Annotated in this window: 103 protein-coding genes and 1 pseudogene (2 of these 104 cut by a window edge); 37 read left to right on the top strand and 67 right to left on the bottom strand. The window is 73.1% G+C overall.

The features are described from left to right. Positions 1-456, top strand: partial view of an RNA polymerase sigma factor gene (locus ACWGH1_RS08375; protein ID WP_453408536.1) — the end only. The gene continues 1,131 nt to the left of window position 1, outside the view; only the last 456 of its 1,587 coding nucleotides appear in the window; the start codon falls outside the window, past its left edge; it ends in the stop codon at positions 454-456. A 64-nt stretch (positions 457-520) separates the two neighbouring features. Here ACWGH1_RS08375 and ACWGH1_RS08370 read toward each other — a convergent pair whose 3' ends face one another. The 3 genes from ACWGH1_RS08370 to ACWGH1_RS08360 all read right to left on the bottom strand — a co-directional run bounded on the left by ACWGH1_RS08370 (position 521) and on the right by ACWGH1_RS08360 (position 4,605). Next, positions 521-1,915 (bottom strand): amino acid permease, encoded by a 1,395-nt coding sequence (locus ACWGH1_RS08370; protein WP_453357016.1) that lies wholly within the window; start codon positions 1,913-1,915, stop codon positions 521-523. 74 nt (positions 1,916-1,989) lie between these two features. Continuing rightward, positions 1,990-4,113 carry a phage holin family protein gene (locus tag ACWGH1_RS08365; protein ID WP_453408535.1) on the bottom strand — a complete coding sequence of 708 codons (2,124 nt, stop codon included), beginning with the start codon at positions 4,111-4,113 and terminating at the stop codon, positions 1,990-1,992. Positions 4,114-4,200: 87 nt separating this feature from the next. Continuing rightward, a complete protein-coding gene (locus ACWGH1_RS08360; protein ID WP_453352090.1) occupies positions 4,201-4,605 on the bottom strand; it encodes a hypothetical protein in 405 nt (134 codons plus the stop codon). Between the two features lie 103 nt (positions 4,606-4,708). Between ACWGH1_RS08360 and ACWGH1_RS08355 the strand changes: the two genes are divergently transcribed. Together ACWGH1_RS08355 and ACWGH1_RS08350 are read left to right on the top strand one after the other, a co-directional pair. After that, positions 4,709-5,485: an MBL fold metallo-hydrolase gene (locus ACWGH1_RS08355; RefSeq protein WP_453352089.1), complete on the top strand. Its 777-nt coding sequence runs from the start codon at positions 4,709-4,711 to the stop codon at positions 5,483-5,485. After that, complete coding sequence (locus ACWGH1_RS08350) at positions 5,482-6,090, top strand: DedA family protein (protein ID WP_453352088.1); 609 nt, start codon at positions 5,482-5,484, stop codon at positions 6,088-6,090. Before ACWGH1_RS08355 ends, ACWGH1_RS08350 begins: the two co-directional genes overlap by 4 nt. 26 nt (positions 6,091-6,116) lie before the next feature. Here the strand turns inward: ACWGH1_RS08350 and ACWGH1_RS08345 are convergent, their stop codons facing one another. The 3 genes from ACWGH1_RS08345 to ACWGH1_RS08335 form a co-directional block, all read right to left on the bottom strand. Beyond that, positions 6,117-7,133 carry an MBL fold metallo-hydrolase gene (locus ACWGH1_RS08345; protein WP_453352093.1) on the bottom strand — a complete coding sequence of 339 codons (1,017 nt, stop codon included), beginning with the start codon at positions 7,131-7,133 and terminating at the stop codon, positions 6,117-6,119. 190 nt (positions 7,134-7,323) lie between these two features. Then, on the bottom strand, positions 7,324-8,562 hold the full coding sequence (locus ACWGH1_RS08340) for an aminotransferase class I/II-fold pyridoxal phosphate-dependent enzyme (RefSeq protein WP_453408534.1): 1,239 nt from the start codon (positions 8,560-8,562) through the stop codon (positions 7,324-7,326). 97 nt (positions 8,563-8,659) lie between these two features. Continuing rightward, positions 8,660-9,232 carry a TIGR03086 family metal-binding protein gene (locus ACWGH1_RS08335; protein ID WP_453352086.1) on the bottom strand — a complete coding sequence of 191 codons (573 nt, stop codon included), beginning with the start codon at positions 9,230-9,232 and terminating at the stop codon, positions 8,660-8,662. Between the two features lie 191 nt (positions 9,233-9,423). Here ACWGH1_RS08335 and ACWGH1_RS08330 point away from each other — a divergent pair, with 191 nt between their 5' ends. Then, positions 9,424-10,233, top strand: coding sequence for a methyltransferase domain-containing protein (locus tag ACWGH1_RS08330; protein WP_453352085.1), 810 nt, complete (start codon positions 9,424-9,426; stop codon positions 10,231-10,233). Between the two features lie 4 nt (positions 10,234-10,237). On the opposite strand, the gene ACWGH1_RS08325 is transcribed toward ACWGH1_RS08330, so the two are convergent. The 6 genes from ACWGH1_RS08325 to ACWGH1_RS08300 form a co-directional block, all read right to left on the bottom strand. Beyond that, the gene (locus tag ACWGH1_RS08325; RefSeq protein WP_453352084.1) at positions 10,238-12,208 is read right to left on the bottom strand and encodes a DUF5107 domain-containing protein; all 1,971 of its coding nucleotides are present in this window, start codon (positions 12,206-12,208) and stop codon (positions 10,238-10,240) included. Positions 12,209-12,289: 81 nt separating this feature from the next. Beyond that, complete coding sequence (locus ACWGH1_RS08320) at positions 12,290-12,832, bottom strand: GNAT family N-acetyltransferase (RefSeq protein ID WP_453352083.1); 543 nt, start codon at positions 12,830-12,832, stop codon at positions 12,290-12,292. 48 nt (positions 12,833-12,880) lie between these two features. Further along, positions 12,881-14,875: a dipeptidyl-peptidase 5 gene (locus tag ACWGH1_RS08315; protein ID WP_453352082.1), complete on the bottom strand. Its 1,995-nt coding sequence runs from the start codon at positions 14,873-14,875 to the stop codon at positions 12,881-12,883. Between the two features lie 13 nt (positions 14,876-14,888). Next, positions 14,889-16,235 carry a M20/M25/M40 family metallo-hydrolase gene (locus ACWGH1_RS08310; protein ID WP_453352092.1) on the bottom strand — a complete coding sequence of 449 codons (1,347 nt, stop codon included), beginning with the start codon at positions 16,233-16,235 and terminating at the stop codon, positions 14,889-14,891. 10 nt (positions 16,236-16,245) lie between these two features. Continuing rightward, positions 16,246-17,079 carry a M55 family metallopeptidase gene (locus ACWGH1_RS08305; RefSeq protein WP_453352081.1) on the bottom strand — a complete coding sequence of 278 codons (834 nt, stop codon included), beginning with the start codon at positions 17,077-17,079 and terminating at the stop codon, positions 16,246-16,248. 157 nt (positions 17,080-17,236) lie between these two features. Continuing rightward, entirely contained in the window at positions 17,237-17,680 is a 444-nt protein-coding gene (locus ACWGH1_RS08300; protein WP_453352080.1) for an SRPBCC family protein, read from the bottom strand. A gap of 203 nt (positions 17,681-17,883) precedes the next feature. Here ACWGH1_RS08300 and ACWGH1_RS08295 point away from each other — a divergent pair, with 203 nt between their 5' ends. After that, positions 17,884-19,542, top strand: a complete 1,659-nt coding sequence (locus ACWGH1_RS08295) for an alpha/beta hydrolase (RefSeq protein WP_453352079.1) — start codon at positions 17,884-17,886, stop codon at positions 19,540-19,542. A gap of 19 nt (positions 19,543-19,561) precedes the next feature. Here ACWGH1_RS08295 and ACWGH1_RS08290 read toward each other — a convergent pair whose 3' ends face one another. Further along, on the bottom strand, positions 19,562-20,134 hold the full coding sequence (locus ACWGH1_RS08290; RefSeq protein WP_453352078.1) for a HEAT repeat domain-containing protein: 573 nt from the start codon (positions 20,132-20,134) through the stop codon (positions 19,562-19,564). Between the two features lie 336 nt (positions 20,135-20,470). Between ACWGH1_RS08290 and ACWGH1_RS08285 the strand changes: the two genes are divergently transcribed. From ACWGH1_RS08285 to ACWGH1_RS08235, 11 genes are all read left to right on the top strand, one after another. After that, positions 20,471-22,273 carry a 3-hydroxyacyl-CoA dehydrogenase family protein gene (locus tag ACWGH1_RS08285; protein ID WP_453352077.1) on the top strand — a complete coding sequence of 601 codons (1,803 nt, stop codon included), beginning with the start codon at positions 20,471-20,473 and terminating at the stop codon, positions 22,271-22,273. A gap of 196 nt (positions 22,274-22,469) precedes the next feature. After that, a complete protein-coding gene (locus tag ACWGH1_RS08280; protein WP_329199655.1) occupies positions 22,470-23,282 on the top strand; it encodes a TetR family transcriptional regulator in 813 nt (270 codons plus the stop codon). Between the two features lie 388 nt (positions 23,283-23,670). Beyond that, positions 23,671-25,008: a crotonyl-CoA carboxylase/reductase gene (ccrA, locus tag ACWGH1_RS08275; RefSeq protein ID WP_453408533.1), complete on the top strand. Its 1,338-nt coding sequence runs from the start codon at positions 23,671-23,673 to the stop codon at positions 25,006-25,008. A gap of 31 nt (positions 25,009-25,039) precedes the next feature. After that, positions 25,040-27,091, top strand: a complete 2,052-nt coding sequence (locus ACWGH1_RS08270) for a protein meaA (RefSeq protein ID WP_453354985.1) — start codon at positions 25,040-25,042, stop codon at positions 27,089-27,091. Next, complete coding sequence (locus ACWGH1_RS08265; protein WP_361307977.1) at positions 27,088-28,062, top strand: HpcH/HpaI aldolase/citrate lyase family protein; 975 nt, start codon at positions 27,088-27,090, stop codon at positions 28,060-28,062. Before ACWGH1_RS08270 ends, ACWGH1_RS08265 begins: the two co-directional genes overlap by 4 nt. 5 nt (positions 28,063-28,067) lie before the next feature. Continuing rightward, the gene (locus ACWGH1_RS08260) at positions 28,068-28,580 is read left to right on the top strand and encodes a MaoC family dehydratase (RefSeq protein WP_362299656.1); all 513 of its coding nucleotides are present in this window, start codon (positions 28,068-28,070) and stop codon (positions 28,578-28,580) included. A 5-nt stretch (positions 28,581-28,585) separates the two neighbouring features. Next, the gene (locus ACWGH1_RS08255) at positions 28,586-29,791 is read left to right on the top strand and encodes an acyl-CoA dehydrogenase family protein (protein WP_453354984.1); all 1,206 of its coding nucleotides are present in this window, start codon (positions 28,586-28,588) and stop codon (positions 29,789-29,791) included. 185 nt (positions 29,792-29,976) lie between these two features. Then, positions 29,977-30,633 carry a phosphatidylserine decarboxylase gene (locus ACWGH1_RS08250; RefSeq protein WP_136212902.1) on the top strand — a complete coding sequence of 219 codons (657 nt, stop codon included), beginning with the start codon at positions 29,977-29,979 and terminating at the stop codon, positions 30,631-30,633. Positions 30,634-30,697: 64 nt separating this feature from the next. After that, positions 30,698-31,477, top strand: a complete 780-nt coding sequence (gene pssA, locus ACWGH1_RS08245) for a CDP-diacylglycerol--serine O-phosphatidyltransferase (RefSeq protein ID WP_361308707.1) — start codon at positions 30,698-30,700, stop codon at positions 31,475-31,477. A 578-nt stretch (positions 31,478-32,055) separates the two neighbouring features. After that, positions 32,056-33,537, top strand: a complete 1,482-nt coding sequence (locus tag ACWGH1_RS08240; protein WP_453408532.1) for an AlkA N-terminal domain-containing protein — start codon at positions 32,056-32,058, stop codon at positions 33,535-33,537. 15 nt (positions 33,538-33,552) lie between these two features. Further along, positions 33,553-34,062: a methylated-DNA--[protein]-cysteine S-methyltransferase gene (locus ACWGH1_RS08235; RefSeq protein WP_453356496.1), complete on the top strand. Its 510-nt coding sequence runs from the start codon at positions 33,553-33,555 to the stop codon at positions 34,060-34,062. Between the two features lie 24 nt (positions 34,063-34,086). On the opposite strand, the gene ACWGH1_RS08230 is transcribed toward ACWGH1_RS08235, so the two are convergent. The 3 genes and pseudogenes from ACWGH1_RS08230 to ACWGH1_RS08220 all read right to left on the bottom strand — a co-directional run. Beyond that, positions 34,087-34,515 (bottom strand): hypothetical protein, encoded by a 429-nt coding sequence (locus ACWGH1_RS08230; protein ID WP_453356497.1) that lies wholly within the window; start codon positions 34,513-34,515, stop codon positions 34,087-34,089. Positions 34,516-34,560: 45 nt separating this feature from the next. Next, entirely contained in the window at positions 34,561-35,061 is a 501-nt protein-coding gene (locus ACWGH1_RS08225) for an NUDIX domain-containing protein (protein WP_453356498.1), read from the bottom strand. Then, positions 35,058-35,417: pseudogene (locus ACWGH1_RS08220) on the bottom strand (BCCT family transporter); the annotation flags it as partial. The gene ACWGH1_RS08225 and the pseudogene ACWGH1_RS08220, both read right to left, overlap by 4 nt. A 231-nt stretch (positions 35,418-35,648) precedes the next feature. Between ACWGH1_RS08220 and ACWGH1_RS08215 the strand changes: the two are divergent. After that, positions 35,649-36,797, top strand: coding sequence for a glycerate kinase (locus ACWGH1_RS08215; protein ID WP_453408531.1), 1,149 nt, complete (start codon positions 35,649-35,651; stop codon positions 36,795-36,797). A 148-nt stretch (positions 36,798-36,945) separates the two neighbouring features. After that, a complete protein-coding gene (locus ACWGH1_RS08210; protein WP_453408530.1) occupies positions 36,946-37,470 on the top strand; it encodes a GNAT family N-acetyltransferase in 525 nt (174 codons plus the stop codon). On the opposite strand, the gene ACWGH1_RS08205 is transcribed toward ACWGH1_RS08210, so the two are convergent. Next, positions 37,431-38,033 (bottom strand): cysteine hydrolase family protein, encoded by a 603-nt coding sequence (locus tag ACWGH1_RS08205; protein ID WP_453355146.1) that lies wholly within the window; start codon positions 38,031-38,033, stop codon positions 37,431-37,433. The two genes, ACWGH1_RS08210 and ACWGH1_RS08205, sit on opposite strands and share 40 nt — an antisense overlap. A gap of 108 nt (positions 38,034-38,141) precedes the next feature. Here ACWGH1_RS08205 and ACWGH1_RS08200 point away from each other — a divergent pair, with 108 nt between their 5' ends. Then, positions 38,142-39,128 carry a GlxA family transcriptional regulator gene (locus ACWGH1_RS08200; RefSeq protein ID WP_453355145.1) on the top strand — a complete coding sequence of 329 codons (987 nt, stop codon included), beginning with the start codon at positions 38,142-38,144 and terminating at the stop codon, positions 39,126-39,128. After that, on the top strand, positions 39,125-41,911 hold the full coding sequence (locus ACWGH1_RS08195) for a SpoIIE family protein phosphatase (RefSeq protein WP_453355144.1): 2,787 nt from the start codon (positions 39,125-39,127) through the stop codon (positions 41,909-41,911). The genes ACWGH1_RS08200 and ACWGH1_RS08195 overlap by 4 nt, the downstream gene beginning before the upstream one ends. A 42-nt stretch (positions 41,912-41,953) precedes the next feature. Here the strand turns inward: ACWGH1_RS08195 and ACWGH1_RS08190 are convergent, their stop codons facing one another. From ACWGH1_RS08190 to ACWGH1_RS08140, 11 genes are all read right to left on the bottom strand, one after another. After that, positions 41,954-43,996, bottom strand: coding sequence for a SpoIIE family protein phosphatase (locus ACWGH1_RS08190; RefSeq protein ID WP_453355143.1), 2,043 nt, complete (start codon positions 43,994-43,996; stop codon positions 41,954-41,956). A 138-nt stretch (positions 43,997-44,134) separates the two neighbouring features. Beyond that, positions 44,135-44,617 carry a DUF3574 domain-containing protein gene (locus tag ACWGH1_RS08185; protein ID WP_453353012.1) on the bottom strand — a complete coding sequence of 161 codons (483 nt, stop codon included), beginning with the start codon at positions 44,615-44,617 and terminating at the stop codon, positions 44,135-44,137. A 7-nt stretch (positions 44,618-44,624) separates the two neighbouring features. After that, positions 44,625-45,554, bottom strand: coding sequence for a DNA-binding protein (locus ACWGH1_RS08180; RefSeq protein ID WP_453353011.1), 930 nt, complete (start codon positions 45,552-45,554; stop codon positions 44,625-44,627). Next, positions 45,551-46,765: an MAB_1171c family putative transporter gene (locus tag ACWGH1_RS08175; RefSeq protein WP_453353010.1), complete on the bottom strand. Its 1,215-nt coding sequence runs from the start codon at positions 46,763-46,765 to the stop codon at positions 45,551-45,553. Before ACWGH1_RS08175 ends, ACWGH1_RS08180 begins: the two co-directional genes overlap by 4 nt. After that, positions 46,762-47,250 carry a toxin gene (locus tag ACWGH1_RS08170; RefSeq protein ID WP_453353009.1) on the bottom strand — a complete coding sequence of 163 codons (489 nt, stop codon included), beginning with the start codon at positions 47,248-47,250 and terminating at the stop codon, positions 46,762-46,764. Before ACWGH1_RS08170 ends, ACWGH1_RS08175 begins: the two co-directional genes overlap by 4 nt. 285 nt (positions 47,251-47,535) lie before the next feature. Beyond that, complete coding sequence (locus tag ACWGH1_RS08165) at positions 47,536-48,114, bottom strand: MepB family protein (RefSeq protein WP_453353008.1); 579 nt, start codon at positions 48,112-48,114, stop codon at positions 47,536-47,538. A 49-nt stretch (positions 48,115-48,163) separates the two neighbouring features. Beyond that, positions 48,164-48,676 carry an O-acetyl-ADP-ribose deacetylase gene (locus tag ACWGH1_RS08160; RefSeq protein ID WP_453353007.1) on the bottom strand — a complete coding sequence of 171 codons (513 nt, stop codon included), beginning with the start codon at positions 48,674-48,676 and terminating at the stop codon, positions 48,164-48,166. Then, positions 48,676-50,094 carry a phytoene desaturase family protein gene (locus ACWGH1_RS08155; RefSeq protein WP_453353006.1) on the bottom strand — a complete coding sequence of 473 codons (1,419 nt, stop codon included), beginning with the start codon at positions 50,092-50,094 and terminating at the stop codon, positions 48,676-48,678. The genes ACWGH1_RS08160 and ACWGH1_RS08155 overlap by 1 nt, the downstream gene beginning before the upstream one ends. Positions 50,095-50,184: 90 nt before the next feature. Next, positions 50,185-51,009, bottom strand: coding sequence for an inositol monophosphatase family protein (locus tag ACWGH1_RS08150; protein ID WP_453353005.1), 825 nt, complete (start codon positions 51,007-51,009; stop codon positions 50,185-50,187). Positions 51,010-51,105: 96 nt separating this feature from the next. Further along, a complete protein-coding gene (locus ACWGH1_RS08145) occupies positions 51,106-53,112 on the bottom strand; it encodes a prolyl oligopeptidase family serine peptidase (protein WP_453353004.1) in 2,007 nt (668 codons plus the stop codon). A 30-nt stretch (positions 53,113-53,142) separates the two neighbouring features. Further along, a complete protein-coding gene (locus ACWGH1_RS08140) occupies positions 53,143-54,075 on the bottom strand; it encodes a LysR family transcriptional regulator (protein WP_453353003.1) in 933 nt (310 codons plus the stop codon). Positions 54,076-54,170: 95 nt separating this feature from the next. Here ACWGH1_RS08140 and ACWGH1_RS08135 point away from each other — a divergent pair, with 95 nt between their 5' ends. Next, on the top strand, positions 54,171-54,902 hold the full coding sequence (locus ACWGH1_RS08135) for an SDR family oxidoreductase (RefSeq protein WP_453353002.1): 732 nt from the start codon (positions 54,171-54,173) through the stop codon (positions 54,900-54,902). A 2-nt stretch (positions 54,903-54,904) separates the two neighbouring features. Here the strand turns inward: ACWGH1_RS08135 and ACWGH1_RS08130 are convergent, their stop codons facing one another. The 6 genes from ACWGH1_RS08130 to ACWGH1_RS08105 form a co-directional block, all read right to left on the bottom strand. After that, the gene (locus ACWGH1_RS08130; protein WP_453353001.1) at positions 54,905-55,906 is read right to left on the bottom strand and encodes a TIGR03842 family LLM class F420-dependent oxidoreductase; all 1,002 of its coding nucleotides are present in this window, start codon (positions 55,904-55,906) and stop codon (positions 54,905-54,907) included. Between the two features lie 9 nt (positions 55,907-55,915). After that, positions 55,916-57,316, bottom strand: coding sequence for a dihydropyrimidinase (gene hydA / locus ACWGH1_RS08125; protein ID WP_453353000.1), 1,401 nt, complete (start codon positions 57,314-57,316; stop codon positions 55,916-55,918). 14 nt (positions 57,317-57,330) lie between these two features. Further along, on the bottom strand, positions 57,331-58,629 hold the full coding sequence (locus tag ACWGH1_RS08120) for an aspartate aminotransferase family protein (RefSeq protein WP_453408529.1): 1,299 nt from the start codon (positions 58,627-58,629) through the stop codon (positions 57,331-57,333). Next, positions 58,626-59,468 (bottom strand): nitrilase-related carbon-nitrogen hydrolase, encoded by an 843-nt coding sequence (locus ACWGH1_RS08115; protein ID WP_453357374.1) that lies wholly within the window; start codon positions 59,466-59,468, stop codon positions 58,626-58,628. Before ACWGH1_RS08115 ends, ACWGH1_RS08120 begins: the two co-directional genes overlap by 4 nt. A gap of 167 nt (positions 59,469-59,635) precedes the next feature. Further along, positions 59,636-61,795: a hypothetical protein gene (locus tag ACWGH1_RS08110; protein WP_453408528.1), complete on the bottom strand. Its 2,160-nt coding sequence runs from the start codon at positions 61,793-61,795 to the stop codon at positions 59,636-59,638. 45 nt (positions 61,796-61,840) lie between these two features. Further along, positions 61,841-62,221, bottom strand: coding sequence for a PPOX class F420-dependent oxidoreductase (locus ACWGH1_RS08105; RefSeq protein WP_453357492.1), 381 nt, complete (start codon positions 62,219-62,221; stop codon positions 61,841-61,843). Positions 62,222-62,537: 316 nt separating this feature from the next. Here ACWGH1_RS08105 and ACWGH1_RS08100 point away from each other — a divergent pair, with 316 nt between their 5' ends. Beyond that, positions 62,538-63,119: a hypothetical protein gene (locus ACWGH1_RS08100; RefSeq protein ID WP_453357490.1), complete on the top strand. Its 582-nt coding sequence runs from the start codon at positions 62,538-62,540 to the stop codon at positions 63,117-63,119. A 167-nt stretch (positions 63,120-63,286) separates the two neighbouring features. Here the strand turns inward: ACWGH1_RS08100 and ggt are convergent, their stop codons facing one another. Continuing rightward, the gene (gene ggt, locus ACWGH1_RS08095) at positions 63,287-65,089 is read right to left on the bottom strand and encodes a gamma-glutamyltransferase (RefSeq protein ID WP_453408527.1); all 1,803 of its coding nucleotides are present in this window, start codon (positions 65,087-65,089) and stop codon (positions 63,287-63,289) included. 112 nt (positions 65,090-65,201) lie between these two features. On the opposite strand from ggt, the gene ACWGH1_RS08090 reads away from it, so the two are divergent. Further along, the gene (locus ACWGH1_RS08090; protein ID WP_453352977.1) at positions 65,202-65,927 is read left to right on the top strand and encodes a hypothetical protein; all 726 of its coding nucleotides are present in this window, start codon (positions 65,202-65,204) and stop codon (positions 65,925-65,927) included. Here the strand turns inward: ACWGH1_RS08090 and ACWGH1_RS08085 are convergent. Together ACWGH1_RS08085 and murJ are read right to left on the bottom strand one after the other, a co-directional pair. Continuing rightward, positions 65,887-67,194, bottom strand: a complete 1,308-nt coding sequence (locus ACWGH1_RS08085; protein WP_453352978.1) for a cytochrome P450 — start codon at positions 67,192-67,194, stop codon at positions 65,887-65,889. The two genes, ACWGH1_RS08090 and ACWGH1_RS08085, sit on opposite strands and share 41 nt — an antisense overlap. Before the next feature lie 236 nt (positions 67,195-67,430). Then, positions 67,431-69,134, bottom strand: coding sequence for a murein biosynthesis integral membrane protein MurJ (gene murJ / locus ACWGH1_RS08080; protein ID WP_453352979.1), 1,704 nt, complete (start codon positions 69,132-69,134; stop codon positions 67,431-67,433). Positions 69,135-69,326: 192 nt separating this feature from the next. Here murJ and ACWGH1_RS08075 point away from each other — a divergent pair, with 192 nt between their 5' ends. Beyond that, entirely contained in the window at positions 69,327-70,931 is a 1,605-nt protein-coding gene (locus tag ACWGH1_RS08075; protein WP_453352980.1) for a CocE/NonD family hydrolase, read from the top strand. A 35-nt stretch (positions 70,932-70,966) separates the two neighbouring features. Here the strand turns inward: ACWGH1_RS08075 and ACWGH1_RS08070 are convergent, their stop codons facing one another. The 12 genes from ACWGH1_RS08070 to ACWGH1_RS08015 form a co-directional block, all read right to left on the bottom strand. Further along, positions 70,967-71,854: an amino acid ABC transporter permease gene (locus tag ACWGH1_RS08070; protein WP_453352981.1), complete on the bottom strand. Its 888-nt coding sequence runs from the start codon at positions 71,852-71,854 to the stop codon at positions 70,967-70,969. Further along, positions 71,851-72,495: an amino acid ABC transporter permease gene (locus ACWGH1_RS08065; protein WP_453352982.1), complete on the bottom strand. Its 645-nt coding sequence runs from the start codon at positions 72,493-72,495 to the stop codon at positions 71,851-71,853. Before ACWGH1_RS08065 ends, ACWGH1_RS08070 begins: the two co-directional genes overlap by 4 nt. Positions 72,496-72,512: 17 nt before the next feature. After that, entirely contained in the window at positions 72,513-73,433 is a 921-nt protein-coding gene (locus ACWGH1_RS08060; protein ID WP_453352983.1) for a glutamate ABC transporter substrate-binding protein, read from the bottom strand. A gap of 11 nt (positions 73,434-73,444) precedes the next feature. Then, on the bottom strand, positions 73,445-74,188 hold the full coding sequence (locus ACWGH1_RS08055; RefSeq protein ID WP_453352984.1) for an amino acid ABC transporter ATP-binding protein: 744 nt from the start codon (positions 74,186-74,188) through the stop codon (positions 73,445-73,447). 105 nt (positions 74,189-74,293) lie between these two features. Beyond that, positions 74,294-74,734 (bottom strand): DUF6278 family protein, encoded by a 441-nt coding sequence (locus tag ACWGH1_RS08050; protein ID WP_453352985.1) that lies wholly within the window; start codon positions 74,732-74,734, stop codon positions 74,294-74,296. A gap of 71 nt (positions 74,735-74,805) precedes the next feature. Continuing rightward, positions 74,806-75,585 (bottom strand): exodeoxyribonuclease III, encoded by a 780-nt coding sequence (locus ACWGH1_RS08045; protein ID WP_453352986.1) that lies wholly within the window; start codon positions 75,583-75,585, stop codon positions 74,806-74,808. 30 nt (positions 75,586-75,615) lie between these two features. Continuing rightward, positions 75,616-76,248: an MBL fold metallo-hydrolase gene (locus tag ACWGH1_RS08040; protein ID WP_453352987.1), complete on the bottom strand. Its 633-nt coding sequence runs from the start codon at positions 76,246-76,248 to the stop codon at positions 75,616-75,618. A 49-nt stretch (positions 76,249-76,297) separates the two neighbouring features. Continuing rightward, the gene (locus ACWGH1_RS08035; protein WP_453408526.1) at positions 76,298-76,891 is read right to left on the bottom strand and encodes a hypothetical protein; all 594 of its coding nucleotides are present in this window, start codon (positions 76,889-76,891) and stop codon (positions 76,298-76,300) included. After that, positions 76,888-78,060, bottom strand: coding sequence for an ROK family glucokinase (locus tag ACWGH1_RS08030; protein WP_453408525.1), 1,173 nt, complete (start codon positions 78,058-78,060; stop codon positions 76,888-76,890). Before ACWGH1_RS08030 ends, ACWGH1_RS08035 begins: the two co-directional genes overlap by 4 nt. Then, positions 78,057-78,956: an ATP-binding cassette domain-containing protein gene (locus ACWGH1_RS08025; RefSeq protein WP_453354416.1), complete on the bottom strand. Its 900-nt coding sequence runs from the start codon at positions 78,954-78,956 to the stop codon at positions 78,057-78,059. The genes ACWGH1_RS08030 and ACWGH1_RS08025 overlap by 4 nt, the downstream gene beginning before the upstream one ends. Continuing rightward, entirely contained in the window at positions 78,926-79,957 is a 1,032-nt protein-coding gene (locus tag ACWGH1_RS08020; RefSeq protein ID WP_453354415.1) for an ABC transporter permease, read from the bottom strand. The genes ACWGH1_RS08025 and ACWGH1_RS08020 overlap by 31 nt, the downstream gene beginning before the upstream one ends. Continuing rightward, complete coding sequence (locus ACWGH1_RS08015) at positions 79,954-80,973, bottom strand: sugar ABC transporter substrate-binding protein (RefSeq protein WP_453408524.1); 1,020 nt, start codon at positions 80,971-80,973, stop codon at positions 79,954-79,956. Before ACWGH1_RS08015 ends, ACWGH1_RS08020 begins: the two co-directional genes overlap by 4 nt. 195 nt (positions 80,974-81,168) lie before the next feature. Between ACWGH1_RS08015 and ACWGH1_RS08010 the strand changes: the two genes are divergently transcribed. Beyond that, on the top strand, positions 81,169-82,173 hold the full coding sequence (locus tag ACWGH1_RS08010) for a Gfo/Idh/MocA family protein (protein WP_453354413.1): 1,005 nt from the start codon (positions 81,169-81,171) through the stop codon (positions 82,171-82,173). 67 nt (positions 82,174-82,240) lie between these two features. Here the strand turns inward: ACWGH1_RS08010 and ACWGH1_RS08005 are convergent, their stop codons facing one another. The 4 genes from ACWGH1_RS08005 to ACWGH1_RS07990 form a co-directional block, all read right to left on the bottom strand. Then, a complete protein-coding gene (locus ACWGH1_RS08005; RefSeq protein WP_453354412.1) occupies positions 82,241-83,431 on the bottom strand; it encodes a cytochrome P450 family protein in 1,191 nt (396 codons plus the stop codon). A gap of 55 nt (positions 83,432-83,486) precedes the next feature. Next, positions 83,487-84,401, bottom strand: a complete 915-nt coding sequence (locus ACWGH1_RS08000; protein ID WP_453408523.1) for a DMT family transporter — start codon at positions 84,399-84,401, stop codon at positions 83,487-83,489. A 121-nt stretch (positions 84,402-84,522) separates the two neighbouring features. Further along, positions 84,523-85,140: a dihydrofolate reductase family protein gene (locus ACWGH1_RS07995; RefSeq protein ID WP_453354410.1), complete on the bottom strand. Its 618-nt coding sequence runs from the start codon at positions 85,138-85,140 to the stop codon at positions 84,523-84,525. Between the two features lie 64 nt (positions 85,141-85,204). Beyond that, the gene (locus tag ACWGH1_RS07990; RefSeq protein ID WP_453354409.1) at positions 85,205-85,345 is read right to left on the bottom strand and encodes a hypothetical protein; all 141 of its coding nucleotides are present in this window, start codon (positions 85,343-85,345) and stop codon (positions 85,205-85,207) included. A 32-nt stretch (positions 85,346-85,377) separates the two neighbouring features. Here ACWGH1_RS07990 and ACWGH1_RS07985 point away from each other — a divergent pair, with 32 nt between their 5' ends. Next, a complete protein-coding gene (locus tag ACWGH1_RS07985; RefSeq protein ID WP_453354408.1) occupies positions 85,378-85,809 on the top strand; it encodes a hypothetical protein in 432 nt (143 codons plus the stop codon). Between the two features lie 99 nt (positions 85,810-85,908). On the opposite strand, the gene alc is transcribed toward ACWGH1_RS07985, so the two are convergent. Further along, positions 85,909-87,024, bottom strand: a complete 1,116-nt coding sequence (gene alc, locus ACWGH1_RS07980; protein ID WP_453354932.1) for an allantoicase — start codon at positions 87,022-87,024, stop codon at positions 85,909-85,911. A 2-nt stretch (positions 87,025-87,026) separates the two neighbouring features. After that, complete coding sequence (allB, locus tag ACWGH1_RS07975) at positions 87,027-88,367, bottom strand: allantoinase AllB (protein ID WP_453354931.1); 1,341 nt, start codon at positions 88,365-88,367, stop codon at positions 87,027-87,029. 329 nt (positions 88,368-88,696) lie between these two features. Here allB and ACWGH1_RS07970 point away from each other — a divergent pair, with 329 nt between their 5' ends. After that, positions 88,697-89,500, top strand: coding sequence for an IclR family transcriptional regulator (locus ACWGH1_RS07970; RefSeq protein WP_453354930.1), 804 nt, complete (start codon positions 88,697-88,699; stop codon positions 89,498-89,500). Positions 89,501-89,560: 60 nt separating this feature from the next. Here ACWGH1_RS07970 and ACWGH1_RS07965 read toward each other — a convergent pair whose 3' ends face one another. Continuing rightward, entirely contained in the window at positions 89,561-90,244 is a 684-nt protein-coding gene (locus tag ACWGH1_RS07965; protein ID WP_453354929.1) for an ABC transporter ATP-binding protein, read from the bottom strand. Then, the gene (locus ACWGH1_RS07960; RefSeq protein WP_453354928.1) at positions 90,241-91,323 is read right to left on the bottom strand and encodes an ABC transporter permease; all 1,083 of its coding nucleotides are present in this window, start codon (positions 91,321-91,323) and stop codon (positions 90,241-90,243) included. Before ACWGH1_RS07960 ends, ACWGH1_RS07965 begins: the two co-directional genes overlap by 4 nt. Before the next feature lie 134 nt (positions 91,324-91,457). Here ACWGH1_RS07960 and ACWGH1_RS07955 point away from each other — a divergent pair, with 134 nt between their 5' ends. Continuing rightward, positions 91,458-92,666: a sensor histidine kinase gene (locus ACWGH1_RS07955; protein WP_453354927.1), complete on the top strand. Its 1,209-nt coding sequence runs from the start codon at positions 91,458-91,460 to the stop codon at positions 92,664-92,666. Then, positions 92,666-93,295, top strand: coding sequence for a response regulator (locus ACWGH1_RS07950; protein WP_453408522.1), 630 nt, complete (start codon positions 92,666-92,668; stop codon positions 93,293-93,295). Before ACWGH1_RS07955 ends, ACWGH1_RS07950 begins: the two co-directional genes overlap by 1 nt. Before the next feature lie 6 nt (positions 93,296-93,301). Here ACWGH1_RS07950 and yczR read toward each other — a convergent pair whose 3' ends face one another. Continuing rightward, positions 93,302-94,792 carry a MocR-like transcription factor YczR gene (gene yczR, locus ACWGH1_RS07945; RefSeq protein WP_453356340.1) on the bottom strand — a complete coding sequence of 497 codons (1,491 nt, stop codon included), beginning with the start codon at positions 94,790-94,792 and terminating at the stop codon, positions 93,302-93,304. Between the two features lie 86 nt (positions 94,793-94,878). Between yczR and ACWGH1_RS07940 the strand changes: the two genes are divergently transcribed. The 5 genes from ACWGH1_RS07940 (at position 94,879) to ACWGH1_RS07920 (ending at position 99,782) form a co-directional block, all read left to right on the top strand. Next, entirely contained in the window at positions 94,879-95,130 is a 252-nt protein-coding gene (locus ACWGH1_RS07940) for a hypothetical protein (protein ID WP_453356339.1), read from the top strand. Then, a complete protein-coding gene (locus tag ACWGH1_RS07935; RefSeq protein ID WP_453356338.1) occupies positions 95,079-95,708 on the top strand; it encodes a nucleotidyltransferase family protein in 630 nt (209 codons plus the stop codon). Before ACWGH1_RS07940 ends, ACWGH1_RS07935 begins: the two co-directional genes overlap by 52 nt. 263 nt (positions 95,709-95,971) lie before the next feature. Beyond that, a complete protein-coding gene (gene aceB, locus ACWGH1_RS07930) occupies positions 95,972-97,600 on the top strand; it encodes a malate synthase A (RefSeq protein ID WP_453356337.1) in 1,629 nt (542 codons plus the stop codon). Positions 97,601-97,880: 280 nt separating this feature from the next. Further along, on the top strand, positions 97,881-99,071 hold the full coding sequence (locus tag ACWGH1_RS07925; protein ID WP_453355317.1) for a GDSL-type esterase/lipase family protein: 1,191 nt from the start codon (positions 97,881-97,883) through the stop codon (positions 99,069-99,071). Positions 99,072-99,149: 78 nt separating this feature from the next. Beyond that, positions 99,150-99,782 carry an ATP-binding protein gene (locus ACWGH1_RS07920; protein ID WP_453355318.1) on the top strand — a complete coding sequence of 211 codons (633 nt, stop codon included), beginning with the start codon at positions 99,150-99,152 and terminating at the stop codon, positions 99,780-99,782. Here the strand turns inward: ACWGH1_RS07920 and ACWGH1_RS07915 are convergent. Continuing rightward, positions 99,730-100,842, bottom strand: a complete 1,113-nt coding sequence (locus ACWGH1_RS07915) for a saccharopine dehydrogenase (RefSeq protein WP_453355319.1) — start codon at positions 100,840-100,842, stop codon at positions 99,730-99,732. The genes ACWGH1_RS07920 and ACWGH1_RS07915 overlap by 53 nt on opposite strands. A 121-nt stretch (positions 100,843-100,963) precedes the next feature. Continuing rightward, positions 100,964-102,934 (bottom strand): ATP-binding protein, encoded by a 1,971-nt coding sequence (locus ACWGH1_RS07910; protein ID WP_453355320.1) that lies wholly within the window; start codon positions 102,932-102,934, stop codon positions 100,964-100,966. 127 nt (positions 102,935-103,061) lie between these two features. Between ACWGH1_RS07910 and ACWGH1_RS07905 the strand changes: the two genes are divergently transcribed. Further along, complete coding sequence (locus tag ACWGH1_RS07905; protein ID WP_453355321.1) at positions 103,062-104,144, top strand: Lrp/AsnC family transcriptional regulator; 1,083 nt, start codon at positions 103,062-103,064, stop codon at positions 104,142-104,144. Between the two features lie 94 nt (positions 104,145-104,238). On the opposite strand, the gene ACWGH1_RS07900 is transcribed toward ACWGH1_RS07905, so the two are convergent. The 7 genes from ACWGH1_RS07900 to ACWGH1_RS07870 form a co-directional block, all read right to left on the bottom strand. After that, positions 104,239-105,630, bottom strand: coding sequence for a nucleobase:cation symporter-2 family protein (locus tag ACWGH1_RS07900; RefSeq protein WP_453357649.1), 1,392 nt, complete (start codon positions 105,628-105,630; stop codon positions 104,239-104,241). 421 nt (positions 105,631-106,051) lie between these two features. After that, on the bottom strand, positions 106,052-107,455 hold the full coding sequence (locus ACWGH1_RS07895; RefSeq protein ID WP_453354638.1) for an 8-oxoguanine deaminase: 1,404 nt from the start codon (positions 107,453-107,455) through the stop codon (positions 106,052-106,054). 190 nt (positions 107,456-107,645) lie between these two features. After that, complete coding sequence (gene pucL, locus ACWGH1_RS07890) at positions 107,646-108,569, bottom strand: factor-independent urate hydroxylase (protein ID WP_453354639.1); 924 nt, start codon at positions 108,567-108,569, stop codon at positions 107,646-107,648. Between the two features lie 5 nt (positions 108,570-108,574). Next, a complete protein-coding gene (gene uraH / locus ACWGH1_RS07885; protein WP_453354640.1) occupies positions 108,575-108,994 on the bottom strand; it encodes a hydroxyisourate hydrolase in 420 nt (139 codons plus the stop codon). Further along, a complete protein-coding gene (gene uraD, locus ACWGH1_RS07880; protein WP_453354641.1) occupies positions 108,991-109,503 on the bottom strand; it encodes a 2-oxo-4-hydroxy-4-carboxy-5-ureidoimidazoline decarboxylase in 513 nt (170 codons plus the stop codon). The genes uraH and uraD overlap by 4 nt, the downstream gene beginning before the upstream one ends. 155 nt (positions 109,504-109,658) lie before the next feature. After that, positions 109,659-110,057 carry a helix-turn-helix domain-containing protein gene (locus ACWGH1_RS07875; RefSeq protein WP_453354642.1) on the bottom strand — a complete coding sequence of 133 codons (399 nt, stop codon included), beginning with the start codon at positions 110,055-110,057 and terminating at the stop codon, positions 109,659-109,661. Continuing rightward, entirely contained in the window at positions 110,054-110,308 is a 255-nt protein-coding gene (locus tag ACWGH1_RS07870; RefSeq protein WP_453354643.1) for a hypothetical protein, read from the bottom strand. The genes ACWGH1_RS07875 and ACWGH1_RS07870 overlap by 4 nt, the downstream gene beginning before the upstream one ends. A 126-nt stretch (positions 110,309-110,434) precedes the next feature. Between ACWGH1_RS07870 and ACWGH1_RS07865 the strand changes: the two genes are divergently transcribed. Both ACWGH1_RS07865 and ACWGH1_RS07860 read left to right on the top strand, forming a co-directional pair. Beyond that, the gene (locus ACWGH1_RS07865) at positions 110,435-111,268 is read left to right on the top strand and encodes a TIM barrel protein (RefSeq protein WP_453354644.1); all 834 of its coding nucleotides are present in this window, start codon (positions 110,435-110,437) and stop codon (positions 111,266-111,268) included. Positions 111,269-111,343: 75 nt separating this feature from the next. Then, positions 111,344-111,811 carry the 5' portion of a 2-hydroxy-3-oxopropionate reductase gene (locus ACWGH1_RS07860; protein ID WP_453354645.1) on the top strand. Its footprint extends 432 nt past the window's final position, so 468 of the gene's 900 nt are visible here — the first part of the coding sequence; it begins with the start codon at positions 111,344-111,346; the stop codon falls past the right edge of the window.

The following is a 111,811-nucleotide window of genomic DNA, read 5'->3' as shown; positions in this document are numbered from 1 at the left end:
AAGCTGGCCCGCGTCCAGCGCCAGATGCTCCAGGACCTCGGCCGGGAGCCCACTCCGGAGGAGCTGGGCAAGGAGCTCGACATGACCCCGGAGAAGGTCATCGAGGTCCAGAAGTACGGCCGCGAGCCGATCTCCCTGCACACCCCGCTGGGTGAGGAGGGCGACAGCGAGTTCGGTGACCTCATCGAGGACTCCGAGGCCGTGGTCCCGGCCGACGCGGTGTCGTTCACCTTCCTCCAGGAGCAGCTCCAGTCGATCCTGGGCACGCTCTCCGAGCGTGAGGCGGGTGTCGTCTCCATGCGTTACGGTCTCAACGACGGCCAGCCGAAGACGCTGGACGAGATCGGCCGCGTGTACGGGGTCACCCGTGAGCGCATCCGCCAGATCGAGTCCAAGACCATGTCGAAGCTGCGCCACCCGTCGCGTTCCCAGGTGCTGCGCGACTACCTGGACTGACCGGACCGGACACGAACCGGCCCGGGCCCCCGTGAGTGCGGGGGCCCGGGCCGGTTTCCGTGGCTCACGCGTCCGGCCGCCCGGCCCGTCGCGCGGCCATCACGGCGTAGCAGAAGACGCCCGCGAAGAGGAACAGGACGCCCTGGTAGACGGCGGCGTACCCGGAGCCGGCGACCAGCCACATGGAGAAGGCGAAGGCCAGGCAGGCCAGGGCGGCGTCGCGGACCAGCCGGCCGCGCCGGACCCGGGAGCGCTGTCCGGAGGCGAGGAAGTAGACCTGCGCGGCCGTGGACAGCAGGTAGGGGACGGTCGCCGTGAAGGTGGTGACCAGCACCAGGACCTCGAAGACGCCGTCGCCGCCGGCGGTGTAGTTGTAGACGGTCAGCGCGGAGGCCAGGGCGGCGGTCACCAGGACGCCGGCCACCGGGACCCCGCGCCGCTTCGTCTCGAAGACCTTGGGGAAGAGCCCGTCGCGGGCGGCGGCGTACGGGGTCTGCGCGCTGAGCAGGGTCCAGCCGTTGAGGGCGCCGACCATCGAGATCACCGCGGCGCAGGCGACCAGCGTGCCGCCCCAGGTGCCGCCGAACATCGCGTCGACGGCGTCGGAGAAGGGCGCCTGGGAGGTGACGAGCTTCTCGTGTGCGACCAGCCCGAAGACGGCCAGGGTGCCCAGCAGGTAGACGGCGGCCGCGCCCGTGGTGCCGAGGACGGTGGCCCGGCCGACGTTGCGGGCCGGGTCGCGGACCTCACCGGCGCTGACGGCGGCGGACTCTACGCCGAGGTAGCTGAACAGCAGGATCGCGGCGGCGGCGGAGACCGCTCCGACGGGGCTCTGGCCGGTCGCCTGGAAGGGGCCCAGGTTCGCCGGGTCGAAGGAGAACAGGCCGCCGACGGCCACCAGCAGGAGCGGGGCGAACTTGAGCACGGTCGAGACGAGTTGCACGGCGCCCACGTACCGGGTGCCGGCCAGGTTGGCGAGCGCCGGCAGCCACTGCACGGCGAGGGCGCCCAGGCACATGGACCACGTGTGCTCCCCGAGCGCCGGGAAGAGCACGCGGAGGTAGCCGACGGCGGCCACGGCGAGGGCCGCGTTCGATACCCAGGTGGTGATCCAGTAGCTCCAGGCGGCGAGGAACCCGGCGAAGTCGCCGAAGGCCGCGCGGGCGTAGACGTACGGGCCGCCGGTCTGCGGCAGCCGCTCCGCGAGGCGGCCGAAGACGAGGGCGAGGGCGATCGCACCGACGGTGAGCACGCCGAAGGCGACGAGGCTGATCGTGCCGAAGGGGGCCACCGAGGCGGGCAGGAGGAAGATGCCGCCGCCGATGATGTTGCCCATGACCAGGCAGGTGGCGACCGGCAGACCGAAGCGGCGGGCGTGCGGGCCGGCCGCGCCGTCGGCGGGAGTGGCGGCCGGGGCGGTTTCCGGTGCGGTTTCCGGGGCGTGCAGAGTGGTGCTCACGGGTGGTGCGCCTCAGGTGTTTCATATGCTGGACGGGTCGGCATATCGTCGTGCACACCAAAAGCCGCACCAAATCAGCGGTTTTCGTCCCGTACGGGCACCCCTGCGGACGGAAAGATTCCGCTCGGGGCGGCCTCCGGCCGGGAATCCTCCGCCGACGCCTCCGCCGACGCTTCCACCGGCACCTGGGGCCCGTCCGCCTCGCGCAGCCAGCGCCGCATGACTCGGTGCACGGCTTCCGCACCCACCAGCACGGGTCCCGGATCCGACAGCTCCGGCGGCCACATCAGGAACGCGTGGCCCTGCTCGCCGCCGAGCCCGCCGTGCGAGCCGATCTGCTCCTCGAAGGCGTGCACCACCCCGGTCCGCGGGTCGCAGGCCGAGTTGACCATGATGTCGGCAACGTGCGGGAAGGAGTCCGTGCGGCGGACGGCCTCGGCCGCGCCCGGGCCGAAGCCCGCGAGCAGCGCCTCCGCCCCGCCGGGGCGGTCCAGCCGGGCCGCCGCGCCGTCCGGGCCCAGGACCTCCCCGTCCACCAGGAGGAAACCGATCCCCGGGTGGTTGGCGAGGGTGGGCAGCAGGGCGGGGTGGGCGCGCTCGATCCACGCCCGGCCCGCCCGCCCCGGTACGTCCGGGAAGGAGATCAGCCCGAGGTTGCCCGACGCCAGGACCACCGGGTCGGAACCCGTCGCCGGGTGCGCCTCCTCCCCCTCCTCCACCGGCCGGTGCAGGGCGGCGAGCACCGCCGCCCGGGCCTCGGCGCCGCTGCGGGTCCGCCCCGCCCGGCGGGAGACCGGCAGCCCGCAGCCGGCCCGGACCAGGTCCTTCAAGGTGAGCCCGTACCGGCCGAGGAAGGTCTCCCCCGGGCTCTGGCCGTGGTCCGAGAGCAGCACGATCCGGTAGGCGCGGGGCGTGTGCTCGGCGACCCGGGTGATCAGCGCGAGGCTGCGGTCGAGTCGGGCCAGCACCCGGTCGGTGTCCGGACCGTGCGGTCCCGAGTGGTGCGCGACCTCGTCGTAGGCGACCAGGTCGGCGTAGACGGCGGCGCGGCCGGCGAGCATGTCCCCGACCACCGCCGCCACCACCACGTCCCGTTCCACGACGGTCGCGAAGGCCCGGATCAGCGGGTACAGGCCGCCGCGGCCGACGCGCGGGCTCTGGCGGCGGACCCGGGACCGTAGCGACTGGCCGATCTCCCGGCCCACCTCGGCGACGAAGGAGACGGCGGTGCGGACGGCGTTGGCCGGGTCCGAGAAGTACGCGAAGTAGCCCGCGCGGGAGCGGTTGGCCCGGCCGCGCCGGGCGGAGAGGGAGAGCACCAGCGCGAGCTGGTCGGCGCCCCCGCTGAACAGGTTGCCGCGGCTGGCCCCGTCGAGGGTGAGCAGCCCCCCGTCGCCGGTGCGGGCGATGGCGCGCCGCTGGAGTTCGGCGGCGCTGGCCGGGCGGTTGCAGACCATCACCTCGCCGGTGTCCTTCTCGTACCAGCGGAAGGCCGGCACGTCGAAGGTGGAGCCGTGCAGGATGCCGAGCTGGCTGGCGCCGGTCTGGCTGGACCAGTCCGTGCGCCACGGCATGAGGCGGTGGCCGCGCTCCAGCAGGCCGGCCGCCGTCGGCATCAGGCCGCGGTCCAGCGCCCGGCGCAGTTCCTCGTGTCCGACGCCGTCCAGCTGGAGGAAGACCAGGCCGGGCGCCGCCCGGCCGGCGCGGCGAGCCGCGGCCCCGGGCCCGCGGCGGCGGCGCCGGTCGGCGAGCCGGTAGAGCCTGCGGCGGTAGGCGTCGTCGTCCCGTACGGCGAGCGCGGTGGAGGTCGCCGACGCCACCGCGGACATCGCCGCGGCGACGAGGACCGCCGTCTCGGGGGCCACCTCGCCGTGGCCGTCGGGGACCAGGCCGATCGCGATCAGCAGCAGCGACCCGTTGAGGAAGAACACGAGCAGTCCGAGCACCAGCGCGGGCACCAGCAGCAGGGCCCGCACGAGCAGCGGCCACACCAGCGCGCTCAGCAGGCCGAAGGCCCCCGCGCCCCAGGCGGCCGTCAGCCCGATCCGGGTGAGGCTGTCGCCGCCGGGGCCGGCCGCCTGGAGGCGGAAGTCCGGCAGCACGCCCGCGAGCACGAGCATGGTGAGCGTCGACACCGCCCACACGAGGACCACCCGCACCAGCGCACTGCCCGCGCTCCGCCACCGCCGTCGCCCCACGCCGCACCCCCGTTCCCGGTTCCACTGCCAGCGTCGCACGGGTCGGGTCGTCCGGGAGGGTGACGCGGAAGGCCCGCGCGGGGGTCGTCAGGTGCCGTCGTAGCCGGCGGTCGGCATGGAGAGCCTGCGGTGCACCTCGGCCTTCATGGCGGAGGTGTAGGTGGGTTCGTCCTGCCCCGCCGTCTCCAGCCGTACGCCGCGCCGCTCGCACTCGGCGGTGAACTCCTCGACGGAGCGCAGTGCGCGGGCCAGGACCCGGCGGTTGGCGGTGACGAACAGGTCGACCTGTCCGGCGTCGATGTCGCGCCAGAGCCCGCAGTGGTCGGCCCGCAGGCCGTAGACCAGCAGGTGCCGGGTCACGACGTACCCGTGGTCGGCGGCCCAGCGCGCGCACATGGCGTGCTGGCCACGGGTGTCCACGGCGAAGGGGTCGGCATCGAGTTCCTCGAGCGGGGCCAGGCTGGCGATCGCGGCCACGCGCAGCGCATCCATGGCGGGAGACCCTACTCCGATCCCCGGCCCGGGAGGAGGGGGCGACCGGTCACGGTTGCGCGCGCTTCGGCCTACTCTCGGGGGGACGAGGAGGGAGATCCGCGTGGCGGTGGAGATCACCTGGTGGGGGCATGCCACCTGCACGGTGGAGGACTCCGGCGTACGGGTGCTGACGGACCCGCTGTTCGCCCGGCGGCTCGCGCACCTGAGGCGGCGGTGCGGGGCGCTGCCGCCGCCCCGGGCGGCCGACGCCGACGTGGTGCTGGTCTCGCACCTGCACGCCGACCACCTGCACCTGCCCTCGCTGGCCCGGCTCGCCCCCGGAACGGGGCTGCTGGTGCCGCGGGGGGCGCTGGGCGCCGTACCGGCACTGGCCCGCGTCGCTGCCGCGGGCGGGCTGGCGTTGACGGAAGTGGCGCCGGGCGAGGAGGTCACCGTACGCGGGGGGCTGCGCGTACGGGCGGTCAGCGCGCGGCACGACGGGCGGCGGCTGCCCTTCGGCCCGCACCGGGCCCCGGCGCTCGGGTTCGTGGTGCGGGGCTCGGCGCGGACGTACTTCGCCGGGGACACCGGGCTGTTCGACACGATGGCCGAGGAGGTCGGGCCGGTGGACGTGGCACTGCTCCCGGTGGGCGGCTGGGGGCCGTACCTGGGCCCGGGTCACCTCGACGCGGGCCGCGCGGCGCGGGCGCTGGCGCAGCTGGCTCCGGCGGCGGCGGTTCCGGTGCACTACGGGACGTACTGGCCGATCGGGATGGACGCCGTCCGGCCGCACGAGTTCCACTCCCCCGGCGAGGAGTTCGTCCGCCTCGCGGCCCGGCTGGCCCCGAAGGTGACGGTACGTGCCCTCGCGCACGGCGATCGGGTGCGGCTGCCGTGACGCTGTGGCAGGAGGCGGCGGAGAGCAGCCGGCAGGCCGTGGGCTACCCGGCGTTGTTCGTGCTGGTGGCGCTGGGTGCGCTGGTGCCGGTGATCCCGACGGGGGCGCTGGTGAGTTCGGCCGCGGTGGTGGCGTTCCATCAGCCGACGCTCCCCTTCGGGCTGTTGCTGGTGTTCGGGGTGTCCGCGCTCGCCGCGTTCGTCGGAGACCTCGCGCTGTACTGGCTCGGGCGCAGCGGAGTGCGCTCGCGGGGCGGCTCGCGGTGGCTGGAGCGGCTGCGGGGCCGGGCCACGCCGGAGCGGCTGGCACGGGCGCAGCGCAGGCTCGACGAGAACGGGGTGACGGTCCTGGTGGTCTCGCGGCTGGTTCCGGCGGGGCGGATCCCGGTGATGCTGGCGTGCCTGCTGGCGGGGCTGCCGCTGCGGCGGTTCGCGCGGGGCGACGGGCCGGCGTGCCTGGTGTGGGCGGCCACGTACGGGCTGATCGGGATCCTGGGCGGGGCACTGTTCGCACAGCCGTGGCAGGGGGTGGCCGTGGCGGTGGGTGTGACCCTGCTGATCAGCGCGGCCCCGGCGCTGTGGCACCGGCTGCGGCCGCCGCCCTGAGCGGGGCCGGTCTCCGGGGCCGGGGCTCAGAAGGCGCGGGAGGCCCCGATGGGCAGGTCCCACAGGCGCTCGCGCGGCAGCCCCGCCCGGGACCAGGCGGCGCGCACCCGGTGCAGGGGTTCGATCACGGGCTCCGCCGAGAGGACGAACGTGGCCCAGTGCATGGGCGCCATCCGGCGGGCCCCGACGTCCAGGCAGGCCCGGACCGCCTCCTCGGGGTCGGTGTGCACGTCGCGCAGCCACCAGCGCGGGGCATAGGCGCCGATGGGCAGGAGGGCGAGATCGATGCCGGGGTGCCGTCGGCCGATCTCGCCGAACCAGTGGCCGTAGCCGGTGTCCCCCGCGAAGTAGACCTTCTTGCCCGTGGCCGTGTCCGTCAGCACCCAGCCGCCCCACAGGGTCCGGCAGCCGTCCAGCAGGGACCGCTTCGACCAGTGGTGGGCGGGCACGAAGTCGAAGCGCACGCCGTCCAGTTCGGCCGCCTCCCACCAGTCGAGCTCGGTGACACGGGTGAACCCGCGGCGGCGGAACCAGCGGGCCAGGCCGGCCGGGACGAAGAGGGCGGTGTGCCGGGGCAGCCGCTTGAGGGTGGGGGCGTCGAGGTGGTCGAAGTGGTTGTGGCTGATCACCACCGCGTCCACGGGAGGCAGTTGCGCCCAGGGCACGCCCACGGGCGTCATCCGGGCCGGGGTCCCGAGGATCCGCCGGGACCACACGGGGTCGGTCAGTACCGTGAACCCGCCGGCCCGCAGCACCCAGCTGGCGTGCCCCGCCCACGTGGCGCACACCGTCCCGGGAGCCGACGGGGGCAGCGGCGCCGGCCGGTACGGCAGGTCGGGGATCCCGGTGAGCCCTTCGGCGCCCGGCCGGAAGGCGCCCTCACGGGCCAGCCGGGCGAGGGCCCGTACGCCGGGCAGCGGGGTGGTCAGCCGGTCGGCGAACGAGCGCGGCCAGGAGCGGAGTTCCCCGAGCGGCCGGGGCGCGGGCAGGGCGGGTACGGGCGGCGCGGCAGGGCCCGCGGACACGGCGGATACGGGGGGCACGACGGGGCCCGCCGGTGGAGCGGCCGCGGCCGGGTCGGCGGGCGGAGCCGTGGCCGGCTCGGGGCGGACCGGCTCGGGGCGCGCCGCTCCCGCGCGTACGGCCCGGGCCGCCCTCTCGGGCCCGACGGCGTCCCTCTGGTCCCTCACGAGAAGTCTCCGTTCGCCTGCTCGGTCGCCTTGGTCGTCGGTTTCAGTCCGCCAGGGCCGCCAGCACCGACCGGAGCCGGTCCAGGCAGGCCCGTACGTGCGGCAGCTCCAGGGGCTCCCGGGCGGTGAGGGAGGCCAGCCCCTGCTGGGGGCCGGCCCCCAGCAGCGGTCCCGTCGACAGGCGCACCCGCAGGGCGTCGGGAGCGTCCGCGAACCGCTGGCCGCCGGGGGCCGGCGCGCCCAGCCGGGCGCCGAGCCAGTCCTCCAGTTCCATCGCGTCACCCACCCCGTGCCGGGCCAGCCCGGTGCGGAGCGGGGAGAGGTCCGCGTACAGGTGGCGGCCGGCCTGCGGGGGCCGGGCGAACGCCCCGACGGCGAGCAGTTCGCGGTGCGCCGCGGCGGCCACCGCGCCGTGCAGGGCTGCGGCCGCGTACGCCCGTTCGGAGACGGCGTCGGGTTCGTGGAGCGCGTGCGCGGCGGCCCCGGCGACCGGGCCGGCGACGAATGCGCCGGTGGCGGTGAGGACGTCGAGCGTGCGCGCCCGCAGCCCGCTTCCGCGCGCGGTGCCGGGAAAGCGGACCACTGCCGCGGGCCAGCCGGAGGGCAGCAGCGACCCGGACAGGTCGACCAGTACGGCGGCCCGGTCGGGCAGCATCTCGGCGGGACTCAGCACCAGCGTCTCGTGCGGCCGGTGCACGGTGTCGCGCCAGCTCTCGTCGCTCACCACGAACAGCCCGGCGGACTCGGCTGCCTCGCAGGCCTCGCGCACCATCTCGGGCGGCGGCACGGTGGCGGTCGGGTCGTCGGCGACGGACAGCAGCAGGACGCGCGGGTCACCGCCCTCGGCTCGCACCCGCCGGACGGTTTCCAGCAGGGCGTACGGGTCGGGTACGCCCCCGCACTCGGCGGGCGTCGGCACGTGGTAGGCCCGCCGTCCCAGGAGCCGTACCTGCGGCGTCCACCAGGCGGGACAGGGCCGGGGCAGCAGCACGTCGCCGCCGTACGCACCGAGCAGCGCGAGCAGCAGCGCGGGCGCGCCGGGGCCCGCGGCGACGTCCTCGGGCCGGCTGGGCAGCCCGCGCCGGGTCCAGAAGCCGCAGGCGGCCTCGCGGACCGCCTCCCCGCCGCCCGGGGGCTCGGGGGCGGCCCGTCCGGCGGCCCGGGCGAGGACAGCGGTGAGTTCGGGCAGGACGGGCAGGCCGGGCTGCGGGGCGGGCGGTCCGTAGCGGACGTTGCCGCGCTCCTGCTCCGTGGTCCGCCCCGGCCCCGCCGTCCCCGACATCGCGCCGCCGCCTTCCCTCGTTCCGTCCCCGGGTCGCCTCTCCGCCGAATCATGCCCTTTATACGGTTATTTACCCGCTATCGCCCGCCCGTGCGGGTCACGCCCGTCTCCCCAGCAGCCCGAGCAGCCGGGTCTGCGCGTCCGCACCCGGCGGCACCTCCAGCGGCTCGGCGTACATCCCGGACGGGGCGAGCGCGTCGGCGTACGGCAGGACCTCCTTGAGGGAGAACTCGACGAGGCCTTCGGGCATCCGCTCGTCGGCGCCGATGGCCCGCGAGAGGTCCCACGCGTGGACGACGCAGTCGGCGGTCACTTCCGAGCAGTACGCCGACCCGAGCACGGCTCCGTACGAGAGCTTCACCGTCCTGCCGAGGGCGCCGGGCGCGGCGAACGCCGAGTGCGCGGCGACGGCCGCCCGCTCCCAGGCGACCACCGGGTGCTCGCCGAGCAGGTCGCCGGAGAGTTCGTCGCCGACCTCCCCGACCGTACGGCCCTCGGTGAGCAGCGGCGGCACCCAGAGCTGCTCGCCGGTGACGTGGTTGACCAGGTCCCGCACGGTCCACTCGGCGCAGGGGGTCGGGGCGCCCCACTGCTCGGCCGTGATGGCGCGCACCCGCGCACCGAACAGCCGCAGCGCCTGCGCGTGCTGTCGGAGCAGCGTTTCAGGCATGGGTCCCACCGCCCTCGGACGTGGCCGCTCCCCCATGGGGCCCACTGTCCTCGTACCCGGGTTGACCTGCCACCGACCAGCGCGGCATCCTTGCCAGGCAGCACGTGTGTCCACATGTCAAAACGCATATCTCAGATTCCGAGCGGATCCTCTACGGTGATCACACGCTTCGACGAGGAGGAGTCACCGCCATGAAGGAGACCGTCTACACGCACGGCCACCACGAGTCGGTGCTGCGTTCGCACCGCTGGCGCACCGCCCGGAACTCGGCCGCGTACCTGATCGGCGAACTGCGGCCGGGCATGTCGGTCCTGGACGTGGGCTGCGGCCCCGGCACCATCACAGCGGACCTTGCGGAGCTGGTCTCCCCGGGCGGCCGGGTCACGGCGGTCGACGCGGCGGCGGAGGTCCTGGAACAGGCCCGGGCGTACGTGGCGGAGCGCGCGCCGGGCGTGCCCGTCGAGTTCGCCACGGCGGACGTGCACGCGCTGGACTTCCCGGACGGGTCCTTCGACGTGGTCCATGCCCACCAGGTGCTCCAGCACGTCGCGGATCCGGTACGAGCGCTGCGCGAGATGCGGCGGGTGTGCCGGCCGGGCGGGATCGTGGCCGCGCGGGACGCGGACTACGCGGCGATGACCTGGTTCCCGCAGACGCCGGGCCTGGAGGAGTGGCAGGGGCTGTACCGCCGGGTGGCGCGGGCCAACGGCGGCGAACCGGACGCGGGACGACGGCTGCTGTCGTGGGCGCGGGCGGCCGGGTTCACCGAGGTGGCGTCCTCGGCGACGGCCTGGTGCTACGCCACGGCGGACGAGGTCGCCTGGTGGTCCTCCCTTTGGGCGGACCGCACGACGGCTTCGGCGTACGCGTCGCTGGCGACCTCGGGCGGCCACGCCGCACCGGCCGAACTGACCGCGATCGCCGCGGCGTGGCACAACTGGGGCGCGGCCCCGGACGCCTGGTTCTCGGTCCTGAACGGGGAGGTCCTGGCCCGCGCTTGAGGGGTCAGGGCGTCTTGGGGCGCATGCGGAAGTCGTAGGCCGGGGGCAGGGGGCGGTCCGTGAGCGCGGACCAGACGTGCTCCAGGGTTTCCTCCCCCTCGCGCAGATCGGGCACCTCGAAGCCGTCCTCGAAGACCCGCCGGGCCGCGCCGAGATGGCCCTCCGCCGCCAGCAGCCGCGCCGCGAGGAGCCGGAACCGGCCGTGTTCCCGCAGGGCGGGCCGCAGCCGGTCCCAGACCGAGCGCGCCGCCCCGAGGCGGCCGGCCGCCAGGAGGGCCGTCAGTGCCTCCCGGCCCAGCGCCGATTCCGCCGCGCGCCACGGTTCGCCGCCCCGGCTCTCCTGCACCAGGTCCTCGAAGGCCTCCGTGTAGCGGTCCGCCGCCCGCTCGGCGTCACCGGCCAGCGCGTCGGCCACGGCCAGGCACCTCAGCAGCGGCCACCTGGAGGGCGCGAGCGCCAGGCCGCGCTCCCAGCTGCGTACGGCCTGGGCCACGTCCCCGGCGTGCCACTGGGCGACGCCCAGGTGGTACTCGGTCAGCGGGTCGGCGGGGGCGGTCTCCAGCATGTCCCGCCAGTGCGGGGCCACCAGGGTGTCCCCCGGCGGAGCCACCCGGCGCGGTGCCGGGAAGACGCCGGTCCGCCACAGTTCCAGCCAGGGCGCCTGCGCCTCCCCCAGCGTGGCCTCCGGGAACGGGGTGCCGGGCAGCTTGAAGCCCCCGCAGAGCACCTCCAGCGCACCCCACCCGGAGCCGGCCGCCAGCCGCTCCCCCGGCTCGGCGTCGGCCGATGCGCGCCACGCCGCGTACGCCGCCTCCACCCGCTCGGCGGGCAGCGCGGCCTCCAGGGCCGCCGAGGCCGCGCCGCGCGCCGCCGCCCAGTCGGGGCCGTGCACGGCGGCGGGGTCCGCGCCGAGCGGCCCGTACGCCTCGAGCCAGCTGAACTCCGCCCCGGCTTCGAGGCGTACGTGCTCCAGCTGGGTGCGGGCGAGCCCGGCCTGGATCTCGGCGTAGCCGCCCGTACCGGGTTCGGTGAGCCACTCCTGCCAGCGCCGGCCGCCGTCGCCCGCGCCCCAGGTGAACAGCTTGCGCCCGCGCAGCAGCGCGGTGGAGGTCTGCACGAGGCCGCGGCCCTCGGCGTCGAGGGAGGCGATCCACGGCCGGGCGCCTTCCGGGAGCTCGTAGAAGTAGTCGGCGGGGTGCGCGCCGCGCGGCGGGTAGGTGCGGTCCGCGCCTTCCCAGTCCGGGACCGGGATCCGCCGCAGCGAGCGCTCGTAGCCGAAATGCCAGGCCTCGTCCGCCGGCGCCAGCACACGGCTGCCGGGGTCGTCGGGGACGGCGGTGTTGGACCACCAGTAGACGGGGGCGGTCCGCTCGTGCGGGTTGCGCACGCGGACGCCCACGTACAGGAACTCCGACTCCTGCGGCAGCCACAGGTCCACTTGGAACGGCAGGTCGCGCAGCCGCTCCCACTCCCACAGCCGGACCATCACGCCGCCGTCCGGGGCCGGGACGAGCGCGGCGTGCAGCGGGGCGCAGGACAGGGTGGTGTGCCCGGTGGCGCCGATGTTCCACTCCACGCCGCCCGAGAACCAGGCGCCGTTGAGGGCGAAGTTGGCGGGCTGGAACACCGGGTTGCGGTACAGGAGTTCCCGGCCGGTCGGGAGGTGGAGGAGCGAGTGGATCCGGCCGCCGAGCCCGGGCAGGACCGTGACGCGCAGGTGGGCGTTCTCGATGACGACGGCTTCGAAGTCGCTCCTGCGCCGGGCGCGTCCGTACCCGTCGCGGATCCGTACGGGCAGCAGGGAGCGCAGTGGTTCGTAGCCGATCTGCCGGGCCATGTCGCGCGGCAGCCCCTGCCGCGCCCGCTCGTCCAGTACGTGTACCTCGGCGGGCGCGCGCAGGGCGGGCAGTGGGTTCTCGGGGCCGAGCGGGGCGGCGGGCAGGGTCAGCTGGGCACGTCGGACGGTGGTGGCCATGAAGGAATGGAACACGCCGCACCGGCCGGTGCACAGGGGTTCCGCGGATCACCACCGGTCAGGATTACGCAAAGCGGTGGCCTACGGTGCGGTCAGCGCCCAGCGCTCGTGGTCCCGCCAGGCGCCGTCGACGTGGAGGAAGGCGGGGGAGAAGCCCTCCAGCCGGAAGCCGTGCCGGCCTACGAGCGCGATCGAGGCGGTGTTGCCGGGCTGGATGTTGGCTTCGAGCCGGTGCAGGCCGAGGCCGTTCTCCCCGGCCGGGGTGAAGGCGTGGGCGAGGACGAGGCCGAGCGCCTCGCCGAGCAGCCCGCGGCCCGCCGCGTGGGCGAAGGCCCCGTAGCCGAGGGCGCCGCACTGGAAGGCGCCGCGGACGATGTTGTTGATGTTGACGAAGCCGGCCAGCGCGCCGGTGGCGCGTTCGCAGACGAGGAATCCGGCGCCCCCGTCACCGGCGAGGCGGGCCGCGTAGTGCTCGTAGGCCTCTACGGTGTCGGGCGGGGACAGCCAGGGCCGGTGCAGTTCCCGGCTCTCCCGCACCCGGGCGGTGAACTCGGGCCCGTCGGCGGCGCGGTAGCCGCGGATCCCGACGCGGGGCCCCTCGCGGAGGTAGTGAAGATCGGCCATCGGCCCACCCTACGCCCGCGGGTGGGGCCGCGGGCCGGCCGGTCGGCCTCAGGGTTCCAGGGCCAGTCTCGGCACGTCCGCCCGCTCGATCCCGAACACCTGAACGTAGAGCGCGAGTTCGGCCTCCAGGGCGCGGACCATGGTGTCCGCGCGCCGGAAGCCGTGGCCCTCGCCCTCGAAGGTGACGTACGCGTGCGGCACCGAGCGGCCCCGCAGGGCGGCGAGGAAGCGCTCCGCCTGGGCGGGCGGACAGACCGGGTCGTCGAGGCCCTGGAGCAGCACGAAGGGGGCGGTGATCCGGTCGGCGCGGGCCACCGGGGAGCGTTCGCGGCAGCGCACGCCCAGGGTCTGCGGCGGCCCGGCCAGGCCGTCGACGTAGTGGGACTCCAGGTCGTGCGTCTCCTGCGCGAAGCCCCTCAGGTCCAGCACGGGGTAGCTGATCGCCGCGCAGGCGTACAGGTCGTTCGCGGCCAGCGAGGCCGCCGCGGTCCAGCCGCCCGCGCTGGCGCCGCGGATCGCGAGCCGGTCCGGGTCGGCGGTGCCCTCGGCGGCCAGCGCCCGGGCCACGGCCGCGCAGTCCTCCACGTCGACCACGCCCCACTGCTCGCGCAGCCGCTCGCGGTAGGCGCGCCCGTAGCCGGAGGAGCCGCCGTAGTTCACCTCGACCACGCCGATGCCCCGCGAGGTGAAGTAGGCGATGTGCAGGTCCAGTACCGGCGGCACGTGGTCGGTCGGGCCGCCGTGCGCCCACACCACGTACGGGGGCAGCTCGTCGGCGGGCGCCGGCCGGTCGGGGTGGTGCGGCGGGTAGACGTGGGCGTGGATCTCCCGGCCGCCCGGGCCGGGGAACGTCCGGCTCTGCGGTTCCGGGTAGTACGCCGGGTCCACGGGATCGGCGGCCCGGGCGCCGATGACCCGGGCGTGGCCGGAGGCGGTGTCCAGCTCGACCACCTCGTACCCGCTGCGCGGGCTGGCGGCGACCCCGTACACCCGCGTGCCGTGGACCGCCAGGGTGGGCTGCCAGTGCGTCCACGGCCCCGCCGCGTCGACCAGGTCCGCGGTGTCGGGGTCGAGCACGCCGAGCACCGAGGAGCCCTGGCCGTGCAGGACGGCGATCAACCGGTCCGGGAGCGGGGCGAGCCAGGCCAGGCCGGGCTTCCAGAGCGGGCCGCCGAACTCCTCCTCGCGGGGGCACAGGTTGACGGCCTCGCCGGTGTCCGGGTCAACGCGGTACGGGTTCCACCAGCCGCCGCGGTCGCTCACCGCGAGGAGGGTGCCGTCGGCGGCCCACTCCACCTGGGCGACGGCCTCGTCGGGTCCGCCGAGCACGGTGCGGGGCCGCCCGAGACCGCCGGCCGTGATGTCGGCCAGCACCAGTTCGGTGCCGTCCCAGGGCATCCGCGGGTGGTCCCACACCAGCCGGGCCGCGAGCCGCCCGTCCGGGGAGATCCGCGGTCCGGTGGTGAACCGGTGCCGGTCGTCGGTCAGTTCCCGCACCAGGGACCGGTCGGCGGCGGCCGACCCGTCCAGCGGTACGGCGGCCACCACGCGGCGCACGTCGGTGGGGCCCGGACCGGTGAACTCCTCCAGCACGCACCAGACTTCGCCGTCCCGCAGCACCGGATCGGCCCAGCGCAGCCCGCCGCGGCCGGTCGGCGGCGGGGCGGCCGGGGTGAGCGGCCGGGGCGCGGGGCCGCCGGGCGCGTCGGGCTCGTACGCGTACAGCCGCTGGTCGGCGTGGTGGACGAACACCACCAGCGGGCCGCCGGTGGCGCGTCCGGTACCGGCCCAGGGGCGGCCCCCGTACTCGGTGAGCCGACTGCGGACGTTCCAGGGCGCGTCCAGCACCGACCGCTCGGGGCCTCCGTCGGCGGGCCTGCGGACCAGGGTGCGGCGGCCGCCCTCGGCGGGCCGGGGTTCGGTCCACCACACCTCGGGGCCGACGGTGCCCACGTACTCGGGCCGCCCGTCGAGCGAGGCGGCCAGCGCGGCGTCGATGGGCGAGGGCCAGCTCCCGTAGGGCCCGGCCGGGGGTGCCGTCATCGCCCGGCCCCCGTCACAGGGTGCGCAGCGCGCGGTCGAGCACCCGGACCCCGAAGTGCAGGGCGTCCACCGGGACCCGCTCGTCCACGCCGTGGAAGAGGGACCAGTAGTCGTAGCCCGGCGGCAGCTTGAGCGGGGAGAAGCCGTAGCCGGTGATGCCGAGCCGGGAGAACTGCTTGGCGTCGGTACCGCCCGCCATGCAGAACGGCACCACGTGCCCTTCGGGGTCGAAGTGCTCGACGCTCTCGCGCAGGATCCCGTACGTCCGGCCGGAGACGGGCGCTTCGAGAGCCACTTCCCGGTGGTGGAACTCCCAGCGCACGTCGGGGCCGGTGAGTTCGTCGAGGGTGGCGATGAACTCCTCCTCGCCGCCGGGCAGCGTCCGTCCGTCGACGTAGGCGGTGGCGTGCTCCGGGATGACGTTCAGCTTGTAACCGGCGCTGAACATGGTCGGGTTGGCGCTGTTGCGCAGCGTGGCCTCGGCCAGCGCGGCGGCCGGGCCGAGCTTGCCGAGGAGCGAGTCGAGGTCGAAGTCGCGGGCGCGCGGGTTCACCGACAGGCCCTGGTGGGCGGCGAGTTCGGTGAGGCAGGCGGCGACCGTGCCGGTGAGCCGGACGGGCCACTCGTGGGCGCCGATCCGCGCGACGGCCGCGGCGAGACGGGTGACGGCGTTGGCGCGGTTGGGCTTGGACCCGTGGCCGGCGGTGCCGTGCGCCGTCAGCTTCAGCCAGGCGGTGCCGCGCTCACCGGCGGCGATCGGGTAGAGGGGGCGGCCCGGGCCGGCGTGCAGGGTGAAGGCGCCGGATTCGCTGATGCCCTCCGTACAGCCCTCGAACAGGTGCGGGTGGTGGTCGGCGAGGAAACCCGAGCCGTCGACGGCGCTGTCCTCCTCGTCGGCGGTGAAGGCGATCACGATGTCCCGCCGGGGCCTGGCGCCGGTCCGGGCCCAGGCCCGTACGACGGCCAGCACCATCGCGTCCATGTTCTTCATGTCGACGGCCCCGCGGCCCCAGACCACACCGTCGCGGATCTCCCCGGAGAAGGGGTCCACGCTCCAGTCCGCGGCCTCGGCCGGGACCACGTCGAGGTGGCCGTGGACGAGTAGGGCCTCGGCGGACGGGTCGCTGCCCTCGATCCGGGTGACCACGTTGGTGCGCCCCGGCGTGCGCTCCAGCAGGACCGGCTCCAGCCCCGTGGCGGCGAGCCGCTCGGCGACGTACTCGGCGGCGGGCCGTTCCCGGCAGTCGCCGCCGCCGCGGTTCGTGGTGTCGATGCGGATGAGGCCGGAGGTGAACTCGACCGCTTCGTCGAGCGCCGCCCGGTCCACGCTGCCGTCCGTGGGGCCGTCGGTCGATCGCATGGGCTGCATGTCAGCCATACTGCTCCTCCACGGCCGCGGAGACGACGGTCGTGACCGCCTTGAAGGTGCGGATTCCCTCGTACATGGTCTCGCTGGTGTACGCGACCCGGCGCTCGCCGGAACGCGCGATGCCGGGGATCACCGTGGCGGCCGCCGGCAGGTGCTCGGCGTCGAACTCCACCTCGACGGTGTAGGGACCGTGCGCGTGGGGTTCGTGGCGGACGGCCAGCCGGGTCGCCCGCTTGGCGGCGGTACGGATGTCGGCGGCGGTACGGGCGGGGGTGCGGCACACCGCCGCGTAGCGCGAGACGTGGTCCTTGACCGCGACGCGCTCCGCGCCGGGCGCGTAACCGGCGGCGTCGGCGCAGGTCAGGTCGTCGCCGGTGACCAGGACCACGGGGACGCCGTACTCGGCGACCACATGGGCGTTCAGCCGGCCCTCGCTCGCGGGGACGCCGTTGAGCCAGACGCCGGTGATGGTGTTGGCGAGATAGGTGTGGGCGAGTACGCCCTCGGCGCCGGCTCCGGTGTGGTAGCCGACGAAGGCGATGCCGTCGACGTCGCCGTGCTGGACGCCCTCGACCATGGACAGGGACTTGTGCCGGCCCGTGAGCATCTCGGCGCGTTCGTCGAGCCGCTCCAGCAGCAGGTTGCGCATGGTCCAGTGGGCCTCGTTGACCAGCACCGCGTCGGCCCCGCCGTCGAAGAAGCCGAGGACGGCCGCGTTGACGTCGGAGGTGAACAGGGAGCGGCAGCGTTCCCACTGCGGGGTCCCGGGCAGTACGTCGGCGGGCCAGGTGACGCCGGTGGCGCCTTCCATGTCGGCGGAGATGAGGATCTTCATCGGTCCCCCGGTCGGTCGGGTCGCGGACGCTCCACCCTAGGGGGTCTACCCGCCGAAAGCCCGGGGCCACGCCCGGCGCCCGGGCGGACTCACCGGGGCCGGGAATTCCACCCGAACCGGTGAGCCGCCCGGTGGCCCTTGCGGGCAACGGCCTTGTTCAGTGCTCGACTTCGGCCGCGAGGTTGGTGAGCACCGTGTCGTAGATGCGGCCCAGGCCCTTGGGGGCGAAGGTGCGCTCGAAGAAGCCGCCGATGCCCCCGGCGCCGTTCCACACGGTGGAGACGACGGCCCTGGACCTGCCTTCGCCGGCCGGCGTCACGGTCCAGGTGGTGACCATGGAGGAGTTGCGGTCCTTCTCCACGAGCTGCCCGTCGGTGGGCTCGCTGACCTCCAGCAGGCAGTCCCGTACGCGCTTGCTGGTGGCCTGGAGCTTCCAGTGGACCAGGGTGCCCTCGCCGTCGCCGCCCTCGCGCACCTCGTACTCGCTGAAGTGCTCGGGCAGCAGCTTGCCCCGGGTCCCGGTGTAGTCCGCAAGCGCGTCGAACACGGTCTCCGCGTCGGCCGCGATGATCCGCTCCGTGGTGGCCTCGACCTGCGCCATGGCTGTTCCTCCAGCAGTTGGGTCCGCTCGTCGCGGCAAGCCAACCACCTCGGGGGCGGGCGCCCAAATCGGCCCCGACCGGCTCCGGGCGCCCCGTACGGCCGCTGAACGCTCATCAGATCGGGCCAATGGGGGGAGCAATCCGGGCTTCGGGGCGTGGTTTCCGGGACGATTCCGCCCAGAACCCTCGGCTGGGAGGCCCCATGCTCGACCCCCTGAACACGCGCGGCTCCATGAAGGAGAGCGGACCGACGAACAGCGGCCCGACGGACATCGGCCCGGCGACCGGTGGGCCGGGGCGGCGCGGCGCGCTCAAGAACCGCGCCGCCGTCCTGCTCTCGGTCGCGACCGTCGCCGCCGCCCTGGCCACGCCGGTCACGGCCGCCCCGGTGGCCCCGGCCGGATCGGCGGCGGCGCCGCGCTGGACCGGCTGTGCGACCACCCGCTACCCCTCGCTGCAGTGCGCCTCCCTCAAGGTCCCGCTCGACCACGACGACCCCGGCGGCCGGCAGATCACCCTGGCCCTGACCCGCGTCCCGCACACCGCGGCGAAGTCGCAGGGCCCGCTGCTGGTCAACCCGGGCGGGCCGGGCGGCAGCGGCCGGGCGCTGGCCGGTTTCGTCGCCGCCGCCCTGCCCAAGGACGTGGCGGCCGCGTACGACGTGATCGGGTTCGACCCGCGGGGCGTGGGCAGGAGCGAGCCGGCCCTGGACTGCGCCGACGGGTACTTCGCCCCGGTGCGGCCGGACTCCGTCCCCACCGACGGACGCGCCGAACGGGCCAACCTGGACCGGGTCAAGTCCTTCGCCGAGTCCTGCCAGGCCAAGCACGCGGACGTGCTCCCGTACATCGACACCGTCTCCGCCGCCCGCGACCTGGAGGTGCTGCGCACCGCCCTGGGCGCGGCGAAGCTCAGCTACTTCGGCTATTCGTACGGGACCTACCTGGGCGCGGTGTACGCCAAGCTCCACCCCGACCGGGTGCACCGCCTCGTCCTGGACTCCGTCGTCGACCCGGGCGGGGTCTGGTACGAGGACAACCTCGCCCAGGACCGGGCCTTCGACGCCCGCCACAAGGCGTTCACCGCGTGGGTGGCCCAGTACGACGAGAAGTACCGGCTCGGCGGCGACCCGGCCGAGGTCGAGCGGCGCTGGTACGAGATGCGCGAGGCGCTGCGGGAATCGCCGGCGGGCGGGAAGGTCGGCGCGTCCGAGCTGGAGGACACCTTCATGCCGGGCGGCTACTACAACGGCTACTGGCCCAACCTGGCCGAGGCGTTCTCCGCGTACTCCGTGGCCAAGGACGAGAAGCCGCTGGTCGCCGCGTACGAGCGGTTCGGCGCCGTGGAACCCGCGGCGGGCAACGGCTACAGCGTGTACACGGCCGTGCAGTGCCGGGACTCGGCGTGGCCGAAGGACTGGGACACCTGGCGGGCCGACATGTGGCGCACGCACGCCGAGGCGCCCTTCATGACCTGGAACAACGCCTGGTACAACGCCCCGTGCGCGTTCTGGAAGACCGACCCGCTGGCCGCCCCGGACGTGACCACCAGCGGGCTCTCGTCGGCGCTGCTGTTCCAGGCGACGGAGGACGCGGCGACGCCGTTCGGCGGCGCGCTTAGCATGCGGGAGAAGCTCAAGGGCGCGGCCCTGGTGGTCGAGGAGGGCGGCGGCAACCACGGGATCGCGCTGAGCGGCAACAAGTGCCTGGACGACAAGCTGGCGGCCTACCTGCGGACGGGCAGGGCGGCGGACGCCACCTGCCCGGCCCTGCCGGCCCCGAAGCCGACCGCGGCCACCCGCGCGCTCCCGCACTCGGCGGGCGGCGCGGCGCTGCACGGGCTGCTGGGCTTCCGGGGCTGACGCCCGCGGGGCCGGCCGGTCAGCTGCCCGCCCCGTCGGGGGCGGCCAGCGCGCGCAGGGACGCGGTGGCCGCCACCGCGAGGCGGGGGTGGGACTGGGCGCGGGTCAGCACGGCGCGGGCCCGGGGGTCGGCCAGGGCGCCGAGGCCCTCCACACAGGCCAGGGCCACGCGCCAGTACGGGTCGTGCGGCGCGAGGAGCCGGGAGAGGGTGCGGATCAGCGCGGGGGCCGATTCGGGTGCCCGCAGGGCGGTGAGCAGCCGCACCGGGTGCAGGGCGTAGGCGGTGCGGAGTTCGTTCGTCGCCAGGGCCGCCGCCGCGCGGGCGGTGCGCGGGTCGCCGAGGACGGCCAGCGCCTGCGCGGCGGCCTCGCAGCGGGGCGGGTCGCGGTGGTTGAGCAGCAGCACCAGCGCCTCGAAGGCCCGCCGGTCCCCGGCCATCCCCAGCCGGTACGCGGCCAGTTCGCGGGCCCATAGCGGCCGGCCGGGCGCAGTCAGCGCGGCCGCGAGCCCGTCGGGGCCGGCCGCCAGCAGCGCCTCGTACTCCGCCGGCCTTCCCGCTTCGCCGCGCAGGCGCTCCAGTACGTCGTTCACGCTGCCACATTAGGCCCGCAGCGGTGTACGTCACATCCGTTCCCCGTTCCCGTGCTCTGGCCAACGGGTTACCGACGAGTTACGCTCCCCTCAACACGTACGGGACCGGCCTGGTGACGCAGCCGCCCCGTACCAGTCGGTCCGGTACCCCAGGTACCGCGAGTTCCGTACCGCAGGTCCGGGTACGGCGTTTCAGGTACGGCTCGGCCCCGGGACAGGGCCGGCCGTTCTCAGCCCTTCGGGCTTCTCCGTGCTTCTCCGTGCGCACCCCGGCCGCGTGCTGTGCGCCGCGCGCCGCGCCCTCAAGTCGTCACCCTCTCCCACTGGAGTCCCGCGATGGACCGTCCGTCCACGTCCAGTCAACCCACCCTCCAGACCATCGCCGTCATCGGTCTCGGCACGATGGGCACCGGCATCGCCGAGGTCCTCGCCCGGGCCGGCCGCGAGGTCATCGGCATCGACGTCAGCGAAGCCGCCGCCCGCCGGGCCGGCGCCGCGCTCGCCGCCGCGACCGCCCGCTCCGTCGCCCGGCAGCGGCTCACCGAGCCCGAGCGCGACACCGTGCTCGCCCGGTTCCGCACGTTCACCGAGCTGAGCGCCGCAGCCGACGCCGACCTCGTCATCGAGGTGATCCCCGAGGACTACGCGCTCAAGCAGCGGCTCTTCCGCGAACTCGACGCGATCGTCCGCCCGGACACCATCTTGGCCACCGGCACCAACGCCCTGTCGGTGACCCGGATGGCCGCCGAGTCCCAGCGCCCCGAGCGGGTCCTGGGCCTGCACTTCTTCAACCCGGCGCCGGCCATGAAGCTGGTCGAGGTCGTCTCGTGCGTGCTGACGGCCCCGCCCGCCGTCCAGGCGGTCACCGAACTGGCCCGCGAACTAGGCAAGGAACCCGTCGCGGTCGGCGACCGTCCCGGTTTCGTCGCGGACGGCCTGCTCTTCGGCTACCTGAACCAGGCCGCCGCCATGTACGAGTCGAAGTACGCCTCCCGGGAGGACATCGACGCGGCGATGCGGCTCGGCTGCGGCCTGCCGATGGGCCCGCTGGCGCTGCTGGACCTGATCGGCGTGGACACCGCCCGTACCGTCCTGGAGGCCATGTACGCCTCCTCCGGCGACCGGCTGCACGCCCCGGCCCCCGTCCTCGGGCACCTCGCCGAGGCGGGCCTGACGGGGCAGAAGGCCGGGCGCGGTTTCTACACGTACGAGACCCCGGGCAGCCCGGTGATCGTGCGGGATCTGCAGACCCCGCCGGACGGGTCGCTGCTGGGCGCGGGCCGGGCCGTCGCCTCGGTCGGCGTGGCCGGCTCCGGCACCATGGCGAGCGGCATCGCGCAGGTCTTCGCGCAGGCCGGCTACCCGGTGGTGCTGGCGGCCCGCAGCCAGGAGAAGGCGGAGGCCGCGAAGGCCGCGGTCGGCAAGTCCTTGGGCCGTGCGGTGTCCAAGGGCCGGCTGACCGAGGACGGCGCGGCCGAGACCCTGGCGCTGATCACCCCGGCGGGCTCGCTGGACGCCTTCGCCGAGGTGGACCTGGCCGTGGAGGCCGTCGCCGAGGACCTGGCGGTCAAGCAGGAGCTGTTCGCGGGACTGGACAAGGTCTGCAAGCCGGGCGCGGTGCTGGCCACCACCACCTCCTCGCTGCCGGTGATCGCCGTGGCGCGCGCGACCTCGCGTCCGCAGGACGTGATCGGCATGCACTTCTTCAACCCGGCGCCGGCCATGAAGCTGGTCGAGGTGGTCCGTACCGTCCTGACCTCCGACGACGTGCACGCCACGGTCCGCGAGGTCTGCGGGAAGGTCCGCAAGCACGCGGTCGACTGCGGGGACCGGGCCGGTTTCATCGTCAACGCGCTGCTGTTCCCGTACCTGAACAACGCGATCAAGATGGTCGAGCAGCACTACGCGGGCATCGACGACATCGACGCCGCGATGAAGCTGGGCGGCGGTTACCCGATGGGGCCCTTCGAGCTCCTCGACGTGGTCGGCCTGGACGTGTCCCTGGCCATCGAGAAGGTCCTCCACCAGGAGTTCCGCGACCCGGGCCTGGCGCCATCGCCGCTGCTGGAGCACTTGGTCGCGGCGGGCTGCCTGGGCCGGAAGACCGGCCGCGGATTCCGTGAGTACGCCCGCCGGTGATCCGCCGCCCGGGCGTCGCGACGCCCGGGCCCGCGAGCCGGATGCGTGGGGAGGGCTCCTCGGGTCCGCCGGACCCTCACGGCGGACGAACCCTCCCGACGAGCACTGTGTGCCCAGTGCCGGCCCTCCCCCGCATCCACCCCTGTCCCACCCCCCTCAGGCGCGCTCTCCTGCGCGAATGAAGTACTTTCGGTCTATGTCCCAGCCCGCCAAGACCTCGCCCCGCGCCGCCACGGCCTCCGACGCCCCGGAGAGCGCGGCCGGCACCAAGGCGGCCGCTCAGCGGCTCAAGATGCGCCGCGAGCTCGCGGCTGCCGCCATGGAGCTGTTCGCGACGAAGGGGTACGAGGCCACGACGGTCGACGAGATCGCCGCGACCGCCGGGGTGGCCCGCCGGACCTTCTTCCGGCACTTCCGGTCCAAGGAAGAGGCGATCTTCCCGGACCACGACGACACCCTGACCCGCGCCGAGGCCGTCCTCGACGTGGCCCCGGCGCACGAGCACCCGCTCGACACGGTGTGCCGGGGGATCAAGGAAGTCATGAAGATGTACGCCGCCTCGCCCGCGGTGTCGGTGGAGCGCTACCGGCTCACCCGTGAGGTGCCGGCGCTGCGGGAGCGGGAGATCGCCTCGGTGGCCCGGTACGAGCGGCTGTTCACGCGCTACCTGCTGGCCCACTTCGACGAGCAGGACCACAACGACGGCAACGACGACCCGCTGCTGGCGGAAGTCGCCGCCTCGGCCGTGGTCACGGCCCACAACCACGTGCTGCGGCGCTGGCTGCGCGCGGGCGGCCAGGGGGACGTGGAGGCTCAGCTGGACCACGCCTTCTCGATCGTGCGCAAGACCTTCGGTTCGGGGATCGGCGCGGGCCGCACCCTCACGGGACCGCCGGCCGCCCCGGCGGCGGTGCGTACGGAGGGCGAGGTGCTGGTGGCGGTGGCCCGCACGGACGCGCCCCTCGACGAGGTCATGCGGACCATCGAAGAGGCACTCAAGAACAAGTAGCGACTCTGGTCACACGGGGCCGCCTCCCTATCCGGGGGGCGGCCCTTCCGTTTGTCCGGGTTGCCCCTACTCGCCGGTAACTCTGATCGATCATCGCTCATCTGCGCAGGTCAATAGGCAAATGAGAGAAAGTTTTGGCACGCGGTGCCTTGCTGAGTGACACGGGGTGCCATACGTTGAAGTGGTCCGGATGTCCCCGCGATCCACGTCCACCCGGCACGGACCGCGCCCCGGATGCCTGCGTCACCAGGCCACGTACGCCTCACCACGGGCGTCGCCGCACCACTGCTTTCGCCGGACCGACGGCACCACACCACACCACACCCGCACCACGCAGCCGCGTATCCCCTCAGCGCACCCTCATCAGCGCTTAGCCGGAGGCAACACCGTGAAGGACATCCTGGACGCGATCCAGTCGCAGGCCGCAACGGCCGCCGACTTCGCGGCCCTGCCGCTCCCCGACTCGTACCGCGCGATCACCGTGCACAAGGACGAGGCGGAGATGTTCGCCGGGCTCACCACGCGCGAGAAGGACCCGCGCAAGTCCCTGCACCTCGACCACGTCCCGGTCCCCGAACTCGGTCCGGGCGAGGCCCTGGTGGCCGTCATGGCCTCCTCGGTCAACTACAACTCCGTGTGGACCTCGATCTTCGAGCCGGTGTCCACCTTCAGCTTCCTGGAGCGCTACGGGCGCCTGTCGGAGCTCACCAAGCGCCACGACCTCCCGTACCACGTCATCGGCTCCGACCTCGCGGGCGTCGTGCTGCGCACCGGCCCCGGCGTCAACGCCTGGCAGCCCGGCGACGAGGTCGTCGCGCACTGCCTGTCGGTCGAGCTGGAGTCCTCCGACGGCCACAACGACACGATGCTCGACCCCGAGCAGCGCATCTGGGGCTTCGAGACCAACTTCGGCGGCCTGGCGGAGATCGCCCTGGTCAAGTCCAACCAGCTGATGCCCAAGCCGGACCACCTCAGCTGGGAGGAGGCCGCCTCGCCGGGCCTGGTGAACTCCACCGCCTACCGCCAGCTGGTCTCCCGCAACGGCGCCGGCATGAAGCAGGGCGACAACGTCCTGATCTGGGGCGCGAGCGGCGGCCTCGGCTCGTACGCCACCCAGTTCGCGCTGGCCGGCGGCGCCAACCCGATCTGTGTCGTCTCCAGCCCGGAGAAGGCGGACATCTGCCGCGCGATGGGCGCCGAGTCGGTCATCGACCGCAACGCCGAGGGCTACAAGTTCTGGAAGGACGAGCACACCCAGGACCCCAAGGAGTGGAAGCGCTTCGGAAAGCGCATCCGCGAGCTGACCGGCGGCGAGGACATCGACATCGTCTTCGAGCACCCCGGCCGCGAGACCTTCGGCGCGAGCGTCTACGTCACCCGCAAGGGCGGCACCATCACCACCTGCGCCTCCACCTCGGGCTACATGCACGAGTACGACAACCGCTACCTGTGGATGTCCCTCAAGCGCATCATCGGCTCCCACTTCGCCAACTACCGCGAAGCCTGGGAGGCCAACCGCCTGATCTCCAAGGGCAAGATCCACCCCACCCTGTCGAAGGTGTACTCCCTGGAGGACACCGGCCAGGCCGCCTACGACGTCCACCGCAACCTCCACCAGGGCAAGGTCGGCGTCCTCGCGCTGGCCCCCGAGGAGGGCCTGGGCGTGCGCGACCAGGAGATGCGCGCCAAGCACCTGGACGCCATCAACCGCTTCCGGAACATCTGAGACCGTTCGAGGGCCAAAGGGACAGCCTGAGATGACAGAGCGCCAGAAAGACCGTCCGTGGCTCATGCGGACGTACGCCGGCCACTCCACGGCCGAGGCGTCCAACGAGCTGTACCGCCGCAACCTCGCCAAGGGCCAGACCGGCCTGTCGGTCGCGTTCGACCTCCCGACGCAGACCGGCTACGACCCCGACCACGTCCTCGCCCGCGGCGAGGTCGGCCGGGTCGGGGTCCCGGTCTCCCACCTCGGCGACATGCGGCGACTGTTCCAGGACATCCCCCTGGAGCAGATGAACACCTCGATGACGATCAACGCCACGGCCATGTGGCTGCTGGCGCTCTATCAGGTGTCCGCCGAGGAGCAGGGCGCGGACATCTCCAAGCTCCAGGGCACCACGCAGAACGACATCGTCAAGGAGTACCTCTCGCGCGGGACGCACGTCTTCCCGCCCGGGCCCTCGCTCCGCCTGACGACGGACATGATCGCGTACACGGTCAACCACATCCCGAAGTGGAACCCGATCAACATCTGCTCGTACCACCTCCAGGAGGCGGGGGCGACCCCGGTCCAGGAGATCTCGTACGCGATGTCCACCGCGATCGCCGTCCTGGACTCGGTGCGCGACTCCGGGCAGGTCCCGGAGGAACGTTTCGGTGAGGTCGTCGCCCGTATCTCCTTCTTCGTGAACGCGGGCGTCCGCTTCATCGAGGAGATGTGCAAGATGCGCGCCTTCGGCCGGATCTGGGACAAGGTCACCCACGAGCGCTACGGCATCGAGGACGCCAAGCAGCGGCGGTTCCGGTACGGCGTCCAGGTCAACTCCCTCGGCCTGACCGAGGCGCAGCCGGAGAACAACGTCCAGCGCATCGTGCTGGAGATGCTCGCGGTCACGCTCTCCAAGGACGCCCGCGCCCGCGCGGTGCAGCTGCCCGCCTGGAACGAGGCGCTGGGCCTGCCCCGGCCCTGGGACCAGCAGTGGTCGCTGCGCATCCAGCAGGTCCTCGCGCACGAGAGCGACCTGCTGGAGTACGAGGACATCTTCGCCGGCTCGCACGTCGTCGAGGCCAAGGTCGAGTCCCTGGTGGCCGAGTGCCTGGAGGAGATCGACCGGATCCAGGAGATGGGCGGCGCGATGGCCGCCGTCGAGTCCGGCTACCTCAAGTCCCGGCTCGTCTCCTCGCACGCCGAGCGGCGGGCCCGGATCGAGGCCGGCGAGGACAAGATCGTCGGCGTCAACTGCTTCCAGCAGACGGAGGAGAACCCGCTCACCGCCGACCTGGACGGCGCCATCATGACGGTGGACGGGGCGGTGGAGGCGCAGATCGTCGAGCGCATCGGCCGCTGGCGCACCGAGCGGGAGGAGTCCTCGGACCGCCAGGGCAACGGCGACCCGTTCGTCTTCCCCACCACCCGGCAGGCCCTGGACCGGCTCAAGGAGGCCGCCGCCGGGACCGAGAACCTGATGGAGGCCACCTTGGAGTGCGCCCGCGCCGGTGTCACCACCGGGGAGTGGGCGAGCGCGCTGCGCGAGGTGTTCGGCGAGTTCCGCGCCCCGACCGGGGTCTCCTCGGCCCCGGTGGCCGTCACCGCCGAGGAGGGCACCCCGATGGCCCTCGTCCGTGCGAAGGTCGCCCGGACGGCCGAGGAGCTCGGCTCCGGCCGGCTGCGGCTGCTGGTCGGCAAGCCCGGCCTGGACGGGCACTCCAACGGCGCCGAGCAGATCGCGGTGCGCGCCCGCGACGCGGGCTTCGAGGTGGTCTACCAGGGCATCCGGCTGACGCCGGAGGAGATCTCCACCGCCGCGCTGGCCGAGGACGTGCACTGCGTGGGACTGTCCATCCTGTCCGGCTCGCACTGCGCGCTCGTCCCGGACGTGCTGGAACGCCTGCGCCTCGCGGGGGCGGGCGACATACCCGTCATCGTGGGCGGCATCATCCCGAACGCCGACGCGGTGACACTGAAGGCGGCCGGAGTCGCCGCCGTGTTCACACCCAAGGACTTCGGCATCACGGAGATCATCGGCCGTATCGTCGACGAGATCCGCAAAGCGAACAAGCTCGACCCCATGGAGGTTCCCGCATGACCACGCCCGCTTCCCCGGTGAACCGGCTGCGGCCGCGCCGCTCCTGCCTCGCGGTGCCGGGTTCGAACCCGCGTTTCCTGGAGAAGGCCCAGGGCCTGCCGGCCGACCAGGTCTTCCTCGATCTGGAGGACGCCTGCGCCCCCCTCGCCAAGGAGGGCGCGCGCCACACGATCGTGGACGCGCTGAACAATGGCGACTGGACCGGCAAGACCCGTGTGGTGCGCGTCAACGACTGGACTACGCACTGGACCTACCGCGACGTCATCACGGTCGTCGAGGGCGCCGGCCAGAACCTCGACTGCATCATGCTGCCGAAGGTGCAGGACGCCCAGCAGGTCGTGGCGCTCGACCTGCTGCTGACGCAGATCGAGAAGACCATGGGCTTCGAGGTCGGCAAGATCGGCATCGAGGCGCAGATCGAGAACGCCAAGGGCCTGGTGAACGTCGACGCGATCGCCGCCGCCTCGCCCCGGCTGGAGACCATCATCTTCGGCCCGGCCGACTTCATGGCTTCCATCAACATGAAGTCCCTGGTCGTGGGCATGCAGCCGCCCGGCTACCCGGCGGACGCCTACCACTACATCCTGATGCGGATCCTGATGGCGGCCCGCACGCACGACCTCCAGGCGATCGACGGCCCCTTCCTCCAGATCCGCGACGTGGACGCGTACCGCGAGGTCGCCGGGCGGGCCGCGGCCCTCGGCTTCGACGGCAAGTGGGTGCTGCACCCCGGTCAGGTCGACGCGGCGAACGAGGTGTTCTCCCCGTCCCAGGAGGACTACGACCACGCCGAGCTGATCCTCGACGCGTACGACTGGTGCACGTCCGAGGCCGGCGGCAAGAAGGGCTCGGCGATGCTCGGCGACGAGATGATCGACGAGGCCAGCCGCAAGATGGCCCTGGTCATCGCGGGCAAGGGCCGCGCGGCGGGCATGCAGCGGACCACCAAGTTCGAGATCCCGGAAGGCTGATCCCCATGCAGTTCGGACGCACGTACGAGGAGTTCGAGGTCGGCGCGGTCTACAAGCACTGGCCCGGGAAGACGGTCACGGAGTACGACGACCACCTCTTCTGTCTGCTGACCATGAACCACCACCCGCTCCACATGGACAGCAATTACGCCGAGAACACCACCGACTTCGGGAAGAACGTGGTCGTCGGCAACTACATCTACTCGCTGCTGCTCGGCATGTCGGTCCCCGACGTCTCCGGGAAGGCCATCGCCAACCTGGAGATCGAGTCCCTGCGGCACGTGGCGCCGACCTTCCACGGCGACACCGTCTACGGCGAGACCACGGTCCTCGACAAGACCCCGTCGAAGTCGAAGAACGACCGCGGGATCGTCTACGTGGAGACCAAGGGCTACAAGCAGGACGGCACCCTGGTCTGCGTCTTCCGGCGCAAGGTGATGGTCCCGACCGAGACGTACATCAAGGAGCGCGGCGGCGAGCAGCCCGGGCGCCCGCAGCTCAAGGAACAGGGGAAGTAAGAGCCATGACCCGACTTGCCCAGACCGCCGGCCTGAACGAGGTCCAGCGCGAGATCCTCAAGACGGTCCGCGAGTTCGTCGACAAGGAGATCATCCCGGTCGCGACCGAGCTGGAGCACCGCGACGAGTACCCGCAGCAGATCGTCGACGGTCTCAAGGAACTCGGCCTGTTCGGCCTGATGATCCCCGAGGAGTACGGCGGTCTGGGTGAGTCGCTGCTCACCTACGCGCTGTGCGTCGAGGAGATAGCGCGCGGCTGGATGTCCGTCTCGGGCATCATCAACACCCACTTCATCGTGGCGTACATGCTCAAGCAGCACGGTACGCAGGAGCAGAAGGACCACTTCCTCCCGCGCATGGCGCTGGGTGAGGTCCGCGGCGCGTTCTCGATGTCCGAGCCGGGCCTGGGCTCGGACGTGTCGGCCATCACGTCCAAGGCGGTGAAGGACGGCGACGAGTACGTCCTGAACGGCCAGAAGATGTGGCTCACGAACGGCGGCACGTCCACGCTGGTGGCCGTGCTCGTCCGGAGTGACGAAGGACACCCGGAGGGCACCGCCCCGCACAAGTCGATGACGACCTTCCTGGTCGAGAAGGAGCCCGGCTTCGGCGAGGTCCGGCCGGGCCTGACGATCCCGGGCAAGATCGACAAGATGGGCTACAAGGGCGTCGACACGACCGAGCTCATCATGGACGGACTGCGCATTCCGGCCAATCGCGTCCTGGGCGGACAGACGGGCCGAGGGTTTTACCAAATGATGGACGGGGTCGAGGTCGGCCGCGTCAACGTGGCGGCGCGTGGCTGCGGCGTCGCTCAGCGTGCGTTCGAGCTGGGTGTCTCCTATGCCCAGCAACGTCACACTTTCGGCAAGCCGATCGCCGAGCACCAGGCCATCCAGTTCAAGCTGGCCGAGATGGCTACCAAGGTCGAAGCCGCCCATGCGATGATGGTGAACGCGGCACGCAAAAAGGACTCCGGGGAACGAAACGACCTCGAAGCGGGTATGGCGAAGTACCTCGCCTCCGAGTACTGCAAGGAGGTGGTGGAGGACGCCTTCCGTATCCACGGCGGATACGGGTTCTCGAAGGAGTACGAGATCGAGCGCCTCTACCGGGAAGCCCCGATGCTGCTGATCGGTGAAGGTACCGCCGAGATCCAGAAAATGATCATCGGGCGGCGCCTGCTCGAGGAGTACCGGCTCCAGGGCTGAAAGTCCCTTTTGCGGTGAATCGCAGGAAGATTTTCCGCAGCAGGGTCACTAGCAGTCACTGGCCGACGGTCATCGACTCGGCTTCTGGCTTGCCCAGTTGTTGCGTGCAACCGATAGCATTCCAGTAAAGCCGCCGTCCCGTCCCCCCGTTTACGGCGCGGCATCACCCGCTACGAAGGTCATCCATGCCCCACAGCCAAACCTCTGCACCTCGCGTCGGCCTCCTCGGTGGACGCCTCGCGCGCGGAGCATCGCCGTGGCTCCTGCCGACCGTCGCCACCGCGGCGCTCAGCCTCACCCGGGCCCGCAAGTCCGGACGCTGGGCCGCGGCGGCCGTGCCCGCCACCGCTCTCGCGGCGGGCATGCTGTGGTTCTTCCGCGACCCGGAGCGCGAAATCGCCCAGGGCCGCGTCATCTCGCCCGCCGACGGTGTGGTGCAGAGCATCATGCCGTGGAAGGACGGGCGCACTCGCGTCGCGATCTTCATGAGCCCCCTGAACGTCCACGTCAACCGTGCGCCCCTGGCCGGCACGGTGACGTCCGTGGAGCACATCCCCGGCGGGTTCGTCCCGGCGTTCAACAAGGAGAGCGAGAACAACGAGCGCGTCGTCTGGCACTTCGACACCGAGCTCGGTGACATCGAGATGGTGCAGATCGCCGGAGCCGTCGCGCGTCGCATCGTCCCCTACCTGCCGGCCGGCACCAAGGTGGAGCAGGGCGAACGCATCGGTCTGATCCGCTTCGGCTCGCGCGTCGACATCTACCTCCCCGAGGGCGTCGAGGTCGCGGTCGAGGTCGGTCAGGCCACCACCGCGGGGGTGACCCGAATTGACCGTGACTGACCCTGAGACCCCTGCCACAGGCTGGGTTCCGGAGGCCAAGGAGGAGGACGCGGACGCGGAAGACATGCCGCTCTCCCTGCGGCTGTCGATAGCGGACACCCTCACCCTCGGCAACGCGACCTGCGGATTCATGGCGGTGTACTTCACCACCACCGGGATCCTCATCCCGCACCTCACCGGCAGCGGCGAGTCGGGCATGGCCCGGCACAGCGCGGCGACCGCGGTGATACTGATGCTGCTCGCGGCGGTCTTCGACCTCTTCGACGGCATCGTGGCCCGCAAGCTGCGCAGCTCGCCGATGGGCGCGGAGCTGGACAACCTGTCGGACCTGATCAGCTTCGGCCTGGCGCCGGCGTACTTCGTGCTGGTGTACGGCATGGTCGCGGACGACGCGCACCAGAAGATGTCGGCACTGGCGGCGATCGTGGTCCTCCTCGCCGTCGTCCTGCGGCTGGCGAGATTCAGCTGCGTGACGATGAAGGACGGCATGTTCCAGGGCATGCCGAGCCCCTTCGGAGCCCTGACGGTCGTGTCCGTCGTGCTGCTGGGGCTTCCCTTCATCCCGACGCTGCTGGCGATCATCGGGGTGGCCTGGCTGATGGTGAGCCGGGTCGAGTACCCCAAGCCGCGGGGCGTCCTCGCGGTGGCGATGCTCAGCTGGATCGTCGGGGCGATGGGGCTGCTGGCGGCCTGGGCGTTCGACGCCCCGGGCGGTCAGCTGCTGCTCCAGACGGGGTGCGCGCTGCAGATCGCTCTGGCGGCGACGATCCCGCTGTTCGCGACGACCCGCCGCGCGAACACGTTCCGCCACAACCGCCGCGAGGCGCGGGCGGCCCAGCCGTAGCGCTGGCCGCTGTTCGTACAGTGGAGGGCCCCCGGCCGCCTCGGCGCCCGGGGGCCCTCCCACGTCCGGCTCTCCCCCGCGCCCAGCCTGACCGACGCCCCACCCCAACCCGCCAGCCCGCGCACGAGCCCAGCCTCGCCGACGGACCACCCAGCCCGACCGGCCGCCGGTCCAGTCCCGCCGGCGTTCAGGCGCAGGGGTGCCCGGCGGAGCCCCGCAGGCCCGGGGGACGACGGCCCGACGCCCGGGGGCACGGGCCCGCCCGCGTTGGCACCCCGCCCGGGGCGCAGCCCCCGGCCAGCCCGACCGGCCGCCCGTCCAGCCCCGCGCGAGCCCAGCCTCGCCGACGGACCACCCAGCCCGACCGGCCGCCCGTCCAGCCGCGCCGGCGATTGAGGCGCGGGGCGGAGCCCCGCAGGGCTCGGGGGCACGGGGCCGCTCCTTCGGCGAGCGGCCCGTTCGGGGCCGGGGCGGCGCCCCCACTCCAGGCGGAACGGCATGCGGGCAACCCTCGGCGGGCTACGCTTGATGTCGGAAAACCGCCAGCCCCGCACGGGCCCGGCCGGGATGCTGGAGCCATGTACACCGACACCGACCGCTGCGTCAGGGCCGTGCAGTCGAAGGACGCCCGCTTCGACGGCTGGTTCTTCACCGCCGTCCTGACCACCCGGATCTACTGCCGGCCCAGCTGCCCCGCCGTGCCGCCCAAGGTCGCGAACATGACCTTCCTGCCCAGCGCCGCCGCCTGCCAGCAGGCCGGGTTCCGGGCCTGCAAGCGGTGCCGGCCCGACACCAGCCCCGGCTCCCCCGAGTGGAACGCCCGCGCCGACGCCGTCGCCCGGGCCGTGCGGCTCATCCAGGACGGCGTGGTCGACCGCGAGGGCGTACCGGGGCTGGCCGCCCGGCTCGGGTACTCCACCCGCCAGGTCGAACGGCAGCTCAACGCCGAGCTCGGCGCCGGCCCCCTCGCCCTCGCCCGGGCGCAGCGCGCGCAGACCGCCCGGCTGCTCATCGAGACCTCCGCCCTTCCCATGGGCGACGTCGCCTTCGCCGCCGGGTTCTCCTCCATCCGCGCCTTCAACGACACCGTCCGCGAGGTCTTCGCGCTCTCCCCGAGCGAGCTGCGCACCCGCTCCGCCGGCGCCCACCGCGACCTGCCCCGGATCCCCGGCACGATCAGCCTGCGCCTCCCCTTCCGGGCGCCCCTCAACCCCGACAACCTCTTCGGCCACCTCGCCGCGACTGCCGTGCCCGGCGTCGAGGAGTGGCGCGGCGGCGCGTACCGCCGCACGCTGCGGCTCCCGTACGGCACCGGAGTGGTCGCGCTCGCCCCGCGCCCCGGCCACATCGCCTGTCAGCTCGCCCTGACCGACCTGCGCGACCTCACCATCGCGATCAGCCGCTGCCGCTGGATGCTCGACCTCGACGCCGATCCCGAGGCCGTCGACGAGCAGCTGCGCTCGGACCCGCTGCTGGCCCCGCTCGTGGACAAGGCCCCGGGGCGCCGGGTTCCCCGTACGGTCGACGCGGCCGAGTTCGCCGTACGGGCCGTGCTCGGCCAGCAGGTGTCCACCGCGGCGGCCCGTACGCACGCGGCCCGGCTGGTCACCGCGCACGGCGAGCCGGTCGCCGATCCCGACCCCGAGGGCGGGCTCACGCACCTGTTCCCGTCCCCGCACGGCCTGGCCGCCCTGGATCCGGAGGCGCTCGCCCTGCCGCGCAGCCGCCGCGCGACCCTCACCACCCTGGTCTCGGCGCTCGCGGACGGCTCGCTCACCCTGGGCGTGGACAGCGACTGGGAGGCGGCCCGCGCGCAGCTGGCCGCGCTGCCCGGCTTCGGCCCGTGGACCACCGAGGTCATCGCGATGCGGGCCCTCGGCGACCCGGACGCCTTCCTCCCCACCGACCTCGGAGTCCGCCGCGCCGCCGCCGGGCTGGGGCTGCCGTCGACCCCCGCCGCGCTCACGGCGCGGGCGGCCGGCTGGCGGCCCTGGCGCGCGTACGCCGTGCAGTACTTGTGGGCCACCGACGGCCACCCCATCAACCACCTGCCCGTCTGAGGAGTACGACCTGTCATGAACAGCAGCAGCAAGCAGCACACCGTCGTCGACAGCCCCTACGGCCCGCTGACCCTCGTGGCCACGGACGGCGTCCTCAGCGGCCTCTACATGGCCGGCCAGCGCCACCGCCCGCAGGAGGAGTCCTTCGGCGAGCGGGTCGCGCCGGCCGAGGAGCCGTTCCCGGAGGTCGTACGGCAGCTGACCGCGTACTTCGACGGGGAGCTCACCGACTTCACCGTCCCGGTCCGGCTGGAGGGCACGGCGTTCCAGCGCAGCGTGTGGGAGCAGCTCGTGCGCATCCCCTACGGGCAGACGTGGTCCTACGGTGAACTCGCCGCGAAGCTCGGCAAGCCGGGCGCGTCCCGGGCCGTGGGCCTGGCCAACGGCAAGAACCCGGTCGGCATCATCGTCCCGTGCCACCGGGTGATCGGCGCCTCGGGTTCCATGACCGGCTACGGCGGCGGCGTCGAGCGCAAGGTCCGACTGCTGGCCTTCGAGGCCGGCGAGCGGTCCCTCCCGGTCTGAGCGCCGCTGCCCCGGCCGTCCCTCCTAGATGACCGCGAGCGGGACCAGCAGGGCGAAGCCGGCGCCCGCCTCGACCGCGTAGGCGTACAGGGAGGGGTGCTGGACGGGCGCGGCGAGCAGCACCACGCTCCCCTGCCCGGCCGCCGCCGCCACCCATTCCTCGTCGGCCCCGAGCTTGCCCTGGTACCAGCCCTCGCAGCTGCCGGGTCCGGTGACGGCGAGGAGGTCGTCCTCGCGGCGGTAGAAGGCCTGCCAGTCGGCGGCCGGGACCGACCACGCCTCGAAGTCGGCGAACTCGGCCCAGCCGCCGTCGCGGATCGCGCCGTCGAACATCCAGACCGGCGTCCCCTCGGGGGTGACCTCGCCGCTGGCCTGCTCGTCGGTGGTGAAGTGGACCATGGGGAGGGCGTCCGGTCCGTCGGCCGTACTCGGCCAGGCGTACATCGTGATCATGTGCTGCATTCTGTCCTGAACGAAGTAGGCCTCGGATAACGGGTGTTACGCGTCCAGTGGGCGCCGGCCGTTCTCCAGCTCGGCGGTGCTCCCGCCCGACTCCAGCACCTGGTAGGCCTCTTGGACGCGGCGGGCGAGCGATCCGAGGAGGTACGCGGGCAGTTCGGCCGGCGCGACCAGCTTCCAGGAGAGCAGTTCCTCTTCCTGGAGCCTGATCGAGGCGAGCTGCGCGGCGTCGAGCACACCGCCGTCGTAGAGGTACGCGACCAGCGGGGGACGGCCCACCCCCACGCTCCAGTCGACGGCGAGCAGCCGGCCGAGCGGCTGGTCGATGCCGATCTCCTCGGCGCTCTCGCGCCGGGCGGCGGTCCGCGGCGACTCGTTCCGGTCGGACTCGATGGTGCCGCCCGGCAGGGCCCACCCCTCGCGGTAGTTGGGTTCGACGAGCAGCACCCGGCCCTCGGCGTCCCGGAAGAGGGCGGCCGCGCCGGCCAGCACCCGGGGCAGGCTCGCGATGTACGTGGCGTAGTCATCCGTCGTGGTCACGCCGCCACCCTAACCGGACGCCCCGGGGGCGCGGCTCGTGCCTGCGGCACCCCGGGGCCGCCGTCCCCGCGGCCTCGGCCCTTGGACGGCGCGAGGCGCCGCAGCCGCACGTGGCGGCCTCGGCCATGCCCGCTTACGGCGTCCCCGACCATCGCGTTGACGGCGTCGCGCACGCCGTGCAGCGGGTGGGCGCGCGCCGGGCCGGCGCCCGGGTCCTCCCGCAACTCCTTCACCAGGGCGCAGCACAGCAGCATCATGACGAGCACGAACGGCAGGGCGACGAGGACGGTGGCGGTCTGGAGGGATTCCAGGCCGCCCGCGACCAGGAGTACGGCGGCCACCGCGGTGGTGACCACGGTGCGGTCGGGAGCGCCGGCCGCCGGCTCGTCGGGGACTCCGCCCGGAGTGTCCGGACGTGCCTCTTTGGGGAATCCGCGCCCATTGCGGCCACACAATGCAGGTGTATGTCCCCATTTGGGGGCATGGCGCGCCGGGTGTGGCCCAGGCCACCCATGGGCATAGGAGGATCCTCCGGATAGGCTCTTGGCGGCGCGACTGCACTGTTCGATAGCAAGGGATCAGCAAAGGTGACGGACGGAGCAGTAACTGAGGCCGCGCGCGTACTCATCGCCGCGGACAAATTCAAGGGCTCGCTCACGGCCGTAGAGGTCGCGGAGCGGGTGACGGCCGGCCTTCGCAAGGCCGTACCGGGCGTGGAGATCGAGACCCTCCCCGTCGCGGACGGCGGCGACGGTACGGTCGCGGCCGCCGTGGCGGCCGGTTTCGAACGCCGCGAGGTACGGGTCACCGGGCCCCTCGGCGACCAGGTCACGGCCGCTTTCGCACTCCGCGACGGAACCGCTGTGGTCGAGATGGCGGAGGCCTCCGGCCTCCAGCTGCTCCCCCAGGGCGTCTTCGCCCCGCTGACGGCGACCACGTACGGCTCGGGCGAGCTGCTCAAGGCCGCCCTCGACGCGGGCGCGCGCTCCATCGTCTTCGGCGTGGGCGGCAGCGCGACCACCGACGGGGGTGCGGGCATGCTCGCCGCACTCGGCGCGGTGTTCCTGGACGCGAACGGCGAACCGGTCGGCCCGGGCGGCGGCGCGCTGGCCTCCCTGGCCTCGGCCGACCTGTCCGGCATCGACCCGCGCTTCGCGGACGTGGACTTCGTACTGGCCAGCGACGTGGACAACCCGCTGACGGGTCCGAAGGGCGCGCCGGCGGTGTACGGCCCGCAGAAGGGCGCCTCCCCCGCGGACGTGGCGGCGCTGGACGCGGCGCTGGCGCACTTCGCGGTGGTACTGGAGAAGGCGATCGGGGCGAAGGCCGCCGAGTGCGCGCTGCTGCCGGGCGCCGGCGGCGCGGGCGGCATCGGCTACGGTGCGCTGCTGCTCGGGGCGACGTTCCGGCCCGGCATCGAGCTCATGCTGGAGGTGCTGGGCTTCGCCCCGGCGCTGGAGCGGGCGACCCTGGTCATCACCGGCGAGGGTTCGCTGGACGAGCAGACCCTGCACGGCAAGGCCCCGGCCGGGGTCGCGGCGGCGGCCCGGGCGGCGGGCAAGGAGGTCGTGGCGGTGTGCGGCCGGCTGCTGCTGGAGCCGGAGGCGCTGCGCGCCGCCGGGATCCGGCGCGCGTACCCGCTGACGGAGATCGAGCCGGACCCGGCGAAGAGCATCGCGAACGCCGGCCCCCTGCTGGAGCAGGTTGCGGCCACCATCGCGGCCGACATGCTCTGACGCGTTCGGCTCCGTCGCAACGGCCGGGAACCGACGCGACCGTGCGCACAGGACGAAGGGCCGGCCCCGAGCGGGGCCGGCCCTTTTCCGGGCCCGGGTGGCAAAAAACCGGCCGCGCCCGGGCGGCCCGCCCTGGTAGGCAGGGGGCATGGAGGAACCGAGCACCGACCCGATCCCGACCCCCCGCCTGCTGCTGCGCCCGCTCGACGCCGCCGGGGCCCGGCGGATCATCACCGGCAGGCCCGGCCCGGCGGCCCGCTGGGGACCCGGCTATCCGCAACCGGGTGACCGGGCCGGGGCCGAGAGGTTCCTGCGGGTGCTGGCGCACCACGGCGGTCCGGGGCCGTTCGGCGCCTATGAGATCGAGCTCCGCGCCGACGGGACGACCATCGGCGGGGCCGGTTTCCACGGCCCCGCCGACGCCCGCGGCCGGGTCACCGTCGGCTACGGGCTGACGCCCGCCGCACGGGGCCTGGGATACGCCGCCGAAGCCCTGCGCGGGCTGCTGGAGCACGCCCGGCGGCACGGCGCCCGTGGCGTGGACGGTGACACGGACCGGGCGAACACCGCCTCGCAGCGGGTCATGGCCGCCGCCGGGATGCGGTGCGTACGCCAAGAGGGCCGGCTGTGGTACTACGCGGTCAGCTGGGCCCGGGACGCGGCGAGCAGCTGAGCGGTGGCGACGACGCGGGCGAAGCGGCCGCCGTGCAGGTTGACGGCGGTGGCGGCGGCCAGCTCGTCGGCGCTCAGCCGGGCGCCGTCGGGGCCCGTGAGGTCGAAGGTGTGCGTGGCGTCGAGGGGTACGAGGACGTCGTAGCCCAGGTTCCCCGCCATCCGGGCGGTGGTCTCGACGCACATGTTGGTCTGGATCCCGGCGACGACCAGCTGGCCGATGCCCTGGGCGGTGAGCCACTCGGCGAGGTCCGGGGTGCCGTAGAAGGAGGAGTTCACCGTCTTGGTGATGTGCAGCGCGGCTGCCGCGCGGCGCTCCTCGACGAAGGCCTTGAAGGCGTGACCGGGCTGGTCGGCGGCGAGGACGGAACCGGTCCGCGAGGCGTGCTGGACGAGCACCACCGGGCGTCCGGACTCCTGCCAGGCGTCCATCAGGGCGGCGATGTTGGCCTCGGCGGCCGGGTTGTTGCGCGGGCCCCAGAAGGACGCGTCGTCGAAGCCCTGCTGTACGTCGATGACCAGCAGGGCGCTGTTCGGGGCGATCTCGATCTCGTTCGTCGTCATGGCCCCATGCTGTCGGCGCCCGCCCGGACCCGACAGGGCCGTCGGCGCCCGGGACCGATGGGATCCTGCCGGGTTGGCAGCTCCGGGCGGCCCTGGAAGGATCACGGCATGCACCGCGTCGCGATCGTCATCCAGCCCGGGATCAGGGCATTCGACCTCGCCGTCATCACCGAGGTGTGGGGCCCCGACCGCAGCCGCTCCGGCGTCCCGCCCTTCGAGCTGCGGCGCTGTGCGCTCACGCCCGATCCGGTGCCTCTGCCCGGCGGGCTCACCCTCACGCCCGACCGGGGCCTCGACTGGCTCCCCGAGGCCGATCTGGTCGTCGTACCGGCGCTGGCGGAGCCCGACGACCCGAGCCCCGGGCCCGTGCTGGCCGCCCTGCGGGAGGCGCACGCCCGGGGCGTGCCGGTGGCCGCGCTGTGCGCCGGCGCGTTCGTCCTGGCGGAGGCGGGGCTGCTGGCCGGCCGCCGGGCGGTGACGCACTGGTGGCTGGCCCCGCGGCTGGCCGCCCGCTATCCCGCGATCCTGGTCGAGGAGGCCCCGCTGTACGTGGAGGACGGGGGGATCTGGACCTCCGCGGGGGTGGCGTCCGGCATCGACCTGTGCCTCCACCTCGTGCGCGAGGCCCACGGCGCGGAGGCCGCCGCGGCGGTCGCCCGCTCCATGGTGACGGGCCCGTTCCGCACCGGGGACCACGCCCAGTACCTCGACCGGCCCACCCCGGCCGCGGACCGGACGGCCGAGGCGCTGGCCGCCGTACGCGAGCGGGCGCTGCGGAGGCTGCACGAGCCGCTGGACGTGGCCACCTTGGCCGGCTGGGCCGGGATGTCACCGCGCTCCTTCGCCCGGCACTTCGCCGCCGCGACCGGGACCACCCCGCACAAGTGGCTGCTCGGCCACCGTCTCGACGCCGCCCGCAGGCTCCTGGAGCGCACCGACCATCCGGTCCCGGAAGTGGCCCGCCGGGCCGGGTTCGGCAGCGAGGTCACCTTCCGCCAGCACTTCAGCGCGTACGTCGGCCAGAGCCCGCGCGCCTACCGAGCGGCGGCGGCCGCCATCCCAAATCACCGCGACAGTGTTAGAAATGGCTCATGACCGGACGTTCGGGTCGACCCAGAGGATCGCCGCCGGCGGGCTCGGGCCTGCTCGCGCGCTTCGGGCACGTCCCCGGGAGCGTCGCGGGCCAGGTGTTCCTGCTCCAGGCCGTGATCGTGCTGGTGCTGATCACCGCCGCCACCCTGGCCCTGGTGTTCCAGGCCCGGTACGACAGCGCCCGCGACGCCCGCAACCGTTCCCTCGCGGCCGCCGAAGCCTTCGCCCACGCCCCCGGGCTGCCCGAAGCGCTGCGCTCGCCGAACCCGACGGCCGCACTCCAGCCCCTGGCCGACGCCGCCCGTCGGGCCTCCGGCGTCGACTTCATCGCCGTGCTGAGCACCGCCGGGATCCGCTACACCGACGCCCGGCCCGATCTCATCGGCAAGCGCGCCACCGGCGACCTCTCGCGCGCGGTCCACGGGCAGCCCTTCACCGAGACGTTCAAGGGCGCCCCCAGCGACGCGGTGCGGGCGGTGGTTCCCGTACGGGACGCCTCGGGCACCGTCGTCGGCCTCGTCTCCACCGGCATCGAGGTCGCCAACGTCGGCGAGGCGGTGGGCAAACAGCTGCCGCTGCTGCTCGGCTCGGCGGCCGGCGTGCTGCTGCTGGGCACCGGCGGCGCGGCCCTGGTCTCCCGTCGGCTGCGGCGCCAGACCCGGGGGCTCGGCGAAGCCGAGATGACCCGGATGAACGAGCACCACGAGGCGGTCCTGCACGCCGTGCGCGAGGGCGTGCTCATCATCGGCGCCGACCACCGGCTGGTGCTGGCCAACGACGAGGCGCGGCGGCTGCTGGACCTGCCGCCGGACGCCGAGCAGCGGCACGTCACCGATCTCGGCCTGGATCCCCGTACGGCGGACCTCCTCGTGTCGGGGCGCACCGTGACGGACGAGGTCCACCTGTCGGGGGACCGCCTCCTCGCCGTCAACGTCCGGCCCACCAAGCCGTACCGGGGCCTGCCCCAGGGCTTCGTCATGACGCTGCGCGACTCCACCGAGCTCGCCGCCCTCTCCGGCCGCGCCGAGGTGGCCCGCGGGCGGCTCCAGCTGCTGTACGACGCGGGGGTGCGGATCGGTACCACCCTGGACGTGGTGCGCACCGCCGAGGAGCTGTCGGAGGTGGCCGTTCCGCGCTTCGCTGACTTCGTCACCGTCGAGCTGCTGGAGCCGGTGCTGCACGGGGAGGAGCCCTCGGCGGTGTCGGGGGTGTACAGCGAGATGCGGCGGGCGGCGATGACCGGGGTGCGCTCCGACCAGCCGTTGCAGTCGGTCGGCGAGATCATCCGGTTCGTGGTGCCGACGGCGCCGATGGCGGCGGCGCTGGCCGCCGGGCGGGCGGTGCTGGCGGCGGACCTGAACACCGCCTTCGGCTGGCGGGCCCAGGACGCCGAGGGCACCCGGCTGGCGCTGGAGTACGGGTTCCACTCGCTGATCTCGGTGCCGCTCCAGGCCCGCGGGGTGGTGCTGGGCATGGCGAACTTCTGGCGGGCCGACACCCCGGACGCCTTCGACGAGGAGGACCTGTCCTTCGCCGAGGAGCTGGGGGCGCGCGCCGCCGTCTCGATCGACAACGCCCGGCGCTTCACCCGCGAGCACGCCACCGCGGTGACGCTCCAGCGCAGTCTGCTGCCCCGGGTGCTGCCGGAGCTGAGCGCGGTGGAGGTCGCGTTCCGGTACCTGCCCGCGCAGGCGGGGGTGGGCGGCGACTGGTTCGACGTGATCCCGCTGCCGGGCGCCCGGGTGGCGCTGGTGGTCGGTGACGTGGTCGGGCACGGGGTGCACGCCGCGGCGACGATGGGCCGGCTGCGCACCGCCGTGCACAACTTCTCGACGCTGGACCTGCCGCCGGACGAGCTGCTGGGGCACCTGGACGAGCTGATCGACCGGATCGACCGGGACGAGACCGGCGCGTCGGAAGAGGCCGCCGACATCGGCGAGGATCCGGCCGGTGTCACCGGTGCGACGTGCCTGTACGCCGTCTACGACCCGGTGTCCGGCCGGTGCTCGATGGCGAGCGCGGGCCATCCGGGCCCCGCGCTGGTCCACCCCGACGGCCGGGTGGAGTTCCCCGAGCTGCCGACGGGGCTGCCGCTGGGCGTGGGCGGGATGCCCTTCGAGACGGCCGAGCTGCGGCTGCCGGAGGGCAGTCGGCTCGCCCTCTTCACCGACGGGCTGCTGGAGGACCGCGACCGCGACTTCGACGCCGGACTGGCGCTGCTGCGCGAGGCCCTGTCGGCGACCGGGCGCAGTCCCGAGCAGGCCTGCGCGGACGTACTGGCGGCGCTGCTGTTCCCCTCGCCCAGCGATGACATCGCCCTGCTGGTCGCCGACACCCGGATCCTGGACGCGGACCGGATCGCGGAGTGGGAGGTGCCGGACGACCCGGCCGCCGTCTCGCGGGTGCGCAACGCCGGTGCGGCGCAGCTCCAGGCCTGGGGTCTGGAGGACATCGCGTTCACCGCGGAACTGATCCTCAGCGAGCTGGTCACCAACGCCATCCGGTACGGGTCCGAGCCCATCCGGGTCCGGCTGCTGCGCGACCGCACCCTGATCTGCGAGGTGTCCGACGGCAGCAGCACCGCCCCGCACCTGCGGTACGCGGCTTCCACCGACGAGGGTGGTCGCGGCCTGTTCCTCGTCGCGCAGTACGCCGAACGGTGGGGCACCCGGTACACCGAACGGGGGAAGGTGATCTGGGCGGAGCTGCCCCTGACCGGCGGCAGCGCGGAGCCGCTCGCGGCGCTCACCCTGGACCTGGACGAACTGGAGGGACTGGCCTGGTGAGCGGGCCCGGGCACCGGGCGGCACGGGCCGGGCGACAGGGCGCTACGGGGCCGTCGTGCGGGCCAGGAGCACCGCCACGTCGTCCTGCGGCGCGGCCGGCAGGAGCCGCGCCAGGACCTCGTCGCACAGCTGCTCCAGCGGCCGGCCCGGCTGTCCGAGGGCCCGCGCCAGCTGGTCGAGTCCCTGGTCGAGGTCGCGGTCGCGGGCTTCGATCAGCCCGTCCGTGTAGAGCGCCAGGAGGCTGCCGGGCGGCAGCGGCACCATCTCGGTACGGAAGTCCGTGCCGCCGGACCCGAGCGGGGTCCCGGGCGGGCCGTCCAGGAAGGACACCGTCCCCGTGGCGCTGACCACCGCGGGCGGCGGGTGCCCGGCCCGGGCGATCACGCAGCCGCCCGCCACCGGGTCGTGGACGGCGTAGACGCAGGTCGCCATCTCGTCCTCGCCCAGGTCGGTCACCGCCGCGTCCAGCGAGCGCAGCATCCGCTCGGGTGGCACGTCGTGCCGCGCGAGGGTCCGTACCGCCGTGCGGAGCTGGCCCATGACGGCCGCCGCGTGGATGCCGTGCCCCATCACGTCGCCGATGACCAGTCCGGTCCGGCCCCGGGGCAGCTGGATGACGTCGAACCAGTCACCGCCGACGTCGTGCGCGCTGGCGGGCTGGTAACGGCCGGTCAGCTCCAGGCCGGTGACCCGGGGCAGGGCGCTGTTGGTGAGGCTGCGCTGGAGGGTGAGGGCCGCCCGTCGCTGCGCGGTGTACATGCGCGCGTTGTCGATGTTGAGCGCCGCACGGGCCACCAGCTCGTCGATCAGGACGCAGTCCTGCTCGACGAAGGGCTCGCGCTCGCGCAGCCGGGTCACCGTGACCGCACCGAGCACCGTGCCGCGGGCGACCAGCGGGACCAGCCGAGCCGACCCGAGGCCGGCCAGGTACCTGCGCAGGGGTTCGGCGCGCGGGTCGGTGATCAGCGCCGGGACGTCGGTGGCGTACAGGTTCATGGGCCGGCCTTCGGCGATGACCCGTTCGTAGACGGTCCCGGTGGGGATCCGGAAGGTCTGGCCGGGGGCGAGGACGGCCGTCGGCGCGGCCGGGTCGGGGAAGGTGACGGCGATCCTGCGCAGGACCCCGCGGTTGGAGAAGGCGGCGTCGTCGGGGCCGAGGACCGCTTCGAGGAGCTGTACGTCCGCGGAGTCGGCGAGCTGCGGCACCAGCAGGTCCGCGGTTTCCCGGGCGGTCTGGCCGAGGTCGAGCGTCGTCCCGATGCGGGTGCCGGCCTCGGCGAGCAGCGCGAACCGCCTGCGGGCCCGCTCGGCCTCCAGCTGCGCCCGCTGGCCTTCGGTGATGTCGATGAGGGAGGCGATCACCCCGAGGGGGCGGCCGCTCGCGTCGAGCAGCGGGGCGTAGGAGCAGGACCAGGTCCGGTCGTGGCCGGGGTCGGAGGGGGTGCGGCCGGTGCGGCGGACGTCGACGATGGCGGTACCCCGCTCCAGCACCTGGCGCATCGTCGCCTCCAGGGCGGCGGCGTTGACGCCGGGGACCACCTCGGTGAGCCGTTTGCCCAGGTGGGCGGCGGCCGAGACGCCGTTCATCCGGGCCAGGGCGTCGTTGACGCGCAGGAAACGCAGGTCGGTGCCGAGGGTGGCGAGGCCGATCGGGGACTGGGTGAACAGGCTCTGCAGGGCGGCCAGGGAGTCCCGCATGTGGAGGACCTCGGAGGTCTCCACGGCGATGAGCATGGCGCCCGGACGGCCCCGCGGATCGGCGGTCGGCGCGATCCACATCTCCATCGTCACGCGGTGCCCGTCGCGGTGGCGTACGGGCAGGGTCCCGACGACGGTCTCGCCGGCCTGGACCCGGCGGGTCAGCTGCTCGGCGAGCTCGCGGTTGGCGTCGGGGACGAGGACGGCGCTGCCGGGACGGCCGAGGATGTCCTCGGGGCGGTGGCCGAGCAGGTCCTGGGCGGCCAGGGACCACTCCACGACGCGTCCGTCGGCGTCCTCGCGCCACAGGGCGATCGGCAGCAGCTCCCGCAGGACGCCCGCGTACCCGACCACGCCTGGCGGCTCGTCCGGTACACCGTTCGTCAACCGGTAAGTGTCCAATGCACCGACCTCACCCCGGGTGGGCCCGTTTCCTACCGGTTCACCCTAGCCGAGTGCCCGGCGCGGGGCGCTGCGGTCGCCTCCCGGCGGACGGCCCCGGCCGGGCCGTCCGCCGGGGCGGGGTCAGAAGTCGACCTGGACCCGCGCGTCGGCGCGGCCGACGGACTCCAGCTCCCACATGGTGCAGTACAGGTTGCGGATGTACTCGATGTCGGCGTCCCGGGCCCTGGCCTCCGTCACCGGGTAGAGCACCGTCAGTTCGTACGACTTCTCGCGGTTGATGTCACCCTCCTTGTCCCTCCATTGGCCGCGCCCTTCCTGGAGGGTCAGCCCGGCCGGGAAGCGGGGGGTGACGACGTCGGCGATGAACTTGTTGAACTGCTCCTCGGTGATCGGCGGGTTGCCGTTGTGCCGGCCGGTGCCGAAGTAGAGGGAGGTGGAGACGTACGGTCTGCCCCGTTCCGCGGCCGCGTCCTGGCTCACCGCCGAGGCGGCGGCCGGTGGCTGGAAGGTGGCGTTCGATGCCGGGCTTCCCGAGGCGAAGAAGAGCAGGGCCGCGGTGAGTACGGCGGCGGCCGCGGGCATCGATATCCGAATGGGGCGCATGGGGTCCCTATCTGTGGCGGTGGTCGTGGGGGGTGGCGTATGGGATGCGCAGGGGCGCCGGCCCCGGCAGGTGCTCCAGCAGGAACACCGCCGCGTCCCGCAGCCGGGCGGGGACGCGCGGGGCCCGGCGCAGGAGGTGGGCGGTCCGGTGCAGGGACTCGGCCGTCCGGGCGGAGCCGGTGCGGGCGGCGCGGGGCGCGAGGTCGGTGATGAGGTCCTCCGCCTCGCGCCAGGCCCCGGCGCCGACCAGGGCGGCGAGGAGTTCCGCGGCGAAGAGGTGGCGGTAGGAGGGGCCGGGGGCCGTGGCCGCCGACTGCAGCAGGGGCAGGGCGCGGTCCCACCGGCGCAGCCGGGCCAGCACCCAGCCCTGGTGGCCGGTCAGCTCGGCCTGGTCGATCCACCAGGCCCAGTGCGGGTCGTGGCGGGAGACGCCGTCCAGGAAGCGGCTCTGGGCCCGGGCGATCAGCTCCAGGGGCTCCCGGCGGGCGCCGAGCAGGGCGGTCGCGTGGGCCTGGCGGATCAGTACGAGGCTGCTGACGCGGGCGGGCAGCGGGCGGGGCCCGGCGACGCGCGAGACGGTTCCGAGGGCGGCGCGCGCGTGGCCGGTGTGGGTCTGGAGCATGCTGTGGTTCAGCCGTACCAGCCGGGCGGTCCAGCGGTCGCCGCAGAGTTCCGCGAGGGCGAGGGCATGGGCGTTGGCCCGGTACGCCTGCCGGTGCAGGCCCGCGTCGAAGAGGATCCAGCCGATCACCTCGGACAGCTCGGCCAACGCCGCGACCCGGTCGCTGTCCTGGCCGCGCAGGCTGCCGGGCGCGGCGGAGAGTTCCCGATGGCGGCGTACGGCCTCGCGGGCGGCGGGGACCGCGGCCCGCGCGCCCTGCGTGGCGTCGAGGGTCACGAGCCGCTCCACGGTGTGTGCCGCCGCCGGGGCGGTCACCGGGTCACCGTCCACGCCTCGGGCCGCCGGCCGCTGCGGCCCAGTGCGGTGAAGGAGGAGGCGACTTCGGTCAGCCACTCCAACTCGTCGCGGAAGTCCTCACAGGGCGGCCGCGCGGGGATCTCCGGGACCTGCGCCTCCTCGGCCCGCTCCTCGGGGTCCCGGCTGAGGGCGGCGCACACCTGGAGGGCTTCACCGAGGGGGGAGGTCGGATCCTCCGGGAGGCCGAGCGAGCGGGCGACGCGGCAGAAGTCCGCGAGGGAGAGCGTGGTGCGCAGGATCAGCTGCCCGTCACGGATCTCGATCACGCGCCGGTAGAGGCTGTAGTGCAGGTCCCTGGGCGGCAGCAGGTCCCGCGCCCAGGACCGGGGCGGGTCCAGCGCGATGTCGGGGGACGCCTGGTGCAGGGCCCACCACAGCGGGCGCAGGCGGAGGTAGGCGCGGTAGCTGCGGCCCCAGGCCCGGGCGCGGGTGAGGCGGATGCCCCAGGCGGGGATGGTCCATCCGGTGATCTGGAGCAGTGCGCCGATGCTGCCGCAGGCCCACTGGATCGGGTCGAGGCCGGCCCCGTCGAAGTGCAGCCGGGTGCCGGCGATCTGGATGCCCCGGGTGACGCAGTAGACCAGGATGAGCGTGGCGCCGACGGTGACGGTCCGCATGCCCGCCGCGAGCCACTGCCGGTTGGCCACCTTGGTGAAGCGCACCGACAGCCGTACCGTCTCGGCCTGCCCCACGGCGCATATCAGCAGGTAGAAGGACATGTACAGGGCGTATCCGCCGTGGTGGATGCTCAGCAGGATCGTCGATGTCGCGGTGTCGGAATGCGCCACCGGGCCGACGACGAAGGAGGAGGTCACGAGCACGCAGAGGGCGGCGCCGAAGAACAGGACGCGCCGGCGCGCCATCCGCCGGGCCTGCGCGGGCGGCGACGACCAGTGGACGAGGACCACTTGCTGCGCCGCGGTGAGTACGACGACCGCCACCTGGGTGATCAGCGAGGTGATGTTGGGGACGCCGAAGAATCCCGAGATGTGGAGCCGCAGTTGGTCCAGGTCGACCAGGAAGCTGATCCCGGAGCACAGGAAGTAGACGCACAGCGCCCAGAGCGCGACGTCGTGCTTGCGGCGCACCAGATCCGGCAGCCGGTACGCGAAGGCGGCCAGCCCGACGAAGGCACATATCCAGGCGAGGGCCGTGTAGACGGCGGTCACTGCGGCTCCGCCTTGCCGAGGCCCTGTTCGATGCGGGCGACGACGTCGGCGGCTTCCGCGGGGACGGCCCACGCGGGTTCGACCCAGCGCTTGGTGGCGCGGGCCAGGATGAGGGAGGCCATGGTCTCGGCCTCCTGCTCCTCGTCGTCGCTGTAGCGGGAGCGCATCAGCAGCCCCCGTACGCCGGCCGGGTCGACGTTCGAGAGGAGCGGCCCGGTAGGGGTGCGGTCCAGGGGTACGGACCCGCGGTGCTCGAAGGCGATGTGGGCCAGTTCGTGGGTGATGATGTGTTCTTTGTGCGCCGGCGAAGCCGACTTCTCGAACGCGACGACGTCGAAGTCGTCCAATTTGAGCCACAGGCCCAGCAAATGGCGTTCCGGGAAGGACGTCGGAATCAGATGAATGGTGCGCTCGCGGCTCTCGATGAGATAGCGGTGGAGTTCGTCGATTCCGCAGCCGTGCTCCATGCCCCACTCCACCAGCATCGCCTCACACGTACGGCGGACCTTCCTGAGCCGGCGCCTGAGCCGTCTGTCCTCCGATCCCGGCGACGCTGAGCCCGGTATCTTCATCCCTCAGTCCTCCGGCGGAACTCGGCGGCTGCCCTCCCCCGCCCCGGCTTCTTGATCTCCGGGGCAGACGACGCGGTCATGATGTCATACGCCCAACTCGCCTTAGTCCGCTGTGGGTTCTATCCGGCCACGGATCGCCGGTTTCCGCCGAAAGCAGCCTGGGGCGAATACTGCGTCCGGGATATGCCCCGCGGGAATTCAGTGCGTTCGCCGGGGATCGTGGAGCACCCGGGCCCGGGCGGGGTCCACGGGGGCGCCCGGGCGCAGGTGCAGGAAGTGCTCCGACTGCCATGCCTGGGTGCGCTCGGCCTGACGGCTGGTGGCGGTCACCCAGGGCGGGTAGACCCGGAAGGCCCGCTTCCCGCCGGAACCGTCCACCGATACGACGCCGTGCCGGCGCAGTGTGTCGAGGGGCAGGACGAACTGGCCGAAGCGGTCGCCGTCGCGGCTGCTGACGACGAACAGGTCGACGGCGTCCGTGGTGTCGAAGGGCCGGATGGGGCCGCCCGGGGACCGCTGCCAGACGGTGACGAACTGGCCTGCCTTGGTGGGCGTCGTCCTCGCCGCGCGGAACCGGACGGAAAGGCCGTCCAGGGTGTAGTGGTGGGCGGCGTAGTCGGCGCTCTCGGCTTCGGGGACCGGCTGCGTGCAGGTGAACCCGCAGGGGTCGTAGAGGAGCGCCTTCGCCGCGAGGAGGTCCCGGTGGGTCCCGGCCTCCCACCGCGCCGTCGGGACGGGGGCAGGGGCACCGGATGGGCACGCGTGTTCGATGGACATGGCCCCACCCTGTCATGCCGGGGCGGCCCCAGGAGCCGGACCGGCGGAGTCAGCCCAGCGCGGCGGCGAAGGCGGCGTAGGCGGCGGCGTCGAAGAGGACGAAGCGGACCTCCTCCACGGAGGTCGCTGTCGCACGCACCGTCTCCACCGCGATCCGGGCGCCGTCGTCCATCGGCCAGCCGTAGATCCCCGTCGAGATGGCCGGGAAGGCGACCGTACGGGCACCGAGCTCGTCCGCGACGCGCAGCGACTCGCGGTAGCAGGAGGCGAGCAGGTCGGAGCGGTCCTCGTCGCGCGAGTGGACGGGACCGACGGTGTGGATGACGTGGGTGGCCGGCAGCCGGCCCGCCGTGGTGGCGACGGCCCGGCCCGTCGGCAGGCCCTTGCCGTAGTGGGAGCGGCGCAGCTGCTCGCAGGCGGCGAGGACCTCCGGTCCGCCGCGCCGGTGGATCGCGCCGTCCACTCCCCCGCCGCCGAGCAGCGAGGAGTTGGCGGCGTTGACCACGGCGTCGGCGTGCTCCGCGGTGATGTCGCCCTGGATTAGGGTGATGCGGGGCGGCATCAGGACCCCTTGCGCAGGTGGCGCCAGACGGCCTTGGCGGCGTTGTGACCGGACATGCCGTGGACTCCCGGGCCCGGCGGGGTCGCCGAGGAGCACAGGAACACCGCCGGGTGGGCCGTGGTGTACGGGGACAGGGTGATCTTCGGGCGGAGCAGGAGCTGGAGTCCGGAGGCGGCGCCGCAGGCGATGTCCCCGCCTACGTAGTTGGGGTTGCGCGCGGCGAGCTGCGGCGGGCCGGCGGTGGCGCGGGCCAGGACCAGGTCGCGGAAACCCGGGGCGAAGCGCTCCAGCCGACGCTCCATGGCCTCGGTGAGGTCCCCGTCCCAGCCCGCCGGGACATGGCCGTACGCCCAGAAGACGTGCTTGCCCTCGGGCGCCCGGCCGGGGTCGACGAGGCTGGGCTGGGCGGTGATGAGGAAGGGGTTGCGCGGGGCGCGGCCACCGGAGGCCAGCTGCAGGGCGGCGTCGACGTCGCGGGTGCGCGGGCCGATCTGGACGGTGCCGGCCCGGCGGGCCTCCTCGGCGGTCCAGGGGACGGGGCCGTCCAGCGCATAATCGATCTTGAAGACGGAGGCTCCGTACCGGTAGCCGTCGTACGCCCGCCCCAGCCGGGCGATCCGCGCCAGCGCGGTCGGCGAGGTGTCGAAGACGTACGCGCGGGCCGGAGGCAGCTCGTCCAGCCGCTTGACCTCGAAGTCCGTGTGCACCGAGCCCCCGAGGTCGCGCAGGTACGCGGCGAGCGCGTCGGAGAGGGACTGCGAGCCGCCGCGCGGCATCGGCCAGCCGTTGGCGTGCGCGGCCAGCGCGAAGACCAGGCCGACGGCGCCGGTGCCGATCCCGTTCAGCGGTGCGATCACGTGCGCCACGAGGCCGGCGAACAGCGCGCGGGCCCGGTCGTCGCGGAAGCGGCTCAGCAGCCAGGTGGCGGGTGGCAGCCCGGCGAGCCCGAAGCGGGCCAGGGTCACCGGGTCCCTGGGCAGCGCGGTCGAGGGCAGGGACATGAAGTCCCGGGCCAGCGTGTCCCATTTGCCGAGGAACGGCTGCACCAGGCGGCGGTAGGTGCCCGCGTCGCGCGGCCCGAAGGACGCCGCCGTCTGGGCGACCGAGCGGGACAGCACCGCCGCCGTGCCGTCGTCGAACGGGTGCGCCATCGGCAGTGGGGCGTGCAGCCACTCCAGCCCGTACCGCCTCAGCGGCATCGTCGCGAACACCGGCGAGCCGGCGCCGAGCGGATGCACCGCCGAGCAGGGGTCGTGCCGGAAGCCCGGGAGGGTGAGTTCCTCGGTGCGGGCACCGCCGCCGACCACCCCGGCGGCTTCGAAGACGGCCACGGACAGCCCGCGCCGGGCCAGCTCGACGGCGGCGGTCAGCCCGTTGGGGCCGGCCCCCACCACGACCGCATCGAGAATCGAGGACACCTTACGACTCCTTCGTCCGGCGGCGGCACCGCGTGTGAGGCGGCGGTGCGTCCAGGCGGCACTGTATTGAAGAGATGGCGGTCCGGCCGGTCATTCGCCGCGCAGCAGCTCGCGGATCCGGACCGCCGTGGCCTCGTCGCGGCCCACGGCGAACGGCAGCGCGTTGTCCCGGTCCACCCGGAAGGGGACCCCGGCGACGGTGCTCTGCGCGCCGCCCGCCTCGGCGACCAGCAGCAGTCCGGCGGCGTGGTCCCACGCCGACGGCCAGGTGAAGGCCAGGCCGTCCATCTCGCCGCGGGCCACCTTGAGGTACTCCAGGCCGGCCGATCCGCAGGGGCGGGCCCCGACCCCGGGTACGTCGAGCCGGGCCAGGGCGCGCTTGTCCTCGTCGGAGGTGTACAGCGGGTGGGCCATGGCGACCCGCAGCGTGGCGCCGGGCTCCGGGGAGCCGCTGTGGATGCGCTCGCCGTTGACGTACGCCCCCTCCCCGCGCACGGCGGTCGCCAGCTCGTCCAGGGCCGGGGCGTAGGTCCAGGAGGCGAGGATCTCACCGCGGTGGGCCAGCGCGACCAGGGTGCAGAAGCCGGGGTCGCCGCTGACGAACTGCCGGGTGCCGTCGACGGGATCCACGATCCAGACGGGCGCGTCGGCGCGCAGCGCCGCGTACACCGTCGGGTCGGCGTGCACGGCTTCCTCGCCGACGACGGCGGAGCCGGGCAGCAGGCGGGTCAGCGACGCGGTCAGGTACTCCTCGGCCTTGCGGTCGGCGACGGTGACCAGGTCGTGCGGGCCGCTCTTCTCGTCGACCTCGTGCTCGGCGAGCTGCCGGAATCTCGGCATGATCTCGACCGCGGCCGCCTTGCGGACGGCTTCTTCGACGGCGGACAGGTCAGGGGCCGGAAATTCTGTGATCATGCCTCCATCACACCACGCCCGGCTGACAAACCCCACCCGCTCCCCCGGCGGGCGGGGGCACTCCGGGTGGACGGCGGGTGGCCGTGCACCGGCCGCTCAGGTGAGGTGCTGCCAGAGGAAGGTGTGGGCGAGGGCCTCGTTGAAGGCGGCTTGGCCGTTGTCGGTGGCGCCGCCGTGGCCGCCGCCGGTGTTCTCGTAGAAGTGCACCCGGTGGCCGAGTTCGCGCAGCCGGGCGGCCGTTTTGCGGGCATGGGCCGGGTGGACGCGGTCGTCGCGGGTGGACGTCATCAGCAGCAGCGGCGGGTAGGGCCGGCCGGCGGCCAGCTGGTGGTAGGGGGAGATCGCCCGCAGGTGCGGGCGGTCGGCCTCGTTGTCCGGGTCACCGTACTCGCCGGTCCATGAGGCGCCAGCGAGCAGCTTGTGGAAGCGGAGCATGTCCAGCAGGGGGACCTTGGCGACGATCGCGCCGAACAGCTCCGGGTACCGGGTGAGCACGGCGCCCATGAGGAGGCCGCCGTTGCTGGCGCCGACGGCCCCGAGCCGGCCGGGGGTCGTGGCGCCGCGGTCGATCAGGTCGCGGGCGACGGCCGCGAAGTCCTCGAACGCGCGGGGCCGGTCGGCGCCGAGTGCGGCCCGGTGCCAGGCCGGTCCGTACTCGGCCCCACCGCGGATGTTGGCCACCGCGTACGTGCCGCCGCGGGCCAGCCAGGCCCGGCCGGTGACCGGACTGTAGGACGGCGTCTGCAGGTCCCGGAAGCCTCCGTACCCGTACAGCAGCACCGGCCCGGGGCCGCAGGCGTTTTCGGGCCCGACGACGAAGTACGGCACCCGAGTGCCGTCCGCCGAGGTGGCGAAGTACTGCCGCGCCGTCATTCCCGTGGCGTCGAAGTGGACGGGGGCCTGTTTGAGGGTCTCGGTGGCGCCGCCGATCTCGCCCCGGTAGAGGGTGGACGGCTGGAGGAAGGAGTCGACGTCGAGGAAGTACTCGTCGCAGACGTCCGGGTCGGTGTCGGTGATGGCTGCGGACGACAGCGGCGCCACGTCCGCCAGCGGCCTGCGCGTCCACTGCCCGCCGGGGCCGGGCGTGAGGACCTCGATCCGCGTCGCGACGTCGGACAGGGTCTCCAGGACGAGGTGGTGGCGGGTCCAGCTGTGCCCGGCCAAGGCGGTGCGCCCGTCCGGGGCGAACAGGACGGACGCGGTGCGGTCACCGGCGAGGAACGCCTCGAAGTCGAAGGCGAGGAGCGAGCCGGCCGGGTGCCCCAGCCACGGCGACTCCGGGGTGACGACGAGCCATCGCTTCCAGGCGTACTTCCCCGCGTCGTCCGGTGCGTCCACGCGTACCGGCGTGCCGTCGCCCGTCAGGAGGAACAGCTCGTCGTGCCAGAAGTCCCGGGACCGGGAGACGAAGTCCCGTTCGAAGCCCGGCGTCGGATCGTGCCAGCCCGTGGCCGCCACGTCGCCCGCCGCGACCTCGAAGACCGTCCGGGACTGCGCCAGGGCGGTGCCGCGGCGCCAGCGGCGTACGGTGCGCGGATAGCCGGCGTCGGTGAGGGAGCCGGGGCCGGTGTCGGTGCCGACGTACACGTGGTCGGCGTCGATCCAGCCGATCCGGGTCTTCGCCTCCGCCACCTCGAAGCCGCCTGCGACGAACCCCCGGGTACCGAGGTCGAACTCCCGGACGACGACCGCGTCCGAACCCGCCCGGGACAGGCTCACCAGCGCCCGCCCGTAGTCCGGGTAGCGAACCTGCGCCCCGGCCCACACCCACTCGACGCCCTCGGCGGCGCCGAGCGCGTCGACGTCCAGGAGCAGCTCCCACTCGGGCTCGTCCTTGCGGTACTGCTCCAGCGTCGTACGCCGCCACACCCCCTTCGGCCGGGCGGCGTCGCGCCAGAAGTTGTAGAGGAACGCGCCCCGGCGGACGGTGTAGGGGATCCGGCCGGAGGCGTCGAGGACCTCCCGGACCTCCTCGCGCAACGCGTCGAAGCCCGGCCCGCGGGCGAGCGCGGCGAAGGTCTCCGCGTTCCGCTCGGCCACCCAGGCGAGCGCGTCCGCGCCCTCGACTTCCTCGAGCCACAGGTACGAGTCGTCATCCGTCACGAGGAGCGATTGTGCCTCCTCCACCGCTCCTTACGCGCAGTCCGTGGCTGCCGAGTGAGCGCGTCCCCGAGGGCGGGGCCGGAGGGTGTCCGGCGGATCCGGGTCGGACACCCCCGAGAGACGTGTCGCGGTCCGGACGAGGTCGGCGACGGCTGTGGACCGGCTGTGCGGGGGCCAGGCGATCACGGTGGTGACCGTCGGCGCGTCCAGCACGGGGACGGCGGCGAGGTCATCGTGCAGTTGGGCTCGGCACGACTCCGGTGAGAGTGCGCAAGCACGGCCGAGCGCCACGAGCTGCAACAACTGCGCTTGGTCGCGCACCTGCGGGCCGGGGCCCGGCGGGTAGCTGCCGTCGGGGTCGGGCCAGCGTGGCAGGGGCAGACCCGGCAGCCCGGTGATGTCGGCCATGTGCACATGGGCCCGGGCGGTGAGCGGATGCCCGGCCGGCAGCACCACGACCTGGCTCTGCGTGCCGAGTTCTTCGGTGTGGAACCCGGCCGTGGAGTCGAACGGCCGGTGCAGCAGCGCCACGTCGGCCCGGCCCTCGCGCAGGAGTCGTGCCTGTTCGGCCGGACCGCACAGGATGACGTCGACGGGAACCGCGCCGGGTTCGGCGGCGTACGCGTCGAGCAGTTTCGCCAGCAGCTCTCTGGACGCGCTGGCCTTCGTGACCAGGACCAGGCCGGGGCGGCCGGTCACGGAAAGCGCGGCGCGGCGGGTTCGGCGCTCGGCGGCGTCGACCGCGTCGAGGGCCGCCCGGCCCTCGGCCAACAGCACCGAGCCGGCCTCGGTCAGCCTGACGGCGCGGCCGGTCCGGTCCAGCAGTTCCGCCCCGAGTCGGCGTTCGAGCTGCCGGATCGCCCGTGACAGGGGCGGCTGCGCCATCCCGAGCCGCTGCGCGGCGCGCCCGAAGTGCAGCTCTTCAGCGACGGCCACGAAATACCGCAGTTCCCGGGTCTCCATACGGACACGCTAACCGGCGATCAATACCCTGACGGTATCGTCGCCCACCCGATCGGTCTTGGACCCCCATCGGGGTCCGGGAGCAGCATGGGCCCATGAGCGAACGAAAGACTGCGCTGGTCACCGGCGCTAACAAGGGGATCGGCTACGAGATCGCCGTGGGCCTGGGCGCCCTCGGCTGGAGCATCGGCGTCGGCGCCCGCGACGATCAGCGCGGTGCGGCCGCGGTGGAGCGGCTGCGCGCGGCCGGCGTCGACGCGTTCGGCGTACCACTGGACGTGACCGACGACACGAGCGTGACCGCCGCCGCACGGCTGATCGGGGAACGGACGGGGCGGCTCGACGCGCTCGTCAACAACGCCGCCATCACCGGCGGCATGCCGCAAGAGCCCACCCGGGTCGATCCCGCCACCATCCGGACCGTCGTGGAGACCAACGTGATCGGCGTCATCCGCGTCACCAACGCGATGCTGCCGCTGCTGCGCCGCTCCGCCTCACCGCGGATCGTGAACATGTCCAGCAGCGTCGGCTCCCTCACCCGGCAGGAAGGAACCGCTGCCGAGCAGACGACGGGTCCGGTGGCCGTGGCGTACTCGCCGTCGAAGACGTTCCTGAACGCCGTCACCCTCCAGTACGCCCGGGAGTTGAGCGGCACGAACATCCTGATCAACCTCGGCTGCCCCGGCTACGTCGCGACCGACCTCAACGGCTTCCGCGGCGTGCGCACCCCCGAACAGGGAGCCGCGATCGCCATCAGACTCGCGACCCTGCCCGACGACGGCCCGACCGGTCAGTTCTTCGAGGACGCCGGCGTAGTGCCCTGGTGACGTCAGTCGTTGACCGCCGGAATGATGTGCTGTCCATAGGCCTCGATCACCTCCTCCCTCGCGTCGTGCATGGCGTACACGGCGAACTGGTCCACTCCGAGGGCGCGCAGGGCGCGGAGCTTTTCGATGTGGGCCTCGGCCGGGCCCAGCAGGCAGAAGCGGTCGACGATCTCGTCGGGGACGAAGTCGGTGGACGGGTTTCCGGCCCGGCCGTGGTGGCTGTAGTCGTAGCCCTCGCGGGACTTGATGTACTCGGTGAGGGCGTCGGGAACCATCGAGGAGTGTTCGCCGTAGCGGGAGACCAGGTCGGCGACGTGGTTGCCGACCATTCCGCCGAACCAGCGGCACTGGTCGCGGGCGTGGGCGAGGTCGTCGCCCACGTACGCCGGAGCGGCCACGCAGATGGTGATCGCATCCGGGTCCCGGCCGGCCCGGGCGGCCGCTTCCCGGACCGCCCTGACCATCCACTCGGTCAGGTAGAGGTCCGCGAGCTGGAGGATGAAGCCGTCTGCCTTCTCCCCGGCCAGGGCCAGCGCCTTCGGTCCGTACGCCGCCATCCACACCGGGAGCCTCCCGTCGCGGATCCAGGGGATGCGGACCGGACTGCCGTCCACCTCGGCCTCGCGGCCCTCCGCGAGGTCGCGGATCACCTCGATCGCCTCCCCCAGCCGGGCGAGGGTGTTGGGTTTGCGTCCCGCGACCCGCATCGCCGAGTCGCCGCGGCCGATCCCGCAGACCGTGCGGTTGCCGTACATGTCGTTGAGGGTGGCGAAGGTGGAGGCGGTCACCTCCCAGGTGCGGGTGCCCGGGTTGGTGACCATGGGGCCGATGTGCAGCTTCTGCGTGTTGGCCAGGATCTGGCTGTAGATGACGAAGGGCTCCTGCCACAGCACGGCGGAGTCGAAGGTCCAGCCGTAGCGGAAGCCGTTGCGCTCGGCACGCTTCATCAGGCTGACGACCTGGGAGGCCGGCGGGTCGGTTTGCAGGACGAGACCGAAGTCCATCACGGCTCCTTACAGGTACTGGCAGGTCGAGCGGGGGACGAAGGCCCCGTGACCGGCCCGGCCGGTGTACTCGCGCCGGTCGATGACGAGTTCTCCGCGCGAGAGGACCGTGTCGACGCGTCCGGTGATCCGCCTGCCCTCGTACGCCGAGTAGTCCACGTTCATGTGGTGCGTCTCGGCGGAGATGACCTGCTCGGCGTGCGGATCGTAGAGGACGATGTCGGCGTCGGAACCCGGCGCGATGGTGCCCTTCTGGGGGTAGAGGCCGAACATCCGGGCCGGGGTCGCGCAGGCGATCTCGATCCAGCGGCGGCGGCTGATGTGACCGTCCAGGACGGCCTGGTGCAGGAGGTCCATCCGGTTCTCCACACCGGGCAGACCGTTGGGGATCTTGGAGAAGTCGCCGCGGCCGAGCTCCTTCTGGCCGCGGAAGCAGAACGGGCAGTGGTCCGTGGACACCACCTGGAGGTCGTTGGTCCGCAGCCCCCGCCACAGCGCCGCCTGATGCTCGCGGGGACGCAGCGGGGTGGAGCAGACGTACTTCGCGCCCTGGAAGTCGGGCTCCGCGAGGTTGTCGGTGGACAGGAACAGGTACTGCGGGCAGGTCTCCCCGAAGACGGGCAGCCCCTTGTCCCGGGCCGCGGCGAGTTCCGCGACCGCCTCCTCGGCCGAGACGTGGACCACGTACAGCGGGGAGCCGGCCACCCGGGCCAGCTGGATGGCCCGGTGGGTGGCCTCGGCTTCGAGGATCACCTTGCGGACCTCGCCGTGGTGGCGGGGGTCGGTCTCGCCGCGGGCCAGGGCCTGTTCGACGAGGACGTCGATCGCGATGCCGTTCTCGGCGTGCATCATGATCAGCCCGCCGTTGCCGGAGGCCCGTTGCATCGCGCGCAGGATCTGCCCGTCGTCGCTGTAGAAGACGCCCGGGTAGGCCATGAACAGCTTGAAGGACGTGACGCCTTCGCCGACGAGGTGGTCCATCTCCTTGAGGGTGCCCTCGTTGACGTCGGAGAGGATCATGTGGAAGGCGTAGTCGATCGCGCACCGGCCGTCGGCCTTGTCGTACCAGGTGTCGAGCCCGGCGCGCAGGGAGCGGCCCACGCTCTGCACGGCGAAGTCGACGATGGTGGTGGTGCCGCCCCAGGCGGCGGCCCGGGTGCCCGTCTCGAAGGTGTCCGAGGCGGCGGTGCCGCCGAAGGGCAGCTCCATGTGGGTGTGGGCGTCGACGCCGCCGGGGATGACGTACTTCCCGCTCGCGTCGATCGTGGTGTCCGCCGTCCAGCCGTCGGCGGCCTGCGACCCGTGGGCCGCGAGGGCGGCGACCCGGCCGTTCTCGATCAGGACGTCCGCGTGCAGTTCGTCGGCGGCCGTGACGACGAGTCCGCCGCGGATCAGGGTGCGGGTGCTCATGTACGTGTCCCTCGCTACTGGTTCAGGCCGCGCAGGGCCTGTTCGAGGATCTCGGCGCCCTCTTCCGCCTCCGCGACGGTGAGGGAGAGCGGCGGCGCGATGCGCAGCACGCTGGTGTTGTACCCGCCGCCCTTGCCGAGCAGCAGGCCTCCGGCGCGGGCGGCCTCCAGTACGGCGGCGGCCGCTGCGGGGTCGGCCCGGTCGGTGCCGGGCTCCGTCAGCTCCAGGGCGGCCATCAGGCCCCGGCCGCGGACCTCCCGTACGGCGGGCACGGCGGCGGCGATGGCCCGCAGCCGCTCCAGGAGCAGGCCGCCGACGCGGCGGGCGTTGCCCTGGAGGTCGTGCTCCAGCAGGTAGCCGAGGTTCGCGACGCCGGCCGCCATGGTGACCGGTGAGCCGCCGAAGGTGGAGATGGAGTTCGAGTCGAGGCAGTTCATCACCTCGGAGCGGGCCACGACTCCGCCGATGGACATGCCGTTGCCGATGCCCTTGGCGAAGGTGAGGATGTCCGGCGGGCCGTTCCGGGCGTGCGCCTGCCAGCCCCAGAAGTGCTCGCCGGTACGGCCCCAGCCGGTCTGCACCTCGTCGCTGATCCACAGGATGCCGTGCCGGTCGAGGACCTCGCGGAACTCGGCGTAGAGGCCGTCGGGCGGGGAGGTGAACCCGCCGACGCCCTGGACGGGTTCGGCGATGAGCGCGGCCACCCCGCCACGGGCCTGGCCGAGTACGTCTTCCAGGTCGGCGACGGCGGCCGCGGTGAAATCGGCGTCGCCGAGGTGGGCGAAGGGGCCCCGGGTGCGGACCGCGCCGTGGACGTAGTACGTCTGGAGCGGCGAGAGGCTGGTCGGGGACCAGCCCCGGTTGCCGGTGATGGAGACGGTGGAGAACGACCGGCCGTGGTAGCTGTTGCGCATCGCCAGGATCTGGTTCGAGCGGCGGTACGTCGTCGCGAGCAGCAGGGCGGTGTCGTTGGCCTCGGTGCCGGAGGTGGTGAAGAAGACGCGGGCGTCGGGGATGCCGGAGAGGGCGGCGACCCGTTCGGCCAGCTCGACCATCGGGCGGTTCAGGTACAGGGTGGAGGAGTGGATGATCCGCCCGGCCTGTTCGGAGACGGCCTTGGTGACCTCGGGCAGGGCGTGTGCGGTCATCGTGGTGAGGATGCCGCCGAAGAAGTCGAGGTAGCGGTTGCCTTCGGCGTCCCAGACGTGGCGGCCCTCACCGTGGGTGAGCTCGACGGGACGCTCGTAGTAGAGCGTGAGCCAGTCCGGCAGGACGGCGCGATGGCGACTGTGCAGGGGGATCGGGTTGCTCACGGCTGTACGAGTCCTCCGTAGGCGTCGGGGCGGCGGTCGCGATAGAAGGCCCACTGGTCGCGGACTTCCTTGATCAGGTCGAAGTCGAGGTCGCGGACGAGGAGTTCCTCCTCCTTGTCGCTCGCCGCCTCGCCGACGAACTGGCCGCGGGGGTCGACGAAGTAGCTGGAGCCGTAGAAGTCGTTGTCGCCGTACTCCTCCTGCCCGATCCGGTTGATGGCCGCGATGAAGTACTCGTTCGCGACGGCCGCGGCGGGTTGTTCCAGCTGCCAGAGGTAGGCGGAGAGACCGCGGTGGGTGGCGGAGGGGTTGTAGACCAGCTGGGCTCCGGCGAGTCCCAGCTGGCGCCAGCCTTCGGGGAAGTGCCGGTCGTAGCAGATGTACACGCCGACGCGGCCGACCGCGGTGTCGAAGACGGGCCAGCCGAGGTTGCCCGGGCGGAAGTAGTACTTCTCCCAGAAGCCCTTGACCTGCGGGATGTGGTGCTTGCGGTACTTCCCGAGGTAGCTGCCGTCGGCGTCGATGACGGCGGCGGTGTTGTAGTAGAAGCCCTCGGACTCCAGCTCGAAGACCGGGACCACGATCACCATGCCGGTCTCGCGGGCCAGGTCCTGCATCCTGCGGACGGTGGGGCCGTCGGGGACGGCCTCGGCCCACCGGTAGTGCTCGGGTTCCTGGACCTGGCAGAAGTAGGGCGCGTTGAACACCTCCTGGAAGCCGATGATCTTCGCGCCCTGGGCAGCGGCCCGGCGGGCGTGCTCCTCGTGCTTGGCGATCATCGACTCGGTGTCTCCGGTCCAGGTGGCCTGGACCAGCGCGGCGCGGACGACTTGGGCCATGAGCTGCCTCCTCGCGACGGGAACGCCGACTTCTACGCACGTAGACGGTGTCCGTAGGGAGTAGAACGTAGGCCTCGTCACAGCGCGGGGCAAGAGCGCCGTGCGGTCTTGAAGCAGTCGATCACGTTACGTCGGCAGGTGATCGTTTGCGATCAGGGGCGGGCGGTTCAGGGCAGGGGGATCCCCGCGACGCGGAGGGCGTGGAACAGGTCACGGTGTTTGCCACCGGCGAGCGCGGCGGCCGCGCGGAGCAGGCGGGGGGCGAACCAGTGGGGGTCCCGCCGGGCCAGGGCGGCGGCCTCTTCGGCGGTGCGCAGCCTGACGAAGGCGGCGAGCAGGACGTCTGCCTCCCGGTCGCGGCCGGCGGCGCCGAGGAGGCCGGCCGCCTCGGCGATCTCGGCGGTGGGGCGGGCGGCGGCCTGGCGCAGCAGCGCGTCGCAGTCGCCGTCCCGCCCGGCCTCGCCGAGGGCGGCCGCGGCGGCGGCGAGCCGGTCGGGCGGGAGCGAGGCGGCCTCCCAGAGCAGGGTGGCCCAGTCGGCGCCGAGCCCGGCGCGGTCCAGTTCGGCGGCGAACTCCGGGAGCAGCGCGGCGGCCCATCCGGTGGCCTCGCAGATCAGCGCGTGTGCCTCGCCGCCGCGGCCCTGGGCCCGGAGCCCGAGCAACCGGGCCACGGTTTGGGGCACCTCGGGTGACGCGACGGCGGGGCCCTGGGGCGGGGGCTCCGCCGGGGCGGGCTCCGCCGGGGCGAGGGCGAAGCGGGCGCCGCGCGGGGCGGCTCCGGGGGCCCGGGCTTCGTCGGGCAGGGAGGGCGGCGCCGCCTCGGCCGGCGCACCCGCGTACCGGGCACCCCCGGCGCGGCGCCCGCCCCGCAACCACCGCCCCTCGGCCCGCCCGACCGGCTGCCCACCCCGCTGCCCCGGCAGCCCGCGCAGCGACTGCGCCCCGGACCCGGCCATCGGCTCCCATGGCCCACCCTCAGCCGCCCCCACCACGGGCCGGCCCACCGGGCCTTCCGGCGTCGGCGCCGACTGACCTGGCGTCGGGCCCTCGTACCGGGGTGCCGGTATCGCCGAGGGCGCCTCGGTCGGCTGCCCCCCGGGCCCGGCCGCCGGGCTTTCCTGCCGGGACTCCGGCCAACCGGCCCGCCCCCGCGCCGACGCCGACAGGCCCGGCGTCGGGTCCCCGGACGGCAACTCGGCCGCCCGTACCGAGGAATCGGCCGCAGGGCTGCCGTACTCGGGCAGCTGCCCCCCGGAGCCGGCCGCCGGGCCGTCAGGCCGGGGCTGGGCCAACCCCGAAGGTCCGTCCGACGGATGCGGCACCGGGCCCGCCACCGGGTCCCGCAGATCGGCCCGCTCCGCCGCCGACAGGCCAGACGCCTGGCCCTCCGGCCGGAACCCAGACGCCTGCGCCGGGGAAGCGGCCATCGGGGCCTCCCGCCAGGGGGCCGGCGCCGAGGCGGCCAGACCGGCCACCGGGTCCTCGTACCGGGGCTCCGTTAGCGCCGAGAAGGCCTCCGGCGGCTGCGCCGCCGAGCCTGGCGTCGGGCGCTCCGGCCGACCGGCCCGCTCCCGCGCCGACAGGCCGGACGCCGGGTCCTGCGGCCGGAACCCGGGCGCCTGCGTCACGGGCCCGCGCGTCGGGCCCGCGTACCGGGGCTCCGCCAAACGCGAGAGCGCCTCCGGCGGCTGCGCCACGGGCCCGGGCGTCGGGCGACGGGACTCCGGGCCGCCGGCCCACGACGGCGTCGACGGGTCGTCCCGTCCGGCGGCTCGCTCCGCCCGCGGCGCCGGGCCGGGCGTCAGGTCCGGGCGTCGGGGGGCCGGTGACCCCGCGCGCGCCCCGGGCGACAGGGCGGCGAGGCGGGCCGTCAGGTCCCCGTGGCGGGCCTCGGCGCGGGCCGTGTCGTCCTGGAGCCAGTACAGCTCGCGGGTCAGCGCCCGGGCCTGCGCCGGGTCCGTGGTCGCGGCCAGCCGCTCCGTCAGCCCTGCCAGGGCCGCCTCGGACGCCGCCCGCTGCTCCGCGGCCCGCGCCAGCAGTTCCCGCAGCTCCCGCGCACCACCCGGCGCCCGGTCCCACGCGGCGGCCGCCGCGTCCCGGAGCCGGGCCGCGTACTCCACCTCCCCCGCCACCGCCGACCCGTCCAGCAGCAGCGACGCCAGCACGTCCCAGGGCGGTATCGCGGCGCCGTCCAGACAGGCCCGCATCCCCTCCGGGTCCCGCCGCAGGAACTCCCCGTACCAGCCCGCCCCGGGATCCAGTCTGCGCGTCAATCCTCTTAAGTAATCCGCGAGTCGACCGATCAGCAGCGAAGTCGCCGTCTCCATGCCCGCATTGGACCCCACCCGTGTTACGGGCGGGCTACGGGAATCTCAAAGCTTGACGGCGATGCCGGTGTGCGGCCGCTTGCCCCGCCGCACCAGCGCGGCCGGCAGGTCCACCACCCAGAACTGCCAGCTGTACTTGCGCGACATCAGCTTGCGGACCCGCCGCAGCCCCGCTTCGTCCAGCAGCCGCGCCCGCCCCTCGACGGCGACCGCGCCCTCCGGTACCCGTCCGCGCACGTCGCAGGCGCTCACGGTGACCCGCCCGTTGTTGCGGATCCGCTTGACCTTCCACGAATCGCTGCGCGTCCACACGTACAGCTCGCCCCCGTCGGCAACCGCCCAGACGGGGGTGGCGACGGGGGTGCCGTCCTTGCGGAAGGTGGTCAGACTGACGTACTTGCCCCGGCCGAGCTCCTCAACGGTCATGCCCCGACCTTAGGGGGTGGCCGGTTGGTCACGCCGCGATGAGGTCCTCGACGGTCTTGGCCCGGGCGGTCCTCCGGTGGGATTCGTCGCTCCACCGCGATGGCTGCCCGGCGAGCCGGACGAGCATCAGGCGGACCGCCGGCTCCGCATTGTCGTACGCGCCCGGCTCCGAAGCCGGAGTGAACCCGGCAGGGGGACCGGGGGCCTCCTCCCGTCGAGGCATCATCCCGAAGGCTGGCTCAAAGCTCCCCCGTGCGGACGGCGGTGCCAACTCGGGGATGACGACGAGCCACCGAGGACCGAAGAGGCTGATGCCATGACAGCGACCGACGGACTTCGCCCGACCACGACTGCGCACGGCACCGAACGGCCGGTCCCACGATGGGCTTCCCTCACCGCCCACGCGATCCCTTTGCTGCTGCTGCCGCAGTGCCTGTGGCGGCTACCGTTCGCCTTCGGCTTCGAGATGGGGCTGGACGTGGACGGGGCGATGCCGTCGTCGCTGTGGGTGTCCGTCCCCTACGTCTTCGGACTCAGCCTGATCACGGAGGGGTTGGCGCTGCTGTCCTTCGGATTGGTCCGAGGATGGGGTGAGGTCGCCCCCGCATGGCTGCCGTTCATCGGCGGGAAGCGGATCGCTCCCCTTGCGTCGATCGTCCCCGCCACCCTCGGCGGCCTCGGCGCGACCGCGTTCTGGGCACCCGTGCTGCTGAGCTGGTTCGGCGTGGGTGACGCCGCCGGGTTCAGCAGTGGCGGCTGGCAGGCACTGGCCCGCCTCTGCATCGCCCCCGGGATGCTGTGGGGTCCGCTCGTACTGGTGCTCACCTACGCCTACTACGAGCGCCGCTGCCGCCCGGCCGAGCACCATGGGCACCGCGGCGGCTCCGTGGCTGCCTGAATGCACGTCACGAGGTCCGGACGGGCGTCGCGGTGACGCCCGTCCCCGCCTCGTCGCATGCTGGACCGCGTTGGTGCCACACCGGTCCCGCGGAGTCGGATGTCAGTGGATGGCGACGGTCAGCGCCTCCCTGGTGGCTGATCGAGCGTGAAGCGTGCCGGTCGCGACTACGGACGCCCGTGCGGGTGTACGACCATCGCCGATCCCCCGCCCCGGCGGCTGGTCTCGGCCGCCGCCAGCCAGCGGCCGTCCGGGAGCCGCTGGACCCCGGTGGCGGCGCCGATCTCCGGGTTCTGCCGGAAGACGTGGCCGAGCGCTTCCAGCCGGCCGCGGGCCGGGCTGTCCCACAGTCCCGGCTCCAGCTCCGTGGCGCTCTGGTTGCGCTGGCTGGCCCGCGGCGCGGCGATGGCGTCGACCAGCGGCAGGCCCCGGTCCAGGTGCCCGAGCAGGGTCTGGAGCACGGTGGTGATGATGGTGGCACCGCCCGGGGAGCCCACGGCGAGGACCGGGCGGCCGTGCTCCAGGACGATGGTCGGCGCCATCGACGAGCGCGGCCGCTTGCCCGGGCCGGGCAGGTTCGGGTCCGGTACGCCGGGGGCGGCCGGAGCGAAGGAGAAGTCGGTCAGCTCGTTGTTCAGCAGGAAGCCCCGGCCCGGGACGGTGATGGCGCTGCCGCCGGTGGATTCGATGGTCAGGGTGTAGGAGACCACGTTGCCCCAGCGGTCGGCGACCGTCAGGTGGGTGGTGTTCTCCCCCTCGTACGTGGTGGGCGCGGCCTGGCCGGCGGTGGCGCAGGGCTGCGGGTCGCGCGGGTCGCCGGGGGCCAGCGGGCTGGTCAGTGCCCGGTCCGGACGGATCAGGCAGGCGCGGCTGTCGGCGTAGCGCTGGGAGAGCAGCTCGCGGGTGGGGACCTGCTCGGCGGCCGGGTCGCCGACCCAGCGGCCCCGGTCGGCGAAGGAGATCCGGGACGCCTCGATGTAGCGGTGCAGGTACTGCGCCTCGCTGAGCCCGCCGAGGTCGGTGCCCTCCAGGATGTTCAGCGCCTCGCCGACGGTGGTGCCGCCGGAGGAGGAGGGGGCCATGCTGTAGACGTCCAGGCCCCGGTAGCGCACCTGCGTGGGGGCCTGGCGCTTGGTCGCGTAGGCCCGCAGGTCCCCGGTGGTCAGGTCGCCCGGGCGGACGTTGCGGGTGGCGGCCGGGCTCACGGGGGGCTTGCGGACGGCGCGGACGATGTCCTCGGCGAGCGGGCCCCGGTAGAGGGCTCCGGTGCCCTTGCGGCCGAGTTCGGCGTACGTGGCGGCCAGGTCCGGGTTCTTGAAGGTGGAGCCGACCACGGGCAGCGCCCCGCCCGGCAGGAACAGCTTGGCGGTGTCCGGGAAGTCCTTGAAGCGGTCCTGGTTGAGCTGGGTCTGCGCCCGGAAGGTGGCGTCGACGGTGAAGCCGTTCCGGGCCAGTTTCTCGGCGGGTTCCAGGAGCCGGCCCAGCGGCCGGGTGCCCCAGGAGTCGAGCGCGCTCTTCCAGGTCGCCGGGGTGCCGGGGACGCCGACGCCGCGGCCGCTGGTCTGGCCCTCGGCGAACGGGATGGGGACGCCGTTCTCCTGGAACAGGGTGGCGGTCGCGGTCGCCGGGGCGGTCTCGCGGCCGTCGATGGTCTGCACCCGGTGGGAGGCGGCGTCGTAGTAGACGAAGTAGCCGCCCCCGCCGACCCCGGCGGAGTACGGCTCGGTGACGCCGAGCGCGGCGGCGGTGGCGACCGCCGCGTCCACGGCGTTGCCGCCCGACCGGAGCACCTCGATGCCGGCCGCCGAGGCGTCGGCGTCGACGCTGGCGACGGCCCCGCCGTACCCGACGGCCACCGGGACCTTCGCGGGAGCGCCGGCCGCCGCGGAGGGCGGGGCGGCGGCGCCGGTGGACACCAGCGCCCCGGCGAGGGCGACGAGCGCGAACTGACGTGCGGCGGGACGACGCATCCGTACCTCCAGTCGACAGCCCGTCAGATCCCCTGTGCGGGCCCGGTCCGGCACTGTAGCTTCACCGCACCCCCCACGTCAGGACCGCCTGGGGCGGGTTAACATCCGCGCCATGAACGACGACGTGCGCAACATCGTGCTCGGGGTGGTGGCCACCGCCATCAGCGGCGGTTTCGGCTGGTTCTCCCGGACGTACCTGTGGCGCCGCAAACTGCGCCGCAAGCAGGCCTTCTTCGGCCTGCCCACCGGTTCGGACTGCATGTTCGTGGTCAACCGGCAGATGGGCGGCACGGAGGGGTCGGTGCACCGCAACGACGCCTTCGCGCTGCTGGAGATATCCGCGCTGATCAAGGACTGTGCGGCGAACCTGCAGATCGTCGCGCACGACTCGGCCCGCCAGGGCTTCGGCGAGCGGGCGGAGTTCTGCGTGGGAGGGCCCGTCTCCAACGCGCGCACGGCCGCGCACCTCGCCTCGATGCTGCCGGGCGTGCGGGTCGACGTGTCCACCGGGCCGGGGCCCGACCGGGGGGCCATCCGGGTCGGCGAGGAGACGTTCCGCTGGGACAAGGGCCGGGTGGACCACGTGCTGCTGGCCCGGCTGACGACCGGGCCGGGGACCCGGCCGGTGTTCCTGATCTCCGGGCAGACCGCGATCAGCAATCAGGCGGGGGCGCGGTACCTGGCCCGCCACCACGAGGCGCTGGCCCGCAAGTACGGCGGCGACTCCTTCTGCGTGGTGCTGAAAGTGATCAACTCGGACGCCTACGGACCGGACGTGGTCGAGCTGCTGGCCGACGTCACCCGTTTGGCCCGGACACCCGTAGCGGCAGCCGCGTGATCCCGTTGATGAAGTTGGAGACCAGCCGGCGCGGCCGGCCCGCCGGTTCGGGAGCCGGCATGAGCTCGCGCCACTCCTCGTAGAGGGTGCGCAGCTGGAGCCGGGCGAAGTGGGCGCCGAGGCAGACGTGCGGGCCGTCGCCGAAGGAGACGTGCGGATTGGGTGACCGGCCGAGGTCGAGACGGGCCGGTGCGGCGAAGACGCGCTCGTCGTGGTTGGCGGAGGCGTGGAAGACCACCACCTTGTCGCCGGCCCGGATCGGCTGCCCGGCGAGCACGGTGTCGACGGCCGCGGTCCGGCGGAAGCTGAGCACCGGCGGGTGGACGCGCAGGAGTTCCTCCACGGCCGGCCGCACCGGCACGTCCCCGCGGGCGAGGCGCCGGTAGGCGTCCGGGGAGCCGGCGAGGGCGAGCAGGCCGCCGGGCGCGGCGCTGCGTACGGTGTCGTTGCCCGCGACGGTGAGCAGGAAGAAGAACATCTCCAGCTCGCCCGGGGCCAGTCCGGCCTCGGCGAGGGCCGTCATCACGTCATCGCCGGGGTGCGCCCGCTTGGCCGCGGCCAGCTCACGGGCGTAGTCGAACATCTCGCCCAGCAGGGCCGGCGAGCGGGGGTTGAGGGGTTTGCCGTCGGGGCCGAGCGGAGGCGCGGGCGCGTCCTCGGGATCCTGGTAGCCGATGATCCGTACGGTCCACTCCAGCAGCAGCCCCCGGTCGGCAGCCGGGACGCCCAGCAGGTCGGACAGGTTGAGCAGCGCGTACTCGTCGGTGACGGCGGCGACGATGTCGGCGGCGCCGTCCACGGCCCCGTCGCGGGCGGCGCGCAGCAGCGTACGGGCGCGTTCGCGCACCCGGGCGGCGAAGGCGTCGACGCGGGCGGGGGTGAAGGCGCGCGCGACGAGCCGGCGCAGCCTCCCGTGCGCGGCCGGGGCCTCCCCCGGTCCGCGGGGCCCGGGCGAAGGGTCCTGGTTGAGCATGGCGCGCCGCAGGAACGGCAGGTCGGCCGGGTCCGGGTCGCGGATCTGGGTGGCGCCCAGCCAGGAGGAGTACGTGGCGTGGTCGCGCAGCACCCGTACGGTGTCGGCGTGCCGGGTGACGGCCCAGAACCCCGGGCCGGCGGGCCAGCCCAGGACTTCCGGTTCGGCCTGCGGGGCCACCGGGTGCCGCTCGCGCAGGAGCCGGTAGCGCTCGTGCGGGATGCCCGCGGCGTAGAGGCGGGGGTCGAAGACGTCGGGGACGTCGTCGGCGCCGGGCGCGGGGGCGTCGGTCATGGCAGCCACGGTGGTGCCCGCGTCCTCTCCCCGCAAGGGGGCGCGGGCTGGTGCTGTGGCCGGGAAGGTGTGCCGGGTTGCGGTGTTCGGTGCGGTGCATCGCAAGGCGGAGGGCCGCGGCTCGTACTGGACGTACTTCCGTGGTCCGACAACGCTGGGGGTACCTCCCAGCGGTAGCTGGGGGACGAGGTGCAGTGCCGGGCGCCGCGACCCGGTGGACCTTTCCGGTCACAGCACTAGCCGCCGGGCAGCTTGCGGCGCAGGGACGCGGTCAGGCCGGTGATCTCCGTCAGGCGCAGCGGCCTGGCCAGGAGGAGGACGCCGAGGACGAGGGCCGCGGTGCCGGCGCCGGTGGCGGCGAACCGGCCGGCTCCCTCACAGGCGCGGGCGGCGGCGTGCGCGGCGGCGGCCGCGGGCCCGCAGGCGGCCAGCAGCCGCAGGTGGGTGCCCACCGCCGTGGCGCGGCGCCCGGTACCGGCCGGCGCGCGGGGGCCGAGCCGCCGGGCGAGGGCGTACGCGGTGACCGCGGCGCCCGCGGTGAAGGCCACCGAGGAGGCGGCGGCCATGCCCGTCACGGCCCAGCGCAGCGGCAGGGTTTCGTAGGCCGCGTAGGAGAGCCCGGCGTTCAGGGTGACGATGACCAGGTTCAGCAGGAACGGGGTCCGGGTGTCGGAGAGCGCGTAGAAGCCGCGTGAGAGGACGTACTGGGCGCAGAAGGCGATCAGGCCGGGCGCGAACGCCACGAGTATTCCCGCCATCACGTCGGCGTCGGCGGCCTTGACCTCGCCGTACTGGAAGACGCAGGCCGTGAGCCAGGGCGCGAGCGCCGCGAACAGCGCGGCGGCGGGCACGATGAGCGCGGCACCGGTACGCAGGGCGTAGGAGACGTCGCGGCGGACGGCGCGGAGGTCGCCCGAGGCGGCGGCCGAACTCATCCGGGGCATCAGGGCGGTGATCAGGGAGACGGTGACGATGCCCTGCGGGACGATCCACAGCTGGTAGGCGTTGGTGTAGGCGACGTACCCGGCACCGCCGGCGACCCCCGCGTGCCCGGCGAGCTTTCCGGCGGTGGTGGAGAGCCGGGTCACGACCCAGTAGGCGAACTGGTTGGTGAGGACCAGCAGGACCAGCCATCCGGCGTTGCGCAGGGGGCGGGCGAGGCCGCTGCCGCGCCAGTCGAAGCGCGGCCGCCACCGGAAGCCCGCGGAGCGCAGGGACGGGACCAGGGCCAGGGCCTGGACGACGATGCCCGCGGTGGTGCCGATGCCGAACAGCCGGGTCTCGGCGGCGGTGAAGCCGTGGGCGCCGGTGTGCGAGAGGGTGAGGAAGAGCCCGAAAACGGCGGTGACCACGAGGTTGTTGAGGACCGGGGTCCACATCATCGCGCCGAACTTGCCGCGGGCGTTCAGCACCTGCCCGAGCAGGGTGAACATCCCGTAGAAGAAGATCTGCGGGAGGCAGAACCTGGCCAGGGCCACGGTGGTGTCCACCTCGGCCGGCGTGTACGCGGCTGGGGTGTACGCCGAGATGACCGCCGGGGCGGCCAGTACGGCTGCGGCGGTCAGTACCAGGAGCGCCGCGGCGCAGGCGGTGAGCAGCCGGTCGGTGTACGCCGTCCCGCCGTCCGGGTGCTCCCGGGCGGCCCGGACCAGCTCCGGCACGAAGACGGCATTGAGCGCGCCGCCGATCAGCAGCATGTAGATGATGTTGGGAACGGTGTTGGCGACGGCGTAGCTGTCGCCGCGGATCTGGGTGCCCAGGGCCGCGAGGACGACGGCGGAGCGGACGAAGCCGGTGGCGCGGGAGACGATCGAGCCGGCCGCCATGAGCGCTCCGCTGCGCCGCACCGAGGCCCGCCGCGGCGGTGCCGCGCCGGGTTCCCTCTCGGGAGGCGCGCTGCCGGGGCGTCCGGCGAGCCGCTCCGCTCCGGTGGCCGTCACCGGCCGCTCGTGTCGGTGTACCGGTCCATCAGGGTCCCCCGCTTCGTCGCTGATCGGGACCGAGGGTATCCCGGCCCGCTGTTGACACGAAGTCAATCGTTACCCGTACGTAACTTACTCACGGGTTACCTACGGTAAGCCGCTCCCGTTACCGTCGGCACACTTTGTCACCGGCGTACGCGAGGAGCACCGATGCCCCGCACCATCAGCACCGCAGCGGCCGTGGCGGCCCTGCTGGCCGCAGCCGCCCTGGGCCTGGCCCCCCATCAGGCCCAGGCGGCGGCCATGGACGCGGCCACCACCAACGCCTCCGACACCTCGTCCGCCTCTCCGTCGGAACTGCGCTTCTACGACATCCCGGGCTCGGGCGGGATCACCCTCAAGGGCAACGTGTTCACCCCGGCCGGCACCGAGAGCGGCCGGACCTACCCGCTGATCGTGCTCCCCACGAGCTGGGGCCTGCCGCAGATCGAATACATCGCCCAGGCCAAGCAGCTGGCCGACTCCGGTTATGTCGTGGTCAGTTACACCTCCCGCGGCTTCTGGCTCTCCGGAGGGCAGATCGAGGTCGCGGGGCCGCCCGACGTGGCCGACGTCTCCGCCGTCATCGACTGGGCACTGGCCCACACCCCCGCCGACGCCCAGCACATCGGCCTGGGCGGGGTCTCGTACGGGGCGGGCATCAGCCTGCTGGCCGCCGCCTCCGACCCGCGGATCAAGGCCGTGGTCGCGCTCAGCGGCTGGGCCGACATCGTCCAGTCCATCTACTCCGGCCGCACCCAGCACCTCCAGGCCGCGGGACTGCTCGGCGCCGCCGGTTACCTCACCGGCCGTCCCGGACCCGAACTCCAGGGCATCCTCGGCGACTTCCTCGGCTCCCGACTGGACCGCGAGCCGCAGATGATCGAATGGGGCAAGGCGCGCTCGGCTGCCTACCAGGTCGACCGGATCAACGCGAACGGCCCCGCCGTCATGATGGGCAACGCCTGGGGCGACACCATCTTCCCGCCCAACCAGTACGCGGACTTCTTCGAGAAGCTGACCGGTCCCAAGCGCCTGGAATTCCGCCCGGGCGACCACGCCACCGCCGAGGCCACCGGCCTGTTCGGGCTGCCCAACGACACCTGGACCAGCGCCCACCGCTGGTTCGACCGTTACCTCAAGGGGGAGCGCAACGGCGTCGACTCCGAGGCCCCGGTCCAGATCAAGTCCCGTACCGACAGCGGCTACGAGGGCTACGCGACGTGGAAGTCGGTCGGCGCGGGCGGCACCGAGAAGCTCGCCCTCCAAGGCAGTGAGCACGTCTGGGCGAACGTCGACTCCGGCGCCGACGGCGGGATCGTCTTCCTCTCCAGCGTCCTCGACCAGCTCGCCGAGGCGCCCCCGGCCGCTTCGATCCCGCTGCTCCCCCGCGCCTTCGCCGCCGTCTGGCAGTCGGAGCGCTACGAGGCCGACCGGCGGGTGCGCGGCACCGTGAGACTGCACACCACCGTCACCCCCACCGCGGGGGACGGCACCTTCGTCGCCTACTTGTACGACGTCGGCCCGCTCGGGATCGGCAAGCTGGTCACCAACGCCCCGTACACCTTCCACGGGAAGACGCCCGGCCAGTCGTTCGGCGTGGACCTGGACCTCTTCTCCACCGCCTACGACGTGCCCGCGGGCCACCGGCTCGCCGTGGTCATCGACACCGTGGACCCGCTGTACATCGAACACAACCCGGCCGGCGCGCAGCTGACCTTCTCCTCACCGCGCACCGATCCCTCGTACGTCTCGGTGCCGTTGCGCGAGCAGTGATCCGCGGCTGCTGCCGGCCGGGCCGGTTCCGGGGGTTACCGGAGCGGCGCGCCCGGCAGCAGCGTGCCCGGGTCGGCCGGGGCGACGGCGACCGCCTCGGTCTTCGGGCTGCGGCGCTGGCGTCTGGCCACCCAGGTCGCGAACCAGGACAGCAGCATGCACATCCCGATGTAGACCGGTGAGATGACCATCACCACGGGAATGAAGGGCAGGTCGTAGTCCAGGTTCGAGGCGATCAGCTTCCCCGCGTCGAGCAGCTCCTCGTAGGTGATGAGGAAGCCCAGGGAGGTGTCCTTGAGCGCCACCACCAGCTGGCTGATGATCGCGGGCAGCATGGCCCGGACCGCCTGCGGCGCGAGCACGTAGCTCATCACCTGCGTCTTGCGCAGCCCGAGGGCGTACGCGGCCTCCCGCTGGCCCTTCTCCACCGCGTTGACTCCCGTACGGAAGACCTCGGCCAGCACCGAGCCGTTGTACAGGGTCAGCCCGGCGACCAGCGCGGGCAGGGGCTGCACCTTGAGGGCGACGAAGATGAAGAAGATCATCACGAGGACGGGCATGGCCCGGAAGAACTCCACGAACACGGTGGCGGCCAGCCGCACCGGGCGGTGGACGGAGAGCCGCCCGGTGGCGAGCGCGGCCCCCAGCACGAGCGAGAGCACCGAGGCGTAGGCGAAGGCTTTGAGGGTGTTGCCGAGGCCGGTGAGCAGCAGGTCCTGGATGCCCTCGTACTCGAAGGGGGTCCACTTGGCCGCGGTGAACTGCTCGGCGTCGAAGAGCAGGTAGACGATCCAGCCCAGCAGCGCCAGGATCAGCACGGTCGCGAGGATCCCGTAGAGGAGGTGCCGGCGCCGGGCCTGCGGGCCGGGGATGTCGTAGAGGGCGGTGGGCTGCGCGTCCCCGTGCAGCGCGTGCGCGGTCATCGGGCGACTCCCCAGCGCTTCTCCAGCACGTTGAACAGCGCGCTGATGGACAGGGTGATGATCAGGTAGCCGACGGCGATCCAGACGAACGTCCAGATGATGTTGTAGCCCAGCTCGTTGAGGGTCTTGTAGGTGCCCAGCAGTTCGGTGACGCTGAACGCGCCGGCGATCGCGGAGTTCTTGGCGAGCGCGATCAGGGTGGAGCCGACCGGCGGGATGACGGAGCGGAAGGCCTGGGGCAGCACCACGGCGCCCAGCGTCTGCGCGAAGGACATGCCGAGGCTGCGGGCCGCCTCGCCCTGGCCCTTGGGCACGGTGTTGATCCCCGAGCGCAGCACCTCGCAGATGAAGGCGGAGGTGTAGCAGCCCAGCGCGAGCACGGCGAACACCTGGAAGGGCAGGACCAGCCCGAAGCGGGGCAGGCCCAGCAGGACGGCGAAGAACAGCAGGGTGAGCGGGGTGTTGCGCAGCACGGTCACCCACACCGTGCCGAAGACGCGCAGGGAGCCGATGGGGGCGACCCGGAAGGAGGCCATCACGAAGCCCAGCGCGAGGGCGAGGAGGGAGGCGTAGACGGTGAGTTGCAGGGTCCCGAGGAAGCCCTCGAGGTAGACCTGGAAGTTCTGGGTCAGTACGTACATGGCGGTGCGCTCTCCCCTCAGCCCGCCGGGTAGCGGTCGATGGCGGGCGGTTTGGGGGCCGGCACGCCGGAGAGGCCGAGCGTGGCTTCATAGGCCTTCTTCCAGTTCCCGTTCTGCTCGTTCTGCGCGAGGGCGTCGTCGAGGGCGAAGCGCAGCGCGTTGTCGGCGCGCGGGACGCCGATGCCGTAGGGCTCCTCGGAGAAGGGTGCGCCGACGACCTTGAGTTCTTCGGGGACCTTGGCGGCGTAGCCGAGGAGGATCGAGTCGTCCGTGGAGACGGCGTCGACCTGGTAGGTGAGCAGGTTGTCGACGCAGGCGGAGTAGGTGTCGTAGGCGACGAGCACCGCCTCGGGGTATTCGCGCTCGAGGCGCTGGTAGGGGGTGGAGCCGGCGGCGGAGCAGACCTTCTTGCCTGCGAGGTCGGCGGGGCCCTTGATGCCCTTCTCGTTCTTGCGGACGAGGAGCGACTGGCCGGCCAGGAAGTAGGGGCCGGCGAAGCCGACCTGCTTCTTGCGGTTGGCGTTGATCGTGTAGGTGCCGACGTAGAAGTCGATCTGGCCGTTCTGGAGGGCGGTCTCGCGGTTGGCGGAGGCGATGGTCTTGAAGTCGATGGTCTTGGGGTCGAAGCCGAGGGAGGCCGACATCATCTTGGCGATCTCGATGTCGAATCCGGAGTAGCGGCCGCTGGAGGGGTCCTGCTCCCCGAGGTACGGCTGGTCCTCCTTGGCGCCGACGACGAGGTGGCCGCGGCGCTCGGCCGCCTCCCAGGTCGGGGAGTCGGGCAGCTTGAAGCCGGTGGCGACGTGGTAGACGGGCAGGGACTCCGGCTGCGGCCCCTTGACCGGGGGGCTGCCGGGCTTGCCGCAGCCGGCGGCGGCGCCCAGCAGGGCGAGCAGGAGCAGGCAGCCGGACAGGCGGGCGGCGATGGGGCGTTTCACGGGCCGTCCCCTCAGTGCTTGAGGATCTTGGAGAGGAAGTCGCGGGCCCGGTCGCTCTCGGGTGCTGTGAAGAACGCCTCCGGGGTCCGGTCCTCGACGATCTTCCCGTCGGCCATGAACACGACGCGGTTGGCCGCGGAGCGGGCGAAGCCCATCTCGTGCGTCACCACCACCATCGTCATGCCCTCGGCGGCGAGCCGCCGCATGACCTCCAGCACCTCGTTGATCATCTCCGGGTCGAGGGCGGAGGTGGGCTCGTCGAAGAGCAGTGCCTTGGGGCTCATCGCGAGGGCGCGGGCGATGGCCACGCGCTGCTGCTGGCCGCCGGAGAGCTGGGCGGGGTGCTTGTCGGCCTGATCGGCGAGGCCCACCCGCTCCAGCAGTTCGCGGGAGCGTTCGTCGGCCTCCTCCCGCTTGCGCTTCCTGACCTTGGTCTGGGCGAGGGAGACGTTGGCGAGGACCGTCTTGTGGGCGAAGAGGTTGAAGGACTGGAACACCATGCCGACCTCGGCCCGCAGAGCGGCGAGTTCCTTGCCCTCGGCGGGCAGGGGGCGACCGTCGAGGACGATCGAGCCCGACTCGATGGTCTCCAGCCGGTTGATGACCCGGCAGAGCGTCGACTTCCCCGAACCGGAGGGCCCGATGACCACCACCACCTCCCCGCGACCGACGGTGAGGTTGATGTCCTGGAGGACGTGCAGTTGCCCGTAGTACTTGTTGACGTCCCGCAGCTCGATCAACGGATCGACGGCCATACGCTGCCCTGCCCACTTGTCGGTGTCGAGGTCAGCGCAAACTATCCAGCCGCGGAAGGGCACTTCGCCGCGACACGCCTAAAGCTGACATAAAGGCCTTCGAGATCAGCCCTCCGAGGCCTCGGCGTACGCCTGGGAGAGCTCCGGCGAACCCGTCACGGCCCAGGACACGCCCGACTCGACGACGTTCAGCTCCCGTCCCGAGGCGAGCCGGATCACGGGCTGGCCGTTCGGCCACACCTGCCAGCGGGCCCCCGGGATGGTCCGGACGATCAGGGTCCCGAGGTAGAAACCGGCGTCGTTCCCGAGCCACGGCACGGCCTCCGGGTCCCGCCGCCACCGGGGCATCAGCTGGTCCAGCGCCTCCAACGACGCCGGGCTCCCGTCGAGTTCGAGCCCGGCCGACCTCGCCTGGGCGCGCAGCATCTGGCACTCCGAGAACAGCTCGGCGACGCCCTCGGGATCCTCCGCGAGGGCGGCGGCGAGTCCCGCACCCTGTTCCGTTTCGTGCCGGTTCCACCAGTTGGCCAGGAAAGGGATGTTCATACGGACCAGCCTCGCACCGCCGTCCCCGCCTGGCCACAGGGCGCGCAGGACCGGAATCAGCGGCCCGCCGGTCAGAGCTCCAGGTCGACGACGACCGGGGCGTGGTCCGAGGCGCCCTTGCCCTTGCGCTCCTCGCGGTCGACGTAGGCGTCCTTGACGGCCTTGGTGAAGGGTTCGTTCGCGTACACCAGGTCGATGCGCATGCCGCGGTTCTTGGGGAAGGCGAGCTGGCGGTAGTCCCAGTACGTGTACGGGTGGTCGTACTTGAGCGGGCGGGGCAGCACATCGCGGAGCCCGACGCCCCGCAGCGCCTCCAGGGCGGCCCGCTCGGCGGGGGTGACGTGGGTCAGGCCCTCGAACACCGCCGGGTCGTACACGTCGTCGTCGGTCGGCGCCACGTTGTAGTCACCGAGCACCGCGAACGGGCGGGGCCCGGCCGCGTCTTCCGCGACGGCCGCGGCCAGGGCGCGGAACCAGTCCAGCTTGTAGCCGTAGTGGTCGTGGGCCACCTCGCGGCCGTTCGGCACGTACACCGACCACACCCGTACGCCGTCACAGGTCGCGGAGATGGCGCGGGGTTCCTCGACTCCCTCGTAGGAGGGGCCGGCGGGCAGGCCCACGACCACCTCGTCCAGGCCGACCCGGGAGATCACCGCGACGCCGTTCCACCGGCCGGTGGCGTTGACCACGGCCTTGTAGCCCAGCTCGCGCAGCTCGTCGTGCGGGAACTGCTCCGCGGAGCACTTGGTCTCCTGGACGCACAGGACGTCCGTGCCGGAGCTCTCCAGCCAGGCCAGCAGGCGCGGCAGCCGGGCGGTGATCGAGTTGACGTTGTACGTGGCGATACGCATGCCGACCAACCTACCGCCCGGCACCGACAGTCACAGGTCCGCGGCGTCCCCGGCGCCGAGCCGGCCGTGGTCGGTGCCGCCGAGGGCGCCCAGGACGCTGTCGTAGACGGGACGGGCCAGGTCGGCGAGGTAGGCGTCGTGGATGTCGATGGCCCGGCGGGGCTTCACCTCGCGGAGGTAGTCGATCACTTCCGCGATCTTGTTCCAGGGTGCGTGCACCGGGAGCATCAGGGTCTCGACGGGCACCTCGGGCACGGTCAGCGCGTCCCCCGGGTGGAAGAGCGAAGCGTCCACGAGGTAGCCGACATTGGTGATCCGGGGCAGGTCCGGGTGGATCTCGGCGTGCAGCTCGCCGTGCACCTGGACGTCGAAGCCGGCGGCCCGGAAGGCATCACCGTGGCCGACGGTGTGCACCCGGCCCGGGTAGGCGCCGGCCAGCTTCTGCGCCACGCTGCGCAGGGTCCACAGCGCGGCTCCCGGGTTCGCGTCGAGCGCGGCGCGCAGCCGGCCCTCCTCGAAGTGGTCGGGGTGCTCGTGGGTGACCAGCAGGACGTCCGCCCCCAGCCCCGCGTCGGGTTCGCTGAAGGCGCCCGGGTCGATGACGAGCACGCGCCCGTCCTTCTCCAGCTGAACGCACGAGTGCAGGCGCTTGGTGAGTTTCATGATCCCAGGCTATCGCCCGGCGGGCCGCCGCACCGGGCTGCGGAACGGTCTACGGAACCGCCGTGGAGACGACGTACACCCTGGGGTAGGAGGGGTTGGTGAAGTCCACGGTGATGTCCCGGGTGGGGCGGGGGTCCTTGGCGTCGAGGGTGATCCCGTACCAGTTGTGCTTGGGGCTCCAGCTCCAGCCGGCGACCTTCGCGTCGTGCGCGGAGATGGACACCCCCGGCGTCAGCGCGTCCTTGCCGGTGCCGACGTCGGCCAGGAAGGTGTCGAGCTCCTGCGGGGTCACCGCGAACTGGGTGTAGAGCCGGCTGGTGTGCCAGTTGTTGGTCTCCAGGAAGCCGACGAGGGTGGCCATCATCGGGATCGGGACCTCGTAGATGCTGCGCTGCACGGCGGACGGCCAGGCCTTGCGCACCTTGACGGCGCCGACCTTGGCGGCCTTGTCGCGGCCGCTCTCGCGGCTCTGCTGGGCCGAGACGGCGAGGTAGCCCGCCGGGACGCCGACGAGGAGCAGGATGATGATCGCGGTGATCCAGCGGCGCCGGACCACGTGCCGGCGGTCCTCGGCCGGGGACCCGGGCGCGCCGCCCTCGTCCGGGGCGGAGGCCTGCCGCGGCAGCAGGGGCGGCGGGTTCACGGCTGCCCGTCCTGCTTCTCGGGGCCCGTCCGACCGGCGGTGTCGCGCAGGCCGAGCCGCGCGTAGCGCTCGTACCGCTCGACGCGCCGGCGCGTGGCCCGGCGGAAGCGGCGGGCGACGAGCCGGGCGAGGTCGGCGGCGCCGACCATGCCGGCCTCGGGGCCGAGCTCGGCCTTGGCGATCCGGGCCTCGGGGCGGTAGCCGCGGCCGGTGAGGTGGCGCCGGAAGGCGTCGCGGGCGGGGCCGATCAGCAGGTCGTCGGCGGCGCTGACGCCGCCGCCGATGACGAAGCAGGACGGGTCGAGGGCGGCGGCGAGGTTGGCGATGCCCACGCCCAGCCACTGGCCGATGTCCTGGAGGAGCTCGACGCACATGGCGTCGCCCTCGCGGGCCAGCTCGGTGATGAGCGGCCCGGTGATCTCCTGGACGTTGCCGCCGACCTTGGCGATGATGTTGTACGCGACCGGGGAGTCGGCGGCGGCCAGCTCGCGCGCCTCGCGGACCAGGGCGTTGCCGGAGCTGTACTGCTCCCAGCAGCCGCGGTTGCCACAGGGGCAGCGGTGGCCGCCGGGCACGACCTGCATGTGGCCGAACTCGCCGGCCACCCCGTAGCGGCCGCGCTTGACCTGGCCGCCTTCGAGGATGGCGCCGCCGATGCCGGTACCGAGCGTGATCATGACCAGGTGGTCCTCGCCCCGGCCGGCGCCGAAGCGCCACTCGGCCCAGGCGGCGGTGTTGGCATCGTTGTCGACCATGACCGGCACCGCGAGGCGTGACTGGAGGGCGTCGCGCAGCGGCTCGTCGCGCCAGGCGAGGTGGGGGGCGAAGAGCACGCGGGAGCGGTCCGCGTCGACCCAGCCGGCCGCGCCGATGCCCACGGCGTGCACGTCGTGCCGGTCGGAGAGGTCCAGCACCAGTTCGACGATGGTGTCCTCGACGACCTTGGGGCTCTTGGACTTGTCCGGCGTCTCGGCGCGGATCTTCTCCAGGATGACGCCGTCGGCGTCGACGACGCCGGCCATCACCTTGGTGCCGCCGATGTCGATGCCGACGGTCGGGACGCGCGGGGCGGTCAGCAGCGACCGGCGCTCACGGGTCCCGACGGTCCGCAGGACGGTGCCCCGCGCCGACCCCCGGTGGGCGAGCGTGAAGTCCCGGTACGTGCTCATCGAGTCGTGTCGTCCCTTGTGCGGGTGGTGCCGGACGGGCGGTCAGGACCTGATTCTGCCACCCGCTCCAGCTCGTGGCTCAGCTCGTCCAGCTCGGAGCCGCCCGCCATCTGCCGGGTGAGCTGGTCCAGCGTGATCGAGTCGCGGGTGTGGCTGCCCGCCATGGCGCCCCGCTTCAGGAGCACGAAGCGGTCCCCGACGAGGTGGGCGTGGTGCGGGTTGTGGGTGATCAGGACCACGCCGAGGCCCGCGTCACGGGCCGCGGCGACGTACTTGAGCACGACTCCGGACTGCTTGACGCCGAGCGCCGCGGTGGGCTCGTCCAGGACGAGGACCTTCGCCCCGAAGTAGACGGCCCGGGCGATGGCCACGCACTGGCGCTCGCCGCCGGACAGGGTGCCGATCGGCTGGTCCACGTCCCGCAGGTCGATGCCCATGCGCAGCAGCTCCGCGCGGGTGGTCTCGCGCATCAGGGCCACGTCGAGGCGGCGCAGCGGCCCCCGGCCGCGGGTGGGCTCGGAGCCGAGAAAGAAGTTCCGCCAGACCGGCATGAGCGGGACGACGGCGAGGTCCTGGTAGACGGTGGCGATGCCGCGGTCCAGGGCGGCGCGCGGGTTGGCGAGTACGGTTTCCTCGCCCTCGATCTCGAAGCTGCCGCCGTCGTGCCGGTGCAGTCCTGCGATGATCTTGATGAGGGTGGACTTGCCGGCGCCGTTGTCGCCGAGCACACAGGTGATCTCGCCGGCCGAGACCTCCAGGGAGACGCCCTGGAGGGCGCGGATGTTGCCGTAGTACTTGCTGACGTCGGCCAGCCGCACCAGCGGGGTCGCCTCGTTCACCGTCACAGCGGTCGCGTCCTTCACGGTCACTTCGCCTCCGCCCGCTTGCGGACCCATGCGTTGAGCAGCGTCGCGAGCAGGAGCATCGCGCCGAGGAAGAACTTGAACCAGTCGGGGTTCCACTGGGCGTAGACGATGCCGTTGCTGGTCATGCCGAAGATGAAGGCGCCGACGGCCGAGCCGATCGCGGAGCCGTAGCCGCCGGTCATCAGACAGCCGCCGATGACCGCCGCGATGATGTACAGGAACTCGTTGCCCACGCCCTCGCCCGACTGGACGACGTCGAAGGAGAAGAGGATGTGCTGCCCGGAGATCCACGCGCACAGGGCGACCCCCATGTACAGGCCGATGCGGGTCTTGACGACCGGTACGCCGGTGGCACGGGCGGCGTCGGCCCCGCCGCCGACCGCGAAGATCCAGTTCCCGGCGCGGGTGCGCAGCAGGATCCAGGTGGCCACGGCGACCAGGGCCAGCCACCACAGGATGGTGACCTTCAAGGTGACCGAGCCGACGTTCCACTGCGAGGCGAACAGGGCCCGGGCGGAGCGGAAGCCCTCCATGTCGGCAATGCTCTTGGTGGAGACCGAGCCGCTGATCAGCTTGGTGAAGCCGAGGTTCAGGCCGGTCAGCATCAGGAAGGTGCCCAGCGTGATGATGAAGCTGGGCAGCTTCGTCCGGGTCAGCATGAACCCGTTGAAGAAGCCGATGGCCAGGGTGACCAGCAGGGACACCAGGACGCCGACCCAGACGTTGGCGGTCATCTGGTAGCTGAACATCGAGCTGATCAGCGCCGAGGTGGTGACCATGACGCCGGCCGAGAGGTCGAACTCGCCGCCGATCATCAGCAGCGCCACCGGGACCGCCATGATCCCGATGGTGGAGGCCGAGTACAGGACCGTGCTCAGGCTGGAGGCCCGCAGGAAGCTGTCCGCGGCGAAGGAGAAGAAGACGAACACGGCGGCGGCGCCGACGACCGCGCCCAGCTCGGGGCGGCCGAGGAGGCGGCGCACCAGGGAGGTGGGCGCGAGCCGTTCGTCGGCGAGGGCCGGTGCGCTCATCGGGTGCCCCGCTTGATGTACTGCTCCAGCTTGGCCGCCTCGGCGCCGGTGACGATCTGCGGGCCGGTGAGCACCGGGCGGCCGCCGCCGAGCACGTCGGCGTTGTAGCGGTTGAGCCACAGCAGGTCGACCGCCTCGTACCCCTGGAGGTAGGGCTGCTGGTCGACGGCGAAGCCGAGGGCGCCGGACTTCAGGTCGCGCGCCACGGACTCGTTGAGGTCGAAGGTGTCCACCTCGGCCTTGCTGCCCGCCGCGTCCTTGGCCTTGATCGCGGTGGGGGCGAAGGGGGCGCCGAGGGTGACGATCGAGTCGACGGACGGGTCCGCCTGGAGCTTGGCCTGGACGGCCGCCTGCACGGAGGGCATGTTGGTGCCCTCGACGTACAGGTTCTCCATGACCCCGCCGGACTCACCGAAGGTCTTCTTCGCACCGGCGCAGCGCTGCTCGTGGCCGACGTTGCCCTGCTCGTGCAGGATGCAGACGGCCTTCTTCTTGCCGCGCCTGGCCAGCTCGGCGCCGACGGCCTCGCCCGCGATCTGCTCGTCCTGGCCGATGTGGGTGAGCGCCCCGTACTCGGCGGACTGGGCGGATCCGGAGTTGACGGTCAGCACCGGGATGCCGGCCTTGACGGCCTTGGCGATGACGTCCTTGAGGGCCTCGGGCTTGGCGAGGCTGACGATGATGCCGTCCGCCTTCTGGTCGATGGCGTTCTGGACGAACTGGGCCTGCTGCTGCGCCTGGTCGTCGTGGGCGTAGACGAAGTTGATGTTGTCCTTCGCCGCGGCCTCCTTGGCGCCCTTCTGGACGATGTCCCAGAAGGTGTCGCCATCGCCCGCGTGGGTGATCATCGCGAAGGTCCAGCGCGGGGTGTTCACCGCGGGCCGTCCCGCCTGAGCGGACTTCGCCCGCTCCTCGGCGCGCTTGCCGCCCGTGCTGCTGCAGCCCGCGAGGGAGGCTCCCAGTACCGCCGCGAGCACCGCGCCCACGACGCGCACCCCTGTCCGAACCCTAGCCACGTCGCCGCGCCTTTCCCTTGTCGTGCGTCTCGTCGAGCGCATCGTCGTGCATCTCGTCGCCGTCACAGCCGATCGTTGTCAAAGCGGTCCATTCCGGCTCCAGCCGCCCAGTATCCGCCACAGTGGACCATGGGAGCCCATCGGGGCACTCCCGGGCAGATTGACAGGTCCCCTGTACGGGGTCACGTTGAGTGCATGCGCATCGGGATCATCGGAACGGGCCGGATCGGCTCGTTCCATGCGGCGGCCCTGGCCCGCCACCCGGACGCCGGCTCGCTGCTGCTGGCCGACGCCGATCCCGGGCGGGCCGCACGGCTGGCGGACCGGCTCGGGGCCACCGCCGCGCCGAGCGTGGACCAGGTCTTCACCTGGGGGGTGGACGCCCTGGTCGTGTCGTGTTCCACCCAGGGGCACGCCGAGCTGGTGGTACGGGCCGTGCGCGGCGGGCTGCCGGTGTTCTGCGAGAAGCCCGTCGCGCCCGGCCTGGACCGGACACTGGACGTGCTGCGCGAGGTCGGCGCGGCGCAGGGCGTGCTGCAGCTGGGCTTCATGCGCCGGTTCGACGCGGGCTACGCCGCCGCGCGGGCGCTCGTCCGTTCCGGCGCGCTGGGGCGGCTGCACAGCGTACGGACGACCACGGCCGATCCGGCGCCGCCGCCAGCCGACTACCTGCCGGCCTCCGGCGGCCTGTACCGGGATTGCCTGGTGCACGACTTCGACATGGTCCGCTGGGTGACCGGGCGCGAGGTGGCCGAGGTGTACGCGACCGGCTCGGACGCGGGCCTGCCGGCCTTCCGGGAGGCCGGCGACGTCCATACCGGCGCGGCCCTGCTCACCCTGGACGACGGGACCCTCGTCAGCAGCTCCGGCACCCGGTGCAACGGCGCCGGGTACGACGTGCGCATGGAGCTGGCCGGGGAGCTGGACCAGGTCTCCACCGGACTGGACGACCGCACGCCCATCGCCTCGACCGAGCCGCACGGGCCGCCCCCGGCGAGCAAGCCGTGGACCGGGTTCCTGGAGCGGTTCGGCCCGGCCTACGAGGCGGAGCTGGCGGCCTTCGTACGGCTGGTGCGCGGCGAGGGCCCCAACCCGTGCGACGGCCGGGAGGCGCTCGCCGCGTTCCGGATCGCGGAGGCGTGCGAGCGTTCGCGCCGGGAGCGCCGCCCGGTACGGCTGGAGGAGCTGCCGGACCTGTGACGGGCGGTCCGGGCCCGGGGTGCCCCGCGCCGGGCCGGGTGATCCGCCGGACATCTCGGCGCCGCCGCTACCAGCGCACCGGATACCGCCGGACGCCCCGGACCATCGCGCCGGGTATCCACTCCAGTGGTCCGTCCGGGTCCTCCGCGAGGCCGGGGAGGCGTTCCACGAGCGCCCGGATCGCGACCCGGCCCTCCAGCCGGGCCAGCGGCGCCCCGATGCAGTGGTGGATGCCGTGGCCGAATGCGATGTGCCCGCCCCCCTTCGCCGGGCGGCGGATGTCGAAGCTGTCGGGCTCGGCGAAGCGGGCGGGGTCGCGGTCGGCCCCGGCGAGGGAGACGAGTACGGGCGAGCCGGCCTCGATGAGGGCGCCGCCGATCTCCAGGTCCGAGCGGGCGAAGCGGAAGGTGGCGGTCTCCACCGAGCCGTCGTAGCGCAGGATCTCCTCCACCGCGCCGTCGATCAGGCCGTCCGGGTCGGCCCGCAGGGCCGCGAACTGCTCGGGATGGGCGAGCAGGGCCCGGATGCCGTTGGTGATCAGGTGCACGGCGGTCTCGTTGCCGCCGAGCATCATCAGCAGGGCCATCGCGACCAGCTCCTGCCGGGTGAGCCGGTCGCCGCCCTCCTCGCGGCTCATCGTCCAGGCGCTGAGCAGGTCGCTGCCGGGGGCGGCGCGCTTGGCGTCGGTCAGCTCGCTCACGTAGGCCGTCATGTCCCGCCAGGCCGCACCCTCGGACTCCACCCCGGTGGGCGCGACGATCTCCGCGGTCCAGGCTCGGAAGGCGTCCTGGTCGCTCTCCGGGACGCCGAGGATCTCGCAGATGACGATCATCGGCAGGGGCTGCGCGAAGGCTTCGATCAGGTCGGCGCGGCGATCGGTGCGGGCGGCCATGGTGTCGAGCAGTCCGTCCACGATCTGTTCGATCCGCGGCCGCAGGGCCTCGATCCGGCCGGGGGCGAAGGAAGGGGCGACCAGTTTGCGCAGCCGGGTGTGGTGGGGCGGGTCCGAGCGCATCATGTTGGCGCTGGCCTCGGTCGTCTCGCGGTCGCTGTAGAGGCCGCTGCCGAGCCAGTTCTTGGAGACCTCGGGGTGGGTGAGGGCCTGCCGGGCCTCCTCGTGGCCGACGATCAGCCAGACCTGCTGCCCGTCCGCCGCCTTGACGCGGTGGACCGGGCCGCTCTCCCGCAGTCGCCTGTAGTGCGGATACGGGTTTTCGTCGAAGTCTTCGGCGATCGTACTGAGGTCCAGAATCGGCATGGGGTCACCCTAGACCGGCAGTTGACCATGGGTGGGGCGGCTTTCGGCCATTCGGTCAGCTTCCGGCTCGCCGGCCCCAGGCGGTGCCGGCGAGGACCAGCGCGGCTCCGGCGACACCGGCCGGGCCAGGGCGGTCGCCGCCCAGGGCGATCCCGGCGGCGGCCGCCCACAGGGGCTCGGTACCCAGCAGCAGGCTGACCCGGGAGGGGGAGGTGGCGCGTACGGCCCACATCTGCACGAAGAAGGCGAACAGGGTGCACAGCACGGACAGGAAGGCGAGTCCGGCCCATTCGGCGGCCCCGAACCCCGCGGCGGCGGCCCACGGGCCGGCGCCGCTGCCGGGCAGCGCGGCCAGGACGGCGAAGACCGCGACGGCGCTCGTCAGCTGAACGGTGGTCAGGGACAGCGAGTCGGCGTCCTGGACGGCCTTGATCCGGGCCATCAGCAGCACGTGCGCGGTCCGTGCGAGGGCGGCGCCGAGGATGAGCAGATCCCCGGCGCCCGGGGCGGTGAACCCGGCACCCTGGGTCAGCAGCACCACCCCGGCCACGGAGAGGGCCGCGGCGCCGAGGAAGCCGCGGGAGGGGCGCCTGCGGCGCACGGCGGCCTCGGCGAGCGGGGTGAAGATCATGGTCAGGCTGATGATCAGCCCGGCGTTGGTCGCGGAGGTGTGGACGACCCCGTAGGTCTCCAGCAGGAAGATCCCGCCGAGTACGAGTCCCAGCGCGCCCGCGCCGCGCAGTTGGGCCCCGGTCAGCGCCCGGAGCCGCCGCCACCCGGCGAGGGCGAGCACCGGCACCACGAGCGCGAACCGCAGCACGAGCACGGCGATCACGGTGTTCGGGGAGGTGATCCCCTTGGCGGCGAGGTAGCTGCCGCCCCAGACGACGGCCACCAGCAGCACCGGCAGATCGGTGGGCCAGGCCCGGCGGGGCGCGGTGACGGGAGCGGGGACGGCGAGTGCGGACACGGGGTCTCCAGCGGCGGGAAACGGGCGGAGACTTCGGCGGCTCCCGCGGAACCCGGCCCACCGTACCGGAGCGGATCACGCGGGTCGACGTGGTGTCCGCCCGGCCGCGGTGCGGGCCGGGTCAGTCCGCGAAGGAACCGAAGGCGGCGCGGCCGGTCGGCCGGTAGGTGTGGATGGCGATGCCGTTCCCGGTGGTGCGGTGGCCGGTCAGCGCGCAGGAGGTCGGCAGGCTCCCGGTCGGGAACAGCCGGCGGCCCGCGCCGAGGAACACCGGGAACACCAGCAGGTTCAGTTCGTCCACCAGGTCCCGCGCGAGCAGCCACTGCGCCAGCCGTCCGCTGCCGTGCACTTGGAACTCCCCGTCCAGCTTGTCCTTGACCCGTACGACCTCGGCCTGGAGGTGTTCGCCGTCGATGACGGTGGTGTGCTCCCAGCGCGGTTCGCGCAGCGTGGTGGAGGCGACGTACTTCGGCAGGTGGTTGAGCCGGCTCGCGACCGGGTCCGCCGGGTCGTCGTGGCGCGGCCAGTGGCTCGCGAAGATCTCGTAGGTGCGGCGGCCGAGGAGGAACGCTCCGGCCCGGCCGAACAGCTCCGTCACGAACTCGCCCATCCCTTCGTCGGCGAAGGGCACGAGCCAGCCGCCGTAGCGGAAGCCGTCGCTGGGGTCCTCCTCGGGCGCCCCGGGGGCCTGCATCACGCCGTCGAGGGTGAGGAAGGTGGTGAGGGTCAGCTTTCCCATGGCTCCGCGCTCCTTGTTCCGTCCGGTGGGTCTGCACCGTTCAGACTCCCGGGCCGCCCGTGACTCATCGCTGCGGCGCGCGGGAGAGTGCCGCGCGGAGCACGCGCAGGAACTCCCCCGCCGCGGGCCCGGCGGGGCCGTCCGTGCGCCAGGCGAGGGCGACCCGGGCCCGCAGCGCCGGCCCGGTGATCTCGCGCGTGCGCACCCCGAGGGCCGCCGCGGTCTCCTTCCCCGGCGTTGGGACCAGGGCACCGGATGACCGACCGGTGCGCGCGCGAGGACGCGGCCGCGCATTCCACGAGCGGGCTCGCCGCGATGCTGCGGGAGAACGCGGAGCACCCCTGGACGCCGCCGGTGGGCGGGTACGTGTCGGCCTTGGGCCACGACGTGGTGCACGGTCTGGACATCACGGTCGCGCTGGGCCTCGGCCGCCGGGTGCCCGAGGACCGGCTGCGCATCCTGCTGGCGGCCGTCGACGCCCGCACCCTCAGGTTCTTCGGCGCCGACCTGCGCGGCACCGAGTTGCGGGCCACGGACCTCGACTGGTCCTTCGGCACCGGGGCGCCGCTGTCCGGCGCCGCGCAGGACCTGCTGCTGCTCGCGTACGGCCGGCGGCTCCCGGCGGGGCGCCTCCACGGCGATCCGCGGGGGCGTTTCGCCGCCCGGTAGCCGGGCGGTGTCCTCGGGACGGGAAGCCTCCGGGCAGGGGCGAGCCCCGGGGGTGTCGGCCCCCGGGGCGGTCCGCGGTGTGTCGGGAGCGGGTCGGCGTCAGCCGCCGAGCTCCTGGTGGCGGCCGGCGTGCGCGGCCGCGCCGGCCTCCGTCAGCGAGCCGAACAGGCGCAGGCGGGAGAAGCCGCCGTCCGGGAAGATGTCGATCCGCACGTGCGTGCCGACCGCCGGGGTGTCCAGCACGAAGCGGTGGTTGGTGTCGGGCTGGAGGCGGGTGCGCGGCAGGAACTCCGTCCACTCGCCCTCCTCGCCGGACTTGACGGACAGCGAGGCCCAGCCGGCCGCGTTGCCCTTGAGGTAGGCGGTGTCGATCTCGACGGCGCGGATCTCGGAGTCGGCGACCAGCTGGTAGCGGATCCAGTCGTTGCCGTTGTCGCGGCGGCGGGCGGTCTCCCAGCCGTCGTCCATCTTGCGGGAGCGGCCCGGGTTGATGGTGTTGGTCGGCGGGGAGTAGAAGCGGTTGGACGCGTCCTGGACCGAGCCGCCGTTCTCCAGGGCGACGACGTCGAACGTGCCGAGCGCGGCGAGCCACTTCGGGTCGGGGCGGACCTCGCCGTAGACGCGCAGGCGGGCCACGCCGCCGTCCGGGTGCTGGTTCAGGCGCAGGTGCGTGAAGCGCTGCTCGACGTTGATCTCGAAGCCGTTGGCGGCGTGACCGCCGACGGGGGTGCGCTCCACGAGGGTCGTCCACTTGACGTCGTCGGAGAGCAGCTCCGCCGCGGTCGGGGAGCCCTCGACGGCGGTGGCCTGTACGGAGACGGCCTGCGGCATGTTGCCGCGGAAGTGGGCGGTGTCGACGACGATGCCGCGGATGACGCCGGGGGCGCCGAGGCGGATCAGGGCGTAGTCGTGGTCCTCGGCGGTCGGCCAGGGGTGCTCGGCCGAGACGCCGCGGCGGCGGCGGGTCTCCCAGCCGTCCATGACCTTGCCCTTGTGCCCGAAGTGCTCCGGGTCGAAGTGCGCGGGCTCCTCGATGAGCAGGTTCTCGCGCTCGGCGAAGAACTCGTCGTTGGCGGCGATGACACCGGCGCCGAGCGCACGCGCGGCGAGGTTCGCGTACTGGGTGAACGGGAAGTCCGCGGTGCGGTAGTCCGCGTACGGGTCGCCGCCTCCGTACGGGTTCGCGTTGCCGGTGAAGGATGCAGTCGCCGTCACAGTCAGTTCTGCCTTTCGAGAAGTCGGCCCGTGGGCCCGGTCGGGGTGCCGTGGTCGGCGATCTGCGTGCCGCGCAGCCAGGTGGACTTCACCACGCCGTGCAGGGTCTTGCCCGCGTAGGCCGTGACCTGGTTGCGGTGGTGCAGGTGGGCCGGGTCCACGGTGAAGGTCTCTTCGGGTGCCAGGACCGCGAAGTCGGCGTCGCGGCCGGCCTCGATGGCGCCCTTGGCGTCCAGTCCGGCCAGGGCGGCCGGCGCGGTGGACATCCAGCGCACGACCTCTTCGAGGGTGCGGCCGCGCCTGCGCGCCTCGGTCCAGATCGCCGGGAGGCCCAGCTGGAGGGAGGAGATGCCGCCCCACGCGGTGGCGAAGTCGCCGGTCTTGAGGTCCGCGGTGGAGGGGGAGTGGTCGGAGACGATGCAGTCGATGGTGCCGTCGGCCAGCGCGTCCCACAGCAGGTCCTGGTTGGCGGCCTCGCGGATGGGCGGGCAGCACTTGAACTCGCTGGCGCCGTCGGGCACTTCCTCGGCGGTGAGGGTGAGGTAGTGCGGGCAGGACTCGACGGTGATCCGGACGCCCTCGGCCTTGGCGGCGGCGATCAGCGGCAGCGCGTCGGAGGAGGACAGGTGCAGGACGTGGACGCGCGCGTTCAGCCGCCGCGCCTGGGCGATGAGGTTCTCGATCGCGGTGTTCTCGGCGTCGCGCGGACGGGAGGCGAGGAAGTCCGCGTACTTGGGGCCGCTCTTCTGCGGCGCGGACTCCAGGTGGTGCGGGTCCTCGGCGTGCACGATCATCAGGCCGCCGAAGCCGGTGATCTCGGCGAGGGAGGTGGCCAGCTGCTCCTGGTCGAGCTGGGGGAACTCGTCCACGCCGGAGGGCGACAGGAAGCACTTGAAGCCGTAGACGCCCGCGTCGTGCAGGGGGCGCAGGTCCTTCACGTTGTCGGGCAGCGCGCCGCCCCAGAAGCCGACGTCGACGTGCGCCTTGCTGCGGGCGACGTCCTGCTTGACGCGCAGGTGGTCGACGGTGGTGGTCGGCGGCAGGGAGTTCAGCGGCATGTCGAGGATCGTGGTGATGCCGCCGGCCGCGGCGGCGCGGGTGGCCGTCCAGAAGCCCTCCCACTCGGTGCGGCCGGGGTCGTTCACGTGGACGTGGGTGTCCACCAGGCCGGGGAGCAGGACGTCGTCGCCGAAGTCCGCCAGCCGGGCGCCGGCCGGTACTTCGGCCTCGTGCGGCAGTACGGCGACGATCTTCCCGGCGGCGACGGCTACCGAAGCGGCCCGCGTCCCCCCGGGGGTGATGACGCGAGTCGAGCGCAGTACCAGTTCCACGTCGTCGGACACGCCGGAACCTCCCCATCTACTTCCACAGAGCGAAATTCAACGTTCTGTTGACGGAGTCTTCACCGCGATCCCAGGCCAGTCAAGAGTGTCCGGACGGACCGTGGACACCCCTCTTGACCGACTTGGACGTTTCCACAAGATGGAATTAGGATTTCACTATACAGAATGTAGCTATCACCATGGAGGGGCGCCCGGTAACTTCACAGCGGTGTCCGTCTCCCGGACAAACCGCCTCTGACCGGCGGGGAAGGCGTCGCCCGGCTCTAGGGCCGAGGCCGACCGACCGGTAGGCTGCTTCCTTGCCTGCCAGCACCGAAAGGACCGCGCCCGTGCCGACGTCCAGCGCCAGCACCACCGACGCTTCCGCCAAGCCCACCGCCGGCGGCGGTGGCGTCCAGTCCCTGGAGCGCGCCTTCGACCTGCTCGAACGCATGGCCGACGCGGGGGGCGAAGTCGGCCTCAGCGAGCTCTCCGCCGCCAGTGGTCTGCCGCTGCCGACCATCCACCGCCTCATGCGCACCCTCGTGGCGTGCGGATACGTCCGCCAGCAGCCCAACCGGCGCTACTCCCTCGGCCCCCGGCTGATCCGGCTCGGCGAGTCGGCGGCCCGGCTGCTCGGCACCTGGGCCCGCCCCTACCTCGCCCGCCTCGTCGAGGAGACCGGGGAGACGGCGAACATGGCCCTGCTCGACGGGGACGAGATCGTCTACGTCGCCCAGGTGCCGTCCAAGCACTCCATGCGCATGTTCACCGAGGTCGGCCGCCGGGTGCTGCCGCACTCCACCGGCGTGGGCAAGGCACTGCTCGCGTACACCCCGGCCGACGAGGTCCGGGCCCTGCTGGCGCGCACCGGGATGCCGGCCGCGACCGAGAAGACCATCACCACGCCCGAGGGCTTCCTGGAGGCCCTGGAGCAGGTCCGCAAGGCCGGCTACGCGGTCGACGACAACGAGCAGGAGATAGGGGTCCGCTGCCTGGCCGTGTCGGTGCCGAACTCCCCGACCGCTGCGGCGATCTCCATCTCGGGCCCGGCGGGCCGGGTGACGGAGGCGCTGACCGGGTCGATCGTGCCGATCCTCCAGGGCGTCGCGGCCGAGCTGTCGGTGGCCCTGCAGAGCCAGAGCCCCGCGTAGTCGCCACGTACGAGAGCCCCGGCCCTCCCGCAAGGGCGGTGACCGGGGCTTTCGCACGGCTCAGGGGGCCGCGGGCGCCGGCGTGAGCCGGCCGTCGGACATCCGCGCCGTGCCGTCCATCCGCTCCAGGTGGGCGTGGTCGTGGGTGACCAGCACGGTGGCCGCGGAGCGCTCGCGGGTCAACGTGACCAGGAGGTCGAGCACGGCCGCGCCGCGCTCGTGGTCCAGTGCGCTGGTGGGCTCGTCGACCAGCAGTACGGAGGGCTCGTTCATCAGCGCGCGGGCGATGTTGACCCGCTGCCGCTGGCCCCCGGAGAGCTGGTGCGGGCGCTTGTCGGCCTTGTCGGCCAGGCCCACCGCGTCCAGCAGCTCCAGCGCGCGTCCGCGCAGCCGCCTGGCCGGGCGGCCCGAGAGGTGCGCCATCACCTGGAGCTGCTCGGCGGCGGTCAGGGAGGCCGGCAGATTGGGCTGCTGGAAGACGATCCCGATCTCCTCGCGGCGCAGCGCCGACTTCTCGGCCGCGCTGAGACCCGCCGTGTCCCGCCCCCCGACGACCACCCGCCCCGAGTCCGGGGTGACGAGGGTGGCGGCGACGGCGAGCAGGCTGGACTTGCCGGACCCGGAGGGCCCGATCACGGCGGTGAGGCTGCCGCCGGGTACGTCCAGGCAGACGCCGTCCAGTGCGGTGAGCCGGCCGTCGCCGTCGGGATAGGTGAGGGTGACGTCGTGCACGTGCAGGGTCATCGGGCGCTCCCGAGGGCGGTCAGCGGGTCGACGGCGGTGATCCGCCGGATGGACAGGGCCGCGCCCAGCGCGCCGAGCGCGATCATGACCACGGCGGGGACGAGGACGGTGGCCGCGTCGAGTACGAAGGGCACGTCGCCGCCGCTGATCAGCGCGCCGGCGCCGGCCGCGAGCGCCGTGCCGAGTCCGGTGCCGGCCGCCAGCATGACCACGGCCTGCCCGAGGGCGTCCCGGAGCAGGTACCCGGTGGAGGCCCCCAGCGCTTTCAGCACGGCGATGTCGCCGCTGCGCTGGATCGTCCACACCGTGAAGAAGGCGCCGATGACGAGCGCCGAGATGGCGAAGAGGAAGCCGCGCATCAGCTGGAGCGAGCCGTTCTCCGAGGTGTAGGAGCCGATGGCGGCCAGCGCTCCGTCGACCGTCTCGGTCCTGGTGCCGGCGGCCGCGTCACCGGCACCGAGGTCGGCGCCCGGGGCGTCCAGGGCGATGACGGTGGCGACGGCGGCGGCCGCGCCCTGGTTCCCGACGCGTTGCCAGTCGCCGAGGTCCATCCAGACCACGGGGGTGTGGCTGAACGCCGCGGTGCCGGACACGGCGGCCACCGTCAGGTCGAGCGGGCCGACCCTCAGCCGGGCTCCGGGGCGCAGGCCGCCCAGTTCCCCGGCGGCCTTCTCGGTGAGGACCACCCGGCCCGGGGCCAGGTGCGAGCCGGCGGGTGCGAGCCGGCCGGCCGGATCGACGCCGAAGGCGGAGACGGCGGCGGTGCGCTCCCCGGAGACGGCGTTGGCCGTGCGGACGGCGAGCGGTTCCGCCATCCGGACCCCGGACCGGGTCCGCCAGGTCCGCCAGGCGCTCTCGGGCAGCTGCGAGTTGGTGAAGGACACCTTCTGGCCGCCGGCGGGCGCGGCGAAGGAAAGGTGGGTGGCGGGCAAAGCGGTGACGGCCGAGATGTTCTCCCGGGCCAGTCCGGAAGTGAGCCCGGACAGCAGGCCGACCAGCAGTGTGATCAGCAGGACCACCGCCCCCATCAGGGCGAAGCGGCCCTTGGCGAACCGTAGATCTCTCCATGCGACGAACATGCTCCCCACCCTGGTGCCGGCCGGGCGCCCGGGGCATCGCGCCGGGGTTCGGTTCCCGGTATCGAAGGAAGGAGCCCGACATCAAACTTTCGGTTGACCGGGCCCCGTCGGGCGGCGCTTACGCTGGTCAGGCCATGTCTTTGCGCCCCCGCTCCGCCGCCTCCCGGCCCCTCACGCCCGTGTCCCGCGTACTGCGCCTGTGCCTGCACGCGCTGTTCTTCGGGCTGCTCGCCCTGGCGGCCGGCCGGGCCGTCACGGATGCCGTGCCCCGCGCCGGGTGGGTGGTGGCCGTCTGCGCGGTGCTCGCCGCGCTCTACGCGGCCGGGGTGCTGACCCCCGCGGTCCGCCGGTCACCAAGGGCCGGGGCGGTGTGGCTGGCGGCGCTGGGCTGCGCCTGGGCGGCGCTGCTCGTGGTCTCCCCGGACGGGCTGTGGATCGCGTTCCCGCTCTACTTCCTGGAACTGCACCTGCTGCGACTGCGCTGGGGGGTCACCGCCGTCGCGGTGACGGCCTGCGCCGCGATCGGCGGTTTCCTCGCGCACGGCGCCCTGGCGGACGGCAGCGCGGTGCCGCCGGGCGCGTTCCTGGGGCCGCTGCTGGGCGGCGCCGTGGCGGTGGCGACCGTACTGGGCTACCAGGCGCTGTACCGCGAGAGCGAGCGCCGGCGGCAGCTGATCGAGGAGCTGATGGCGACCCGGGCCGAGCTGGTCGCCGCCGAGCGGAGCGCGGGGATCCTCGCGGAGCGGGAACGGCTCGCGCGGGAGATCCACGACACCCTGGCCCAGGGGCTGTCGTCCATCCAGTTGCTGCTGCGGGCCGCGGAACGCTCGCTCCCGCCGGACGCCGCGGCACTGGAACACATCGGCCGGGCCCGGGAGGCCGCCCAGGAGAACCTCGCCGAGGCCCGCCGGTTCGTACGGGCCCTGACCCCGCCCGACCTGGAGCACGGGTCCCTCGCCGCAGCGCTGGAGCGGCTGTGCTCGGCCGCGCCGGGGCCGCGGGTGCGGTTCTCGCTGAGCGGCGCGCCCCGGGCGCTGCCCACCCCGTACGAGGTGGCGCTGCTGCGGATCGCCCAGTCGGCGCTGGCCAACGTGGTGCGGCACGCGCGGGCGGGGCGCGCCGAGATCACCCTCACCTTCATGGACGCCTCGGTCACGCTGGACGTCGTCGACGACGGCCACGGCTTCGACCCCGGCTCGGCGCCTTCGGGCGAGGGCGGCTTCGGCCTGCCCGCGATGCGCTCGCGCGCCGAGACGCTGGGCGGGCTCTTCACCGTGGAGTCCGCCCCTGGCCAGGGCACCGCCGTGGCCGTCACCCTGCCCCTGCCCGTGGAGGTCCCCTGATGACGATCCGGCTGCTGCTGGCCGACGACCACCCGGTGGTACGGGCGGGGCTGCGGGCCGTACTGGAGGCCGAGCCCGACTTCGCGGTGGCGGCGGAGGCGGCGACGGCGGAGCGGGCGGTGGAGCTGGCCGCCTCGGCGGCGGTGGACGTGGTGCTGATGGACCTCCAGTTCGGGGCCGGGATGCACGGCTCGGCTGCGACGGCCCTGATCACGGCGCGCCCGGGGGCCCCGCGGGTGCTGGTGCTGACCACGTACGACACGGATGCCGACATCCTGGCGGCGGTGGAGGCGGGGGCCTCGGGCTATCTGCTCAAGGACGCCCCGCCGGAGGAGCTGGCGGCGGCGGTCCGTACCGCGGCGGCCGGCCAGTCCGCGCTGGCCCCGGCGGTGGCGCTGCGGCTGATGGACCGGATGCGGACGCCGGCGCAGGCGCTGACGAAGCGGGAGCTGGAGGTGCTCCAGCTGGTCGCGGACGGGCTGTCGAACCAGCAGATCTCGAAGGAGCTGTTCCTCAGCCAGGCCACGGTCAAGTCCCACCTGGTCCACGTCTACGCGAAGCTCGGCGTCGACTCCCGGACGGCGGCGGTGGCCGCGGCCGCCACCCGCCGCCTGATCCGCACCCGGTAGGCGGTCCTACGCGACCCAGTGCGGGCGCTGCACCGCCGGGGTGAGCGGGACGCCGTCGTGGAAGGCGGCCGCGAGGCGGCGGACGGCCTGGTCCAGCCGGTCGGCGGGCAGGGTGTACGGGATCCGCAGCCGGTGTTCGAAGGTACCCGGGTCCACGCCGAAGCGGGCGCCGCGCCCGATGTGGACGCCGGCGGCGGCGGCCCGTTCCGACAGCGCGGAGCTGACCGGCTCGCCGAGGTCCACCCAGAGGGAGAGGCCGCCCGGCGGCAGCTGCCACGTCCACTCGGGGGTGTGCCGCTGGAGCGCGCGCACCAGGGCCTCGCGCCGTACGCGCAGCTCGGCGATCCGCTCCGGCAGGGCGCGCTCCAGTTGCTCCAGCAGCGGCAGGGCGACCAGCTGGTCCAGTACGGAGCCGGTCATGTCGGCCGCGGCCCGGACCGTGGCCAGCTCGGTGACCATCTTGGCGGTGGCACGGACCCAGCCGACCCGCAGCCCGCCCCAGTACGTCTTGCTCAGCGAGCCGATGGTCACCACGTGGTCGGCTCCCCCGGGCGCCGCCAGCGAGGCCAGTGGCGCGGGGGCCGGTACGTCCAGCGCGATGTCGGCGATGGTCTCGTCCACCACCAGCCAGGTGCCGGTCCGCCGGGTGGCCGCCAGCAGCCGCAGCCGCTGCTCCGGCGGCATCAGCGCACCCGTTGGGTTGTGGAAGTCCGGGATCACGTAGGCCAGCCTCGGGACGGTCTGGCGCAGCGTGGATTCGGCGATCTCCATGTCCCAGCCCGCGTCGGACACCGCGATCGACCCGGTGCGCAACCGGGCGTGGCGCAGTGCGTCGAGCGCGTTGGCGTACGTGGGGCTCTCAGTGACGACCCGGTCCCCGGGCCGGCACAGCAGGCTCACCAGCAGCGTGAAGGCCTGCTGGGCGCCGGCCGTCACCAGGATCTGCTCCGGGCGGGTCGGCAGCCCGCGCCGGGTGAACCGGTCCGCCACGGCCGTCCGCAGGGCGGGCAGTCCGAACGGGTGGTAACCGGGGGTGCGGGCCGCTTCGGGCAGCTTGGACGCGGCCCAGGCCAGCGCCTCGGTGAGGGCTCCTTCGGGTGCGCCCATGGCGGCGATGGCGAGGTCCGTGCCGGGGTCGTCCTCGCCGGGGAGGCGGCCACCGGCGCCGAGGAGCGCGTGGGCGCCGACCGGCCGGTGCCCCTCGGGGAGGTCGGTCCAGGTGCCGGAGCCGCGGCGGCTGAGGGCGTAGCCGCTCTCGCGCAGCAGGTCGTAGGCGCCGGTGACGGTGGCCCGGCTCGCGCCGACCGCCTCGGCGAGTTCGCGTTCGGCGGGCAGCCGGACGTGCAGGGCGATCCGGCCGTCGAGGATCAGGGTGCGCACGGCGTCGGCGAGCGCGCGGTAGCCGGGCCGGGCCAGCAGCCCGGGGGGCAGCAGCGCCGCGAGTTGGCGGCTGCCGATGGTTCTGTCCGCGGTCTGGACGATTCGCCCGTATGCCATGCCAACCTCCCCCGATTGGCTCTGCCTGCCAGGCCAATCGAGGACCACACTCGCCTTATTGGCCCCCGATTGGCAAGGAGACGCCGGTGACGTCGACCATCCGCGAGACCGGGATGCTGACCGACCGTGGCGAGCGCGCCCTGGTGGCCGCCGTCGAGCGGCGGATCTCGCAGCCCCTGCGGTTCGCCGCCGGGCGGGCTTCCCTGCGCGCGCTGGGCCGGTTCGCGCGGAGCCGGTTCGCGCCGGGGCGGCCGCGCGGCTCCGCGCAGGAGCGAGAATCGCTGTCATGCCAGCCAGCACCCCACCTCCCGCCCGGTCCGGCGCCGACCGCCCGGTGATCGCCGGCCTGCTCCTCGCGGCGGGCGGCGGCCGTCGCCTGGGCGGGCGCCCCAAGGCGCTGCTGCCCTACCGCGGCCGCCCGCTCGTCGAGAACGCGGTGCGGGTGCTGCGCCGGGCGGGCTGCGGCCCGGTGCACGTGGTGCTCGGCGCGTCGGCGGCGGAGGTCCGCGAGCGCGCGGACCTGGCGGGCTGCGTCGTCGTGGACAACCCGGACTGGGCCCAGGGCATGGGTTCCTCGCTGCGGCTCGGCCTGCGCTCACTGGCGGGCACCGGCGCCGCGGCGGCCCTGGTGTCGCTGGTGGACCAGCCGGGGATCGGCGCGGACGCGGTGGCCCGGGTCCTGGCGGCGTACCGCTCCCCCGCCAGTCTGGTGGCCGCGTCCTACGACGGCGAACGCGGCCATCCGGTGCTGTTCGGGTCCGCCCGCTGGAGCGACATCGAGAAGACGGCGACCGGCGACCAGGGCGCGCGGGTGCACCTGCGGGAGCACGCGGCCGAACTCACGCTGGTGGAGTGCGCGGACATCGCCGAGGCGTTCGACATCGACACCCCGCCCGATCTCGCGCGGCTGGGGTGAGGCCCGCTTGTGCGCCGGGTGACCGCCATGGCACTGAGGGCCACCGATCGGCGGAATATGTCGACCAGGAGAATCTCGACATCAACAAACCATTGAACTTCCACCATGAGGAAATTACTATCCACTGGTCAGAAGCGCCCTGAACCCACAGACGGCGCCCGCGACCGTATTGCGGAACTCTCCACACCCGACGACACTGCGTGCCGTCTCGCGCGAGCATTCCCCCGCGGCCGCCAGGCACCGCCGCTGAAGGAGTGACACACATGTCCGCACCAGCGCCGTCCCCGCTGGCCATCGTCGACGCCGAGCCCCTGCCCCGGCAGGACGAAGTCCTCACCGAAGCGGCCCTGGCCTTCGTGGCCGAGCTGCACCGGCGGTTCGCCCCCCGCCGCGCCGAGCTGCTCGCCCGGCGCGCCGAACGGCGCTCCGAGATCGCCCGCACCTCCAGCCTCGACTTCCTCCCGGACACCGCACAGGTCCGCGAGGGCGACTGGAAGGTGGCGCCCGCGCCGGCCGCGCTGAACGACCGCCGCGTGGAGATCACCGGTCCGACGGACCGCAAGATGACCATCAACGCCCTCAACTCGGGCGCCAAGGTCTGGCTCGCCGACTTCGAGGACGCCTCGGCTCCCACCTGGGAGAACGTCGTCCTCGGCCAGCTCAACCTGATCGACGCCTACGAGCGGCGCATCGACTTCACCGACCCGCGCACGGGCAAGTCGTACGCCCTCAAGCCGGCCGAACAGCTCGCCACCGTCGTGATGCGGCCGCGCGGCTGGCACCTGGAGGAGCGCCACCTCAGCATCGACGGCGGCCCGGCCTCCGGTTCCCTCGTGGACTTCGGCCTGTACTTCTTCCACAACGCGCAGCGCCTGATCGACCTCGGCAAGGGCCCGTACTTCTACCTGCCGAAGACGGAGTCGCACCTGGAGGCGCGCCTCTGGAACGACATCTTCGTCTTCGCCCAGGACTACGTCGGCATCCCGCAGGGCACCGTCCGCGCGACCGTGCTGATCGAGACCATCACGGCCGCGTACGAGATGGAGGAGATCCTCTACGAGCTGCGCGACCACGCCGCGGGCCTGAACGCGGGGCGCTGGGACTACCTCTTCTCGATCGTGAAGAACTTCCGTGACGGCGGCGAGAAGTTCGTCCTGCCGGACCGCAACGCGGTGACGATGACCGCCCCGTTCATGCGGGCGTACACCGAACTCCTCGTCCGCACCTGCCACAAGCGCGGCGCACACGCCATCGGCGGCATGGCGGCCTTCATCCCGTCCCGCAAGGACGCGGAGGTCAACCGGATCGCGTTCGAGAAGGTTCGGGCCGACAAGGACCGCGAGGCGGCCGACGGCTTCGACGGCTCCTGGGTCGCCCACCCCGACCTCGTCCCGATCGCGACGGCCTCCTTCGACGCGGTGCTCGGCGAGAAGCCGAACCAGAAGGACCGGCTGCGCGAGGACGTCTCGGTGGCCCCGGGCGACCTGATCGCGATCGACTCGCTGGACGCGAAGCCGACGTACGACGGCCTGCGCAACGCCGTCCAGGTGGGCATCCGTTACATCGAGGCATGGCTGCGGGGCCTCGGCGCCGTCGGCATCTTCGGCCTGATGGAGGACGCGGCCACCGCCGAGATCTCGCGCTCGCAGATCTGGCAGTGGATCAACGCGGGCGTGGTGTTCGAGCACGACGGCGCACTGGTCCCGGCCACCGCCGAGCTGACCCGTGAGCTCGCCGCCGAGGAACTGGCCGCGGTCCGCGCCGAGGTCGGCGAAGAGGCCTTCGCGGCCGGCAAGTGGCAGCAGGCCCACGACCTCCTGCTCCAGGTCGCCCTCGACGCCGACTACGCGGACTTCCTCACCCTGCCCGCGTACGAGCAGCTGATCGGCTGACCTCCCCGCACTTCGGCTGAAACGCACAGCAGCCGAACGCACCGGCTCCGCCCCCGTCGCCCCAACGCGCCGGGGGCGGAGCCGTGTCCGGCTCGCGGCGGGCTCGATTCCCGACCGATTGGTCGGTCGTTACGTCATCGTAATCTGCGTGTACCTAGCGGTAACATCCGGCCGCGTGTCACCTTTCCGATGCCACCGGCGCCGGCGGTAACCCCCACTTCCCAGCCATGCGACGCCAGTTGTCCTGGCCTTTCGCGTGGCCGACCGCAGGAGTTCCGCAGTGATCGGATTCCGCAACGTCAGCAAGGACCGGCCCCGCAGTCGCGTGCGACGACTGGCCGGCGCCGCAATGGTCCTGCCGCTCGCCGTAACGGCGCTGGTGGGCGGCGGCGCCGGCCCGGCCGCGGCCAGTCCCGGCAACGGGCCCACGGCCGTCGTGTCCATGGGCGACAGCTACATCTCGGGTGAGGCCGGCCGCTGGAAGGGCAACAGCCTCACCAACAGCGGCAGTCGTACCGGCACCGACCGGGCCTGGGTCAGCAACAGTACGTACGACCCGTCGAAGGTATACGGGACCACCGCCGGCGGCTGCGACCGCTCGGACGCGGCCGAGGTGCTGAGCGCGGGCGCCGTGGCCGACGTCGCCGTGAACCTTGCCTGCTCCGGGGCCGTCTCGGACAACGTGTTCCGGGCCTCCAACGGCGGCGTCCCCTTCAAGGGCGAGGCGCCGCAGGCGGATCAGCTCGCGGCGGTGGCCGCGGCCGACGACGTCAAGGTGATCGCGCTGTCCATCGGCGGCAACGACCTCGGCTTCGCCGACATCATCAAGGAGTGCGCCTACGACTTCGTCCTCTGGAACTCCTACTGCTACGACGACCAGCAGGCGGCCGTGGACCAGAAGATCAACGGGGTCATGGCCAAGGTCGGCAAGTCGGTCGACGAGATCCGGGCCGTGATGCGCGGCGCCGGGTACCCGGACTCCTCCTACCGGATCGTCCTCCAGTCCTACCCGTCGCCGATCCCGCGCGGCGCGGAGAACCGCTACACCCAGAGCGACTGGAGCCGGCTCAACAGCGGCGGCTGTCCGTTCTGGAACCGGGACTCCGACTGGGCGCGGGACTCGCTCGTGCCGCAGCTCGCGAACGGCATCAAGGCGGTCGCCGCGGCCAAGGGCGTGCAGTTCCTGGACCTGCGGGACATGCTCCAGGGACGCGAGGTGTGCGCGCAGGCCAGCAAGCAGGTGAGCTCGACGGTGCCGGCGTCGGCGAAGACGAGCGAGTGGGCCCGCTGGATCGACAACAACGAGTCCCAGGGCCTGGTCCAGGAATCCATGCACCCGAACTACTTCGGCCAGCTGGCCGTCGGGCGCTGCCTCGCCCTGGCCGTGGCCCAGCCCGCGACCTCCGCCTCCGGCTGCAAGAACACCCCCGGCGGCGACCAGGGCGGCATGTACCTGAGCCCCGCCTCCTGAGCTCCCGCGTCCCGAACGGGCAGGACGGGTGGTCCCGACCCGGGTACAAGTCCGGGTCCGGGTGGGGATACTGGTGCCATGGACGGGACAACGGCCGCTTGGCGCAACACGACACACGACTGGGCTGCCACGGTGGACACCGCGCACCTCGCGCAGATCCGCAGTGATCCGGCCGGTTTCGCTCCCGGCGGGTTGCGCCACCTGCTCCTGGAGGTCATCGCGTACGCGGCCGACGAGGCCGGGGCGCGGGGCGACGGCGGGCGGTGCGCCGTCACGTTCCACGCCGACGGCTCGGTGTCCGTCGCGGACGACGGGCGGGGCACCGACACCCGGCTCGACGCCGCCGGACGCCCCGTGAAGAAGCCGGTCATGGCGACGAAGGACCTGCGGTTCTTCGACCACCCCGGAGCGCAGCTGCTGCCGGACGGGCAGCCGCGCCGGGGCATGTCGGTCGTGGCCGCCCTCAGCGAGTGGCTCCTGCACACCAACCGCCGGGCGGAGGGGGCCTGGACGCAGCGGTACGAGCACGGCGTACCCGCCACCGGCCTGACCCCGCTCGCCGGTGACGGGACGACCGGCACGGTCGTGCACTTCCGCCCCGGCCGGGCGGACTTGCGGGCAGCGGACGGGGCCACGGTCACCGAGCTGGCCCGGCTCGTCACGGCATGGCCGTACCTGTCCGTCGGCTTCGCCGACCGGCGGAGCGGCTGACTCCCGCCAGGGCCCGGGTGAAGGCCGCCCGGCAGCGCAGCCAGTCCGGGTCCGGCGTGCCCGTGCCCAGGGCCAGCAGCTTCGGGAGCAGGTCCGCCGAGAAGGAGCGGGCCGCCTCCGCGGGCACCAGGGACGGCAGGTTGTCGATGGCGATCACGTCCAGCGGGCGGGGTCCGGCGCGCAACCTGCGGACCGGGACCGCCCAGTCCGTGAGCCGGTCGTAGACGGGCAGCAGGTGCAGCGGCGAGCCGGTGTCACAGGTGATGTCGGCGATCACCGTGAGCCGCCGTTCGCGGTCCGGGTCCAGGTCGGCCGGGGTCAGGAACGGCGGTACGGGGCGGGTGGTGAGCACGGCGTTGACCAGGACGTCGTGCCCGAGCAGGGCGGCCCGGTCCAGCCGGGCGGTGTCGCTCCGGTCCCACCGGGTCACCCGTACCCCGGCCGTCGAAAGGGCGTCACAGGCACCCCGGGCGCTGCGGCCGTGGCCCCCGATGACGAGGGCCCGCAGCTCCCCGGCCGGGGTGGCGACGGCCCGCGAAGCCCGCAATCGCGCGTCGAGTTCCTCGCGCGGGAGGGGGACCAGCGGGGCGACGAGCCGGCCCCGGGCGTGCAGGACGGCCAGCGCGGCGCCCGCGTACCCGGCCCAGTAGCCGAAGGCCGCCAGCCTGCGCCCCTGTGCGTCGGCCAGGTACTCCAGGTCGAGCAGGGTCCCGCCGCCCGCGGCGAACCGACGCAGCAGCGCGCGGGCTTCCGCCTGGCCCTTGTAGGCGTGCCCGAAGTACACGTGCCGGTGCCGTAAACGCTCCGGGGCGGGCGGGAGTTCCTTCAGGCCGAGGATGAACGCGGAGCCGGGTGCGGAGCCGGCCCAGGCACCGGCGGGAGCGGTGCGGCAGCCCGCGTCGGCGTAGTCGGCGAGCGGGAAGACCCGGTGGGCGGAGTCCTCCACGGTGATCCGTACGCCTTGTCGGACGAGCTGTTCGGCGTCGGGCGGGGTGAGGGGGGCGCGGCGTTCGGTGGGCCGTGTCTCGGTGCGCATCCACAACTGCGGTGCCTGTGCCATCGGCGGTACCACCTGTCTGCTCCAGGACGCCCTCGGGGCGTCCGCGTGCACCATGTGACCGGGCCTCAGGATCAGTTCGCCGCACGCGTTCGGCAAGGAGTACGACAGTGCGGACGGGGGCTCACAGTTCCGGCAGCAGCGCGCGCAGCGCCGTGCGTGCGCCCTGCGCGTACGCGGCCCGCAGGGCCTGCGGGGTCATCCGCTCGCGCAGGATCCGCAGGGCGCGGGGCGGGCACGCGACCGCGGGGCGGGTGCGGGCCACCGCTCCCAGCAGCAGCGCGGAGCGTTCGTAACGGCCCCCGGCCGCTTCCAGTTCGGCCAGCAGCTCGGCCGAGAAGGACTGGCCCAGCCGGTCGTCCAGGGCGAGCTGGGTCCGCAGCGCGCGCAGCAGTTCGGCACGGGCCCGCACCGGGCGCCCCGCGCCCGACTCGACGACCGCCCGGGCGTACTGCTCCCAGGAGCGGGCCCACGGGTCCGCGGCCGCGCCGGGTCCGTCCTCCTGCGGGGGCGGGTCCGGCGGCCCGGTGTGGGCGAGGGCCAGCGACCGGGCGGCCCGCAGCGCACCCCGGCCGGGCCCGAACCCGGGCTGCGGGGGCAGCAGTTCCAGCGCCTCGCGGTACTCGGCGGCGGCGTCCTCGTACCGCTCCTGCCACAGCGCCACCGTGCCGCGTACGTGGGCGAGGTAGGCGAGGCAGGCGTCCTCGCCCTCCTGTACGGCGGTGCTCCAGGCCTCCACGAGGAGCGGATCGGAGGTTTCCGCCTCCCCGAAGCCCGCCACCAGCCAGGCCGCCAGCCACAGCGCCCGGGCCGGCCGGGGCGCCGGGTGCAGGGCCAGGGCCCGCTCCAGATGGCGCCGGCCCTCCTCCACCAGCCCGCAGGCCGACCACAGGAACCACAGGTCGACGGCGGTCTCCAGGGCGGCCCCCGGCCCCGCGGCGGCCAGCGGGTTCATCGCGGCCCGCAGCTCCGCGAGCTCCCGCAGGGCCAGCTCGCGCGCCTGCGCCTGGGCTCCCTCCCGCCAGAGCGCGGCCGCCCGTCCGGCGAGGGCGCGCCAGCGCGCGTGGTGGCGCAGCGCGGCGGTGTGTCCGTCCCCGTCGGGGCTGTGCGCGAGGCGCCGGGCGGCGCACACCCGTACCGACAGCGGGAGCCGGTACCGGCCGGGGTCCGTGCCGTCGGCCAGCAGGGCGGGAGCCAGCCGGGCGAGCGCCCGGGCGGCGGTGCGCGGGGTGAGGTCCCCGAAGCCGCAGACCTCGGCGACGGCTTCCGCGTCGAAGGGGCCGGCGAAGACGGAGAGCCGCTCCCACAGCAGCCGTTCGGCGGGCGGGGCGAGCCGCAGGGTGCGCTCGGCGTCGACCAGGGTGGCCCGGCCGGCGCCGCCCGCGAGGAAGGCCAGCGGCTCGGCGGTCAGCCGGCGCAGCGCCTGGAGCGGCGCGTACTGGTGGGCGCGCCCCGCCGCGAGCTCCAGCGCGCCGGGGATCCCGTCGAGGGCCCGGCACAGGGCGGCGACCGCGGCGGCGTTGCGGTCGGTCAGCTCGAAGGAGGGGTCGGCGCCGCGGGCCCGCTCCTCGTACAGCCGCACGGCCGCGAACCCGGCGATGCCGGCCATCGGGAGCGGTGCGGCGGGATCCGGCGGCGGGGGCGGCAACGACAGGGGCGGTACGGCGAGTTCCGCCTCCCCGGGGAGAGCGAGCCGGCGCTGCGAGGTGACCAGCACGCGCACCCCGGGCAGCCAGGCCAGCAGGCTCTCCACCAGGAGGGCGGCGGCCTCGCCGAGCTGTTCGCAGCCGTCGAGCACCAGCAGCACCTTCCGACCCGCGAGCCCGTGGATCAGCCGGTGCTCCAGGACCACGCGGCGGAAGCCGGGCAGGGCCGAGACGTCCACCCAGACGGAGTCCAGGCCCTCGGCGCCCGTCACGGTGCGGACCGCGCGCACGGCGAGCCGGGTCTTGCCGATGCCCGCCGGTCCGGTGAGGGTGACCAGGCGCTCGCTGGCGAGCAGTGAGACGGCGCGGAGCAGTTCGCGGCGACGGCCGACGAAGCTCGACAGCTCGACGGGTACCGCCTGGCCCACGCCCGCTACGGGATCCCCCACACGTCCTCCCGCGAAGTGCCGAAGTGCGCCCGGCCGGCTGATTCACCGGTCGGGGACACAAAGAGAGATGATCGGCCGAAAGCCCGGTTGACAAGCCGCTGACCGGGAGATCCGCCAGGGGGAGGATATGAATTCGGCCGTTTCCGCCGTGGACGACACCGACCGGGCGCTCGTCCACGCACTCCAGCTCGCGCCCCGGGCCAGCTGGGAGCGACTGGCGCCGGTGCTCGGTACGCGCCCCGACACCCTCGCGCGCCGCTGGGAGCGGCTCACCGGCGCCGGAGAGGCCTGGATCTCGGGGCTCGGCCTGCGTACGGGGACCAACGCGCCCTGCATGGCATGGGTGGAGGTGATGTGCGAGGCGGGCGCCGCCCCGGCCGTGGGTGCGGCCCTGGTCGCCGATCCGCACTCCCTGGGTCTGGAGCACACCACCGGCGGCCGGGACCTGCTGGCCTTCGTGGCCGTGCCGGACCTCCCCGCGCTGTACCGGTACCTCTCCTTCCGGGTGCAGCGGGTCCCGGGGGTGGTCGGCACCCGTTCGTCGATGGTGACGGCGGTGCACTACGCGCCCGACCGGTGGCGCCTGGACCAGCTGACGCCGGCCCAGATCGGCCTGCTGACCGGGCGGAGCAGGCGCTCCCCCGCCCAGGGCGCGGCGGTGGCGCCGGCCATGGCCGCCATGACGGAGGAGGACCGGCCGCTGGCCCTGGCCCTGGCCGCCGACGCCCGGCGCAGCGTGGCCTCGCTGGCCCGGGAGTGCGGGATGAGCGAGTCGACCGTACGGCGGCGGCTGAGCCGGCTGGAGGCGGGGCAGGGCCTGCGCTACAGCTGCGCCATGGCGTCGGCGCTGTCGGGTTGGCCGGTGGCGGCGACGCTGTGGGCGGAGGTGCCGGAGTACGAGCTGGGCGAGTGCGCGGCGGCCGCCGTGGGGCTGCGCGAGACGCGGACCTGCATGTCGGTCAGCGGGCGCTGGAACTTCATGATCACCGCGCGGCTGCGCACCGTCGAAGGCCTCTCCCGCTACACCTCGGAGCTGTCCCGGCGGTTGCCCGGGATGCGGATCACGGACTCCGCGGTGGCGCTGCACGTACGCAAGTCGGAGGCACAGGTGCTGGACGAACGGGGCCGGCGGACTCGTACGGTCACCCCGGACATCTGGGCGGACCTGGTCCCGGGGGCGGCGCCGGACCACGCCGTCCGGCCGGCCTGACGGCGTGCGCGTGCGGCGGTACGGACGTCACACCCGCAGTGGGTGACGTCCGTACCGCCGCACGCGGTACCCGGACCCGCGGCTTCCCGCGCCCTCAGTGCACGAAGACCGGCTCCACGGCCGCCTCCCCGGCCGGTTCCTTCTTCGCTCCGAGGTGGTTGAAGGCCAGGTTCAGCACGATCGCCACCACGCAGCCCGTGCTGATGCCCGAGTCGAGGACGACCAGCAGGTCCTTGGGGAAGGCGTGGTAGAAGCCGGGCGCCGCGATCGGTATCAGGCCGATGCCCACCGAGGCCGCCACGATCAGGGCGTTCTCGCCCTTCTCCATCGCCGCGCCCGCCAGGGTCTGGATCCCGCTGGCCGCGACCGAGCCGAACAGGACGATGCCCGCGCCGCCGAGGACGGGCAGCGGAACCACGCCGATGACCGAGGCGGCCACCGGACAGAGCCCGAGCAGGATCAGGATGCCGCCGCCCGCGGCGACGACGAACCGGCTGCGCACCTTGGTCATCGCGACGAGCCCGATGTTCTGGGCGAAGGCGCTGCACATGAAGCCGTTGAACAGCGGGCTGAGGGCGCTGCCGAGGGTGTCGGCGCGCAGGCCGCCCTCGATGGTCTTCGCGTCCGCCGGCCGGCCCACGATCTTGCCCAGGGCCAGGATGTCGGCGGTGGATTCGGTCATGCAGACGAGCATCACGATGCACATCGAGATGACTGCAGCCACCTGGAACTGCGGGGCGCCGAAGTGGAACGGCGTCGGGAAGCCGACGACGTCCGCGTTGCGGACGGCGTCGAAGCTGGTCATGCCCAGCGGGACCGCGATCAGCGTGCCGGCGACCAGGCCGAGCAGGATCGATATCTGCTGCAGGAACCCGCGCAGGAACTTGCGCATCACCAGCACGATCACCAGGGTGAGCGCGGCCATGCCGATGTTCTTCATCGAGCCGTAGTCGGTGGCGGTGCGGTTGCCGCCCTGCGACCAGTTGAAGGCCACCGGGAGCAGCGAGACGCCGATCAGGGTGATGACCGTACCGGTGACGACGGGCGGGAAGAAGCGGACGAGCTTGCCGAAGTAGGGCGCGGCGAGGAAGCCGACGAGTCCGGCGACGATGATCGCGCCGAAGATGACGGGGATGGCATCGGCGCCCTCGCCCTTCCCGATGGCGATCATCGGGGTCACTCCGGCGAAGGAGACGCCGTTGACGAACGGGAGTTTGGCGCCGATCTTCCAGAAACCGAGGGTCTGGAGGAGGGTGGCGAGGCCTGCGGTGAAGAGCGAGGCGCCCATCAGGAAGGCCGTCTCGGTGGCGGAGAGACCGACGGCGGGGCCGACGATCATCGGCGGGGCGACGACACCCGCGTACATGGCGGCCACGTGCTGCAGACCGCTCGTGAACATTTTCAGCGGAGGCAGGGTCTCGTCGACCGGGTGCTTCTCCTCCGGTACTGCGACTGCATCTTTGCGAAACCTGGGCGCCTTGGCCACGGCTTCCTCCGGTCGGTTAACACGTCGGCAGGGACATGGGTGTCAGGGAGGTGGTGCGAAAGCTGTGCGAGTCGAGCCTGTTTTAAGTTGTGTCGGTGCTGGGTGCCGTGGTGCCCCGGGAGTTGTGGAAACGGTTCGCCCGAATCGGTTCCGCGCAGGGCGGTACGGCGGTACGGCGGCGGGGTGGCGGGGGCGCAGTGGCGCAATGGGTTTCACTGCGATGCGGTGTCACGAGTCACGAGTCACCGTGCCCGGGAGCGCCTTCGGAATCTTTCCTCGGGCGCTTCCCGGGAACGGCTGCCGCGGACCCCGCTCGGGTCCGCGGCCGCCGGCCGGGGGCCGTCCCCCCCGGCCGGACTTCTGGGGGGACCTTCCCGGCGGTGGCCGGGTGCGGGTCCCTTCGGCGGAAGCCGGGGAGGAATCAGCCCTGGGCGGTGATGCGCGCCAGACGCCGGGCCTCGTCCCGCGTGGACACGGCGATCGCGTCCTCGTCGGCGAAGAGCAGCCGGTTGTCCTCGACGATCTGCTTGCCGTTGACCATCGAGAGGGTCACCGGGGCGGCCGCGCCGAACACGAGCGCGGTGACCGGGTCGGCGATGGAGGAGTGGGCCAGGGTGCCCAGGTTCCACATCACCAGGTCGGCGAGCTTGCCGGCCTCCAGCGAACCGATGTTGTCGGCGCGGCCGAGGACCTGGGCGCCACCGTACGTACCCAGGCGCAGGGCCTGGCGCGCGTTCAGGGCGCGCTCGCGGTGGACGGGGTTCAGGCGGTTGATGAGCAGCGCGTTGCGCAGCTCGGTGTGCAGCTCGCCGGACTCGTTGGAGGCGGTGCCGTCCACGCCGAGGCCGACCGGTACGCCGGCGGCGAGCATGTCCGGTACCCGGGCGATGCCGGCCGCCAGCCGGGCGTTGGAAGAGGGGCAGTGCGCGACGCCGGTCCTGGTGCGGGCGAACGCGGCGATGTCGGAGTCGTTCATGTGGACGCTGTGCGCCATCCACACGTCCTCGCCGAGCCAGCCGGTCGACTCGAAGTAGTCGGTCGGGCCCATGCCGAACAGTTCCTTGCAGAACTGCTCTTCCTCGACGGTCTCGCTGCCGTGCGTGTGCATGCGCACGCCCAGGCGGCGGGCCAGCTCGGCGCCCTGCCTGAGCAGCTCGGTGGAGACCGAGAAGGGCGAGCACGGCGCGACGGCGACCTGGGTCATCGCGTCGAAGGAGTGGTCGTGGTGCTTCTTGACCGTCGCCTCGGTGTCGGCGAGCGCGCCTTCGAGGGTCTCGACGGCGTGGTCCGGCGGCAGGCCGCCGTCCTTCTCGCTGCGGTCCATGGAACCGCGGGCGAGGGTGAAGCGGACGCCCATCTCGGACGCGGCACGGATGATCGCGCCGGAGAGGTCGCCGGAGCCCTTGGGGTAGACGTAGTGGTGGTCCATGGCGGTGGTGACGCCGCCCTTGGCCATCATCGCCAGGGAGCCCTGCGCGGCCGTGTAGACCATCTGCTCGTCGATGCGCGCCCAGGTCGGGTAGAGCGCGACGAGCCAGTTGAAGAGGTTGTGGTCGGTGGCCAGACCGCGCGTGATCCACTGGTAGAAGTGGTGGTGCGTGTTGACCAGACCGGGAGTCACGAGGTGCCCGGTGCCGTCGATCCGGCGGACGACGTTCTCGAGGTTCTCGGGGGCCTTGCCCGCGCCGATGGACTCGATCTTGTTGCCGGCGACGACGATGTGACCCGAGGCGTATTCGGTGTCGTTGGCGTCGACGGTCGCGATCGCACAGTTCTCGATGACGATGCGCTCGACGGCGCTGTCCGGGGCTGCCGATGCTGCCATGGGACTTCCTCGTGCTTTCAGTGGCGGTACGGGCCCGGCAAAACCCAGGGGAATTGAGTGCCGGAGCCGGGGGCCTTGGCAGCTGACAGTACTGCCGCCCCTGGGGTGCGTCCGGGTGCCGATTCAGGAAGTTGTGGAGGTGTCGCGCCGTCCCGGGGCCACTGCGGAGCCCCGGGAGACGCGTACCGCATCAGAGGTTGGTCATGTCCACGGGGATACGGGCGTCGACGCCGTCGCGCAGGACCGTCGCCTCGATCAGACCGTACGGGCGGTCCGCCGCGAAGTAGACCTCGTTGTCGTTCTTGAGGCCGAAGGGCTCCAGGTCGACGAGGAAGTGGTGCTTGTTCGGGAGCGAGAAGCGGACCTCGTCGATCTCCGAACGGTGGTTGATGATGCGCGAACCCATCTGGTACAGGGTCTGCTGGAGCGAGAGGGAGTAGGTCTCGGCGAAGGCCTCGAGCATGTGCTTGCGGGTCTCGGCGTAGGACTTCTCCCAGTTCGGCATCCGCTGCTCGTCGTCCGACCAGTTGAAGCGCCAGCGGGCCGACACCTGGGTGGCCAGGATGCGGTCGTAGGCCTCCTTGAGGGTCGTGTACTTGTCCTTCACGTAACCCCAGAACTCGGAGTTCGTGGAGTTCATGACGACGAGGTCCTTGAGGCCGGAGATGACCTCCCAGTTCGTGCCGTCGTACGTGACCTGGGTGACCCGGGTCTCCATGCCCTTGCGCACGAAGGAGTGCTTCACCTCGTCCGACCCGATGAACTTCGAGTTGGCGTCGGAGGTGGGGATCCGGTCCCAGGCGTACTCCTCGATCCGGATGCGCGCACGCTGGATCGGCTCCTGGCTGTTGACGAACCAGCGCGCCAGGTGGATGCCGAACTGCTCGGCGGACTCGATGCCGTGCTCCTTGGCGAACGCGTACACCGTGTTCTTGGTGGTGTCGGTCGGCAGGCAGTTGGCGTTCGAGCCGGAGTAGTGGACGTCGTCCATGTCGCCCGAGAGGGCGACCGAGACGTTCAGGTCCTTGATGTGGTGGGTGTCGCCGTCCCGCGTGATCTTGACTACGCGGTTCTCTGCTTTGCCGTACTGGTTCTGGCCGAGAATCGTGGGCATGTCTGCTAGCTCCCTCGGTAAACGGAGTAGCCGAACGGGTTGAGCAGCAGCGGTACGTGGTAATGCTCGCCCGGGTTCACCGCGAAGGTGATGGTGACCTCGGGGAAGAACGCACCGCTGTCCCTTACGCGGGGGGCGTCCTGCTGCGCCTCGGCTTGCTTGTTCGAACTGTTCTCGCCCAAGCCGTTCTTGGACGAGAAGTACGTCTCGGTCTCGAAGTCGAGACGCACGTGGGTGGTGCCCTCCGGCAGGGCCGGGAGGTCCTTGCAGCGGCCGTCCGCGTCGGTGGCGGAGCCGCCCAGGGGCTTCCACTCCCCGTCGAGGCCCGTGCGGGCCGACAGGGAGATGGCGACGCCCTCGGCGGGACGGCCGATGCTGGTGTCCAGGATGTGCGTGGACACCGAAGCCGTGGTGTCGGTGCTCATGCGCTCTCTTCCTCCACGAGTCGGGTCAGACGGATCCGGTTGATCTTCACGAGCTCGCCGCGGGCGATCTCCCGCTCCTGCTCCGGCGAGTTGCCGATCCGTACCTTGACCGCGTCCCGCATGAACTCACCGGTCGCACCGGTGGCGCAGATGAGGAAGACGTGGCCGAACTTCTCCTGGTACGCCAGGTTGAGTTCGAGGAGCTCGGCCCGCAGCTCCTCCGAGGCGCCGGCCATGCCGCGCTGCTCGCGGGCGGAGGTCGGGTCTCCCGGCTTCGGGCGGCCGATCGGCGCGTGTCCCGCCATCGCCTCGGCCAGGTCCTCGGCGGTGAGCTCCGCCATGGCGGACTCGTTGGCCGAGAAGAGCGCCTCGACGGTGGTGAAGGGGCGCTGGGCGAGCAGCTTGCTCCCCCAGGCCGAACTGGCGCACACCTCGTGCAGCACGGCCGTGGCCGCACTGTCGTCCAAGGTGTTGAACCGGGTGAGACCCGGGGTCGGACTCGAAGTCACGGTAGGCCTCCGTGGCCTGTTGTTGCTTTTGACGGGCTGCGCATAGCTAACGCCCTCGACAACACCCCGTCAACACTTTGTTGAAACTTCCCGTACACAAAAGCCGCCGCCCGGGTGAATCGGACGGCGGCTCGTCACTGCGGGTCAGTGGGCATTCACTGCCGGCTGTTCTTACCGGAGCCCTTGGTCGGGCCGGAATCCCTGTTCAGGTAGTTGTAGACGGTGAAGCGGCTCACGCCCAGGGCGCCGGCGACCGTCTCCACGCCGTGCCGCACGGAGAAGGCGCCGCGCGCCTCCAGTATGCGCACCACGTCCTGCTTGGACTTCCGGTCGAGCTGCGCCAACGGTACGCCGTGCCGGCGCTCCAGCGCCGCCAGGATGTGGTCCAGCGAGTCGGAGAGCTGGGGCAGGCGCACGGCGAGCAGCTCCTGGCCCTCCCAGCTGAGCACGACGTCGTCGGGCTGCGCCTGGGCCGGGTCCATCAGCTCGCCGCCCATCGCGTCGACCAACGGCTTGACGGCGGTGACGAACGGGTGATCGCGGGGCTCGGTCATGGGGTGGTGCCTTCCGGGATCACATTGACCTGGAGCGACACGCGCGTGGCCCCGGCTTCCAGCGAGTTGCGCAGCAGCGCGGCCACGGCGGTCAGCACCTCGCCGGACTCGCCCTCCGCGGTGTTGCCGAACGGGCCGACGTCCACCGCGTCGAGCCGCGCCGCCTGAATCACCTCGCGCGCTGCCACGGCATGGGCGGGAGCCTCTTCGAGGTCGAAGGGCTCGGTCGTGAACTCCACTCTCAATCGCACGCGGGCCAAGCTACCCCGCAGCTGGGACTTTTCGGCAGTGCGCACTTGACAGCCACGCGAACCTCGATGCAGTCTTCCATCAAGCAGAAACTAACTTCCGCAATACGGAAGGAGCGCACACCCCTCATGGGATACACGGACCAGCGCTTCGATGTAAACCTTTCGATCCTCTTCACGGAACTCCCGCTCCTGGAGCGTCCTGCGGCTGCCGCCGCGGCCGGCTTCACGGCGGTCGAGCTGTGGTGGCCCTGGATCGAGACCCCCACCCCCGCCCGGGCGGAGCTCGACGCACTCAAGAAGGCTCTTGAGGACGCGGGCACCCAGCTGGTGGGCCTGAACTTCTACGCCGGCCGGCTGCCGGGCCCGGACCGCGGCGCGGTGTCGGTCCCCGGTGAGGAGTCGGACCGCTTCAACGCCAACATCAACGTGGCCGCCGACTTCGCGGCCTCGGTCGGCTGCAAGGCGCTGAACGCCCTCTACGGCAACCGCGTCGACGGCGTGGACCCCGCGGTCCAGGACGAGCTGGCCCTCGAGAACCTGGTCACGGCGGCCAAGGCCGCGGACCGGGTGGGCGCGGTCCTCCTGATCGAGACCCTCAACAAGCCGGAGTCGCCGCTCTACCCGCTGGTGAGCGCCCCGGCCGGCATCGAGGTCGTGGACAAGGTCAACGAGGCCACCGGTCTCGGCAACGCCAAGTTCCTGCTCGACCTGTACCACCTGGCGATGAACGATGAGGACCTCTCCGAGGTCATCGAAAAGTACGCCGCCAAGACCGGGCACGTCCAGATCGCCGACAAGCCGGGCCGCGGCGCCCCGGGCACCGGCGAGCTGCCCCTCGAAGAACTGCTCGACCAGCTGAAGAAGGCCGGATACGAGGGCTACGTGGGCCTGGAGTACAAGGCCGCCGACGCGGCCGCGTCCTTCGAGTGGCTGCCGGCCGCGGCCCGCGCCGCCAAGTAGGCGGACCAAGTCCGGGCGATCAGCCAGGCACCCCCCGCACTTTTCGTACAAAGCATTAAGAGAAGGACCCTCATCATGAGCACCTCCCCCGCGCTTCCCTCGATCGCCTGGATCGGTCTCGGCATCATGGGCTCCCCCATGTCCGAGAACCTCATCAAGGCCGGCTACCCGGTCACCGGCTACACGCTGGAGCAGGACAAGCTGGAGCGCCTGGCCGCCGCCGGCGGCACCGCGGCCGGCTCGATCGCCGAGGCCGTCAAGGACGCCGACGTGATCATCACGATGGTGCCCGCCTCCCCGCAGGTCGAGGCCATCAACTACGGCCCCGAGGGCATCCTCGCGAACGCCAAGTCCGGCGCGCTGATCATCGACATGTCGTCGATCACCCCGCAGACCTCGGCCGACCTCGCGAAGAACGCCGCCGAGAAGGGCATCCGCGTCATCGACGCCCCGGTCTCCGGCGGCGAGGCCGGCGCCATCGAGGCCGTCCTGTCGATCATGGTGGGTGGCGAGCAGGCCGACTTCGACGCGGCCCTCCCGATC

This window comes from Streptomyces sp. NPDC054883 (assembly GCF_053610645.1).
The sequence above is the reverse complement of the archived record's forward strand: the minus strand, read 5'-3'. Positions and strand labels throughout refer to the sequence as shown.

Excerpts from the sequence above, each read along its gene's own strand:
- ACWGH1_RS08360 (WP_453352090.1), bottom strand. The coding sequence starts at position 4,605 with ATGGATGCGCTGCGCGTGGCCGCGATCGCCAGCCTGGCCCCGCTCGAG.
- ACWGH1_RS08340 (WP_453408534.1), bottom strand. The coding sequence starts at position 8,562 with ATGTCGGGGACGGCGGGGCCGGGGCGGACCACGGAGCAGGAGCGCGGC.
- ACWGH1_RS08335 (WP_453352086.1), bottom strand. The coding sequence starts at position 9,232 with ATGCCTGAAACGCTGCTCCGACAGCACGCGCAGGCGCTGCGGCTGTTC.
- ACWGH1_RS08330 (WP_453352085.1), top strand. The coding sequence starts at position 9,424 with ATGAAGGAGACCGTCTACACGCACGGCCACCACGAGTCGGTGCTGCGT.
- ACWGH1_RS08325 (WP_453352084.1), bottom strand. The coding sequence starts at position 12,208 with ATGGCCACCACCGTCCGACGTGCCCAGCTGACCCTGCCCGCCGCCCCG.
- ACWGH1_RS08320 (WP_453352083.1), bottom strand. The coding sequence starts at position 12,832 with ATGGCCGATCTTCACTACCTCCGCGAGGGGCCCCGCGTCGGGATCCGC.
- ACWGH1_RS08315 (WP_453352082.1), bottom strand. The coding sequence starts at position 14,875 with ATGACGGCACCCCCGGCCGGGCCCTACGGGAGCTGGCCCTCGCCCATC.
- ACWGH1_RS08310 (WP_453352092.1), bottom strand. The coding sequence starts at position 16,235 with ATGCGATCGACCGACGGCCCCACGGACGGCAGCGTGGACCGGGCGGCG.
- ACWGH1_RS08305 (WP_453352081.1), bottom strand. The coding sequence starts at position 17,079 with ATGAAGATCCTCATCTCCGCCGACATGGAAGGCGCCACCGGCGTCACC.
- ACWGH1_RS08300 (WP_453352080.1), bottom strand. The coding sequence starts at position 17,680 with ATGGCGCAGGTCGAGGCCACCACGGAGCGGATCATCGCGGCCGACGCG.
- ACWGH1_RS08295 (WP_453352079.1), top strand. The coding sequence starts at position 17,884 with ATGCTCGACCCCCTGAACACGCGCGGCTCCATGAAGGAGAGCGGACCG.
- ACWGH1_RS08285 (WP_453352077.1), top strand. The coding sequence starts at position 20,471 with ATGGACCGTCCGTCCACGTCCAGTCAACCCACCCTCCAGACCATCGCC.
- ACWGH1_RS08280 (WP_329199655.1), top strand. The coding sequence starts at position 22,470 with ATGTCCCAGCCCGCCAAGACCTCGCCCCGCGCCGCCACGGCCTCCGAC.
- ACWGH1_RS08270 (WP_453354985.1), top strand. The coding sequence starts at position 25,040 with ATGACAGAGCGCCAGAAAGACCGTCCGTGGCTCATGCGGACGTACGCC.
- ACWGH1_RS08265 (WP_361307977.1), top strand. The coding sequence starts at position 27,088 with ATGACCACGCCCGCTTCCCCGGTGAACCGGCTGCGGCCGCGCCGCTCC.
- ACWGH1_RS08260 (WP_362299656.1), top strand. The coding sequence starts at position 28,068 with ATGCAGTTCGGACGCACGTACGAGGAGTTCGAGGTCGGCGCGGTCTAC.
- ACWGH1_RS08255 (WP_453354984.1), top strand. The coding sequence starts at position 28,586 with ATGACCCGACTTGCCCAGACCGCCGGCCTGAACGAGGTCCAGCGCGAG.
- ACWGH1_RS08250 (WP_136212902.1), top strand. The coding sequence starts at position 29,977 with ATGCCCCACAGCCAAACCTCTGCACCTCGCGTCGGCCTCCTCGGTGGA.
- pssA (WP_361308707.1), top strand. The coding sequence starts at position 30,698 with ATGCCGCTCTCCCTGCGGCTGTCGATAGCGGACACCCTCACCCTCGGC.
- ACWGH1_RS08240 (WP_453408532.1), top strand. The coding sequence starts at position 32,056 with ATGTACACCGACACCGACCGCTGCGTCAGGGCCGTGCAGTCGAAGGAC.
- ACWGH1_RS08235 (WP_453356496.1), top strand. The coding sequence starts at position 33,553 with ATGAACAGCAGCAGCAAGCAGCACACCGTCGTCGACAGCCCCTACGGC.
- ACWGH1_RS08230 (WP_453356497.1), bottom strand. The coding sequence starts at position 34,515 with ATGATCACGATGTACGCCTGGCCGAGTACGGCCGACGGACCGGACGCC.
- ACWGH1_RS08210 (WP_453408530.1), top strand. The coding sequence starts at position 36,946 with ATGGAGGAACCGAGCACCGACCCGATCCCGACCCCCCGCCTGCTGCTG.
- ACWGH1_RS08205 (WP_453355146.1), bottom strand. The coding sequence starts at position 38,033 with ATGACGACGAACGAGATCGAGATCGCCCCGAACAGCGCCCTGCTGGTC.
- ACWGH1_RS08200 (WP_453355145.1), top strand. The coding sequence starts at position 38,142 with ATGCACCGCGTCGCGATCGTCATCCAGCCCGGGATCAGGGCATTCGAC.
- ACWGH1_RS08195 (WP_453355144.1), top strand. The coding sequence starts at position 39,125 with ATGACCGGACGTTCGGGTCGACCCAGAGGATCGCCGCCGGCGGGCTCG.
- ACWGH1_RS08185 (WP_453353012.1), bottom strand. The coding sequence starts at position 44,617 with ATGCGCCCCATTCGGATATCGATGCCCGCGGCCGCCGCCGTACTCACC.
- ACWGH1_RS08170 (WP_453353009.1), bottom strand. The coding sequence starts at position 47,250 with ATGCTGGTGGAGTGGGGCATGGAGCACGGCTGCGGAATCGACGAACTC.
- ACWGH1_RS08165 (WP_453353008.1), bottom strand. The coding sequence starts at position 48,114 with ATGTCCATCGAACACGCGTGCCCATCCGGTGCCCCTGCCCCCGTCCCG.
- ACWGH1_RS08160 (WP_453353007.1), bottom strand. The coding sequence starts at position 48,676 with ATGCCGCCCCGCATCACCCTAATCCAGGGCGACATCACCGCGGAGCAC.
- ACWGH1_RS08150 (WP_453353005.1), bottom strand. The coding sequence starts at position 51,009 with ATGATCACAGAATTTCCGGCCCCTGACCTGTCCGCCGTCGAAGAAGCC.
- ACWGH1_RS08140 (WP_453353003.1), bottom strand. The coding sequence starts at position 54,075 with ATGGAGACCCGGGAACTGCGGTATTTCGTGGCCGTCGCTGAAGAGCTG.
- ACWGH1_RS08135 (WP_453353002.1), top strand. The coding sequence starts at position 54,171 with ATGAGCGAACGAAAGACTGCGCTGGTCACCGGCGCTAACAAGGGGATC.
- ACWGH1_RS08130 (WP_453353001.1), bottom strand. The coding sequence starts at position 55,906 with ATGGACTTCGGTCTCGTCCTGCAAACCGACCCGCCGGCCTCCCAGGTC.
- hydA (WP_453353000.1), bottom strand. The coding sequence starts at position 57,316 with ATGAGCACCCGCACCCTGATCCGCGGCGGACTCGTCGTCACGGCCGCC.
- ACWGH1_RS08115 (WP_453357374.1), bottom strand. The coding sequence starts at position 59,468 with ATGGCCCAAGTCGTCCGCGCCGCGCTGGTCCAGGCCACCTGGACCGGA.
- ACWGH1_RS08110 (WP_453408528.1), bottom strand. The coding sequence starts at position 61,795 with ATGGAGACGGCGACTTCGCTGCTGATCGGTCGACTCGCGGATTACTTA.
- ACWGH1_RS08105 (WP_453357492.1), bottom strand. The coding sequence starts at position 62,221 with ATGACCGTTGAGGAGCTCGGCCGGGGCAAGTACGTCAGTCTGACCACC.
- ACWGH1_RS08100 (WP_453357490.1), top strand. The coding sequence starts at position 62,538 with ATGACAGCGACCGACGGACTTCGCCCGACCACGACTGCGCACGGCACC.
- ggt (WP_453408527.1), bottom strand. The coding sequence starts at position 65,089 with ATGCGTCGTCCCGCCGCACGTCAGTTCGCGCTCGTCGCCCTCGCCGGG.
- ACWGH1_RS08090 (WP_453352977.1), top strand. The coding sequence starts at position 65,202 with ATGAACGACGACGTGCGCAACATCGTGCTCGGGGTGGTGGCCACCGCC.
- ACWGH1_RS08085 (WP_453352978.1), bottom strand. The coding sequence starts at position 67,194 with ATGACCGACGCCCCCGCGCCCGGCGCCGACGACGTCCCCGACGTCTTC.
- ACWGH1_RS08075 (WP_453352980.1), top strand. The coding sequence starts at position 69,327 with ATGCCCCGCACCATCAGCACCGCAGCGGCCGTGGCGGCCCTGCTGGCC.
- ACWGH1_RS08070 (WP_453352981.1), bottom strand. The coding sequence starts at position 71,854 with ATGACCGCGCACGCGCTGCACGGGGACGCGCAGCCCACCGCCCTCTAC.
- ACWGH1_RS08065 (WP_453352982.1), bottom strand. The coding sequence starts at position 72,495 with ATGTACGTACTGACCCAGAACTTCCAGGTCTACCTCGAGGGCTTCCTC.
- ACWGH1_RS08055 (WP_453352984.1), bottom strand. The coding sequence starts at position 74,188 with ATGGCCGTCGATCCGTTGATCGAGCTGCGGGACGTCAACAAGTACTAC.
- ACWGH1_RS08050 (WP_453352985.1), bottom strand. The coding sequence starts at position 74,734 with ATGAACATCCCTTTCCTGGCCAACTGGTGGAACCGGCACGAAACGGAA.
- ACWGH1_RS08045 (WP_453352986.1), bottom strand. The coding sequence starts at position 75,585 with ATGCGTATCGCCACGTACAACGTCAACTCGATCACCGCCCGGCTGCCG.
- ACWGH1_RS08040 (WP_453352987.1), bottom strand. The coding sequence starts at position 76,248 with ATGAAACTCACCAAGCGCCTGCACTCGTGCGTTCAGCTGGAGAAGGAC.
- ACWGH1_RS08030 (WP_453408525.1), bottom strand. The coding sequence starts at position 78,060 with ATGAGCACGTACCGGGACTTCACGCTCGCCCACCGGGGGTCGGCGCGG.
- ACWGH1_RS08025 (WP_453354416.1), bottom strand. The coding sequence starts at position 78,956 with ATGGGTCCGCAAGCGGGCGGAGGCGAAGTGACCGTGAAGGACGCGACC.
- ACWGH1_RS08020 (WP_453354415.1), bottom strand. The coding sequence starts at position 79,957 with ATGAGCGCACCGGCCCTCGCCGACGAACGGCTCGCGCCCACCTCCCTG.
- ACWGH1_RS08010 (WP_453354413.1), top strand. The coding sequence starts at position 81,169 with ATGCGCATCGGGATCATCGGAACGGGCCGGATCGGCTCGTTCCATGCG.
- ACWGH1_RS08005 (WP_453354412.1), bottom strand. The coding sequence starts at position 83,431 with ATGCCGATTCTGGACCTCAGTACGATCGCCGAAGACTTCGACGAAAAC.
- ACWGH1_RS07995 (WP_453354410.1), bottom strand. The coding sequence starts at position 85,140 with ATGGGAAAGCTGACCCTCACCACCTTCCTCACCCTCGACGGCGTGATG.
- ACWGH1_RS07965 (WP_453354929.1), bottom strand. The coding sequence starts at position 90,244 with ATGACCCTGCACGTGCACGACGTCACCCTCACCTATCCCGACGGCGAC.
- ACWGH1_RS07960 (WP_453354928.1), bottom strand. The coding sequence starts at position 91,323 with ATGTTCGTCGCATGGAGAGATCTACGGTTCGCCAAGGGCCGCTTCGCC.
- ACWGH1_RS07955 (WP_453354927.1), top strand. The coding sequence starts at position 91,458 with ATGTCTTTGCGCCCCCGCTCCGCCGCCTCCCGGCCCCTCACGCCCGTG.
- ACWGH1_RS07950 (WP_453408522.1), top strand. The coding sequence starts at position 92,666 with ATGACGATCCGGCTGCTGCTGGCCGACGACCACCCGGTGGTACGGGCG.
- yczR (WP_453356340.1), bottom strand. The coding sequence starts at position 94,792 with ATGGCATACGGGCGAATCGTCCAGACCGCGGACAGAACCATCGGCAGC.
- ACWGH1_RS07935 (WP_453356338.1), top strand. The coding sequence starts at position 95,079 with ATGCCAGCCAGCACCCCACCTCCCGCCCGGTCCGGCGCCGACCGCCCG.
- aceB (WP_453356337.1), top strand. The coding sequence starts at position 95,972 with ATGTCCGCACCAGCGCCGTCCCCGCTGGCCATCGTCGACGCCGAGCCC.
- ACWGH1_RS07920 (WP_453355318.1), top strand. The coding sequence starts at position 99,150 with ATGGACGGGACAACGGCCGCTTGGCGCAACACGACACACGACTGGGCT.
- ACWGH1_RS07915 (WP_453355319.1), bottom strand. The coding sequence starts at position 100,842 with ATGGCACAGGCACCGCAGTTGTGGATGCGCACCGAGACACGGCCCACC.
- ACWGH1_RS07905 (WP_453355321.1), top strand. The coding sequence starts at position 103,062 with ATGAATTCGGCCGTTTCCGCCGTGGACGACACCGACCGGGCGCTCGTC.
- ACWGH1_RS07895 (WP_453354638.1), bottom strand. The coding sequence starts at position 107,455 with ATGGCAGCATCGGCAGCCCCGGACAGCGCCGTCGAGCGCATCGTCATC.
- pucL (WP_453354639.1), bottom strand. The coding sequence starts at position 108,569 with ATGCCCACGATTCTCGGCCAGAACCAGTACGGCAAAGCAGAGAACCGC.
- uraH (WP_453354640.1), bottom strand. The coding sequence starts at position 108,994 with ATGAGCACCGACACCACGGCTTCGGTGTCCACGCACATCCTGGACACC.
- ACWGH1_RS07875 (WP_453354642.1), bottom strand. The coding sequence starts at position 110,057 with ATGACCGAGCCCCGCGATCACCCGTTCGTCACCGCCGTCAAGCCGTTG.
- ACWGH1_RS07865 (WP_453354644.1), top strand. The coding sequence starts at position 110,435 with ATGGGATACACGGACCAGCGCTTCGATGTAAACCTTTCGATCCTCTTC.